This window comes from Streptomyces sp. WM4235 (assembly GCF_001279725.1).
In the GTDB taxonomy this organism is placed as follows: Bacteria; Actinomycetota; Actinomycetes; order Streptomycetales; family Streptomycetaceae; genus Streptomyces.
Map to the genome: position 1 here is coordinate 115,344 of NZ_LGDE01000112.1, position 106,288 is coordinate 221,631.

Here is a 106,288-nt window from a genome sequence, read left to right on the forward strand (position 1 = left end):
ACCGCCGCTGGACCGACGCCATGCGCTGGCGCGGCATCGCCGAGGCGCGGTTGATCGGACCGCTCGACGACGCCGAACGGGCCGCGCTCGCCGCCCTCCTCAAGCGGATGCTCCTCCACGCCGAAACGGGCTGACCCGCCCCCCGCCCCCGGGACACCGCCGCCCTCAACCCGCCACCCTCAACAGCAGCACCGACCTGGCCGGAACCGACAGCGCCTCCCCGCCCCGGTGTCGGGTCGCGGGCGCCGCGCCCTGCTCCTCCCGCGAGGTGTCCAGCACCAGTTCGTACGTCGTCGCCCACGGCGCGCCCGGCAGCATCCACTCCACCGGCCGGTCCCCGGCGTGCAGCAGCGCCAGGAAACTGTCGTCCGTCACCTGCCGACCCCGCTCGTCGCGCCCCGGGATGTCGCGCCCCGACAGGTACAGGCCCAGCGCGGCGGCCGGCGCGTACCAGTCCCGCTCCGTCATCTCCTTGCCGCCGGGGGTGAACCAGGCCAGGTCCCGCAGCCCGTCCGCGCCCTGCGCCCGCCCCGAGAAGAACGCCCGCCGGCGCAGCACGGGATGCTCGCGGCGCAGCGCCAGCACCCGCGTGGCCAGGGCGAACAGCTCCCGCCACACCGGGTCCTCCAGCAGCGACCAGTCGACCCAGCTCGTCTCGTTGTCCTGGCAGTACGCGTTGTTGTTGCCGCCCTGCGTGCGGCCGAACTCGTCACCGGCCACCAGCATCGGCACGCCCGTCGACAGCAGCAGAGTGGTCAGCAGGTTCCGCAGCTGCCGGCGCCGCAACGCGCCGATCCGGGGGTCGTCGGACTCGCCCTCCGCCCCGCAGTTCCACGACCGGTTGTCGTTGGTGCCGTCCCGGCCGTCCTCGCCGTTGGCCTCGTTGTGTTTGCGCTCGTGGCTCACCAGGTCGCGCAGGGTGAACCCGTCGTGCGCGGTCACGAAGTTCACCGAGGCGTACGGCCGCCGCCCGCCCCACGCGTACAGGTCGCTGGATCCGGACAGCCGGTACCCGAGGTCCCGCACGTCGGGCAGCGCGCCCCGCCAGAAGTCCCGGACCGCGTCCCGGTAGCGGTCGTTCCACTCCGTCCACAGCGGCGGGAACGCCCCCACCTGGTAGCCGCCGGACCCCACGTCCCACGGCTCGGCGATCAGCTTGACCCTCCTCAGCACCGGATCCTGGGCGATCACCGCGAGGAACGGCGAGAGCATGTCCACGTCGTGCATCGAGCGGGCCAGCGCCGCCGCCAGGTCGAAGCGGAAGCCGTCCACGCCCATCTCCGTCACCCAGTACCGCAGCGAGTCGGTGATCAGCCGCAGCACGTGCGGGCGCCCGGCGTGCAGGGTGTTCCCGCAGCCCGTGTAGTCGGCGTACCGGCGCTGGTCGGACTGGAGCCGGTAGTAGCCCCGGTTGTCGATCCCGCGCAGGGACAGCGTCGGGCCCAGCTCGCCCGCCTCCGCCGTGTGGTTGTAGACCACGTCGAGGATGACCTCGATCCCGGCCGCGTGCAGCGCCTTCACCATCCGCTTGAACTCGCCGACCTGCTGCCCGGTCGTCCCGCTCGACGAGTAGCCCGCGTGCGGGGCGAAGTAGCCGATCGAGTTGTAGCCCCAGTAGTTGCGCAGGTTCCGGCGCAGCAGATGGTCCTCGTGCGCGAACTGGTGCACCGGCAGCAGTTCCACCGCCGTCACGCCGAGCCGGGTCAGGTGCTCGATCGCGGCCGGGTGGGCCAGGCCGGCGTAGGTGCCGCGCAGTTCCTCGGGAATGCCCGGATGGCGCATCGTGAAGCCCCGCACGTGCAACTCGTAGATCACCGAATCGGCCCAGGGGGTCTTGGGCCGGACGTCGTCCGCCCAGTCGTCGTCGTCGTGGACGACGACCCCCTTCGGCACGGACGGCGCCGAGTCCCGGTCGTCGCGCACGGTGTCCGCGATGTACTGCTGCGGCCAGTCCCGGACGTGGCCGTACACCTCGGGCGGCAGCCCGAAGTCGCCGTCCACGGCCCGCGCGTACGGGTCCAGGAGCAGCTTCGCCGGGTTGTACCGGGCGCCCGTCCAGGGGTCCCAGCGCCCGTGGACCCGGAATCCGTACCGCTGTCCGGGGCGCACGCCCGGCACGAAGCCGTGCCAGATCTCGTGCGTGAGCTCCGTCAGGGCGCACCGGGTCTCGGTGCCGGACCCGTCGAACAGGCACAGTTCCACCGCCTCCGCGCCCTGCGCCCACAGCGCGAAGTTGGTGCCCGCGACCCCGTCCGGCCCGGTCCGGAACCGCGCCCCCAAGGGGTGCGAGGACCCGGGCCACACCGCCGGCCCCGGACGCGCGGACACCCGTGACGCGGGGCCGGGCCGCGCTGTGACCTGGCCGTTCGTCCGGCCGTTCGCCTGACCGTTCGACTGCCCGTCGAGGTGCGGTACGGGCGCGGTCCCGCCGCGCCGTACGTCACCCTCGACGGCTTCCACCGCCTCTTGCTCGGCTGCGCTCGACACTGCCCGCCTCCACGGCTCTCGGTACCTGCGGGGGTGGGGAGTGCGCGGTCCCGGCGTCCCGGCCGAGTCCGCCCCCGTCTGGTCCTTCCCACTGTTCTGCCCGTACTGCCCCGCCCGGAACGTGGGCCGCGCCCACGTTTCCCCCGGAGGGGGCCGGTCGTTGGACAGTCCGTGACTCATCTGACGAGGCGGGCAGGGGCGGGCTTGGCCGCCATGGCGGCATGGGCGGGCCTGCTGGGCGGGCTCACCGGCTGCACCAAGGACGGCGGATCCCCGGTCGAGATCCAGCTGCCCGGCAAACCCCGGTCGCCGGACGAGGCCATCCGGATCACCCCCGGGGACAACGCCAAGGGGGTCCCGGCCGACGGGCCGCTGGTCGTGAACGTCCCCGAAGGACGGCTGGAACGGGTCGTCGTCACCAAGGTGGAGGACGCCCAACAGGAACAGGTCCCCGGCACCATCGCCGCCGACGGGCTCAGCTGGAACCCGGACCCGGCGGCCGGGCGGCTCTCGCTCGCCGCCAAGTACACCGTGGACGCGGTCGCCCTCGACGGGCACAACCGCCGCCAGGCCCGGCACACCACCTTCACCACCTACGTTCCCGAGGAGCGGTTCATCGGCTACTTCAAGCCCGAGAACCGCTCCACCGTGGGCACCGGCATGATCGTCTCCTTCAACTTCAACCGCGCCATCAAGCAGCGCGCCGAGGTGGAACGGGCCATCACCGTCACCTCCAGGCCGGCCGTGCAGGTCGTCGGCCACTGGTTCGGGGACGGCCGCCTCGACTTCCGGCCCAAGGAGTACTGGAAGCCGGGCACCGAGGTCACCGTGAAGATGAACCTCCGCGACGTCGAGGGCGCGCCCGGTTCGTACGGGATCCAGGACAAGACCGTCACCTTCACGGTCGGTCGCTCCCAGATCTCCACCGTGGACGCCGCCGCGCACACCATGGAGGTCCGCCGGGGCGGGGAGCTGGTGTCCACCGTCCCGATCACCGCGGGCGCCCCGAAGAACACCACCTACAACGGCAAGATGGTGGTGATGGAGATGTTCGACGTGACCCGGATGAACGGTCAGACCGTCGGCTTCGGCGGCGAGTACGACATCCCCGACGTGCCCCACGCCATGCGGCTCACCAACTCCGGCACCTTCCTGCACGGCAACTACTGGGCCAGCCCCGACACCTTCGGCAGCACCAACGTCAGTCACGGCTGCGTGGGCCTGCGCGACGACAAGGGCGGCGGTTCGGACACCCCGGCGGGCTGGTTCTTCGACCGGACCCTGGTCGGGGACGTCGTGGTCGTCGAGAACTCGCAGGACAAGACGGTCTCCCCCAGCAACGGCCTGGGCGGCTGGAACATGACCTGGGCCGACTGGGTCGCCGGCTCGGCCGCCCGCTGAGCGGCCGCCCCCCCGGTCGCATCAATCGAGTGATTGTCGGACCGGATGGCCGTAGCGGGATCGTGTCGTCGATCCGGCACGCCGGAACCTGCCGTCAGCCTGTCGCCAACAGCGCAGGCAACGGACGGAGCGTCATGTCAGCAAGGAACTGGACCCTCGGCCTCGCGATCGGGGCCGTGCTCACCGCCGGCGCCCCCGCGGCCCTCGCCGCGGGCTCCGGCGGCGAGCAGCCGGTACGGGCCCTGCGAGCCCCCCTGCCGGGCGGGCTCGGTCCCTGCGTCCCGGGCACCTGCCCGAACCCGTTCCCCCAGATCGGCACCGGAACCCGGCCCGTCGGCACCGACAACGCCGTGAACATCTTCGTCGGCGGCGACTTCCTCGTCCGCGAGCGCGCGGCGGAGGCCGAGGGCCGGGTCGTGGTCCTCGGCACCTTCGACCAGGACAAGGTGGCGGGGGCGAGCTCCGCCTACAACATCGGGATCGTCGGCGCGGGCTCCCTGGTCCAGCCGCCGCTCGGCTCGGACTTCCTCACCACCGGCCGGAACGTGAACATCGCCGCCGGCGAACGACTCATCTCCGACGGCGGCGTGGTCCGTCACGCGGGCACCGCCCCCGGCGCCGGCACGGTCACCGGCACCCTGCGCGCCGACCCGAACGCCGTCGCCCCCTACGCGGGCCTGCGCGACGACCTCACCGCCGCCGGCAAGTGCTACGCCCGGATCGGCGCGGCCCCCCGCCCGGCGACCGGCACGGTGGTCAACCAGGACGGCACCTTCGTCTTCACCGGCGACGACAGCTCCCCGCTCCAGGTCTTCACCCTCGACACCGACCTGGTCGGCCGCAACGGCGGGGCCGTCGGCATCCGCTTCGCCAGGATCCCGGCGAAGGCCACCGTCCTGGTCAACGTCCTCGGCACGACCCGGACGATCAACACCTACAGCGGCACCATCGTCGACGGCGCCGACACCTTCAACGCCCTGCGCACCCGGCTGCTGTGGAACTTCCCGGACGCCACGACGGTCAACCTGAACGGCAGCGGCCAGTTCCAGGGCAGCGTGCTGATCGGCGAGCAGCGTTCCCGGGCCACCGTCACCCTGCCCGGCATGAACGGCCGCTTCTTCACCACCGGCAACCTCACCCACACCGGCATCCAGGGCGGTGGCGGCGGCCAGGAGTTCCACGCCTACCCCTTCGACGGCGACCTCCCCGACTGCGCCCCGCCGGTGACGACCGGCGCGGTGTCCGTGCTCAAGCGGGACGAGACGGGCCGCCCGCTCGCCGGCGCGCGCTTCGAGCTGTGGCGCGAGACCAACGACACGCCCGGCCTCCAGACCACCGGCGCGGAGGCCGACACCAGGGTCACCGAGTGCACCACCCCCGAGAACGGGATCTGCTCCCACACCACGGACCTCGGCCGCTACTACTGGCGCGAGACCGTCGCCCCCGCCGGCCACCGCCCCGCCCCGAACCCGGTCTTCCCGCTGGAGCTGACCGCGGACAACGCGAACGCCGGCGCCCGCGTCACCGTCGACAACGAGCGGCTGCCCGTGCCCACCGCCAAGGTCGTGCTCTGGAAGTCCGACCTCGCCACCGGCGCCGCGCTGCCCGGCGGCCGCTTCGACCTGTGGCGCGAGAGCAACGGCCGCACGGGCCTGCAGACCGGCGGAACCGACCCGGACACCAGGCTCCCCGGCGAGTGCGTGACCGACGCCGACGGCAGCTGCACCGTGTACCTGCCCGTCGGCCCGACGTACTACTGGCGCGAGATCGCGGCACCCGACGGCTACAACCCGCCCGAGGACCCGGTGGTGGCCTTCACCCCGGACGAGGGCGACGTGACGGAGGGAATCGTCGTCAACGTCCCCAACACCAGGGAACCCGAGGAGGACCCGGGCACCCTGCGCGTGGTGAAGAAGGACGCCAAGACCGGGCGGCCGCTGCGCGGCGCCGTGTTCGAGGTCTGGAAGGAGACCAACAACACCGCGGGTCTCCAGACCCGCGGCATCAACGCCGACCGCAGGGTCAAGCCGGGCTGCGCCACCGACCGCGTCGGGATCTGCGACTTCGACCGGCTCTCCGAGGGCTCCTACTACCTGGTCGAGACGGACGTCCCCGAGGGCTACGTCCTGCCGGGGAACCGGGTCACCGGGCCGCTGCGCCTCGACGGGACGACCCCGAACCACCGCCTCGTGGTCACCCTGCACAACAAGCGGGACGACCACGGCAAGGACCCGAAGGGCCCGCGCGCCTGAACCCCGCGCGACCCCGACCGGGTACGCCGGCGGAGTGACCTCCTCACCCCGCCGGCGCACCCGGGCGGCCGTACCGGGCAGGACCGGGTTGGCTGGGCGGCGAGTGCCCGACCGGCGGGCGCGAGGAGGTCCACATGCCCACAGGGGACACCATCGCCGCCACGGGCCGCCCGGCCCGCGGGACATCCGCGATACGCGGGGCGCTCGCCCTGGCCGCGGCCCTGACCCTGGGCGCCCTCGCCGCCCCGACCGCCGCCGCGGCCCCCGCGCGGCGCGCCCCGGAGCCCGAACCCGCCTGCACCGCCGGTACCGGCCCCTACCAGCGCGAGTTGGAGGCCGGACTGGGACGCCCGGTCGACGGGGTGCAGTCCACCGCCGACTGCGTCGCCGTCCGCTCCTTCCAGCGGACCCACCGCGTCACCCCGGCCGACGGCTACGCCGGCCTCGTCACGCACCGCACGATGGTCGCCGTGAACGCCCGCGCGAACCCCAACGCCGACGGCTCCTGCCCGGTCCGTGAGCACCGGGTGACCTGTGTGGACCTGGAACGCCAACTCCTGTGGGTACAGAGCGGGGAGCGGATCGTCTTCGCGCCCGTGCCCATCCGCACCGGTCGCGACGACCAGGAGACCCGGCCCGGTTGGCACGAGGTGTACTGGCGCAGCGAGGACCACGAGTCCACGCTGTACGACAACGCGCCCATGCCGTACGCCCAGTTCTTCGACGGGGGCCAGGCCCTGCACGGCCGCCCCGGCGACCTCTACGCGCACGGCGGATCGGCGGGCTGCGTCAACCTCTCGGTGCCCGACGCCGAACGCCTGTGGAACCTGCTGGCCGAGGGCGACGCGGTCTACGTCTGGGGGACCAAACCCGGTACGGACGACTGACTCCGAGACGGTCCCCGTGCTTGGGACCGAACGGTGACAAGACCGTATCTTTTCGTGTTCTTCCCGTGTGATTTCCTGTCGACAAGCGCGCGACTGTCCGTGCGCGGGGGACATGGGGAGAACACGAGTGAACCTGCAGCCGATTCGCGGTCGAGTCCGCACCGGCCTGCCGGCCCTACTGCTGGGAGCGGCCCTGCTGCTCACCACCGCGTGCAGCGGTGGCGGCAACGGCGGGGGCAACGGCGGAGACGACAACGGCGGGGGCGGCGCCGGCAAGGCCGGCACCGAGGCGTCGAAGGCTGTCGTCAACGTCAAGCCCGACGACGGGGCCAAGGAGGTCGCCACCAGCGGCATCCTGAAGATATCCAGCACGGGTGGCAAGCTCACGACGGTGACGGTCGCCGACACCAAGGGCAACGCGGTGGCCGGCAAGCTCGCCGCGGACGGCGCGAACTGGGAGCCCGAACGCCATCTGGCCTCCGCCACCGAGTACAAGGTGCACGCGGTGGCCAAGGACACGGCCGGCCGGGAGTCGGTCAAGGACACCACCTTCACCACCCTGACCCCGGAGAACACCTTCGTGGGCCACTACACCCCCGAGGACGGTTCCACGGTCGGCGTGGGCATGCCCGTCTCCATCAACTTCACCCGCGGCATCACCAACCCGGAGGCCGTCGAGAAGGCCATCACGGTCACCGCCGAGCCCTCCGTCCCGGTCGAGGGCCACTGGTTCGGCAACGACCGCCTCGACTTCCGCCCCGAGAAGTACTGGGCCGCGGGCACCAAGGTCACCGTGAAGCTCGCCCTCGACGGCGTCGAGGGCCGGGAGAACGTCTACGGCAAGCAGACCCGCACGTTCTCCTTCACCATCGGTCGCTCCCAGGTGTCCACGGTCGACGCGAGCGCGCACACCATGGAGGTCGTCCGTGACGGCCAGGTCCTGAAGAACCTCCCGATCACCGCGGGCGCCCCGTCGACGACCACCTACAACGGACAGATGGTCATCAGTGAGAAGTACAAGGTGACCCGGATGAACGGCGCCACCGTCGGCTTCGGCGGCGAGTACGACATCTCCGACGTGCCGCACGCGATGCGCCTGTCGAACTCCGGCACCTTCGTCCACGGCAACTACTGGGCCTCCTCCTCCACCTTCGGGTCGGAGAACGTCAGCCACGGTTGTGTGGGCCTGCGCGACGCGCGCGGCGCCGGCGACCCCGACCAGCCCGCCGCCTGGTTCTTCGACCAGTCGCTCATCGGTGACGTGGTCGTCGTGAAGAACTCCAAGGACAAGGAGATCGCGCCGGAGAACGGCCTCAACGGCTGGAACATGGACTGGGCGGAGTGGGTCAAGTAACCCCACCCCGTAGGTGATCGAGTGGCCCGGCGCTGTGACACACGGCACCGGGCCACTCGCTGTTAACCGGTACTAACCTTCCCCGTATGACCCTCTCTCTCGAAGTCTCCGAAGGCGTCGGCACCCTCCGTCTGGACCGGCCGCCCATGAACGCCCTGGACATCGCCACCCAGGACCGGCTGCGCGAGCTCGCGGTGGAAGCCGGCGACCGGGCCGACGTCCGCGCGGTCGTCATCTACGGCGGCGAGAAGGTGTTCGCCGCCGGCGCGGACATCAAGGAGATGCAGACCATGGACCACGCGGCGATGGTCGCCCGGTCCCGAGGTCTCCAGGACGCGTTCACGGCCGTGGCCCGGATCCCCAAGCCCGTCGTCGCGGCCGTCACCGGCTACGCCCTGGGCGGCGGTTGCGAACTCGCGCTCTGCGCCGACTACCGGATCGCCGCCGACAACGCGAAGCTCGGGCAGCCCGAGATCCTGCTGGGTCTGATCCCGGGCGCGGGCGGCACCCAGCGGCTGTCCCGCCTGATCGGCCCGTCCAAGGCCAAGGACCTCATCTTCACCGGCCGGATGGTCAAGGCCGAGGAGGCGCTCGCCCTCGGTCTGGTCGACCGGATCGTGCCGGCCGCCGAGGTGTACGAGCAGGCGCACGCCTGGGCCGCGAAGCTGGCGCAGGGCCCCGCGCTCGCCCTGCGGGCCGCCAAGGAGTGTGTCGACGCCGGCCTGGAGGCGGACATCGACACCGGTCTGACCATCGAACGCAACTGGTTCGCGGGCCTGTTCGCCACCGAGGACCGCGAGCGCGGCATGCGCAGCTTCGTGGAGGAGGGCCCCGGCAAGGCCAAGTTCCTCTAGCCGGGACGGCCCGGCCGCGGGGGAAGTCCACAGGGGAGTCCCCGGGGAGTCCTCCCTGTGGGTGCATTAGCCAGGCCTTAAGCCAGGCTTAAGGGGACCTCATGGCCCACCGAGGGTGATCGGCTCCGCGCGTTGTGTCATCGCAGGTCACCTCGGCGTCGCGGCCTCTGTTTTGCCTGTTGCATATGCCGGGACACCCCTTCGGAATCAACCATTCCGGGGGGTGTTTTCCCGCGGAACGACCCGCGGTGGCGGTCGTGCCGTCCATGATGGGTTCATGGCGGGCCTGGAGGGTGTGGAACAGCCGCGGCAGCGCAGCAGCGCTTCCGCCGTACGGCTCACGGCGTCTCTTGAGGATGAACACGGCCTCAAGGCATCGGAGTCGTACGAGAATCCGGCGGAGGCGGAGGTGACGCTGCCGTCCATGCCGGAGTCCGCGAGAACCGCTCGCCGGCTCACCCAGTCGGTGGTGATCCGCCACTGGGGCCTCTCGCCGCAGATCGCCGAACACGCGGTCCTGCTGGTGTCCGAACTCGTCGGCAACGCCGTGCGCCACACCGGGGCCCGCTCCTTCGGCTTACGGATGCTGCGTCGCCGCGGGTGGATCCGGATCGAGGTGCGTGACCCCTCGCGCGGGTTGCCCTGTCTGATGCCGGTCCACGAGATGGACACCACGGGGCGCGGGCTCTTCCTCGTCGACAAACTGTCCGACCGCTGGGGCGCCGATCTGCTGCCGCGCGGCAAGATCACCTGGTTCGAGATGCGGGTGGCCGACCGCTAGGACCCGCCCTCCCTGCACTTCGGCCCGGAACGCCAGAAACCCCCTGTCGCCGTGATCGGGCGCTGCGGGGGTTTCATGGGTGCGCCGAGGATCGAAGGGGGTGTGATCCTCGGCGGGACTTCGCTCGGGTCAAAGGGAAGTCGTGGTTCCGACTATGGCAGACGAGCGCCCGAATGCCAAAAGTCCCAACACGGACATAAGTGTGCATATCCTAAGAGTTTCCACCTAAATCTTAGGTGAGGTGGGCCACTCACCTCGTAATCAATGAATAAGTATCGACCGCTCTGAGTGAATCGTTGATCACGTAGCGGACGGAACCTCGGATGGCGTCCTGATGGCCGGCGTCTCGAATTGGGTCAATCATTACCATCTCGGTCATCCACCCCTTAAATGGGCAAGTGCTCTGCTATCCGGACCGCCGATCCGCCCTTCGCGCCGGTGTGGCGGGCGCCGTCGGCGCCCTCGCCACCGCCTGCGGGACCGCGCCCCCGACCCGCGCGACCGCCCCCGACAAGGCCGCCGCCCCCTCCGCCACCGTGCCCGCCAAGGCCCCCGCCGCCGCGGCCGCACCGGCACCCCGCCGGTTCGCCGGCCTGCCCGTCGAGATCGCCCACGGCCCCCGCGACCGGCCCCGGGTCGCCCTCACCTTCCACGGCAACGGGGACCCGGCCGTCGCCCGGGCCGTGCTCGCCGAGGCCGAGAAGGGCGGGGCGCGCGTCACCGTACTGGCGATCGGCACCTGGCTCGACGACCACCCGGACATGGCCCGCCGGATCCTCGACGGCGGCCACGAACTCGGCAACCACACCCAACGCCACCTCGCGATCAACGACATGTCCGAGGCCGACGCCCTCGCCGAGATCACCGGCTGCGCGCAGCGCCTCAAACGCCTCACCGGCTCGATCGGCACCTGGTTCCGCCCCTCGCAGACCCAGTACGCGAGCCCGCTCGTCCGAACCCTCGCCGGGCGGGCGGGCTACCCGCACGTCCTGTCGTACGACGTGGACTCCCTCGACTTCACCTCGCCCGGCGCCGCGGCCGTCATCCGCAACGTCACCGGGACGATCCACGGCGGATCGGTGGTGAGCCTGCACTTCGGCTACGCGGACACGGTCGACGCGATGCCGCCCCTCCTCGAAGAACTCGCGCGCCGCAAGCTGCGCGCGGTGACCACCACGGAGCTGCTGACCCCATGACCACGAACCGCCTTCCCCGGAAGGCCACCGCGCTGCTCGCCGGACTGGTTCTCGCTGCCCTGGCCGGCTGCGGTTCCGGCGGAGGGGGCGCGACCGAGGCGCTCGGCTCCAAGGGACCCGCCCGGCCGGTCAAGGCCGTGCCGGCGGCGCCGCCCGGACTGCCCGGCATGCCACCGCTGCTCGACCCGAAGGACGTGTACGCGGCGGACCGCCCGAACCGGCTCTCCCCGGTGGTCAAGGACTTCCCGTCCCGGGTCTACGTACCGAACACCAACTCCAACACGGTGTCCGTCATCGACCCGGCGACGTACAAGGTCATCGACACCATCCCCGTCGGCGCCCAGCCCCAACACGTGGTGCCCTCCTGGGACATGAAGACCCTGTGGGTCAACAACAACCGCGGCCACACGCTCACCCCCATCAACCCGGCCACCGGCGAGGCCGGCGACCCCGTCGAGGTGCACGACCCGTACAACCTCTACTTCACGCCCAACGGGAAGTACGCGATCGTGATGGCGTCGATGGACCGCGAACTGGTCTTCCGCGACCCGCACACCATGAACCGGGTGAAGACGGTGCCCGTGACCTGCTTCGGCGTCAACCACGCGGACTTCTCGGCCGACGGCCGCTACTTCATCGTGAGCTGCGAGTTCTCCGGCGAACTCCTCAAGGTGGACACCGAGAAGATGGAGGTCGTCGGCCAGCAGAAGCTGCCGTTCGAGGGCGCGATGCCGCAGGACGTGAAGATCTCCCCGGACGGCAAGACCTTCTACGTCGCGGACATGATGGCGCACGGCATGTGGGTGCTCAGCGGGGACAAGTTCGACGTCCCCAAGCTGCTGCCCACCGGAAAGGGGTGCCACGGCCTGTACGTCAGCCGGGACTCCAAGGAGATGTACATCTCCAACCGCGGCGAGGGCACCATCTCCGTCTTCGACTTCCCGCAGAACAAGCTGACGAAGAAGTGGGAACTGCCGGACGGCGGCAGCCCCGACATGGGCGGGGTCTCCGCCGACGGCAAGGTGCTGTGGCTGTCGGGCCGCTACAACTCCGAGGTCTACGCCCTCGACACCACCAGCGGCAAGGAACTGGCCCGGATCCCGGTCGGCGGCGGACCGCACGGCCTCGCCGTCTACCCCCAGCCCGGCCGCTACTCGCTCGGCCACACCGGGATCTTCCGCTAGGCCGTCCCTTTCGGACCCGGTCGCGACGACGGCGGCCCGGGAGCTCGCACAGCTCCCGGGCCGCCCCCGTCCACCGGTCGGGCAGGGCCCCACCGGGGCCTACCAGGCGACGGGAAGCCGCTCCGGCAGGCGCTTGATGAAGCCCGTGCGCCAGACGAGGTTCTCGGCCGGGACCGCGAGGCGCAGTTCGGGCAACCGCTCGACCAGCACCTCCAACGCGATCTCGGCGTGGGCCCGACCCAGGGCGGAGGCCGGGCAGAAGTGCCGGCCGGCGCCGAACGCAAGGTGGGGCCGGGGGCTCTCGCGTTCGAGGTCCAACACGTCCGGGTTCTCGAAGGCCAGCGGGTCGAAGTTGGCCCCCTCCAACAGGACCAGGACCAGCTCGCCCTTCTTGACCAGCACGTCACCGACCCGCACGTCCTCCAGGGCGATCCGCGGCAGGCCGTCGCCCACGGAGAGGTTCCAGCGCAGGAGTTCGTCCACCGCCTTGCCCATCCGCTCCGGATGCGCGCGCAGGTACCCGATCAGCTCCGGCTTCTGGAGCAGCGCGAGGACCGCGAGCACCAGGAACGCGGACGTGGACACCGCGCCCGCCCCGAAGAGCGAGACGGCGACCGTCGCGAACATGTCGTCGGTCAGGTGCGCCGACTCGGGGTCGGCCTCCTTCAACCCGGCGAACCTGCCGAGGAGCCCCGTACGCTCCTCGGCGGGCAGGGCGAGCTGCGCCTCCAGGCACTCGACGAAGTAGCCGACGTCCTTGTACCAGTTGAGCGCCGAGTCCGCGAAGGGCTCCCGCGCCGTCATGAACGCCACGTCGAGGCCCGACATCAGCCGGCGCCAGTCGTCGAAGGGCACTCCCAGCACCCGGCAGTGCAGTGCGGCCGAGAACGGGTCCGCGAAACCGGCCCGGAGGTCGGCGGGGGCGCCCTCGGCCACCATCCGGTCGACGAGTTCCCCGGCCGTGGCGCGCAGCCGGTCCCGGAGCCCCTCCTGGCGCGGGTTGAGCGCCTTCATCACCGCGTCGCGCAGCCCGGCGCCGTTGATGTTGCCCATGTTGTTCACGACCTCGGGCGGGATCGTCAGCGCGTACTGGCGGGGGACGCCGGCGTTCGCCGTGTCCTTGAGGCTGAAGCGCTCGTCCTCCAGCACCTGCCTGGCCGGCGCGTAGCCGCTCACCAGCCAGGCAGGGTCCCCGGTGAGGGTGCGGACCCTGGCGACCGGCGCCTTCTCACGCAGCCAGGCGCACTCCGGCGGGAGCACGTCACCGCGTCGTGAGAGCGGGAAGTCGAGGGGGGCGTCCCCTGCGCCCCCGGTCTCCCGACCCTCAAGCTGCTCGACGGTCATCGACGGTCCCTCCGGTCGGTACGTGGTTCGAGGTGGTGTCCGGCGTCTCGGCCGGTGCGTGGACCGAGGCCGCCGCGGCCTCGGGGCGCACGACGGCGTACGCCTGGTTGCGGGTGGCGCGCAGGCCCCCGCCCCGTGCGAAGAGGACATCGGTCAGGGGCATCTTGACGTGGTAGGCCGCCACCGAGGACGGGACGTCGAGAATGCTCGGGGTGTCCACGAAGAACGGCAGTTCGGCCGCCATGTAGTCGAAACAGACCCGCAACTGTGCGTCGGTGATCGATTCACCTTCCGGCAACTTCGATCCGACAAAGTGAAGGGCCATTTCCTCGCAGCCCTTACGGAATTCGTCGTCAGTCTCCAGGAAATGGAGCACGCGTCGGTGCAAGAGTTGGTAGACGGGGTTCGATTGGAACTCCGAAAGTGCCCGCACGCGAATCTCGGCGAGTGGAGGTCCTGATTCCTCCACGCCTTTGAGTATGCGTCGTCGGACCGCCTTGATCTCCTTCGCCGCCCGCTTCCCCGCGTGTTCGGGGGAGTATCCGAAGGCGGCGAACATCCGGTCGACGTGGAGGTCCGCGTAGACGAAGTCGACTTGGGCGAAGCGGGTCGTGGCCCATCGGGCGAGGTTGCCGATGCGCTCGGAGCTGAAGTAGCTGTTTCCGGGACTCACTCCGATGAGCACATGGTCGCCGTCTTCCCAGATATGGCGGCAGGTGCGGGTGAAGGGCAGAACTTCGAATGATGCGTCAGCTGTGATCGTCACCTGTGTGATCGCCCTTGTTGCCGCTTGTCCCTGGGAGCCCTGCGCTCCTGGTGTGGCGGCAATGTCGGTACGTTATGCCGCGATGCCGGAGCGTGACAAGTGCAGGCCGGAATTATTGGCCGGAATTATTGCCTCCGCCTTACCGGACGGTAATTGGCTTTCTTTCTGCCGGCCGAACGGGACCCGGGGGCGAGCCCCGCCCGGGCGGGCGCTACCCTGAGCCGTCAACAAGCACCAAGAAGGGGTGGACCCAGTGGCGGACATCGAGAGCGCGCGGGCGACGTTCCGTAAGTTCGACGCGGACGGCGACGGCTTCGTCACGGCCGACGAGTACAGCGCGGCCATGAAGGCCATGGGCGACGCGTTCGTCACCGGCGCGGTCGCGGACGCCGTGGTCGCGTCCAAGGACAGCAACGGCGACGGCCTGCTGAGCTTCGACGAGTTCTGGGTCGCCCTGAACAAGTAGTCCCCGTCCCGGCCGCCTCCGACCCCCTGCCGGGACCGGAGGCGGTCAGGCCGTGCCCCCGGGTCCCTCGGGCGCCCCCGGGCCGTCCTGCGCGGGAGCCATGTCCTCGACCTCGGTCAGGGCCTCCTCCAGCCAGCGCAGCCAGAACGTCTCCAGGCCGATCCCGCCGCGCAGCACCAGCCGGCGCAACCGGTCCTCGTCGGAGTCCCGTCCCGGCGGGAAGTCCCGTGCCTCGATGGCCTCGTACTCCGCCAACTGCCCCCGGTGCAGCTCCACGTGACGGCGCAGTTCCGCCCCGAGCCCCCGAGCCCCCACCACGCCCGCCGCCCGCACCCGCAGCAGCAGGGGGTCCCGGATGGCCTTCGGGTCCTGGCTCTCGCCGACCCACCGGGCCAGTTCCGCACTGCCGGCGGACAACACCTCGTACTCCTTGCGCTGCCCGCGCACCGGCACCTCGCCGGGCAACGCCCTGATCAACCCGGCCTCCTCCAGCCGGCCCAGCTCCCGGTAGATCTGCTGGTGCGTCGCCGACCAGAAGTACCCGATCGACCTGTCGAACCGCCGGGTCAGCTCCAGCCCCGACGAAGGCTTCTCCAGCAGGGCGGTGAGGATGGCGTGCGGCAGCGACATGCGGCCATCCTAGGTTCGGGGTCGATCCCGGCGGCGCGATCCCGTCCCCGACGTCGCTCGCCGCACGGGCGGGGTCGGGGCGCCCGCGCCGTCACCGCAGCGCGGCCAGGGCCTCCGGGGTCCTCGGGCCGGCAACGTCCGGGGCCAACAGGCCGTGGGCGCGCAGGAGGGCCGTGACCGCCGGGGACCACGCCTGACGCAGTCCGGCCGAGGCCAACAACGCGGGGTCCGAGAGGAGTTCCCCCGCCGGACCGACGCGGACGCCCGTCGGGGTGAGGACCGCCGCGTCGTCGGCCCAGCGAACCGCCAGGTCGACGTCGTGCGTGGCCATCACCACCGTGGTCCCGGCCGTGCGCAGCCCCGCCAGGACGTCCAACAGCCGTTCCTGCCCGTCCGGGTCCAGCCCGGCCGTCGGTTCGTCCAGGATCAACACGCGCGGGGCCATCGCCACCGCGCCCGCGATGGCCGCGCGCTTGCGCTGACCGTACGAGAGCAGGTGCGTCGGCCGGTCCCGCAGCGCCGTGATGTCCAGGGCGGCGAGCGCCGAGTCCACCCGGCCCCGCACCTCGGCGGGCTCCAGGCCCATGTTCATCGGGCCGAAGGACACGTCCTGCTCCACCGAGGCGGCGAACAACTGGTCGTCCGGGTCCTGGACCACCAACTGCACGGCCCGCCGCAGCCGGGTCAGCCCGGCCCGGTCGTGCGTCACCACCGTGCCGTCGAGCCGCAGCGAGCCCGAACCCGGCCGCAGCCCCCCGCTGAGCAGCCGCATCAGGGTGGTCTTGCCGCTGCCGTTGCGGCCCAGCAGGACCAGCGCGCGGCCCTCGACGATGCCGAAGTCCACGCCGGAGAGGACCTCGGGCCCGTCCTCGTACGCGTAGCCCGCGCCGGCCAGTTCCACCAACGGGTTCACAGGTACAGCCCCTTCAGGGTGAGAGTCACGGTGATCAGGGCCGCCAGCAGCGCCCCGGACGCGGCCAGGAACCGCCACGACAGCGTGGCCGGCGGCACCAGCACCCGCAGCGCGCCGTCGTAGCCACGCCCCGCCAGCCCCTCCTGGAGCCGCGCGGCGCGGTCGAAGGCCCGTACGAACGAGGTCGCCGCCAGCCCGGCCAGCGAACGCCACACCGCGGCCCGTCCCGTGTGTCCGAGCCGGGCCGCCTGGGCGCGGCGGACCTGGGCCATCGAGTCCAGCAGCAGGAAGCCGATCCGGTACATGACCAGGGCCACGTCCACCACCGGCGCCGGCACCCCGGCCCGCACGAGCCGGGGCAGCACGTCCGACACCGGGGTGGTGAAGGCGAACAGCAGCACCCCGAGGGAGGCCGCGGAGGTGCGCAACAGCAGCTCCGCCGCGTGCCGGGGCCCGTCGGGGGCCCACGACACCAGCCCCGCCGGGCCGCCCACCGCGAACAGCAGCGGAAGCGCCCCGGTGAAGCAGAAACCGAGCGGGATCCGGAAGGCCCGCCACAGTTGGCGCCCGGCCACCCCGGCGGGCCCGAGCAGCACCACCAGGGTGGCCGCCGCGACGAGCGGCCCCCCGGGCCAGGGCGGCAGGGCCACGGCCGTGACCGTCAGGCCGAGCCCCAACAGGGCCTTCTCCAGCGGATGGCGGCGGCGCCAGCGACTGCCGTGCGCCGCCACGTCGATCGGCAGCACCGCCTACGACTCCGCGGGGCCGGCCGGGCCACCGGTCGCGCCCGCTTGGGCGAGGCCCTGACGCCGACCCTTGCGGACGCCGAAGTAGTACGCGAGCACGCCCGCGCCCAGCGCCGCCTGAAGGGCGAACAGGGCCGATTCGATCTCCCCGGACGGGGGCTCGTACAGCGGCGAGAACCACGGCTCGTAGTCCGGCTTCAGTTCGGTGATGGCGGCCTCCGCCTGCGCGTCGGCGCCCGCGAACGGCTCCTCCTTGCCCTCGCCCAGACCCAGTGCGAGCGGGAGCACGGCGAGCGCCGCCACCAGGAGCAGCAGCACCGTGTTGATCTTCGCGTTCCTGGTCATCGGACCGCCGCCTCCTCCTGCTTGGTCCCGGTACGGGCCGTCAGCTTCGCGACGCCCAGCCGGACCAGGTCCGACTTGCTCGACTGCATCAGCAGCCGCATCACGAGGACGGTCAGCAGCCCCTCGCTGACGGCCAGCGGGATCTGCGTGACGGCGAAGATGCCGCCGAACTTGGCGAGCGCCCCGGGGAAACCGGTGCCCGGGTCGGGGAAGGCCAGCGCCAACTGGACACTGGTCACGCAGTAGGTGACGAGGTCGGCGAAGAACGCGCCGAAGAAGACGGTCACCATCAGCGGCAGATCGAACCTCTTGAGCAGCCGGTAGACCCCGTAGCCCGCCCAGGGCCCGGCGATGGCCATGGAGAAGACGTTCGCGCCGAGCGTGGTCAGGCCGCCGTGCGCCAGCAGCAGCGCCTGGAAGAGCAGGGTGATCGTGCCGAGCACCGCCATGATCGGCGGCCGGAACAGGATCGCCCCGAGCCCGGTGCCGGTGGGGTGGGAACAACTGCCCGTCACCGAAGGGATCTTCAGGGCGGACAGCACGAAAGTGAACGCACCCGACGCACCGAGCAGCAGCGTGCTCTCGGGGTTGGCCTTCACCTCGCGGGTGAGGGCGCGCACACCGTGTACGACAAAGGGAGCGGACGCGGCGCCCCAGGCGACCGCGTGCAAGGGGGGCAGAAACCCCTCGGCTATATGCATGAGTAAGGAGACCTCTCCAGCACCTCGTGGATGGACGACGTGCCCTGGCCGGTCTCCTGGCTCACGGGTACTGATGCCCTGACTCCGCCTTCCCGGGGCCGTGCGGTCTCCCGCGCGGGCCCAGTGGCTTCCCGCAGGGGAGTGGAGCCGGACTTCCCGATCACAGTGGCGAGGGCCGCACCGGTTTTCCACCGGTTTCCCGAACACCAAGGCCCGCTGACCCTAGTCGGCCGCGCGGACCCGTAACAACCCGACCCCGTTCCCGCGCCCCCCGCCCACCCGCTCCGACCAGGGCCGATCCGGGTGGCCCCCGGACGGGCGCGGCCCGCTGGCGAACCCGTGCCGGCCCGCGCAGGGTGGGGGAGTGGCCGACGAACACGACTACGCAGACCTCAGCGCCGTCTACGTGAACTGCACGCTCAAGCGCTCGCCCGAGACCAGCAACACCGAGGGGCTGATCTCCAGGAGCCGTGCGGTGATGGAGGCGGCCGGCGCCCGGACCTCACTGATCCGGGCCGTCGACCACGACATCGCCACCGGTGTCTGGCCCGACATGACCGAGCACGGCTGGGAGAGCGATCAGTGGCCGGTCCTCTACAGCCAGATCATGGACGCCGACATCCTCGTGCTGTGCGGGCCGATCTGGCTCGGTGACAACAGCTCCGTGATGAAGCAGGTCATCGAGCGGCTCTACGCCTGCTCCTCGATCCTGAACGACCGGGGCCAGTACGCCTACTACGGCAGGGTCGGCGGCGCGCTGATCACCGGCAACGAGGACGGCGTCAAACACTGCGCCATGAACGTCCTCTACAGCCTCCAGCACCTCGGCTACACGATCCCGCCGCAGGCCGACGCGGGCTGGATCGGTGAGGCCGGGCCCGGACCCTCCTACCTCGACCCGGGTTCGGGCGGCCCGGAGAACGACTTCACCAACCGGAACACCACGTTCATGACCTGGAACCTGATGCACCTGGCCGCCCTGCTCAAGCGGGCCGGCGGCGTCCCCGCACACGGGAACCAACGCTCGGAGTGGGACGCCGGCTGCCGCTTCGACTTCCCCAATCCCGAGCACCGCTAGGCAGGCAGACGCGAGGGGCCCGGGGCGGCGCACGCCCCGGGCCCATCGACCGTTCGATCCCGTGCCGGGCGACGGTTCAGCAGGTCGCCGGGTGCGGGAAGTCGACGACGAGCCGCTCCGGCGCGTGCAGCACGCTGGTCTTGTAGGTGGGCTTGGTGTCGAAGGCGGCGCCGAAGGTCACGTACCCCTCGTAGTCGCCGGTGTAGGCCATGCCCTTGAGCTTGGACAGGTTGATCTTCTGTAGGCGGGGCCCCTGGTAGACGTTCTGGCCGGCGTCGGTGTGCCCGGCGGCCGGGTGCAGCCGGATCTCCAGGAAGAACTTCCCGGCCAGCGGCACGGGCTTGCCGGACCCGTCGTAGACCAGTTGGGAAACGGGTGTGACGGTGACCGGGGGAGCGGATCCCTGGAGGTCGACGACGAGCCGGTCGAAGGTGCAGTGACCGCCGAAGCGGGCATTGGTGACCAGCGTGGTGGACAGGGTGCGGGTGGCGGCCGAGGCCGGTGCGGCGAGGCCGATTCCGGCGGCGAGCAGCGTGCCCGTGACGAGTGCGGTGACCTGACGGCGACGTGGCGGACGCATGACGTCCCCCCGATTCTTCAGAGACGGGGACAGCGGTGTCACAACAGAAGACACTCCCGGGGCGCCCATGGTTGCACCGGATCGGGCACGAGCCGCGCGGGGCCGGGGCACGTGGCCGCGCGGGGGCGGGGCACGTGGCCGCGAGCCGCGCCGTCAGCCGGGCAGCAGCGCGCTCAGTTCCGCGTCCAGGTCGTAGTGGCGTCGTTCCTGCCCGCGCGGCACCAGTTCCACGAGCCGGCGGCACAGGGCCCGTACGTCCTTCGCCCGGGCGGACATCACACACCCCTGCTCGCCGTTGCTGAACGCCAGGAAGATCCGCGGCTCGGTGGCCTTCCAGCGCGGCCACACCTGTATGTCGCCCTCGCCCGTGGCGTGGGTCTGCCCGTCGAGCAGCAGATCGCGGGAGAACACCCAGCGCGCGATGTGCACCCCGGCCCCCTCGAAGTCGAGCGCGATCTCGTAGGGCCGGTCGGTGCGGTACACGAACGTCCCCCGCACCGGGATGGGGGTGGTCGCGGCCTCCAGACGGAGGGGGAGGACGCGGTGCTCCGTGATCGTCATGGCGGGGTGCGCCTCTCTGTCGGCGGGGGTGTTTCCTGCCCCTCCGGCAAGCTAACCCCACGCCTTCCCCGCATCCGCGGGTCCAAGGTCCCGACCCGGACGGGCCGCTCGGCCCGTCTTGCGCCGGCGCCGGGCTTCCCCCGCCCCCTCCGGACGCGCGGAAGCCCGCCCTCCGGGGAGGACGGGCTCGACGGGCCCGCCGCGCGCGGCGGCGGGCGGACGCTCAGATCAGCACTCGATGACGTTGACCGCGAGACCGCCGCGAGCGGTCTCCTTGTACTTCACCTTCATGTCGGCGCCGGTCTCCTTCATGGTCTTGATGACCTTGTCGAGGGAGACCTTGTGGGTGCCGTCGCCGCGCATCGCCATCTTGGCGGCGGTGACCGCCTTGACGGCCGCCATGCCGTTGCGCTCGATGCACGGGATCTGCACCAGCCCGCCGACCGGGTCACAGGTGAGGCCGAGGTTGTGCTCCATGCCGATCTCGGCGGCGTTCTCCACCTGCTCGGGGGTGCCGCCCAGGACCTCGGCGAGGGCGCCGGCCGCCATGGAGCAGGCCGAGCCGACCTCGCCCTGGCAGCCGACCTCGGCGCCGGAGATCGAGGCGTTCTCCTTGAAGAGCATGCCGATCGCGCCCGCCGCGAGGAGGAAGCGGACCACGCCGTCCTCGTCGGCCCCCGGCACGAAATTCACGTAGTAGTGCAGGACCGCGGGGATGATGCCCGCGGCGCCGTTGGTGGGGGCGGTGACGACACGGCCGCCCGCCGCGTTCTCCTCGTTGACGGCCATCGCGTACAGCGTCGCCCACTCCATGGCGTGCGCCTGCGGGTCGCCCTCGGCGCGCAGCTGACGGGCGGTGCCGGCGGCGCGGCGCTTGACGCGCAGACCACCCGGCAGGATGCCCTCGCGGGACATGCCGCGCGAGACGCAGGCCTGCATGACCCGCCAGATCTCCAGGAGGCCCGCGCGGATCTCCTCCTCGGTGCGCCAGGCCTTCTCGTTCTCCAGCATCAGGGAGGAGATCGACAGGCCGTTCTCGTTCGCCAGCCGCAGCATCTCGTCACCGGAGCGGAAGGAGTACTTCAGCACCGTGTCGTCGAGCTTGATCCGGTCCTCGCCGACCGCGTCCTCGTCCACCACGAAGCCGCCGCCGACCGAGTAGTACGTCTTCTCCAGCAGCGGGGTGCCGGAGGCGTCGTACGCGAAGAGCGTCATGCCGTTCGCGTGGTACGGCAGCGAGCGCCGGCGGTGCAGGATCAGCTGGTTCGGCTCGTCGAAGGCGATCTCGTGGGCCTCGCCTATCTCGGCGCCGAGCAGCCGCAGCCGGCCGCTCTGGCGGATGCGCTCCACCTCGGCGTCCGCCGTCTCGACGTTCACCGTGCGGGGAGAGTGCCCCTCCAGTCCCAGCAGGACGGCCTTGGGCGTGCCGTGGCCGTGGCCGGTCGCGCCGAGGGAGCCGAAGAGTTCCGCGCGGACGGACGCGGTCTGGGCGAGGACACCGTCCTTCTTCAGGCGGGTCACGAACATGCGCGCCGCCCGCATCGGGCCGACCGTGTGGGAGGAGGAGGGGCCGATGCCGATGGAGAAGAGATCGAAGACGGAGATGGCCACGGTGACGGACTCCCTTGTCTGCTCGTGGGGTGGGAGGGGGCAGGAGAGGCGGATTGGTCGGATTTTGTCCGGCAGCCGAGCTTAACGCGAGGACGTGAACAAGCCGGCGGGCGGACGGGGTGCGCGGGTGACGGTCAGGTGCGGCTCGGTTCGCGCTCCGGTACGAGGTTCCCGCCCTCGGGCCGGTCAGGGGCCGGGTCCCGGCCGGGCGGACCCGCGTGGCGGACTCCGGCGCCCGGGCGGCGGGCCGGACGGACGTGAGCAAGGACATGCCTGCCGGCGGTGCGGTGCGCTTGTGACCGTCCCGGGCGAGGGGGCGGCACCACTCCCGACCCTCCCCGGCCCCTTCCTCGACGGACGGGTCGGACGGGGTCGGACACCGGCCGCGATCGGCCGGGTCGGCGGTCATGAGAAGGGCCCGGTGCCTGCGGAAGACAGCCACCGGGCCCGACCCGTGGGGTTCCAGACCCTGTCGTCGATGTTCCGCGGGCCTTACCGGCGCCACTTCGACGACAGGGTTCAGCGCACCACGTCAGAGCGTGGGGTACAGCGGGAACTTCGCGGCGAGCGCCGAGACGCGCGCCTTCAGGGCCTCGGCGTCGGCCTCCGCGAAGGGAGACGGCGCCTTCAGCGCCTCCGCGATGATCTCGGCGACCTCGGTGAACGCCTCGGTGTCGAAACCGCGGGTGGCGAGGGCCGGCGTGCCGATCCGCAGACCCGAGGTGACCATCGGCGGCCGCGGGTCGTTCGGGATGGCGTTCCGGTTGACCGTGATGCCGACCTCGTGGAGGCGGTCCTCGGCCTGCTGACCGTCCAGCTCCGAGTTGCGCAGGTCCACCAGGACCAGGTGCACGTCGGTGCCGCCGGTGAGGACGTCCACGCCCACGGCCTTGACGTCGTCCTGGACCAGACGGGCGGCGAGGATCTTCGCGCCCTCCAGGGTGCGCTCCTGGCGCTCCTTGAACTCGGGCGAGGCGGCGACCTTGAACGAGACCGCCTTGGCCGCGATCACGTGCTCCAGCGGACCACCCTGCTGGCCGGGGAAGACCGCGGAGTTGATCTTCTTGGCCAGTTCCTGCGTCGACAGGATGACACCGCCGCGCGGACCGCCGAGGGTCTTGTGCGTGGTGGTGGTCACGACGTGGGCGTGGGGCACCGGGTTCGGGTGCAGACCCGCGGCGACCAGGCCGGCGAAGTGCGCCATGTCGACCATCAGGTACGCGCCGACCTCGTCCGCGATGCGGCGGAAGGCGGCGAAGTCCAACTGGCGCGGGTAGGCGGACCAGCCCGCGACGATCAGCTGCGGCTTGGACTCCTTGGCGAGGCGCTCGACCTCGGCCATGTCGACCTCGCCCGACGCGTCCACGTGGTACGGGACCACGTTGTAGAGCTTGCCGGAGAAGTTGATCTTCATGCCGTGGGTCAGGTGACCACCGTGGGCGAGGTTCAGGCCCATGATCGTGTCGCCCGGCTTGAGTAGCGCGAACATCGCGGCGGCGTTCGCCTGCGCACCGGAGTGCGGCTGGACGTTCGCGGCCTCGGCGCCGAACAGCGCCTTGACGCGGTCGATCGCGATCTGCTCGACCACGTCGACGTGCTCACAGCCGCCGTAGTAGCGGCGGCCGGGGTAGCCCTCGGCGTACTTGTTGGTCAGGACCGAGCCCTGGGCCTCCATGACGGCGACCGGAGCGAAGTTCTCCGACGCGATCATTTCCAGGGTCGACTGCTGGCGTACGAGCTCGGCGTCGACGGCGGCGGCCACGTCCGGGTCGAGCTCGTGGAGCGGGGTGTTCAGTGCGGACATCAAGATCCCCTGAGGTGTCAGTTGTCGGAGTGGGTGAGCGCGGCGTACTCGTCGGCGCTGAGCAGGTCGCCCGGCTCCTCCGCGACGCGCACCTTGAACAGCCAGCCACCCTCGAACGGAGCCGAGTTCACCAGCGACGGGTCCTCCACGACGTCCTGGTTGGCCTCGACGACCTCACCGGTGACGGGGGAGTACAGGTCGCTGACCGACTTGGTCGACTCCAGCTCGCCACAGGTCTCGCCCGCGGTCACCGTGTCGCCGACCTCGGGGAGCTGGGCGTAGACGACGTCACCGAGCGCGTTGGCCGCGAACTCCGTGATGCCGACCGTCGAAACGCCGTCCACGGCGGCCGTCAGCCACTCGTGCTCCTTGCTGAAACGCAGCTGCTGGGGGTTGCTCATGGCCTGATTCTCCTGGATGCGGGGGAGTGGATGTGAACCGGTGGTCTTGAATGCCGAGACGGCGCCGCACGGACCTCCGGACGGCGACGACGCGCTTGGGAAGGGGCGGAACTACTTCTGCCGCTTGTAGAACGGCAGCGCCACGACCTCGTACGGCTCATGCGTACCGCGAATGTCCACGCCGACACCGGAGGTGCCGGGCGCGGCGTGCGCCGCGTCCACGTACGCCATCGCGATCGGCTTGCCCAGCGTCGGCGACGGGGCGCCCGAGGTGACCTCTCCGACGACCTGCCCGCCCGCGACGACCGGGAACCCGGCGCGCGGGACGCGGCGGCCCTCGGCGATCAGGCCGACCAGCTTGCGCGGCGGGTTGTCGGCGGCGCGCTCGGCGGCGGCCTCCAGCGCCTTGCGGCCGACGAAGTCCACCTCCTTCTCGAACTTCACGACCCGGCCCAGACCCGCGTCGAACGGGGTGAGGGAGGTGGTCAGCTCGTGCCCGTACAGCGGCATGCCCGCCTCCAGGCGCAGGGTGTCGCGGCAGGACAGACCGGCCGGGACCAGGCCGACGCCCGCGCCCGCCTCGGTCAGCGCCTGCCACAGCTCCACCGCGTGCTCCGGGGAGACGAACAGCTCGAAGCCGTCCTCGCCGGTGTAGCCCGTCCGCGCGATCAGCGCGGGCACCCCGGCCACCGTGCCCGGCAGGCCGGCGTAGTACTTCAGGCCGTCCAGGTCGGCGTCGGTCAGCGACTTCAGGATGCCGGGGGACTCCGGGCCCTGCACGGCGATCAGCGCGTACGCGTCGCGGTCGTCACGGACCTCGGCGTCGAAGCCGGCGGCCCGCTCGGTGATCGCGTCCAGGACGACCTGGGCGTTGGAGGCGTTGGCGACGACCATGTACTCGGTCTCGCCCAGGCGGTAGACGATCAGGTCGTCCAGGATCCCGCCGTCCTCCTGACAGATGTGCGTGTAGCGGGCGCGGCCGACGCCGACGGTCGAGATGTTGCCGACCAGCGCGTAGTCGAGCACCTTCACGGCCTCGGGGCCGGTCAGGGTGATCTCGCCCATGTGGGAGAGATCGAAGAGACCGGCCTTGGTGCGCACGGCGTTGTGCTCGTCGCGCTCACTGGCGTAGCGCAGCGGCATGTCCCAGCCCGCGAAGTCGGTCATGGTCGCACCGAGCGAGCGGTGCAGCGCGTCGAGGGCGGTCAGACGGGGGGCAGTGCTCATGGGTGTGGCTCCCGGGTCCCAGGGCATGACATGACGAGGACGATCCTCCCCATCTGTCATCGGAACCTGAGAGGTTCGCCGAGAGTTCCCGCACGAAACGGGACGCGTCGTCGACTTGCACCTTGGGTGGAGCACACGCCGATGCCGTCGGGGACGGCGGCGCGGCTCGCTTTTCAGATCTGCCTCATCCACGCGGTACGGGGCCTGAGAGATTCAAGGGAGGGACTTGCTCCTTCGGCGCCCGGGCACGACCTCACGGCCTGCCGGGACTCTCCCGCGCGGATTCAAGCGGCCGGTATGCAGTTGGTGTCCAGATGGCGCACATCATTGCACGCGACGGCCCGCGACGGGCGTGCGGGCCCGAAAGACCGTGCGTGACCGTGACCGGGCCCGAGCGGGCCCCCCGGAACCGGGCATGCCGGATTACCGTCTCTTTACACTCAGTGGGCAAAGGTCCTTGCGACCCGATTCGGGGGAGGCGATCACTGTGGCGGTGCGGAGATTCGGAGTGCTGACGACGACGGGGACCGTGGCGGGAGTGCCGGCGCAGCGGGCCGCCCACGAGAGACCCGCCCGGGCCGGGGGCACCGCCGTGCGCGACCTGCGCGGCCGGGGCACGCACGGACCGCGCGGGCTCGACTTCGCCGACGGGGACATCGTCGTGGTGTCCGGCCTGCCGGGCGGCGGCAAGAGCACCCTGATCAAGCGGGCCGCGACCGGCGGCATCGACTCCCAGGACACCCGCGAACGCTGGGAGCGGCGCATGCCCGACGCGCTTCCCTACGCGGCCTACCGACCGCTGGTCCGCGTCGCGCACTACCGGGGACTGTGGCGGGCCCTGCGCTCCGGGGCCTCGGTCGTGGTCCACGACTGCGGCACCCAGACCTGGGTGCGGGGACTGCTCGCCGGGTTCGCCCGACGCCGGAACCGGTCCCTGCACCTGCTGCTCCTCGACACCACCCCGCAGGAGGCCCTGGCCGGGCAGGAGGCACGGGGCCGGCGGGTGTCCGCGTACGCCTTCTCCCGTCACCGCGGCGCGGCGGACCGGCTCCTGCGCGACGCCGAGTCGGGCAGCCTCCCGCGCGGCTGCGCGTCGGTGGTCCTCCTGGACCGCGCCGCCGCCTCGGGCATCACCCGCATCGCCTTCGCCCCCGCGCCGCCCGCCCCCGGCGCCTGACGCGCCGGCCCGGGCGAGGGGGGTCCCCGCCGACCCACTAACCTCGGCACGGCAAAGGTGGCGATGGCAGCGGAGGCGTGGATGCACGGCGGCGGGTGGCCCGACAACGAGCTGGAGCAGGTGCTCGGGGCGGCGCTGGGAGCGGCGGACGCGGGAGCGCGGATCCTGGAGGTCCTCGGCCGCAGCCGGCTCTGGGTGCCGCTGCCGGCCGGTGGCGCGCCCGACGCCGCCGACCTGACCCTCCCGACGATGCAGATCGGCGGCCAGGCGTACGTCCCCGTCTACAGCTCCGAGGCCCAGTTCCGTTTCTGCGTCGGCCCCGGCATGGACTTCGCCGTGGCCCCCGCCGTGGAGTTCGCCCGCGGCCTGCCGCCGCAGATCGGCCTCGCCGTGAACCCGGAGGGAGCCGTCGGCGTCCCGCTGCCCCCGGCCGCCGTCGCGGAACTGTGCCGCACGGGACGGACCCCGCTCGACGGCCCCGCCACCGGCGGTCGCGTCCGCCTCTTCGAGCCGGACTGGCAGCACGACCCGGTGGACTTCCTCGCCGCGGCCGGCGAGGAGTTCCGTGCCACCGGGGTGGTCGCCGCGGCGCACCGCTGCCTGGCCAGCGTGGAGGGCGGGGCGCCCGAGTTGTACATCGGTGTCCGACTGGTGGGATGGGATCCCGGGTCGCGGAACGCGCCGATGGAGGCGCTCGGCCGGGCGCTGGCCCGGGTACCGGCGCCCTGGCCGGTGCAGTTGATCCTCCTGGACGCCGCCGAGGACCCGGTCACGGAGTGGATTCGTGAGCGTGTGCGCCCCTTCTACCTCCCGTAGGGCCGCTTAAGCTGATTACATCTCTTGGCCCCGCTCGCGTGGCCTGGGTAACGGGTGGACGACGGGCGGACGAAGAGGGGTACCGGGTGAGTGCGTCAGGCACGGCCGCGGCCGGGCAGGTCGAGCACATGCTGCGCCAGGTGACTCCCGGGCGCTATGAGAGCTACGAGTCGCTTCTGCACGCCCTGGCCGAGGGCCGGCTGTGGATGTTGTTGTGGCAGGGGCAGCCGGGTTCACCGGACGCCCAGTACGGGGGGATGGAGGTCGACGGGCTCGGATACGCGCCCTGCGTGACCTCCCCGCAGGAACTGGCCGCCAGCGGTTGGAACCGCGGCTACGAGGTGGTCACCGGCCGGGACATCGCCCGCGCCCTCTACCCGGACCGTTGGGGGCTGTGGCTCAACCCGCACGCCCAGGGCGGCGGCCTCGGACTGCCCTGGGCCGACCTCCGCCGGATCGCGACGGGCCTCGACCGGATGCCCGCCGGACCGCTGCGCCTGTCGGAGCCCGCCCTGGAGCTCCCGCAGTTCTACGGTCTGCTCACCCAGCACGCGCACCGCACGCCGGCCGTCCGCTCGCTCCGCAGGGCCTGGGTGCAGCCGTCGCTCGGATCGGCGTACCTCGCCGTCGGGCTCGACCTGTACGACGCCTCCGCGCCCGCGCTGGAGTCCGTCCGGGAGATGATGCGGCAGTCGGTGGGGGCGGTCCCCGAGGGCATTCCCGTGTGCACCGTCGCGCTGGCCGACGAGCACGACCCGATCGCGATGTGGCTGCGTTCGCAGACCCGCCCCTTCTATGACCGCGAGGGCCAGGCGCCCTCGTACTAGAGCGTCCCCCCGGGCCTCCGTCGGACCGTCGACGGAGGCCTTCCGCGTGCCCCCTTCCCCGGCCTCCCGCGAGAGCGCCCCACCGGGCCCTCTCCAGGGCCTCCCGTCAGGCCGTCCGCGCCCCCGGGGCGTCTTCCGGGGGCCCGCGCGCCCCCGATGTCCGAACGCCGGGACGGGGCGTGGAGAACACCTCGGGCCGCCGGCGACCGCCGCCCCTCCACAGCCTTCGTCTTGTCCTGATTTCTTCGGTCTTGTGCGTCCAAAAGGCGTGCGAGTCTTGCGAGTTGGGCGCCATGTCCGGTTCCGTACCGAACAGGCGGTCTTGCTCCGCTGAGACGCGAGTGAAGTCCGGATAACGGGTACCGGGACGTCAGATCACGTTTGCGCATCCATTCATCTGCGGGTCTGGCGGCTGGTCGAGCGCCCGATGAAGACTCCCCACCCAAGAGCCGATCAGTCCTTCGGGACGCGGTTCGGTTCGTTGACTGCACCTGTTGTTTCGCACGGCACTTTCGCAGCACTTCCCGCACTTCCCGCACCTCACACGCGTTGCGCGTGTCCACGCACTCCGAGCGCCACTCCGCACCAACGCCGCCACAGCGGCGGGCATGGGCCGGCACACCCGTCGGCCGAGAGGGGTCCCCACCACGATGACGGCACCACTGCATGACACGGACGCGGAAACACCCGCACCCGTGTCCGTAGCCGACGTCCCTGCCAAGGCCATCGAAGGCCGCTCGCCCGGCCGCATCGCCTGGATGCGGCTCAAGCGCGACAAGGTCGCGCTGACCGGCGGCGTGGTCGTGATCCTCCTGATCCTGGTGGCCGTCTTCGCGCCGCTGATCGTGAGCCTGCTGGGCCATCCGCCCAACGAGTTCCACGAAGACATGCTCGACCCGGACTTCGGGACGCCGCTCGGTTCGTTCGGCGGCATGAGCTCCGACTTCCTGCTGGGCGTCGAACCGACCAACGGGCGCGACGTGTTCAGCCGGATCGTCTACGGCGCCCGCATATCCCTGGTCGTCGCCTTCCTCGCGGCCTTCGTCTCGGTGATCCTCGGCAGCCTGCTCGGCGCGCTCGCCGGATTCCTGGGCGGCTGGGTCGACGGCGTCATCAGCCGCACCATGGACCTGCTGCTGGCCTTCCCGCAGCTGCTGTTCACCATCGCCCTCGTGTCCGTGGTCCCCAACTCCCTCTGGGGGTTCGAGGGTTCGGGCGTCCGAATGGGCGTGCTGATCGTCGTCATCGGCTTCTTCGGCTGGCCGTACATCGGCCGCATCGTCCGAGGACAGACGATCTCCCTGCGTGAACGCGAATACGTCGAGGCCGCGCGCAGCCTCGGGGCGGGCCGCGGCTACATCCTGATCAAGGAGCTGCTGCCCAACCTGGTCGCGCCGATCCTCGTCTACTCGACGCTGATCATCCCGACCAACATCCTGACGGAGGCGGCCCTCAGCTTCCTCGGTGCCGGCGTCAAGCCGCCCACCGCCTCCTGGGGCAAGATGCTGTCCGACGCCGTCCCCATCTACCAGGACGACCCCATGTACATGGTGGTCCCGGGCCTCACGATCTTCATCACCGTCCTGGCGTTCAACCTCTTCGGGGACGGGCTGCGCGACGCACTCGACCCCAAGGGCAGCTGAACCGCTTCTTCGATTCACCACCTATGGAGGTTGGACAACCGTGATCCGCAGAAAGCAGGCACTCGCGATCACCGCCGTGGTCGCCGCCCTGTCGATGACCGCCGCGTGTGGCGGTGGCAAGGACGAGGGCAAGAAGTCCGAGGGCGCGAACGACAAGGGCTACAGCGGTGCCTCCACGGCCCTGGTGAACGCCTCGGACAAGAAGGGCGGCGAGCTGAAGCTCTGGTCGCCCCAGGACGTCGACTACCTCGACCCGGCGCGCGCCTACTACGGTTTCGTGTGGAACCTGCAGCGCCTCTACATCCGCCAGCTCTTCGCGTACGACAGCAAGCCGGGCGCCGCGGGCACCAAGCTGGTCCCGGACCTCGCCGAGGCCGCGCCGGTCCTGAGCAACGACGGCAAGACGTACACCGTCAAGATCAAGGACGGCGTGAAGTTCGAGGACGGCACGCCGATCACCTCGAAGGACTTCAAGTACGGCATCGAGCGCGTCTTCGCGCAGGACGTGCTGTCCGGCGGCCCGACGTACCTGGTCGACCTGCTCGACCAGGGTCAGAAGTACCCGGGCCCGTACAAGGACACCGACCCGAACAAGATGGGTCTGAAGTCGGTCCAGACGCCGGACGACAAGACGATCGTCTTCAACCTGGCCAGCGCCAACTCTGACTTCAACTACCTGCTGGCGATGCCGTCCTCCTCGCCGGTCCCGGCGGCGAAGGACCAGGGCGCGGGCTACACCAACAAGCCCGTCTCCACCGGCCCCTACAAGGTCGAGAGCTTCACCGCGGGCAAGGGCGCCACCTTCGTCCGCAACGAGAACTGGGACCCGAAGACGGACACGATCCGCAAGGGTCTGCCGGACAAGGTCAGCTTCACGGTCACGACCAACCCGGACGACATGGACCAGCGCCTGCTCTCCGGCGACATCGACCTCGCCGTCGACGGCACCGGTGTCCAGCAGGCCGCGAAGAACAAGATCCTCAAGGACGCGAACCTCAAGAAGAACGCGGACAACCCCTTCACGGGCTACATCCGTTACTTCGCCTTCCCGCAGACGGTCGCGCCGTTCGAGAACATCGAGTGCCGCAAGGCCGTCATCTACGCGGCCGACCCGAAGTCGCTGCAGAACGCCCGCGGTGGCCCGACCAGCGGTGACCTCGGCGCGAACATGCTGCCGCCCGGCATCCCCGGCTCGGACAAGTCCTTCGACCCGTGGGGCCTGACCGCCGGCAAGCCGCAGGAGCAGAAGGCCAAGGACGCGCTCAAGGCCTGTGGCAAGCCCGACGGGTTCGAGACCACCATCGCGGTCCGCAACAACCGCGCCCCCGAGGTCAAGACCGCCGAGTCCCTCCAGGCCTCGCTCGCCAAGGTCGGCATCAAGGCCACGATCGACCAGTACGACGGCAAGCTCTCCTCCTCCACGATCGGTTCGCCCGAGAACGTGAAGAAGAAGAACTACGGCATCATCGTCATGGGCTGGGGCGCCGACTACAACTCCGGTTCGGGCTTCCTCCAGCCGCTGGTCGACGGCTCGTTCATCCTGCCGAACGGCAACAACAACTACACGATGCTGGACGACCCCGAGGTCAACGGCCTGTTCGACAAGGCCGCGAACGCCGCCACCCCGGACGCCGCCGCTCCGTTCTACACGGACATCAACAAGAAGATCATGGAGAAGGCTCTCTACCTCCCGATCAACTTCGACAAGGCGCTCATCTACCACAACCCGCGCCTGACGAACGTCTACTTCAACGACTCGATGGGCCGCATCGACCTCGCTGTCCTGGGCGTCGCCAAGTAGTCGTCCCACCGTCCGGCGGCCGCTCCACCGCGGCCGCCGGGCACCAGCAGGCCAGAGCAATTCGCAAGTAAGTGCCTTCACCGCACATGCGCTAGTCCGAAGGGCAGGTGAAGGCCGCAGGCGGCGGCTGTCGTCCCCACAAGGGGCGGCAGCCGCCCGCCCCGGGCGGCCGACTGCAGTGCTCGTCTACCTCATACGGCGGCTGTTCAACGTCGCCGCCACGCTGCTGGTGGTCTCCGTGGTCACCTTCGGCATCTTCTTCGCGGTCCCGAAGCTGACCGGCAGCGATCCCGCGCTCATGTACGCCGGTCGAGAGACCAACGAGACCGCCCTGGCGGGCATCCGCGTGAAGATGGGCTTCGACAAGCCCATCTCCGAGCAGTACTGGGTGTTCCTCAAGGGCATCTTCGTCGGCCGCGACTACGACGGCGGCACCGAGGTCACGCACTGCGCCGCTCCGTGCTTCGGCTACTCCTTCAAGAGCGAGGCCCCCGTCTGGGAGACCATGCTCGACCGCATGCCGGTCACCCTCTCGCTCGCCGTCGGCGCAGCCTTGATCTGGGTGCTCGCGGGTGTGGCCACCGGAGTGGTCTCGGCGCTGAAACGGCGTACGGCCATCGACCGGACCGTCATGATCGGAGCGCTCGCCGGCGTCTCCCTGCCGATCTTCTTCACCGGCATGGTGGCTCCCGCGGTCTTCGTCTACGGCCTCGGCTGGCTGGACGTGTCCAACTACAAACCTCTGACCGAGGATCCACTGGCCTGGCTCAACAGCCTGATCCTGCCCTGGGTCACCCTCGCCTTCCTCTTCGCGGCGACCTACGCCCGCATCACCCGGGCCACCATGCTGGAAGTCCTCGGCGAGGACTACATCCGCACCGCCCGCGCCAAGGGACTCAAGGAGGGCGTGGTCATCCGCAAGCACGCCCTGCGCTCCACCCTCACCCCGATCGTCACGATGTTCGGCCTCGACCTCGGCGGACTCCTCGGCGGCGCGGTGCTCACCGAGACGACCTTCAACTTCCAGGGTCTGGGAACGGCGGCCGTCGCCGCCATCGGCCAGGGCGACCTCCCCGTGATCATGGGTGTCACCCTCCTCGCCGCGCTCTTCGTGGTGATGGCCAACCTGATCGTGGACCTGCTGTACGCCGTCATCGACCCGCGCGTGAGGCTGACGTGACCGAGAACCCCGCCGTTTCGACCGGCACCTCCGGCGAGCCCGCGTTCGTCCCCGAGCAGGCGAAGGGGGAGACCCGCGCCGGCGACTCCTTCCTCTCCGTACGCGACCTCAAGGTCCACTTCCCGACCGACGACGGCCTCGTCAAGTCCGTCGACGGGCTCTCCTTCGACCTGGAGCGCGGCAAGACGCTCGGCATCGTCGGCGAGTCCGGCTCGGGCAAGTCGGTGACCTCGCTGGCCATCATGGGCCTGCACCGCACCGGCAACGCCCGCAGCCGCCCGCACATCTCCGGGCAGGTCGTGCTCGACGGCGAGGACCTGGTCCAGGCCGACGCCGACCACGTGCGCAAGCTGCGCGGGCACAAGATGGCGATGGTCTTCCAGGACCCGCTGTCCGCGATGCACCCGTACTACTCGGTGGGCAAGCAGATCATCGAGGCCTACCGGACCCACCACGACGTCGACAAGAAGACCGCCCGCAAGCGGGCCGTCGAGATGCTCGACCGGGTCGGCATCCCCGAGCCCCACCGGCGCGTGGACGCGTACCCCCACGAGTTCTCCGGCGGCATGCGCCAGCGCGCCATGATCGCCATGGCGCTGGTCAACAACCCCGAACTGCTCATCGCGGACGAGCCCACGACCGCCCTGGACGTCACCGTCCAGGCGCAGATCCTGGACCTCATCCGCGACCTGCAGAAGGAGTTCGGCTCCGCGGTCATCATGATCACGCACGACCTCGGCGTGGTCGCCGAGATGGCCGACGACATCCTCGTGATGTACGGAGGCCGGTGCGTGGAGCGCGGCACCGCCGAGAAGGTCTTCTACGGCCCCCGGCACCCCTACACCTGGGGGCTGCTCGGCTCGATGCCCCGCATCGACCGCGACCAGACCGAGCGGCTGATCCCGGTGAAGGGCTCGCCCCCCAGCCTCATCAACATCCCGAGCGGCTGCGCGTTCAACCCCCGGTGCCCCTACGCCGACATACCCAAGGGCGGCATCACCCGCACCCAGCGCCCCGAGCTGACCGAGGACGACAGCCGGCACTGGTCCGCCTGCCACATGTCGCAGGAGGAGCGGACCCGGATCTGGACCGAAGAGATTGCGCCGAAGCTGTGACCGACATGAACGAGACGGGCGCGGCGGAGGCCTCCTCCGCGCAGGCCGCGGCGGACACCGCCGAGGAGCCGCTGCTGAAGGTGACCGGGCTGGTCAAGCACTTCCCCATCAACAAGGGGCTGTTGCGCCGCCAGGCCGGCGCCGTCAAGGCCGTGGACGGCATCGACTTCGACGTCCGGCGGGGTGAGACCCTCGGCATCGTCGGCGAGTCCGGCTGCGGCAAGTCCACCATGGGCCGGCTGATCACCCGACTGCTCGAACCGACCGGAGGAAAGGTCGAGTTCGAGGGCCGGGACATCACGCACCTGAGCGTCGCGGGCATGCGCCCGCTGCGCCGCGACGTGCAGATGATCTTCCAGGACCCGTACGGCTCGCTGAACCCCCGCCACACGGTGGGCACGATCGTCGGGGCGCCCTTCAAGCTCCAGAAGGTCACCCCCGAGGGCGGCGTCAAGGCCGAGGTCCAGCGGCTGCTCTCGCTGGTGGGCCTCAACCCCGAGCACTACAACCGCTACCCGCACGAGTTCTCCGGCGGTCAGCGGCAGCGCATCGGCATCGCGCGGGCCCTGGCCCTCAAGCCGAAGCTCGTCGTCGCCGACGAGCCGGTGTCGGCGCTGGACGTCTCGATCCAGGCCCAGGTGGTGAACCTGCTGGACGACCTCCAGGAGGAACTCGGCCTCACGTACGTGATCATCGCGCACGACCTGTCGGTCATCCGGCACGTCTCGGACCGCATCGCGGTGATGTACCTCGGCAAGATCGTGGAGCTGGCCGACCGCAAGTCGCTGTACGAGGCGCCGATGCACCCCTACACGACCGCGCTCATGTCGGCGGTGCCGGTGCCGGACCCGAGGCGGCGTGGCGCGAAGAGCGGGCGCATCCTGCTCAAGGGCGACGTCCCGTCGCCGATCTCGCCGCCGAGCGGCTGCCGGTTCCACACCCGGTGCTGGAAGGCCACCGAGCTGTGCACCACGCAGGAGCCGCCGCTGGTGGCCCTGAAGACGGGGCACCAGGTCGCCTGCCACCACCCGGAGAACGCGCCGGACCAGGCGCCGGGCGACAAGGCGTTGCCGGGCGCCGCCGAAGTGGTGGACACCCCGACGGTGTAGCGGGTCGTGACGATGGTCTGGCGGGTCGTGTCCACGGTCCGGCGGGCCATGTCGACGGTCTGGCGGGTCGTGTCTACGGTTCGGCGGGTCGCGCTGACGGTCCGGTGGGTCGCGTCTACGGTCCGGTGGGTCGCGTCGATGGTCCGCCGGGCGATGTCGACGGTTCGGCGGGTCGAGACGACCCGGAGGTATCCGACCCCGGAGTAGCGGCCGGGGTCGGGTGTGGTGCCGGGGTCCTCGGGCGTACGCGTCCGGGAACCCCGGCACCACTGTGCGTTCCCCGGCCGTGTGCCCCGGCGGCCCGGCGGCCAGACGCCCGGCGGCCCGGTACCCCGGCGGCCGCCGTTCGCCGCTGCCCGCCGCGGTTCGTCACCGTTCGCCGCCGTCCATCCGCCCGGCGGGCGGACGGCACAATGGGGGCGTGCTCCACGATCTCTTCCCGCCCGGCATCCAGCACGCCCTGGACCTCGCGGGCATTTTTGTCTTCGCCACCGCGGGCGCCCTGCTCGCCGTGCGCAAGAACTTCGACATCTTCGGCATCGCCGTGCTCGCCCTCGTCACCGCCCTCGGCGGAGGTCTCTTCCGCGATCTCGTCATCGGCGCCGTCCCGCCCGCCGCCTTCGGGGAGCTCAGCTTCTTCGTGACTCCGTTGATCGCCGCCGGGCTGGTCTTCTTCCTGCACCCGGAGGTCCAGCGGATCAACCGCGCCATCAACGTCTTCGACGCGGCCGGCCTCGGACTGTTCTGTGTCACGGGCACGACCAAGGCGTACGAGTACGGCCTCGGCCTGACCGCGTCCGCCTCGCTGGGGCTGGCCACGGCGGTCGGGGGAGGCGTGCTGCGCGACGTGCTGGTCAACGAGGTGCCCTCGCTGCTGCGCGACCGCGAGATGTACGCGGTGCCCGCGGTGGTCGGGGCGTCGATGGTGGCCCTCTTCATCGCCTTCGACACGCTCAACGGGCTCACCACCGCCGCCGCGATCATCACCACGTTCGTGCTCCGTCTGCTCGCGATCCGGTACCACTGGCGGGCGCCGCTGGCCTGGAACCGCCGGTCCGCCGTGGCCGAAGAGCCGTAACGCGCACGTAGCAATAGAAAGCTACCGCTTAGTAGCATGCCGGTGTACCGTCGTTTTCATGTCACATGCAGCGGCCCAGGCATCCATCGGCGACAGCGAGTTCGACCGCGACACCACCCTCTCCGCCCGCGCGGACGAGCCCGGGGTGTACGACGCTGAACTCAGCGCCGGCTGGACGATCATCACCGCCGTCAACGGCGGATATCTGTTGGCTCTGGTCGGTCGGGCCCTGTCGGCGGCCCTGCCGCATCCCGACCCCTTCACCGTCTCCGCCCACTACCTGACCTCCTCCGTGCCCGGCCCCGCCGTGATCCGCACGCAGGTCGTCCGGATCGGGCGCACCCTGTCGACCGGCCAGGCGTCCCTTTTCCAGTACGACGAGAGCGGCGCCGAGATCGAGCGGATCCGCGTCCTCGCCTCCTACGGGGAACTGTCCGCCCTGCCCGACTCCGTGCACACCACCGCGCTGCCGCCGGTCATGCCCGCGTACGAGGACTGTCTCGGCGCGGAGGCCGGCCCCGCGCCGATCCCCGGGAGCTCCGCCATCGTGGACCGGCTCCGGCTGCGGCTGGACCCGGCGACGGCGGGCTGGGCGGTCGGGGCGCCGTCGGGCAAGGGCGAGATGCGGGCCTGGTTCGAGCTCGCCGACGGCCGTGACGCCGACCCGCTGTCGCTCCTGCTGGCGCTGGACGCGCTGCCGCCGACCGCCTTCGACCTCGGCCTGATCGGCTGGGCCCCGACGGTCGAGCTCACCACCCACATCCGCCACCGCCCCGCGCCGGGCCCGCTGCGGGTGGCCATCACCACCCGCAACCTGGCCGGGGGCTTCCTGGAGGAGGACGCCGAGGTCTGGGACTCGACGGACCGACTCGTGGCCCAGTCCCGCCAACTGGCCCGCGCCCCGCGCCAGACGTCCTGACCCGGAGGGTCGAAGCCGGGTTCCGGGGGCCGGGCGCCGGGGTCGGGTGTCAGAGCCGTGCACTGCGGCCTGGCGTTGCGGCGGGCGTATGCGATAGGGCGTCCCGGCGTGCCCGGCCGTGCGGGCAAGCCTGCCCGGCGTAGGTTCCGCCTGCCCGGCCGGCGTGCGGTCGGCCCCGCGCGGGGCCCGGGGGTGCTGCTCCGCCCCGCCCGTGTCGCGCGTTGCCCCGGGCGTGACCGGTCCGGCGCGGCCGGCCCGTGCGGCCAAGCCTGCCCGGCCTGGGTTCCGCCGGCCCGGCGTGCGGTCGGCCCCGCCCGGGGACGGCGCGTGCCGGGGCGGGCGGGCACCCTCGCCCCCGCACCGTCCGCCCCGGGCCCGGGGGTGCCGCCCCACCCCGCTCCGCCCGGTCCCGGCCGGGGGTGCCGCCCCGCCCGGGTCGGGGCCTCGTGCCCGGTGGCAGGTGCCCCCGGCCCCACCACCACCGCCCCCGCGCGTCGCGCGCGTCACCGCCACGCCACCCCGCCGGGGATCGCGCCGGCGGGGGGACCGCATGGGGTTCGGCGCGTCGGGGGGCTCGTAGAATCGGGGGATCATGGCCTACCTCGACCACGCCGCAACCACCCCGATGCTGCCGGAGGCCGCTGCGGCGATGACCGCGCAGTTCGCCGCCACGGGTAACGCGTCCTCCCTCCACGCCGCCGGCCGCCGCGCCCGCCGTACCGTCGAGGAGGCTCGCGAGGCCCTCGCCGAGGCCCTCGGCGCGCGCCCGAGCGAGGTGGTCTTCACCGCCGGCGGCACGGAGGCCGACAACCTCGCCGTCAAGGGCCTCTACTGGGCCCGCCGCGACCAGGACCCGACCCGTACCCGCGTGCTCACCAGCCCCGTCGAGCACCACGCCGTCCTCGACGCCGTCCACTGGCTCGCCGAGCACGAGGGGGCCCGGGTCGAGTACCTTCCGGTGGACCACCACGGGCGTGTGCACCCCGACGCCTTCCGGGAGGCGATCGAGCGGAACCCCTCCGACGTCGCCCTGGCCACCGTGATGTGGGCCAACAACGAGATCGGCACGGTCTTCCCCGTACGGGAACTCGCCGACATCGCCGGGGAGTTCGGGATCCCGCTGCACTCCGACGCCGTCCAGGCCGTCGGTCAGCTCGACGTCCGCTTCGGCGACAGCGGCCTCGCCGCCATGACCGTCAGCGGCCACAAGGTGGGCGGCCCGTACGGCATCGGCGCCCTGCTGCTCGGCCGGGACCAGACCCCCGTCCCCGTCCTGCACGGAGGCGGCCAGGAGCGGCACGTCCGGTCCGGGACCCTCGACGTGCCGGCCATCGCCGCCTTCGCGGTGGCCGCCGTCCTCGCCGCCGAGCGGCGCGAAGGGTTCGCCGTCGAGATCGGCGCCCTGCGCGACGAGCTGATCGCCGCCGTCCTGCGGGAGGTGCCCGACGCCGTGCTCGGCGGAGACCCCGTGGACCGGCTGCCCGCCAACGCCCACTTCAGCTTCCCAGGCTGCGAGGGCGACTCCCTGCTGCTCCTCCTCGACGCCCAGGGCATCGAGTGCTCCACCGGTTCCGCCTGCACCGCCGGCGTGGCCCAGCCCAGCCACGTGCTGCTCGCCACCGGCACCGATCCGCTGCTGGCCCGGGGCACCCTGCGGTTCTCCCTCGGCCACACCTCCACCAAGGAGGACGTCGCCGCGGTCGCCGCCGCCATCGGCCCCGCCGTCGCCCGCGCCCGCACGGCCGGACTCAGCTAGGCCGGCTCCGTCGTAGGCAGCGCCCCGGGCCGGCCCGGAATCCGGGGCGGAGGCCGGTCGGGTCGCGCTCCCCGGATCAGCCGGTCGCCGGCTTGCGCGCCAAGGCTTCCCCGACCATGCGGACGTACCGGTTCCAGTCCCAGTGGCGGCCCGGGTCCGTGTGATCGGCACCCGGCACCTCGGAGTGGCCCACGATGTGCTCGCGGTCGGCGGGTATGTCGTACCTCCGGCAGACATCGGCGGCCAGCTCGGCCGAGGCCGCGTACATCGCGTCCGTGAAGTCCTGCGGCCGGTCCACGAAGCCCACGTGCTCGATGCCGACACTGCGCTCGTTCATGGACCGGTTCCCGGCGTGGAAGGCCACGTCCAGCTCGCGCACCATCTGCTCGACATGACCGTCCTGGCGGACTATGTAGTGCGCCGACGCCTTGTGCCACGGGTTCTTGAAGGCGTCCACCGAGGACTCGAACCCGCCCTGTGTGACATGCACGACAATCCGGTCCACGCGGTAGTCGTCGGGCCGGTCCGCCAGCCGCCAGTTCGCCGGCGAGGCCGCCGTCCAGCTCGCCGCCGCGAAGTCCAGCTCACCCTCCTTGCGCGGCTTGGACACCCCGGGCAGCAGCCACCAGGCGCGTCTGAGCTCGTCCTGCCCGATGACGGCGGCGGTTGCGATCACCCCGAGCCCTCCGAACAGCACGGCCCTGCGGGTCCGGCCCGACCCCTTGCCGGTCGCCTTGCCCGGAGCCGCGTCCCGTGTCTTGCCACCCTCACGCACCATGCGATCCACCCCCCGACCCGACAACGCGCCGTGACCGCGCGCGGTTCCCCGTACCCTGGACGGTGCCATGACTGAGAACCTGCCGCGCACCGCCCGCCCCCTCCGCGTCCTCGCCGCCATGTCCGGCGGGGTGGACTCCGCCGTCGCCGCCGCCCGCGCCGTGGAAGCCGGGCACGACGTCACGGGCGTCCACCTGGCGCTCTCCGCGAACCCCCAGTCCTTCCGGACCGGCGCCCGCGGCTGTTGCACCATCGAGGACTCCCGCGACGCCCGTCGCGCCGCCGACGTCATCGGCATCCCCTTCTACGTCTGGGACCTCGCCGAGCGCTTCCGCGAGGACGTGGTCGAGGACTTCATCTCCGAGTACGAGGCCGGGCGCACCCCGAACCCCTGCCTGCGCTGCAACGAGAAGATCAAGTTCGCGGCGCTGCTCGACAAGGCCCTCGCCCTCGGGTTCGACGCCGTCTGCACGGGCCACTACGCCACCGTCGTCCTCAACGACGACGGCGCGCGCGAACTCCACCGCGCCTCCGACATGGCCAAGGACCAGTCGTACGTGCTCGGCGTCCTCGACGAGAAGCAGCTCGCCCACGCCCTCTTCCCCCTCGGCGACACCCTCACCACCAAGGAAGAGATCCGCGCCGAGGCCGAGCGGCGCGGCCTCGCCGTCGCGAAGAAGCCCGACAGCCACGACATCTGCTTCATCGCCGACGGCGACACCCAGGGCTTCCTCGCGAACCGCCTGGGCAAGGCCGAGGGCGACATCGTCGACGAGAGCGGCGAGAAGGTCGGCACCCACGAGGGCGCCTTCGGCTTCACCATCGGCCAGCGCAAGGGCCTGCGGATCGGCCACCCCGCCGCCGACGGCAAGCCGCGCTACGTCCTCGACATCTCTCCGGTGAACAACACCGTCACCGTCGGCCCCGTCGAGGCCCTCGACGTCGGCGCCCTCACCGCGATCCGCCCCCGCTGGTGCGGTTCCACGGCCGCCGCCCCCGGCACGTACACCGCGCAGCTGCGCGCCCACGGCGGCGAGACCGAGGTCTTCGCCGAACTCGTGGACGGCGAGCTGCGCGTCTCCTTCACCGAGCCGGTCCGCGGCGTGGCCCCCGGCCAGGCGATCGTGCTGTACGACGGCACCCGCGTGGTCGGTTCCGCCACCATCGCCACGACCGAGCGGACTTCCGCCGCCGTGTGAGCCCGGCGGCCGGGGCTCAGGCCACCGTCAGGACGATCTTGCCGGTGGTGCGGCCCCGCTCGCCGATCTCGTGGGCCTTCGCGGCCTGCTCCAGCGGCAGCACCGTGTCGACCAGCGGCTTCAGCAGGCCCTGCTCGACCAGGGCGGCGATGCCCTCCAGGCCCTTGAGGTCGGGCTCCACCAGCAGCCAGGTGGCGTGCACGCCCTCGGCGTCGGCCGGGAGGCCGTCGGGGCCCGGCAGGGTCACCAGGTGCCCGCCCGGCTTGAGTACCTTCAGTGAACGCTGCCCGTGGTCCCCGCCCATCGTGTCGATCACCACGTCGATGTCGGAGACGACGTCCTCGAAGTCCGCGGTGCGGTAGTCGATCACCTCGTCGGCGCCGAGGTCGCGCAGCAGCGCGTGCTTGGCGGCGCTCGCGGTGCCGATCACGTACGCGCCGCGGGCCTTGGCGATCTGCACGGCCAGGTGGCCGACGCCGCCGGCCGCCGCGTGCACCAGGACCCGCTGACCGGCCGAGACCCCGGCCGTGTCGACCAGCGCCTGCCAGGCGGTCAGGGCCGCCAGCGGCAGCGCGGCCGCCTCCACGTGGTCCAGCGAGGCGGGCTTGCGGGCGAAGTGCCGGGCGGGAGCGGTCACGTACTCGGCGTACGCGCCGGCCTGCTGCGGGAAGCGGGGCATCCCGTACACCTCGTCGCCCACCCGGTACAGGGTCACGCCCGGTCCGACGGCCTCGACGGTGCCCGACACGTCCCAGCCGACGGCCGGCACCGGCCCCCAGGGGATCAGGCCGCCGCTCTCGCGGGTCTTCCAGTCCACCGGGTTCACGCCGGCGGCGCGGACCCGCACGAGCACCTCGCCCATGCCGGGCTCCGGGCGCTCGATCTCCCTCTCGACGAGAACCTCGGGTCCGCCCCACTGGCTGACGACGACGGCGCGCATGGATGTCTCCTTTGGTGTTGCCTCTACGGGTATCAGCCGGTTTCCCCGGCCGACGCATCCAGCTTGGCGGCCGTCGCGCCCGCATGGTGCTGGCCGTACGGCCACCATGTGACAGAATCTGGCCATGCACCGAATCGCCGTACTCGCACTCGAAGGCGTCCCCCCGTTCGAGCTCGGGATCCCCTCCCGCGTCTTCGGCAACGCCCACGACGACGCCGGTGCCCCGCTCTACGAGGTGACCGTCTGCACCGCCGACGGCCTGCCCGTGACCAGCGACGCGGGCTTCACGGTCGGCGTCGCCGCCGGCCCCGAGGCGCTCGCCGCCGCCGACACCGTGGTCATCCCGCCCACCCACGCCATGGACGACCTCGCGCACGGCGCGCCCCTGTCGCCCGGGCTCGCCGCCGCCATCGCCGGGATCCGGCCCGGCACCCGACTGGTGTCGATCTGCACCGGCTCCTACGTCCTCGCCGCCGCCGGGCTGCTCGACGGCCGACCCGCCACCACGCACTGGCTGCACGCCCCCGAGTTCCAGCGGGCCTTCCCGCGGGTCCGGCTCGACGAGGAGGTGCTCTTCGTCGACGACGGAGACGTCCTCACCTCCGCCGGCGTCGCCGCGGGCGTCGACCTCTGCCTCTACCTGATCCGGCAGGACCACGGCACCGCCGTCGCCAACCGCGCCGCCCGCCTGTGCGTCGTCCCGCCCTGGCGTGACGGGGGACAGGCCCAGTACATCGACCGGCCCGTCCCCGAGCCGACCGTCGCCACCACCACCGCCACCCGCGCCTGGGCCCTGGAGCGGCTGTCCGAACCGATCGCCCTCGCCGAACTCGCCGACCACGCCCGGATGAGCCTGCGCACCTTCACCCGACGGTTCCGCGACGAGGTGGGCATGACGCCGGTGCAATGGCTCACCGTCCAGCGCCTCGAACTCGCCCGCCACCTGCTGGAATCCAGCGACCTGTCGGTGGACCTGGTCGCACACCGGGCCGGCTTCGGATCCGGCAACTCGCTGCGCCAGCACATGAGGACCGCCCTCGGCATCTCGCCGATCGCCTACCGACGCACCTTCCGCCCCGCCCTCGCGGAGGCATGACCCCCGGGGTAATCGCGCTCCCGACCGGCGCTTGCCATGATCGAACCAACGGAACGGTTCGACCCGAGGACCGGACCGGCACCGATGCACCGGACCGACACCGTGCACCGGTCCGACACGGCACAGCCGAGGAGAACACGATGACCGCGTACGCCCTGGCCCACCTGCGCCCCGCCCCGATGAACGACGAGATCCTGCGCTACATCGAGCGGATCCAGGCCACCATGGACCCCTTCGGCGGCCGCTTCCTCGTCCACGACCGGCAGGTCGAGGTCAAGGAGGGCCCCTTCCCCGGGGCGGTGGTCCTGATCTCCTTCCCCGACATGGACCGCGCCCGCGCCTGGTACGACTCACCCGCCTACCAGGCGATCCTCCCGCTGCGCACCGACAACATCCCCGGCGAGACCATCCTGGTCGACGGGGTCGCACCCGACTACGACGCCGGCCTGACGGCCGCCCACTGGCGCGAGGCCCTCGGCCTCTGAGAGCGGACGGGCGCGATTCAGGGCGCGATCAGGATGCGAGCATGGCCACATGGCTACTCACCTGATCACCGGTGCCGGATCCGGCATCGGCGCCGCCGTCGCGAACCGCCTGCACGCGCGCGGCGACGACCTCGTCCTCCTGGCCCGCGACGCCGCGCGCGGCAAGCAGCTCGTCGAACGCTTCCCCGGCGCGGGCGTGCTCGTGGGCGATCTCGCGGACCCCGACCGGCTCTCGTGGGCCTTCTCCAAGCAGGCCATTCCCGAGCGGATCGACTCCCTGCTGCACATCGCGGGGATCGTCGACCTCGGACCGGTGGGCGAACTGCGTCCCAAGACCTGGCACCAGCAGCTCAACGTCAACCTGATCGCCCCCGCCGAGGTCACCCGGCTGCTGCTCCCCACCCTGCGCGCCTCGCACGCGACGATCGTCTTCGTGAACTCCGGCGCCGGACTGCAGGCCCACGCCGACTGGAGCGCGTACGCCGCCTCCAAGCACGGCCTGAAGGCCCTCGCCGACTCTCTGCGCGAGGAGGAGAGGGCCAACGGCATCCGCGTCACCTCGGTCTACCCGGGCCGCACCGCGAGCCCCATGCAGGCCAAGGTGCACTCCCAGGAGGGCAAGGAGTACGACGCCGCCGCCTGGATCGACCCCGAGTCCGTGGCGACGACCGTCGTCATGGCCGTCGACCTGCCCCGCGACGCCGAGGTCAAGGACCTGAGCGTCAGGCCCGGCCGATGAGCGCGAACGCCACCGGCGTCGGCTCGCTCCCCGGCGGCGACGCCCGCGAGGCCGCCAAGACCGTCACCGGCTCCTTCGAGGAGTTCCCCTACCTCGCCGAGCTGCCCGCGCGGGGACCGGGCGCCGACATGATCGGCCGGTCCCTCGGGCTGCTCGTCGACATGTACGCGCACGTCGAGCCCAGCGGCTGGCGGATCAGCGACCGCCCCGGCCGCGACAGCAAGCGCGCCCGCTCCTGGCTCGGCGAGGACCTCGACGCCCTGGAGGAGTTCACCCAGGGCTACACCGGCAAGCTGAAGATCCAGGCCGTCGGGCCGTGGACCCTGGCCACCGCGCTGGAACTGCACGGCGGGGAGGCGGTCCTCCAGGACGCCGGGGCCTGCCGGGACCTGGCCGGATCGCTCGCGGAGGGGCTGCGCGAGCACCTGGCCGACGTGCGCAAGCGCATCCCCGGCGCCGAGGTGGTCCTCCAGTTCGACGAGCCCTCGCTGACCTCCGTCCTCCTGGGCCGGGTGCGTTCCGCCAGCGGGTACCGGACCTACCGCGCCGTCGACCGACAGGTCGTCGAGGGCACCCTGCGCGAGCTGTTCGCCGTCCACGACGGGGAGGTCGTCGTCCACTCCTGCGCCCCCGAAGTCCCCTTCGGACTGCTCCGGCGCGCCGGCGCCACGGGCGTGTCGTTCGATTTCTCCCTGCTCACCGAGCGCGAGGACGACGCCATCGGGGAGGCCGTCGAGGACGGTGCGAAACTCTTCGTCGGAGTGGTGCCCGGCACCGACGCCCCGTTGTCGGACCCGGGGGGTAGCGTCATGGGTGTCAGGAAGCTTTGGCGCAGGCTGGGACTGGCCCCGGGGACCCTCGCGGACTCCGTCGTGGTCACTCCGTCGTGCGGTCTGGCGGGCGCCTCGCCCGCCTACGCCCGCGCGGTGCAGGCCCACTGCGTCAGGGCGGCGAGGTCGCTCGCCGACAACCCTGAGTGACGGATCAGACGGGCCACGGGAGGACACGGCATGGCAGCCGAACAGAAGCAGGCCGGCGGCGAGTCGGCGGTGCCGGCGGCGGTGCGCGAACAGCACGCGCTGCTCGCCGAGCAGGTCGAGGAGCACCGCTTCCGGTACTACGTGAACGACCAGCCGGTCGTCAGCGACGCCGAGTTCGACACGCTGCTGCGCTCGCTGGAGGCACTCGAAGAGGAGTACTCGGAGCTGCGCACCCCCGACTCGCCGACCCAGAAGGTCGCCGGGGCGTACGAGACGGACTTCGCGTCCGTCGTCCACCGGGAACGGATGCTCTCCCTCGACAACGCCTTCGACGACGAGGAACTCGCGGCCTGGGCCGAGCGGGTGGCCCGGGACGCGAACACCTCCGACTACCACTACCTGTGCGAGTTGAAGGTGGACGGCCTCGCCGTCAACCTCACCTACGAGAACGGCCGGCTCACCCGCGCCGCCACCCGCGGCGACGGCCGCACCGGTGAGGACATCACACCCAACGTGCGCACCATCGCCGAGATCCCCGACCGGCTGAACGGCGACCGCATCCCGGCCCTCGTGGAGATCCGCGGCGAGGTCTACTTCCCGATGGACAAGTTCGAGGAGCTCAACGCCCGGCTCGTCGAGACCGAGGGCAAGCCCTTCGCCAACCCGCGCAACGCTGCGGCCGGTTCGCTCCGCCAGAAGGACCCGAAGATCACCGCCACCCGGCCGCTGCACATGGTCGTGCACGGCATCGGCGCGCGCGAGGGCTTCGACATCGACAACCTCTCGCACGCCTACGACCTGCTCCGCGAGTGGGGCCTGCCGACCGCCGAGCACAACAAGGTGGTCTCCACCCTGGCGGAAGTGCGCGAGTTCATCGCCCACTTCGGCGAGAACCGGCACTCCGTCGCGCACGAGATCGACGGCGTGGTCGTCAAGCTCGACGAGATCCCGCTCCAGGGCCGGCTCGGGTCGACGGCGCGCGCGCCGCGCTGGGCCATCGCCTGGAAGTACGCCCCCGAAGAGGTCAACACCAAGCTCATCGACATCAAGGTCGGCGTCGGCCGCACCGGGCGCGTGACCCCGTACGCGCAGGTGGAGCCGGTGACGGTGGCCGGGTCGGAGGTCGAGTTCGCGACCCTGCACAACCAGGAGGTCGTCAAGGCCAAGGGCGTCTTCATCGGCGACACCGTGGTCCTGCGCAAGGCCGGCGACGTCATCCCCGAGATCCTCGGCCCGGTGGTCGACCTGCGGGACGGCAGCGAGCGGGAGTTCGTGATGCCGAGCGAGTGCCCCGAGTGCGGGACCCCGCTGCGGCCCATGAAGGAGGGGGACATCGATCTCCGCTGCCCCAACGGGCAGACCTGCCCCGCCCAGTTGCGCGAGCGGCTCTTCTACCTCGGCGGCCGGCAGTGCCTGGACATCGAGAACTTCGGCGCGGTGGCCGCCGCCGCGCTCACCAACCCGCTGGAGCCGGCCGAGCCGCCCCTGCGCGACGAGGGCGACCTGTTCGGCCTCACCATCGAGGACATCCTGCCCATCAAGGCATACGTCCTCGACCAGGACAGCGGACTGCCCAAGCGGGATCCGAAGACCGGCGAGGAGAAGATCGTCACGGTCTTCGCGAACCAGAAGGGCGAGCCGAAGAAGAACGCCCTGGCCATGCTGGAGAACATCGCCGCCGCCAAGGACCGCCCGCTGGCTCGCGTCATCAACGGCCTGTCGATCCGTCACGTAGGACCCGTCGCCGCCGAGGCGCTGGCCCGCGAGTTCCGTTCGATCGAGCGCATCGAGCAGGCCACCGAGGAGGAACTGGCCGCCACCGACGGGGTCGGCGCCATCATCGCGGCGTCCCTCAAGGAGTGGTTCGCCGTCGACTGGCACCAGGAGATCCTGCGCAAGTGGCGCGAGGCCGGCGTCCGGATGGAGGAGGAGGGTTCCGGCGAGGAGGAGGGCCCCAGACCCCTGGAGGGCCTGACCGTCGTCGTCACCGGCACCCTGGCGAACCACACCCGGGACGGCGCCAAGGAGGCCCTGCAGAGCCGGGGAGCCAAGGTCACCGGCTCCGTGTCGAAGAAGACCTCCTTCGTCGTGGTCGGCGAGAACCCGGGCTCCAAGTACGACAACGCCGTGAAGTTGAAGCTCGCCATCCTCGACGACGCCGGGTTCGGGGTGCTCCTGGAGCGGGGGCCGGACGCCGCGCGCGAGGTGGCGCTCCCGGTGGACGGGGCCACGGAAACGGAGTAACGCACGAAGGGAAGTCCTTCCGGGGGACGGGCGAGGGCCAACGGATGCGTGGTGTGCGGCCGTCCGGGCGGGCGCACGCCGGGCGTGGCCATCGGTGCCAAACGGCCGGTACAGGGCCGGCGGCAGGGCGGTGACCTGTCGGATCATCGGATCGAGGACCGGAAGAGCCTGGTCCAAACTCACCCGTTCGGCGGATACCGTACTGATGAGGATGGCTGGGTCGCATTCGGGCAACCACCGCCGACCGCTGCCCCTGGGACCCTCCGGCGTCCTACTGTTGTGGAGTGCGCCCGTCGCGCACGGCCGCGTGACGTGCTGCCGGCCGTGACGGCACGACATCGGGGCCATCGCGTGACATCGGCATCGCCGGCTGTGAGAGGGACGGGCATGAAACCCACCGAAAGCGCCGACCCGTCACCTGAATTCGGCGGGGAACCCCCGCCCGAGCGGACGGGACGGTTCGGGCTCCTGGGTGCCAGGACGCCGGACACCCGCCCGCTCGACACCGGAGCGGGCCGCAAAGGGCAGGACGGCAAGGGACGGCCCGTCCGCACGACCCTGCCGCTCATCATCGTCGGCCTGTCCGTCGTGGTCCTCGCCGCCGGCATCGCCTCCACCCTGAGCGACCGTCAGGCGCTCTTCCCCGGCGGCACGGTGGGCTGGGCGCTCGCCCTGCTGACCGGCATCATCGTCGGCCACCTCGTCGCGTTGGGCCGCGACCGCTGGTGGGGCGGCACCGGCTCGGGCGCCGCGCTCACCCTCGCCGTCCTCGTCCTCTACGGATGGGTGCCCGCGGGCCTCGTCTCCCTGGCCGTGGTCTCACTGGTCGGGGCCGCGCGCCGGCACCGCTGGCGGCAGGGCCTGCTCCACGGATCCGTCGACATCCTCGGCATCGTCGCCGGGGCTCTCGTCCTCGGCGCCTTCGGCGACCATCCGACGGTCGAGATCCCCTGGCAGCCCACCACCTGGGGGCCGGAGGCCATCCCGGAGGTCATCCTCGTCGCCCTCGCCTACCTGGCGGTCACCCGCCTCCTGCTGTGGGCCTCCCTCTCCCCGCGCGGCGGCGGACTGCCCACCGTCGCCCGCACCGCCCTGCTCCGACAGGCGCTCGTCGCCGCCGCCCTGCTGGGGATCGCCCCGCTGATCTGCGTCGTCGCCGTCTCGCAGCCCGTGCTGCTGCCCTTGTTCGCCGTACCGCTCATCGCACTGGACTCCACGCTGTGGATCGCCCGTGCCCGCGCCGAAGAACAACTGCGCGACCCGCTGACGGGGCTGCCCAACCGGCAATGGCTGCTGGAGCGCGCCTGGTCGGCGCTGGACGAGGCGGAACGACTCGGCACCCGGGCCGCCCTCGTGCTGATCGACCTCGACCGCTTCCGGGCCGTCAACGACACCCTCGGCCACCTCGCCGGCGACCGCCTGCTCCTCCAGATCGCCGACCGGCTGCGCCAGGCCCTGCCCCAGGACGCGGAGGTCGCCCGACTCGGCGGCGACGAGTTCGCCGTACTGCTGCCCGTCGCGGACTCCACCACCAGCGCCCAGCGGGTCGCCCGGCACCTGGTGGCCGAGCTCGGCTCCCCCCTCGACCTGGACGGGCTCACGCTCGTCCTGGAGGCCAGCGCCGGCCTCGCCGTGTTCCCCGACCACGCGCTGGACGCCGAAGGACTGCTGCGCCGCGCCGACGTCGCCATGTACCAGGCCAAACGGGACCGGACGGGCGTCGAGGTCTACGAGTCCAAACGCGACAGCAACACGCCCGACCGGCTCGGCCTCCTCGGCGACCTGCGGCGCGCCCTCGACGCGGGCGAGGTGGAACTGCACTACCAGCCGAAGGTCCGCTTCGACGGACAGGTTGCCGGGCTGGAGGCACTCGTGCGCTGGGTGCACCCGGAACGCGGACGGGTCTCGCCCGACGAGTTCATCGCCATCGCCGAGACCTCCGGGCTGATGCCGCACCTCACCGAGTACGTCCTGGAGACCGCCCTCGCGCAGGTGGCGCGGTGGCGGGCGCAGGGACTGAAGGTGCCCGTGGCCGTCAACGTCTCGCCCCGCGACGTCCACACACCCGGCTTCGCGGGAGCGGTGGCCGCCCGGCTGGCGCGGCACGGGGTCCCGGCGAGCGGCCTCCAGCTGGAGATAACGGAACACGTGCTGCTGGAGGACCCCCAGCGGGCCGCGGACACCATGGCCGGGCTGACCGGGCACGGGGTGAAGATGTCGCTGGACGACTTCGGCACCGGGTACTCCTCCCTCGTGCACCTGAGACGGCTGCCGGTCAGCGAGCTGAAGATCGACCGTTCGTTCGTGGCCCGGCTCGCCGTCGACGCGCAGGACGCGGAGATCGTCCGGTGCACGGTCGACCTCGCGCACTCGCTGGGGCTCCTCGTCGTCGCCGAGGGCGTGGAGGACGACGAGACCTGGGAGCGCCTGCGGGACCTCGGCTGCGACGCGGTCCAGGGGTGGCTGGTCGCCGCCGCCATGCCGCCCCAGGAAGCCACCGCCTGGCTGCTGGCCCGCGGCGAGCGCGGCTGGCGACGCCCGGCGGACATCACCGCCGAACTCGCGGCCGCCGCGGCGGCGGAGACCCAGGCCTCCTGAGACCACCCGGGCGGGTCCCGGCAGGGGGCCCGGGCGACCCGGTGGGGCAAACCGTTTAGTGGGTCAGGGGGCGGGCCCCATAGGATTGGGCCTGAAAACCCACACGCTCACCACCCCCAGAGGATCGCCGCATGCCTGGCATCACGCGCGAGGAGGTCGCCCACCTCGCTCGGCTGGCACGTCTGGAGCTGAAAAGCGAAGAGCTCGACCACTTCGCCGGACAGCTCGACGACATCATCGGCGCGGTCGCCCGCGTCTCCGAGGTCGCCGACCAAGACGTCCCGCCGACCTCCCACCCGCTGCCGCTGACGAACGTCATGCGCGCGGACGAGGTCCGTCCGTCGCTCACCCCCGAGCAGGCGCTTTCCGGCGCTCCCGCCCAGGAGCAGCAGCGTTTCAAGGTGCCGCAGATCCTGGGGGAGGACTAACAACCATGACTGAGATCATCAAGCTCACGGCCGCCGAGACCGCCGAGAAGATCGCCTCCGGCGAACTCACGGCCGTCGAGGTCACCGAGGCCCACCTGGCCCGCATCGAGGCCGTCGACGAGAAGGTCCACGCCTTCCTGCACGTCGACCGCGACGGGGCCCTGGCCCAGGCACGCGCCGTCGACGCGAAGCGCGCCGCGGGCGAGAAGCTCGGCCCGCTCGCCGGCGTACCGCTCGCCCTCAAGGACATCTTCACCACCGTCGGGGTCCCGACCACCGTCGGTTCGAAGATCCTCGAAGGGTGGATCCCGCCGTACGACGCCACCCTGACGCGCAAGCTGAAGGAAGCCGACGTCGTCATCCTCGGCAAGACCAACATGGACGAGTTCGCCATGGGGTCCTCCACCGAGAACAGCGCCTACGGCCCCACCGGCAACCCGTGGGACCTCACCCGCATCCCCGGCGGCTCCGGCGGCGGCTCCTCCGCGGCCCTCGCCTCGTACCAGGCGCCCCTGGCCATCGGCACGGACACCGGCGGGTCCATCCGCCAGCCCGCCGCCGTCACCGCCACCGTCGGCGTGAAGCCCACGTACGGCTCGGTGTCGCGCTACGGCATGGTCGCGTTCTCGTCCTCCCTGGACCAGGGCGGGCCCTGCGCCCGCACCGTCCTGGACGCCGCGCTCCTGCACGAGGTCATCGCCGGCCACGACCCGATGGACTCGACCTCCATCGACGCGCCGGTCCCGCCGGTCGTCGAGGCGGCCCGCAACGGCTCCGTCGCCGGCCTGCGCGTCGGCGTGGTGAAGCAGTTCGCCGGCGAGGGCTACCAGGCCGGCGTCGTCCAGCGCTTCAACGAGTCGGTGGAACTCCTCAAGGAGCTCGGCGCCGAGATCGTCGAACTGGACTGCCCGTCCTTCGACCTGGCCATGGCCGCGTACTACCTGATCGCCCCGTCCGAGGCCTCCTCGAACCTGGCGCGCTTCGACGGCCTGCGCTACGGCCTGCGCGTCGGCGACGACGGCACCCTGTCCGCCGAGGACGTCACCGCCCTGACCCGCGAGGCCGGCTTCGGCGACGAGGTCAAGCGCCGCATCATCCTCGGCACGTACGCGCTCAGCTCCGGCTACTACGACGCGTACTACGGCTCCGCGCAGAAGGTCCGCACGCTCATCACGAAGGACTTCGAGAAGTCCTTCGAGCAGGTCGACGTGATCGTCTCCCCGACGACCCCGACCACCGCCTTCCCGATCGGCGAGCGCACCGACGACCCCCTCGCCATGTACCTCGCGGACCTGTGCACCATCCCGACCAACCTGGCCGGCAACTCCGCCATGTCGCTCCCCTGCGGCCTGGCACCGGAGGACGGCCTCCCGGTCGGACTGCAAATCATCGCCCCCGCGATGAAGGACGACCGGCTGTACAAGGTCGGCGCCGCCGTCGAGGCGGCCTTCGTCGCGCGCTGGGGTCACCCGCTGCTTGAGGAGGCACCGTCGCTGTGAGCACCAGTGCACTGTCCAAGGCCAAGGGCTTCAAGAAGTCCAAGACCGGCACCTACCTGTCGATCGGCACCACCGCCTTCGGCGCCCTCGGCGTGATCAAGCAGGTCAAGAAGGCCCGCACCGAACACGACGTGCTGAAGTTGATCGACGCCGCCGTGTCCGCCGCCGCCATCGTGACCGGCCTCGCGATCCTGTACCGCGAGCTGAAGCGCCTCGGCGACGACGACGTCCTGCTGGGCTGAGAGGGAACATCCACCGTGAGCTTCACTGAACTGCTGTCGTACGAGGACGCCCTCGCCTCGTACGACCCCGTCATGGGCCTGGAGGTCCATGTCGAGCTCGGCACCAGGACCAAGATGTTCTGCGGCTGCTCGACCGAGCTGGGTGCACAGCCCAACTCGCAGACCTGCCCGGTCTGCCTCGGTCTGCCGGGCGCGCTGCCGGTCGTCAACGCGATCGGCATCGAGTCCGCGATCAAGATCGGCCTCGCGCTGAACTGCGACATCGCCGAGTGGTGCCGCTTCGCCCGGAAGAACTACTTCTATCCGGACATGCCGAAGAACTTCCAGACCTCCCAGTACGACGAGCCCATCGCCTTCAACGGCTTCCTGGACGTCCAACTGGAGGACGGCGAGATCTTCCGCGTGGAGATCGAGCGCGCCCACATGGAGGAGGACACCGGCAAGTCGCTGCACGTCGGCGGCGCCACCGGTCGCATCCACGGCGCGTCCCACTCCCTGCTGGACTACAACCGCGCCGGCATCCCGCTCATCGAGATCGTCACCAAGCCGATCGAGGGCGCCGGCGAGCGGGCCCCCGAGGTCGCCAAGGCGTACGTCGCGGAGCTGCGCGAGGTCATCAAGGCGCTCGACGTGTCCGAGGCCCGGATGGACAAGGGCCAGATGCGCTGCGACGTCAACCTGTCGCTGCGCCCGAACGGCACCGAGAAGTTCGGCACCCGCTCGGAGACGAAGAACGTCAACTCGCTCCGCTCCGTGGAGCGCGCGGCGCGCTACGAGATCCAGCGGCACGCGGCCGTGCTGTCCTCCGGCGGCACGATCGTGCAGGAGACCCGGCACTTCCACGAGGAGGACGGCTCCACCACCGCCGGCCGCATCAAGGACAACGCCGAGGATTACCGGTACTTCCCGGAGCCCGACCTGGTGCCCGTCGCCCCGGCCCGCGCCTGGGTCGAGGAGCTGCGCACCGGTCTGCCCGAGATGCCGCGCGTGCGGCGCAACCGGCTCCGCGAGGAGTGGGGCGTCAACGAGCACGACATGCAGTCGATCCTCAACGCGGGCGCGGTGGACTCCATCGTCGCCACCATCGACGCGGGCGCCGACTCGACGGCCGCCCGCAAGTGGTGGATGGGCGAGTTGGCCCGCAACGCCAACGAGCAGGGCGTCGTCGTCGACGAGCTGCCGATCACCCCGGCCCAGGTGGCCCGGGTGGCGGCGCTGGTCGCCGCGGGCGACCTGAACGACAAGCTGGCCCGCCAGGTCATCGAGGGCGTCCTCGCCGGCGAGGGCACCCCGGACGAGGTCGTCGACAAGCGCGGCCTGAAGGTCGTCTCGGACGAGGGCGCGCTGGGCGCGGCCGTGGACGAGGCCATCGCGGGCAACGCGGCCATCGCCGACAAGATCCGCGGCGGCAAGGTCGCCGCCGTCGGCGCCCTGGTCGGAGCGGTCATGAAGACCACCCGCGGTCAGGCCGACGCGGCGCGCGTCAAGGAACTCATCCTGGAGCGCCTGGGCGTCTCCGAGGGCTAGATCCCGATCCCGTACGAGGAACGGCCCGCACCGGTGTTCACCGGTGCGGGCCGTTCTCGTCGGTCGACTCCGACCGCCGCGGGACGCCGCGGCCGCCGCGAGACCTACAGCGGAACCGGCGCCGCCAGGAAAGCCAGCCGCGCCGGCTTCGCGGGCAGATACACCTCGGGCAGGTCGATCTCCGGGAGCACGACCTCCGGGCCGAGCACGAAGCCGGTGCGCTCCAGGCGACTGATGGCCTTGAGGTTGCGGGCGTCGGGCTCGGCGACCACGCGGCGGGTGCGACCGTCGGTGAAGACGTACGCCATGAACGCGGTCAGCAGGGCCGCGGTGAATCCGCGCTCGGCGCCACCGCCCGCGTCCGGGGCGATCAGCAGGTGCACACCCGTGTCGCCGGGCTGCGCCTCGTAGCACTCGCTGACCCGGTCCGCCGAGCAGTCGTACGTCTGGAACAGCGCGACCGGCGTGCCGTCGCGGCTGACGATGAACGCGTGGTGCGTCGTGCGCCGGTCCACGTCCTCGTAGATCTCCCGCACCAGTTCGCGGCTCGCGTCGCCCATGCCCCAGAAGCGGGCGCGCTCCTGGCTGACCCAGCCGTGGATCAGCGTCGCGTCGGCGGCGGGGTCGACGGGGGTGATGGTGACCGTGCCGAAGCCCGCCACGGGGTGGGTGTGCACGGGCTCGCGGGTGGACGTGCTGGATGCGCCGGTCATGCGTGGGTTTCCTTGGTGAGTCGGGCCCAGTCGGTGACGACCGGTACGAGTTCGCACCGCGCCCACAGGGCGAGCTGGTCACGGTGGTGGGGTGAGCCGGTGACGCCGTCCGCGCCCAGGGGGACCGCCCAGAGGCTGTCCTCCCGTCGGGCCAGGTCCCAGGCGTAACGGGCGGCCGAGGCGCGGGCGGTGAGATCGGTGAAGCCGGGTACGGAGGAGGTGGCGTTCACGCAGTCGTGGTCGCCGCCGAGGCCGGGCCACCGCGCGTCGGGGTCCGGGAGCGCCGACCAGGGCACGAGCCGGTGGACCTGCGACCAGGGGGTGTCGGCGCCCTGCGCGGCGGCGGTCTCCTCCAGGGCGGCCCGCACGTGCGCGACCCGGTCCAGGGCGGGCAGGAGCGGGGTGGTCAACAGCCCTTCGAGGGCGTAGCCCACCCTCGGGAGCAGATACAGCCAGGGGTGGAAGACCTCCGGGCCGGTGGGGGCGTCGGCCAGCCCCGCGAGCGCGGGGTCGGCGGCGATGCCGCGTACCGTCGCGGTCCGGAAGGCGGCGAAGACGGTGGCGTCGGTGCTGTCGGCCGCCATGTGCCGGTCCCAGGCGAGCAGTCGGGCGCGCAGCGCCTCGGCGGCGGGGGAGAGGTCCGCGAGATCCGGCAGCAGGTCGAGCAGGGCCGCGGCGGAGGCCAGCCGGGTGTCCGCGTGTACGTCGGCCATCGCCTTCGCGGACCAGTCGGTGCAGCCGGAGAGCAGCTCGCGGATGCGGTCGGCCCGGTGCGGGGGAGCGAACTCCACGCCGAGGGGGGCGGCGATGCCGCGCGCGTTCGCCATCACGGCGAAGTCCCGCACCGGCTCGGCGGGCGTCTCGGCCCAGCCCCGCCACGCGTACCGCGCGTCCCAGGCGGGCACGGGGCGCAGCCGGTTGGCGGGGTCGCGCAACGGGACGGCGCCGGCGACGCGGTGCAGCAGACCGCCCTCGGTGTCGGCGGCGTGCACGACGTTGACCGGCTCCGCCCAGCCGTCGAGCGCGCGGTCGACGTCGGCCACGGTGCGGGCCCGCAGCAGGGCCGGCAGGACGGCGAAACCGAGGTCGCGACGGACCCGGGGCGGGTAGCGCAGCGACAGGGTCTGGTCCGCCGACTCCTCGCGGGTGATCACCGGACCGCGCGCGGTCTCCAGCACCTCGACCTCCACCGGATCGCCGCCGGCGACGGAGATGGTCTCGGTGTGCCGGTGGACGGGCTCCCAGGCGCCGTCCGGCCCCAGCGCCTCGACGCCGTCGCCGCCGGGCGCCGGGCGCAGCCGCTCGACGTACAAGTCCTGGTAGTCGGCCATGGCGTTGGTGATGGCCCAGGCCGCGCCGCCGGTGTGCCCGAAGTGGCCGAGGCCGGGGATGCCGGGGACGGCCAGGCCGAGGACGTCGAACTCGGGGCAGGAGAGACGTATCTGCTGGTAGACGCCCGGGTCCTCGATGAACCGGTGCGGATCGCCGGCGATGATCGCCGCGCCGGTGGCGGTCCGGTCGCCGGGGACCAGCCAGCCGTTGCTGCCGGCCGTGCCGGGGCCGTCGGTGGCGAACAGGGTGACCGCCTCGTCGCCCAGGGCCCGGCCGACGCGCTCGCGCCAGAGCTTGGTCGCGAAACCGGCGAACAGGATGTGGGTGGCGATCCAGATGGAGAGCGGGACCCACGGCTCCCACGGGGTGGGAACGTGCCCGGTGCGCGCGAACCGCTCGTCGCGCAGGGCGCCTTCGGCCAGCCCCTCGTTGACCCCGTCCACGTACGCCCGCACCCAGGCCGCGGTCTGCGGGTCGAGGGCCTCGTGACAGCGGCGGGCGGTGTCGTCGAGACGGGACTGGCGGGCGAACCGGTCCCAGGTCACGGCGTCCGCACCGAGGAAGGCGGCGCTGGAGCCCTGGGCGCGATGACGCTCGACCTCCAACTGCCAGGCGCGGTCCAGGGCGGTGACGCGCCCCTGGGCGTGGGAGAGTCGGAGCGCGTCGGATGCGCGAAGATGGGGGACGCCCCAGTCGTCGCGGTAGACCGCGTAGTCGTCCGACGGGTTTGCGCTGCTCACACTGCTCACTCTTCCCCAAAGCATTAGGTTAGGCTGACCTAACTATAAGGCTGAAAGTGCGTGCCGATGCCGAGGGGCAGGGGCAGCTCAGGGGAAGGGGTGGCCACACATGGCCGTTGGCAAGGGCTGGGAGGGCGTCGTCCTCAAGCTCATGGGGGCGAAGGACTTCACCTTCACCGTCACCGGGGCGGAGGACGTCACGGCGAACTACCGCCGCGTGCACCTGTCGGACGGAGGACTCCTCGCGGCGGCCGGAGAATCGATTCATCCGACGATGTGGGTCCGCCTGTGGTTCCAGAGCGAGGGCAAGCCGCACCAGCGTGCCTACACGCTCGTCGACCCCGACCCCGCGACGGGCACCTTCACCCTCGAATTCGCCCTCCACGACGGAGTGGCCAGCGCCTGGGCGCGGGCCGCCCAACCCGGCGACACCATCGAGGCCAGCATCCAGGGCACCGGATTCACCGCCCCCGCGCCCGAGCCCGAACGCCTCCTGGTGATCGGCGACCCGGCCTCCCTCCCGGCCATCAACTCCCTCCTCGACGCCTACCCGAGGACCCCCGCCACGATCTGGTTCGAGACCCAGCACGCCTCCGACACCGACCTCCCCGTCCGCCTGGACCCCGACCGGCACGACATCCGCCGCGTCGAGCGCGGCGCGGGCGCCGGGGCGAACCTGGTGGAGCAGGTCAAGGCGCAACTCCCCGAGCTGGTCGCCGACCCCGCCTCGGCGTACGTGTGGCTGGCCTGCGACGCCGCGACCACCCGCGCGTTGACCGCGTACCTCCGCAAGGACCTGGCCCTGCCGAAGCAGAGGGTCAACGGCCTCGGCTACTGGCGCGCCGCCTGACGCAGACGTCCGGCCGCGGCCCCCGTGCCGACCCCGTGCCCACCCCCGAAGCGGAGGCTTCGGGGGTGGGCACGGGGTGGGCACGGGTCCCTCTTCGCCCGCCCGCGACTCGCGTGGCCCCGCCGCGTCCCGCACCTGCCGACGGTGCGTCTCTCAGGCACCTCCGCCGCGTCCTCCCGCGTTCTCACGCGCCGACGGTGCCGTCCACGGCCTCGCGGAGGAAGTCGGCGTGCCCGTTGTGGCGGGCGTACTCGTGGATCATGTGCAGCATCACCAGGCGCAACGAGACGTCCTCCTTCCACCTCGGGACGTGCACCGTCACCTCCAGGGACGCGGCTGCGGCCTCCACCTCCCGGGAGTGCTCGATCTCGGCGTGCCAGGCGGCGAAGGCCTCGGCCCCGCTCGCGTCCGTGGCGTCGTAGGCCGCCTGGAAGTCGTGGCGGTCGGACCACAGGTGCGGGACCTCGGCCCCGCCGATCGTGCGGCGGAACCACTGTCGCTCGACCTCGGCCATGTGTCGGACCAGGCCCATCAGGGACAAGGTGGACGGTGGGGACGCCTGGCGGCGCAGTTGCCCGTCGTCCAGACCCTCGCACTTCATCGCGAGGGTGGCGCGGTGAAAGTCGAGGTAGGCGCGGAGCGTTTCGCGCTCGCCGCCGGTACCGGGTGGTGAGATGCGTTCCATGTGCATGATCCTGCCCGCCCGACCCGACGGCCGGAAGGACCCGGCGGGCACCCTTTTCAGCACTCCCACACGTACGGCACCGTCACTCCCAGCACGTTGAAACCCAGCCGTTCCAGGATCGGTCGGCTGTCCTCCGTCGCGTCCACCTGGAGGTACTCGATGCCGCGGGCCGCCGCCAACCGGGCGCGGTGGGCGACCAGAAGGCGGTAGATGCCGCGCCCCCGCCACTCGGGATCGGTGCCACCGCCCCACAGGCCCGCGAACGAGACCCCCCGCGGCATCTCCATCCGGGCCGCGCAGACCGGGGTGTCGCCCGCCATCGCGACGACGGCCTCGACGGTGTCCGGTGCGTCCCGCAGCATGCCGAGCACCAGCTCCCGGATCCGGGGGCTCTCGGAGGCGAACGCCCTTCCGTGGGCCTCCATCATCAAATCCACCCCCGCCTCGTCCGTCACCACCCGCAGGGTGATCCCCTCCGGAGGACGGACCGGCAGCGCCGCGAGGTCGGCCGTCCGCGCCACGAGCAGCGTCTCGGCCGGCTCCGGTACGAACCCGGCCGCGCGCAGCCGCTCCCCGAGATCCGCCGGGCGGTCGTGGTCGTACAACTTCCACTCGAAGTCCGTCGCCTCGCCGGCCTTCGCCCGCCCCGCGTAGTGGGCGATCTGCGCGGCGATCTCCGCGTCCGCCGTCCCGGCGTCGAGGTCCGACCACACCACACCGTTCCAGCCGGGACCGGACACGGTCTGCCGGACGACCGCGCCCACCCGTTCCACGCGGGCCGACACCGAGTCGGGCTGCGCGCCCCGGCGCATCTGCGAGTCGTACAGGGCCCGTACCTTCACCAATTCCGCGTCATCCATGGTCATCCGGCCAGCTCACCAGCCGGGTCCGCGCGCCACAACTGCATTAACCTCGCTCCGTGAACGTCGACTCCTCCGTCTACACCGGCAAGGCCGCTCCCGACGCCGCCGTCGACCGCGGCTGGCTCCTCGGTCACTTCAAGGCGCCCGGCGATCCCCGCCACAGCGAGGACGTGGAGATCAAATGGGGCGTCCACCCCAAGGGCGACGAGCGGGCGCGATGGGTGACCGGCGAGGAACGCACCGCGCTCCAGGTGCTGATCAGCGGGCGCTTCCGGCTGGAGTTCCCCGGCCGCACCGTGGTCCTCGCCGAGCAGGGCGACTACGTGGTCTGGGGGCGCGGGGTCGACCACTCCTGGCACGCGGAGGAGGACACGGTGGTGCTCACCGTCCGATGGCCGTCCGTTCCCGGCTACCGCGCCGACGAAGAGCAGCCCGGCAGCCCGCGACCCTGAACCTGAACCTGGCCGTGCTTTGAACCTGCACCTGCACCTGGCCCTGGCCCTGCACCTGCACCTGGCCCTGGCCCTGGCCCTGGCCCTGGCCCTGGCCCTGGCCCTCCGCATCGGGCATTCCCCAAGTTCCTGTGACGATGCACACGAAAGGGGCCAACGATCACCAATCGTTGAGATCGTTGCAGGTGAAGCAGGTAGAGGTGTGGACCGACCGGTCGGGCCGAGGAGACCCCTCAGGCACCCGCCCCGGCCCGCACGCGTCCACGTGTTCTTTGCGACGGGCCCTCCCCCGGTAAAGATCCGAACCACCAGGGAGCACGTCCGTTGGCAGCAATCGCACGCTGGTGCATGCGACACCGACTGGTCACCGTCCTGATCTGGCTGCTCGCCCTCGGCGGCACCGCCGCGGCGGCGGGGAGCGCCGGATCCGCCTTCACCAACGACTACGAGGTCCCCGGGACCGAGTCCGCCAGGGCCAACACCCTGCTGCGCGAGGGCTTCCACGGCCAAGGCGGCGACACGAACACCGTCGTGTGGCGGACCCCGGACCACCAGAGCGCCCGCACCCCCGCCGTCGAAGAGCGCATGAGCCGGGCACTGGACGCGATCACCGCGCTCCCCGGCGTCGGATCGGTCGCCGGCCCCTACGGACCCGCCCCCGAACAAGCCGCCCGGATCAGCCCCGACGGGCGTACCGCCTACGCCGTCGTCACCTTCGACCGGCCCGCCGACGCCGTGCCCAAGGACCAGGCCAGAGCCGTCGTCGCGACGGCCAAGAACCCCACCACCGAGTCCGACGGCCTCCAAGTGGAGCTGGGCGGCCGGGCGATCGGCCTGACCGAGGCACCCGGCGCCCACCTCGCCGAGGCCATCGGCGTGGCCATCGCCGCCGTGGTCCTCTTCCTCGCCTTCGGCTCGCTCGCCGCGAGCCTGCTGCCCATCGCGACCGCCCTGGTCAGCGTGGGCACCGCCTACTTCGGCATCACCCTGCTCGGACACGCCATGCCGGTCGCGGACTTCGCCCCGATGCTCGGTACCCTCGTCGGCCTCGGCGTCGGCATCGACTACGCGTTGTTCATCGTCACCCGGCACCGCAAGGCCCTCACCCGCGGCCTCCCGGTCGAGCAGGCCGCCGCCGATGCCGTCGCGACCACCGGTCGGGCCGTCGTCTTCGCCGGCGCGACCGTCTGCATCGCCCTGCTCGGCATGCTGGTGCTGAGACTGAACTTCCTCGACGGCGTCGCGTTGGCGGCCTCCCTGACCGTGGTCCTCACCGTCGCCGCCTCCGTGACACTGCTGCCCGCCCTCCTCTCGTACATCGGCACCCGCGCCCTCTCGCGCCGCGAACGCCGCACGCTCGCGCGGGAAGGACCACGCCGCGAGCTCCCCACCGGCTTCGCCGTCCGCTGGTCCGCCTTCGTCGAACGACACCCCAAGCTCCTCGGCGCGCTCGCCACCACCGTGATGGTGGTCTTGGCGCTGCCGACCCTCGGCCTCCACCTCGGTACCTCCGACCAGGGCAACAACCCGGCCACCTCCACGACCCGCAAGGCCTACGACCTGCTGGCCGAAGGCTTCGGACCCGGAACGAACGGACCGCTCGCGGTCGTCGCCCGCCTCGACGGAGCCGGTGGGCGGGTCGCCGTCGACCGCCTGACCGAAGCCCTGCGGACCACCGAGGGCGTCGCGTTCGCGGGCCCGGCTGTGTTCAACGGCAGCGGGGACACCGCCGTCCTGACCGTCGTACCGGACTCCTCCCCACAGTCCCGGGCCACCAGCGACCTCGTCGACACGCTCCGCCGGGACGTCATCCCGCGCGCCGCGAACGACGGCTCGACGGAGGTCCACGTGGGCGGAGTGACCGCCGGTTACGACGACTTCGCGGAGGTCGTCATCGGGAAGCTACCGCTCTTCGTGGGCGTGGTCATCGCCCTCGGCTGCGTGCTCCTGCTGCTCGCCTTCCGGTCCATAGGCATCCCCGTCAAGGCCGCCGTCATGAACGTCGCGGCCGTCGCCTCCTCCTTCGGCGTGGTCGTCGCGATCTTCCAATGGGGCTGGGGCAGCGAGGCGATGGGCCTGGGCAGCGCCGGCCCCGTCGAGCCCTTCCTGCCCGTCATCATGGTCTCGGTGCTCTTCGGGCTGTCCATGGATTACCAGGTCTTCCTGGTCAGCCGGATGTACGAGGAATGGCTGGAGACGGGGGACAACAAGCGGGCCGTCCGCGTCGGCCTCGCCGAGACCAGCCGGGTGATCAACTCGGCCGCCGTCATCATGATCTCCGTGTTCCTGGCCTTCGTGCTCAGCGGCGACCGCATCATCGCGATGTTCGGCATCGGCCTCGCCGTCGCCGTCGCACTCGACGCCTTCGTCCTGCGCACCCTGCTGGTCCCCGCCCTCATGCACATGCTCGGTGGCGCCAACTGGTGGCTGCCCGCCTGGCTCGACCGCAGGCTCCCGCGCATCAGCATCGAACCCCCGCCCTCCCACACCCGCGCGGCACTCCCGGCGCAGCGGCCCGACACGGACAGCGCCCCGGACAAGGGCAACGGCGAGGGCAGCGACAAGGACGAGGGCAAGGACGGGGAATCGGACGAGGCCGCGCGCGTCACCGCATCCCGGTGACGTACGACCCCGTCGCCCGAGAGCCGAGGAGGAAACCGCGTGTTTCCCGAACCGGTTCGACTCCAACCGCGCGGAAACAAACCCCTGTTCGCCGGAAACCTCGACCCCTACCATGATCCGTCATGCCTTCCAATCAACAGATAATCGAAGAGGCCCTGGAGCGAATCGACGCGGGCTATGTCTTCCCCGCGAAGATTCCCGCCATCGAAGCCGCGATCGGGGACCATCTGGCGGCCGGCGCCTACGAGGGCCTGGACGGTCCGGCTCTCTGCGAGGCGGTGACCGCACATCTCCAGGAGGTGTGCCCGGACAAGCACCTGCGACTGCTCTGGACGGACGAGCCGCAATCGTCGGCTCCGGCGGACGCCGACGGGGGCCGGGCCGCGTTCCTCGCGCTGCTCCGGGCGGAGGGCCAGGGGATCCGCCGCGTCGAACGGCTGGAAGGGAACGTCGGGCTCATCGAGCTCCGGCGCGTCGCCACCGCCGCCGAGGGCGCGAGCGCGATCGGCGCGGCCATGCAGCTGGTCGCGCACAGCTCCGCCCTCGTACTGGACCTGCGGGCGTGCCTCGGCGGATCCCCGGAGGGGGCGGCGATGTGGTGCAGCTACTTCTTCCCTGACGACCAGGTGCACCTGAACGACATCCACGACCGGCGCACCGATACGACCCGCCAGTTCTGGACGACCGCCCACCTCCCCGCGCCGCGCTACCTGGACCGCCCTGTCCAGGTGCTCACGAGCGGGACCACGTTCTCCGCGGGCGAGGACATCGCCTACACCCTGCAGGCCAACGGCCGGGCCGTCGTCCTCGGCGAGACCACGCGGGGCGGCGCCCACCCCACGACCCGCTACACGGTCACCGATCACATCCAGGTCACCGTCCCCACGGCCCGGGCCGTCAACACCGTCACGGGGACCAACTGGGAGGGCGTGGGAGTCGTACCCGACGTTCCGGTTCCGGCGGACCAGGCGCTCGAAGAGGCACTCGGGACCGCGTCGCGGCAGATCCCGTCGCAGCCCGGATAGGCGCCTCGCGGTCGGAGGGCCGGCGGTCCCCCGCCGGGACCGCCGAGCCGCTCGCGATCGGCGGCCCGGCCCACGGGGCGCGGTCACCGCCCGGAATCCCACCCCGTGGCCCACCTGCGGAGATGGCCCCGGGCGGTCGCGCGACCTTCTCAGGAACCTCTCAGAAACGCCGCCTACGGTGCCCCGCATGGACACCAAGAAGACCCCCGACCCGACGGACCCCACCGAAGACAAGGCGACAGCGACCACCCCGGCCGAGGCCCGGACCGAGAACACGGGGTCCGACACGCTCGAACCGGCCGACAAGGCCGTGGCGGAGCCGCTCGACGGGTCCACCGCACCCGAGACGTCCGACGACGACCTCGAAGAGGAGTTCGCCGCCGAGGACGAGGAAGCCGGGCAGGTCGGCGGCGTCGCCTCCGCGGCCTCCGCGATCGTGGCCGCGGGGCTGAGCGTCGTCGCCCTCAGCGGGAGCTGGGTCTCCCGCGTCGTCGCCGAGCGACAGAACCTCGTGAACCAGCTCGATCTGAGCCAGACCGCCGACACCAACGCGAAGATCGCGGCCCTGTACAGCGCTCCCTGGCACGCGACCGCCCTCGTCAACGGCGTCCTGTCCGCCCTCGCACTCCTCCTCGCCCTCTTCGTGCTGGCCCGCCCCGCCTTCGGGGTCCCCGGCCGCACCCTCCCGACCTGGATCCGCTCCGTGGCCTGGGCCGCCATCGCGCTCGGCGCCCTGGGCGTACTCCTGTTCACCCTCATGTACTTCGACCTCCTCCTCCCCGCGCCGACGAGCGCCGTCTGACGCCCGTCGTCCACAGGACGCCCGTCGTCCACAGGGACACCGGGCGACCCGGGCACGGCCTCAGGGCTTAGGCCGTCCAGGCCGGTCCGGGGGTCGGCAAGCGGGACTAAGGCTTCCGGCGCGCGAAGATGCGGCAAGCGCCCCATGCGCCGGCGCCCTCTGGGAAGCGAATCTTGGATCACACCGAACGAGGTGCCCGAGAGAGCAACCAGGGAGTACGAGATGTTCGAGTACGAGATGGCCATCGCCCGCCGCGCCGACCTCCTCCGCGAGGCCGACGCGTACCGACTGGCCCGGGCGGCCAGGAAGGCGCGCCGCTCCTCACGCGGCCAGGAACCCGAAGGGTCGGTGAGTGGAAACCGGAGCCGCTTCACCCGCGCCGCGTAAGCCGCGGCGCGAGCAGCGGGAGCCGACGCGTGAGGAGAAGCGCCGCGATACTCGGTGACGCCGAACGGCCGCCCTGTGCGATGCTCGGCGACGTGGAGACCAGATCCGTGAGCCCGGTGTTCGTCGGCCGAGCCGACGAACTGGCCATACTCGTCGATGCACTGACACGCGCCGGGGACCAGGAGCCGCAGGCCCTGGTCATCGGGGGCGAGGCCGGCGTCGGCAAGACCCGCCTCACGGAGGAGTTCCTGGGCGAGGCGGCCCGCCGCGGCGCGGTGGTGGCCGTCGGAGGCTGTGTGGAGATCGGGGCGGAGGGGCTTCCCTTCGCCCCCTTCTCGACGGCGCTGCGCAGCCTGCGCCGCCGGCTCCCCGAGGAACTGGCCGCCGCGACCGCCGGGCAGGAGGACGAACTCGCCCGCATCCTCCCCGAGCTCGGCGACACCCCCAGGGGCCCGCACGACGAGGAGAGCACCGCGCGCCTCTTCGAGCTGACGGCCCGCATGCTCGAACGGCTCGCCGCCGATCGCACCATCGTGCTCGTCCTGGAAGACCTGCACTGGGCCGACACCTCCACCCGGCACCTCCTCGCCTACCTCTTCCGCACCCTCGGCAACGGCCGTCTCGTCGTCGTCGCCACCTATCGCGCCGACGACATCCACCGCCGCCACCCGCTGCGCCCGCTCCTCGCCGAACTCGACCGGCTCCGCACCGTCCAACGCATCGAACTGCCCCGTTTCAACCGGGCAGAGGTGCGCCGACAGCTCGCCGGCATCCTCGCCTCGCGGCCCGACGAGGCCTTCGTGGACTCGGTGTTCGACCGCTCCGACGGCAATGCCTTCTTCGTCGAGGAACTCGTCGCCTCGCGGGCGAACGGCTGCCGTACGGGACTGACCGAATCCCTGCGCGATCTGCTGCTCGTCCGGGTCGAGGTCCTGCCGGAGTCCGCGCAGCGCGTGGTCCGGATCGTGGCCGAGGGCGGTTCCACCGTCGAGTACCCGCTGCTGCGCGCCGTCACGGGGCTCGGCGAGGACGAGCTGATCGAGGCTCTGCGGGCCGCCGTCGGCGCCAACATCCTCCTCCCCACCTCCGACGGGGACGGCTACCGCTTCCGTCACTCCCTCGTCCGCGAGGCCGTCAGCGACGACCTGCTGCCGGGCGAGCGCGCCCGCGTCAACCGACGTTTCGCCGAGGCCATGGAAGCCGACGAGACGCTGATCCGCGCCGGCGAACGGGTCATCAGGCTGGCCAACTACTGGTACTACGCCAACGACGCGGTCAAGGCGCTGCCCGCCGTCCTCGCCGCCTCCGTGACCGCCCGCCGCCGACACGCCTACTCCGAGCAGCTGAGCCTGCTGGAACGGGCCATCGACCTCTGGGACAGCGTCCCGGAGGAGACGCGCGAGGGACTCCGCCCGGCGGACTACACCGACGTCTACCCGCCCTGTGGATGCGATCCGGAGAACACCGGGCTCCGGCGACTCGACCTGCTGGCCGAGGCCACCGTCGCGGCCCGCTACGGAGGCGAACGCGAGCGCGCCCTCAAGCTGACCAAGACGGCGCTGCGCATGCTGGAGGAGGACGAGGACCCGCTCAGGGCCGCCTGGTTCTGGACCGAGCGCTCCCGGTTGGTCGCAAGCCTCGCCCGCGGCGACGGGTGGGCGGAGATAGCCAGGGCGCAGGAACTCGTCCGGGGGCTGCCCCCGTCCCAGGTGCACGCCGAGGTGCTGGTCCGGGCCGCGGGCTGGGGCATGCTCCACAAGCCGGGCCCCGACAACCTCGCCGCCGCCGAACGCGCCGTGGAGTACGCGCGGATGGTCGGCGCGGAGGACGTCGAACTCAACGCGCGGATCACGGTCGCCTCCCTGTGTGTCGACTCCGGCGACAGCGAGACGGGCCTCGCCGAACTGCACGCGGTCAAGGACCGCGCCACGGAACTCGGGCTGACCGCATTGGCCGGTCGTGCTCATATCAATCTCACCTCTCAGTTGGAATCGCTGGGCCGTTCCGCGGAAGCCGTGGAAGTGGCCAAGCGGGGCACTGAACTCGTCGGCAAATCAAGGCTGTTGGACTCCGAGGCCTGGGTTCGGGGCAACATGGCGGAAAGCCTCTACAGCCTCGGCCGCTGGGACGAGGCCGCCGAGGAAGCCCGGGAGACCCTCCGTGTTGGCCAGAGTGCCGCCCCGCGCGCCTCCGCCGCCGCACGCCTCTCCTACCTGGCCCTGGCCCGCGGTGAACTCTCCGAGGCCGCCGCCCAACTCGCCACGGCACACGCATACTTCGGCACGCACGACGCCCAGCCCCAACACCGACTGCCGCTCTACCGGCTGGAGATCGGAGTGGCCGCGGGCGAGGGCCGGATCGTCGAGGCCCGCAGCCACGTCACCGAAGCCATCGCCCACGGATTCGCGCTCGGGCAACACCGCTACGCCTGGCCGCTGTTGCTGGCCGCGGCCACCGCTGAGGCCGACGCCCGGGGACTCCCGACCGCCGACTCCGGACGGGAAGCCGCCCTGAAGGCGCTGCGCGCCGCCGCCCGCACCCTGGCGACCCCGGTGCCGGTGTGGACCGCGCACGCCGAGTACGTCCGGACCGAGCTGCTCCGCGCCGATGGCCGGGACACCACCGCGGACTGGACCGCCGTCGTCGACATGATCCGACCCCTCGCCCGCCCCTACCTGCTCGCCCGGGCCGGGTACCGACTCGGCGAGGCGCTGCTCGTGGCCGGCGGCGACCGGGAGACGGCCACCGAACTGCTCCGCGAGGCACACGCCACCGCCGAGCGGCTCGGCTCCCGACGGCTGTGCGAGGACCTGACGCTGCTGGCGCAACGCGCCCGGGTCCCGCTCGACGCCCCCGACCCGCACGGGGCGCCGCCGACACCGGAGGTGGACCCGGCCGAGGCCCTGGGGCTGACCAGCCGCGAGCGGGACGTACTACGGCTGGTCGCGACGGGCAGCACCAACCGCCGGATCGCGGAGGAACTCTTCATCTCCCCGAAGACGGCCAGCGTGCACGTCTCGAACATCCTGGCCAAGCTGGGCGTGGCCGGCCGCGGCGAGGCCGCCGCCCTCGCCCATAGGCTCAGACTGTTCGGCCCCGAACTCCAGGACCGCCCGGACCGCGGAAGCCGCCGGACCCCGGGAGGCGGCCAGGCCGGTCACAGTGGCCGGCCGTCCGGATCCGCCCCGGTACGCGGCGCCGGGTCTAGGCCGGAGGTCGCTCGGCAGGGCGTATGAGCACCGTGCCGGATTCGAGATCTATCGGGCCCCGTCCCGGATCGCCGTCATTGACGTCGGTCCGGGACAGCTCCAGTCGTTTCTTCTCCTCGTTGGTGTGCTTGCGCCCCGGGGCGAAGAGCTCCTCGAACATGTTGAACACGCTGTCCACCACGCCTTTCGTCCCCGGCCGGGGCCTCGTCGGTCATCGCACCGTCAGTGTCAGGATCCTGTCGTCGCCGGTCTCCGGCGACCCGCGCCCATCCGTCTCGCTCGTGACCAGCAGCAACGCGTCCCCGCCCAGCGGCACCACGGTCCGCAACCGGCCGTACCGGCCCTGGAGGAAGGCCTCCGGCTCGGCCACCGGGGTCGCGCCGGCGAGCGGGATCCGCCACAGCCGCTCGCCCTTCAGCCCCGCCATCCAGATCGAGCCCTGCGCCCAGGCGATGCCGCTCGGCGACGCCTCGTCGGTCTTCCACACGGCCACCGGGTCGCGGAAGCCGGGTCTGCCCGCCTTCCCCTCGGCCTCCGGCCAGCCGTAGTTCACACCGGGCTCGATCAGATTCAGCTCGTCCCACGTGTTCTGGCCGAACTCGGCGGCCCAGAGCCGCTTGTCCTTGTCCCAGGTGAGGCCCTGCACATTGCGGTGGCCGTACGAATAGACGACCGAGTCCGCCTCCGGGTTGCCGTGCACCGGTTCCCCGTCCGGGGTCATCCGCAGGATCTTGCCGCCGAGGGACTTCTTGTCCTGCGCGAGCCCGGTCTCGCCGGTCTCCCCGGTGCCGACGTACAGCATCTTGTCCGGGCCGAACGCGATCCGACCCCCGTTGTGGACGAGGCCCTTCGGGATGCCCCGGAACACCGTGTCGGGTGCCCCCAACCGCTGCCCGGCCGGTCTCTGGTCGTCATAGCGCAGGCGGGCGATCCTGTTGTCGGACTCGGTCGTGAAGTAGACGTACACGAGCCGGTCCGAGGCGAAGGTCGGGGAGAGCGCGAGACCCAGCAACCCGCCCTCGCCGCCCGGGGCCACCCCGGGGACCTCGCCGATCGGCGTGATCGCGCCCGTGTCCGCCCGCACGCGACTGATGGTGCCCTTGTCCCGCGAGGCGACCAACAGGTCGCCGCCCGGCAGCGCCGCCACACCCCACGGGGAATCCAGCCCCTTGGTGACCTCGCCCTTCACCGTCACGGCGCCCTTGGCGGGCGGACCGCTCGTGGAGGGGGATCCGGAGGAACCCGGTGACCCGCCCCCCGGTGACGCCGTACCCGGTGGGGAGCCGCCCGGCCGGGCCGCCTCCCCGCCCGGCGGCGAGCAGCCCGCCGCCAGCAGGGCCCCGCACCCGGCCAGGGCCAGCGCCGTCAGGACCGACCGGGGCCGCCCACGCGCGACGTCATACGCGGCCGAGGGCACGGGGCGCCCGCCCCACCGGTCGTCGCGGCGCCCGCCCCACCGCCCGTCCCACCGGTCGTCGCGGCGCGGAGAACCGACCGCCGCCCGCACCCCCGGGCGCCCGTCGCCCCGCCCGTCGCCCTGTCCGTACCGCGGTTCGTATCGCATCGCGCTGTCCCTTCCGGTGCTCCGATCGTGCCTTCCCACCGACTCAACATCGGCGGCACCGCCCGAAGTTCCACCACTCGTACACTCGATCGAGTGGTTGTGCCGGTGGTCGCCGATCGCGCGGGGCACGACCCCCGGCCGGGGTCAGTCCCAGGCTCCCACCGCCGCCGGAAGTTCCGCCATCTCGGCCAGGTCCCCGGCCGTGAGCCGGACCTCGGCAGCCCGGGCGTTCTCCGCCGCCCAATGTGCCCGATCGGCCCCCGGGACGGGCACCACGTGCGGTCCCTGCGCCAACACCCACGCCAGCGCCACCTGCGCCGCGGTGACCTCCGGCCCGTGCCGTCGGGCCACCCGCCGCAGGCCCGCCACCAGCACCTGGTTCGAAGCCATCGCGTCCGCCGTGAACCTCGGGTGCCGGGCCCGCACGTCCGCCGACTCGAAGCCGGCGCCCGGCCGCAGCGTCCCGGTCAGGAACCCGCTGCCCAGCGGCATCGCCGCCAGCACCCCCACCCCGCGCGCCGCACACCACGGCAGCAACTGCCACGCCGCCTCCGGCGACCACACCGACAGTTCGGCCTGCACCGCGCTCACCGGGAACACCTGCTGCGCCCGCTCCAGCAGCCTCACGGTCGACCGGTACGCCCGGTCGCCGCGCCGCCCCGCGCCCGGCCCGGCGCCCGCGCCCAGCGCACAGAAACCGAGCGCCCGCACCTTCCCCGCGGCCACCAGCTCCGCCATGGCGCCCCAGGTCTCCTCCACCGGCACGTCCGGGTCCACCCGGTGCAGCTGGTACAGGTCTATGACGTCGGTCCGCAGCCGCCGCAGCGAGGCGTCGCAGGCCCGCCGCACATATCCGGGCCGACCGTCCGCCACCACGTGCTGCTCACCGGCCCGCAGGCCCACCTTGGCCGACACGAAGGCCTCGGACCGCCGCTCCCGCAGCACCCGCCCGAGGACCAGCTCGTTGGTGAACGGCCCGTACACATCGGCCGTGTCCAGCAGGTTCGCACCGAGGTCAAGTGCCGTGTGCAGGGTCCGCATCGACTCCTCGCCCCGGCGGTGCGAGGGCGCGTACGCCCAGCTCATCGGCATGCAGCCGAGGCCGATGGCGCCCACCCACAGCGGCCCCGACCCGATCGACCTGCGCTCCACCTGTGCGTCCCCCTCCCGGTCCGGCCATCAAACTAACGGCTTGATCCGGATCCCTTGGCATAGCCTCGTGATCATGACTGCAACGACCCCGGACGTCTGGCTCCCCTTCGCCGCCGACGAGATCGAAGGCCTTCCCGACTGCTTCCGGTACCGACGGTGGGACGGCGAGGACGCGTTCCCCGCGGACCCGGGGGACTGCGTCTTCTACGTCACCCCGTACATGAAGTCCCCGGCCGTCACCCTGCGACCGCTGCCGGCGATGCCCGACCTCCAGGTCGTCCAAACCCTCACCGCGGGCATCGACCACGTACTCGGCGGCCTCGACGGGCTGCGGCCCGGCGTGCGCCTGTGCAACGCCCGCGGCGTGCACGAGGCCAGCACCGCCGAACTGACCCTCACCCTGATCCTCGCCTCGCTCCGCGGCATCCCCGGCATGGTCCGCGGCCAGGACCGCGAGGAGTGGCGCGCCGGCTTCTACCCGGCCCTCGCCGACAAGTCGGTCCTGATCGTCGGGCACGGGTCGGTCGGCGCGGCCATCGAGGACCGGTTGATCCCCTTCGAGTGCGCGCGCGTCACACGGGTCGCACGCTCCGCGCGCACCACCGCGCACGGGCCGGTGCACGCCCTCGCCGACCTTCCCCGACTCCTCCCGGACGCCGACGTGGTGGTCCTTTCCACCCCGCTGACCGATGCCACCCGCGGCCTGGTCGACACCCATTTCCTCAGCCGGATGAAGGACGGCGCCCTGCTCGTGAACGTGGCGCGCGGACCGGTCGTCGACACGGCGGCCCTGCTCGCGGAACTGGAATCAGGCCGGTTGCGGGCGGCGCTCGACGTGACCGAGCCGGAACCGCTGCCCGCGGGCCACCCGCTGTGGCACGCCCCGAACGTCCTGATCACGCCCCATGTGGGCGGCAGCAGTTCGGCGTTCGAGCCGCGGGCCAAGCGGCTCCTGGCCCGGCAGCTCTCCCGGTTCGCCGCCGGCGAGCCCCTGGAGAACACGGTGTTGACCACGGGGTGACCCGATGTGAGCACGTTCCGTATTCACCCGAGTGCGCGCGGTGTCGACAACCCCCCGGACGGTGACGCAGAGTAGAGGAGCTATGTCGCTGAGTGACGAAAGTGGTGTATCGTCCGGAACAAGGGGCTGCGCCGGGAACGTCCGGCGCCGGGGAGTGATCGGACACTTTGGGGGCGACGGGCGATGCACGGCCAATGGACGAAGGATCCGACGCGGCAGAGCCGCCGGAGGCGACGATGGGGTGCGCCGAAGCTGGCAGGCGAGGGGGACCGGTGAGCCCCCCGGGGGCGGCGCTCCTGACCCGGCCCCCGACGGCGGGCGCCGGCAAGGGCCTGGCGGCGCAGCTCCTCCTCGCGGTGGTCAGCGGTGGTTACGCCGTCGGAGCCGCCCTCGGCTGGGGATCGACCGAACTCGCCAAGTTTATGGGCGATTTCGGGCTCAGCACGGCGGGACTGCTCGCCGCCGTCTCCTGCTTCCACTACGCACGCACCATCGACCGGCGCGAACGTCCCGCCTGGCTGATGTTCGCGTTCTCCTCCCTGATGGGGGCCCTCGGAAACGCCGTCTGGGGCTGGTACGAGGTCATTCTCGGCCAGGAGGTCCCGGAACCCTCCCTCGCCGACTTCGCCTTCCTCTGCTTCGCACCGCCCGCCATCGTGGGCCTCCTGGTCCTCGCCAAGCGTCCCGTCACCCGGGCCGGCTGGGTCTGCCTCGGCCTCGACTCCTGGCTCATCGGCGGATCGTTGCTGACGCTGTCGTGGAGCCTGGCCCTCGCCAACGCCGCGCGCACCGTCCAGTCGGGCGCCCCCGGCAGCGTCCCCCGGGCCGCGCTGTCCCTCGCGTACCCGCTGCTCGACATCGCGCTCGTCTCGATGGTGCTGGTCCTGCACTTCCGCCGCTCGGCGAACAACCGCTCCGCCGTCAACACGGCCATCGCGGCCCTCGCCCTGACCGTCCTGAGCGACGCGCTCTTCACCTCCCCGCTGCTGAACACCACCTACCGCTCCGGTGAGATCCTCGACGCCGGCTGGTTCGCGGGCTCGCTGCTGCTGGCGTACGCCCCCTGGGGCGCCCGCAGGGCCGAGTCCGCCGAGCAGGCGGTGAGGCCCCCGCGAGCGGAGCGCCCGCACAGCCGTCCCATCTCCGGCTCGCTGCCCGCGCTGACCCCGTACCTCGCGGCCGCCGTCTGCACCCTCGGCATCCTGTACAACGTCGTGGACGGCCGGAAGGTCGACCGGATGGTCGTCTTCACCGGCTGCACGGTCGTCCTGGCCCTCGTCATCCGGCAGGGCATCATGCTCGTCGACAACATCGCGCTGACCCAGGAACTGGCCCAGAAGGAGAACCACTTCCGCTCCCTGGTCCAGGGTTCCAGCGACGTCATCATGATCGCCGCGCCCACCGGCACCCTGCGCTACGTGAGTCCCGCCGCCGCCGGGGTCTACGGCCGCGAGGCGGAGGAACTGGTCGGCACCGAGCTCGCCACCCTGATCCACCCCGACGACCTCGGCCGCGTTGTCCACGAGGTGCGCCGCTTCCTGGCGGCGCCCCCCTCGGAGGAGCCCACCACCCGCATCGAGTGCCGGTTCGAGTCGGGCGACGGTGACTGGCTCAACGTCGAGTCCACCGTCAACCGGCACCAGGGCGGGCTCATCCTCAACAGCCGCGACGTCACCGAGCGCGTCCGGCTCCAGGCCCAGCTCCAGCACAGCGCCGAGCACGACCCCCTCACCGACCTCCCCAACCGGGCCCTGTTCACCCGCAGGGTCCGCCAGGCGCTGACCGGCCGCCGGGCCGGGGACCACGGCACCGCCGTGCTCTTCATCGACCTCGACGGCTTCAAGGCGGTCAACGACACCATCGGCCACCAGGCCGGCGACGAGCTGCTCGTCGAGGCCGCCCGCAGGCTCCAGGACTCGGTCCGCGCCGGGGACACCGCGGCCCGGCTCGGCGGCGACGAGTTCGCCGCGCTGATCACGGGCGACGGCAGCCGCGACCGCGGCGCCCGCGAGTACCAGGTGCACGAGATCGCCGACCGACTGCGCACCACGCTCTCCCAGCCGTACCGGATCGGGGGCAGCGAGGTCAGGGTCGCCGCGAGCATCGGCGTGGCCTTCGCGGACCCCGGCATCACCCCTTCGGACCTGATGCGCAACGCGGATCTCGCGATGTACCGGGCCAAGGCGGGCGGCAAGAACCGCGTCGAGCTGTACGCGCCGCAGATGCAGGCCGAGGTCGTGCGCAAGGCCGAGCTCGCGGGGCGGCTGCGCACCGCGCTCCACGAGGGTGAGTTCGCCCTGCTGCACCAGCCCGTGGTCTCGCTGGCCACCGGGGAGGTCATGGCCGTCGCCGCGCAGGCCCGTTGGCGCTCGGCGCAGGGGATCCTGTTCACGCCGGCCGAGTTCCTGCGGGTGGCCGAGTACAGCGAGGGCGCCGCCCACGGCGTCGCTCCGGATGCCTCGCGCACCGCCGAGCTGGGGCGCTGGTTGCTGGAGGAGGCCGTGGAGCAGGCCGCCGAGCGGCACCGGGCCGGTCATCATGTGCCGGTGGCGGTCCGGATGACCGCCCAGCGGCTGCTGGACCGCTCCGCGCCGCTCGCCTCCCTGGACGCCCTGCTGACCCGGCACGGGCTGCCGTCCGGTGCGCTGGTGATCGAGTTGGCGGACAGCGATCCCAGGGTGCCCTTCGACGAGCTGGAGCGGCGCCTGACGGCCTTGCGGAGGCTGGGCGTCCTGATCGCCCTCGACGGCTTCGGCAGCGGTTACGCGGCCATCAGCGCCCTCCGGCGGCTGCCCGTGGACATGCTGAAACTGGACCGGGGCCTGGTCGAGGGCCTGGTGGAATCGGCCCGCCTGCACAAGATCACCGCAGGTTTGTTGCGGATCGCAAACGACCTGGGGATGCAGTCGGTGGCCGACGGGGTGGACCTGCCCGAGCAGGTGTCGGCCCTGCGGGCGATGGGGTGCACCCAGGGTCAAGGAATGGCCTTCTCCGGACCACTCGACGAATACAGGCTGCGACGCGCCCTCGTGCGCGGTACGTTCCCAGTACCGGGCGGTTTGGCCCAGCCGGCCTTGGCCGGAGGCTCGTCCAGTGGCTTGATGGTCATCCGTAGAGGCTCAAATAATGAGACGCCCGTCCCACCCGCTTGACATCCACCTCCCGCCGGAGGGAGGGTCAGTGCCATGCGCACCCGAATTCTCGTACTTGGAAAGCGCGTCGGCTGAAGCTGGGACCTGTATGTCCCCGCTCCACACACCCGACGCGCTCCCCTCGCTTGCCTCCCGGCACGAGGGGTTTTTTGTTGCACTGGCACACGCCTTCGGAGCTTGCTCCGAAGGATCCCCGCTCCTCGTAAAACCCTCAGCTTCGAGAAGAGAATGCCGATGACCGAGCAGGCCACCGGGGCCCACCATCCGCAGCCGCGGCCCCGTACGGGTGGACACCAGTCCGCCGCAGTTGAGCACGTCACGGGTGCGCAGTCCCTCATCCGCTCTCTCGAAGAGGTGGGGTGCGACACCGTGTTCGGGATCCCGGGTGGCGCCATCCTTCCCGCCTACGACCCGATGATGGACAGCAAGAGGGTCCGTCACATCCTGGTCCGCCACGAGCAGGGCGCCGGCCACGCCGCGACCGGCTACGCGCAGGCCACCGGGAAGGTCGGCGTCTGCATGGCCACCTCGGGCCCGGGCGCCACCAACCTGGTCACCCCGATCGCCGACGCGCACATGGACTCCGTGCCGCTCGTCGCGATCACCGGCCAGGTCTCCTCCAAGGCGATCGGCACCGACGCCTTCCAGGAGGCGGACATCGTCGGCATCACGATGCCGATCACGAAGCACAACTTCCTGGTCACGCGGGCCGAGGACATCCCGCGGACGATCGCGGAGGCGTTCCACATCGCCTCCACCGGCCGCCCCGGCCCGGTCCTGGTGGACATCGCCAAGGACGCCCTCCAGTCGAAGACCACCTTCTCGTGGCCGCCGACCCACGACCTGCCGGGCTACCGGCCCGTCACCAAGCCGCACGCCAAGCAGATCCGGGAGGCCGCCAAGCTCATCTGCGCGGCCAAGCGCCCGGTCCTGTACGTCGGCGGCGGTGTCATGAAGTCCGGCGCCACCGCCGAGCTGAAGGTCCTCGCGGAACTGACCGGCGTCCCCGTCTGTACCACCCTGATGGCGCTCGGCTCCTTCCCCGACAGCCACCCGCTGCACGTCGGCATGCCCGGCATGCACGGTTCGGTCACCGGCGTCACCTCGCTGCAGAAGTCGGACCTGCTGATCGCGCTCGGCACCCGCTTCGACGACCGCGTCACCGGCAAGCTGGACAGTTTCGCCCCGTTCGCCAAGGTCATCCACGCGGACATCGACCCGGCCGAGATCGGCAAGAACCGCGAGGTCGACGTCCCGATCGTGGGCGACGCCCGCGAGGTCATCGCCGACCTGATCCAGGCAATCCAGGCCGAGCACACCGAGGGCAACGCGGGCGACTACACCGCCTGGTGGAAGGACCTCAGCCGCTGGCGCGAGACGTACCCGCTGGGCTACGACCTGCCCGCGGACGGCAGCCTCTCGCCGCAGCAGGTCATCCAGCGGATCGGCGCGCTCGCCCCGGAGCACACCATCTACGCGGCCGGCGTCGGCCAACACCAGATGTGGGCCTCGCACTTCGTCGACTACGAGGAGCCCCGCACCTGGCTGAACTCCGGCGGCGCCGGAACCATGGGCTACGCGGTCCCGGCCGCGATGGGCGCCAAGGTCGGCATGCCGGACCGCACGGTCTGGGCGATCGACGGCGACGGCTGCTTCCAGATGACCAATCAGGAACTGGCCACCTGCGCGCTGAACAACATCCCGATCAAGGTCGCGATCATCAACAACGGCGCGCTGGGCATGGTCCGCCAGTGGCAGACCCTGTTCTACAACCAGCGGTACTCCAACACGGTCCTGCACGCCGACGAGACCGGCCACGCCACCGTGGGCTCCCAGCTCGGCGAGTCCATCGCCCCCCGCAAGGGCACCCGCGTCCCGGACTTCGTGAAACTGTCCGAGGCCATGGGCTGCGTCGCACTGCGCTGCGAGGACCCCGCCGACCTGGACCGGGTCATCGCCGAGGCCAACGCGATCAACGACCGCCCGGTGGTCGTCGACTTCATCGTCCACGAGGACGCCATGGTGTGGCCGATGGTCGCCGCCGGCACCTCCAACGACGAGGTCATGGCTGCCCGGGGCGTCCGTCCCGACTTCGGCGACAACGAAGACGACTGAGCCGAGAGAGCCTGAGAGAGAGAACGACTCACATGTCCAAGCACACGCTCTCCGTCCTGGTCGAGAACACGCCCGGCATCCTCGCTCGGATCGCCGCCCTGTTCTCCCGCCGCGGCTTCAACATCGACTCCCTCGCGGTCGGTGTCACCGAGCACCCCGACATCTCGCGCATCACCATCGTCGTGAACGTCGAGGACCTTCCGCTGGAGCAGGTGACCAAGCAGCTCAACAAGCTGGTCAACGTGCTCAAGATCGTCGAGCTGGAGCAGCACAACGCCATCGAGCGTGAACTCGTTCTGGTGAAGGTCCGCGCCGACAACGAGACCCGCTCGCAGATCGTCGAGATCGTCCAGCTGTTCCGCGCCAAGACGGTCGACGTCTCCCCGGAGGCCGTCACCATCGAGGCCACCGGCGGCACCGACAAGCTCGGCGCGATGCTGAAGATGCTGGAGCCCTTCGGCATCAAGGAACTCGTGCAGTCCGGCACGATCGCCATAGGGCGTGGCGGACGGTCCATCACGGACCGCAGCCTGCGCGCGCTCGACCGCAGCGCCTGAGCGACCGCTCCACCGGTCGTTCGACCGTTCGCCCCCGTGGGCGGCCCGCCGCGCGTCGGCGGGCCGCCCGCATGGCGAGACCGAGAAACTCACATTCCGTTCCCCGCCGTACGGTGGGAGCAACACACGCGCACCAAGGAGATATCCCAGTGGCCGAGCTGTTCTACGAGAACGACGCCGACCTGTCCATCATCGCGGGCCGCAAGGTCGCGGTCATCGGCTACGGCAGCCAGGGCCACGCCCACGCGCTGTCGCTCCGTGACTCCGGCGTCGACGTCGTCGTCGGCCTGAAGGAGGGCTCCAAGTCCAAGGCCAAGGCCGAGGAGCAGGGCCTGAAGGTCGTCTCGGTGTCCGAGGCCGCCGAGTGGGCCAACGTCATCATGATCCTGACCCCGGACCCGCTCCAGGCCGAGATCTACGAGGAGTCCATCAAGGACCACCTCCAGGACGGCGACGCGCTCTTCTTCGGTCACGGCTTCAACGTCCGCTACGGCTTCATCAAGCCCCCGGCCAACGTGGACGTCGCCCTGGTCGCCCCGAAGGGCCCGGGTCACCTGGTCCGCCGCCAGTACGAGGAAGGCCGCGGCGTGCCCTGCATCGCCGCCGTCGAGCAGGACCACAGCGGCAACGCCTTCGCCCTCGCGCTCTCCTACGCGGCCGGCATCGGCGGCACCCGCGCCGGCGTCATCAAGACCACCTTCACCGAGGAGACCGAGACCGACCTGTTCGGTGAGCAGGCCGTCCTCTGCGGTGGCGCCTCCGCGCTGGTCAAGGCCGGTTTCGAGACCCTGACCGAGGCCGGCTACCAGCCGGAGATCGCGTACTTCGAGTGCCTGCACGAGCTGAAGCTCATCGTGGACCTCATGTACGAGGGTGGCCTGGAGAAGATGCGCTGGTCGGTCTCCGAGACCGCCGAGTGGGGCGACTACATCACCGGCCCCCGCATCATCACGGACGCCACCAAGGCCGAGATGAAGAAGGTCCTCGCGGAGATCCAGAGCGGCGAGTTCGCCAACACCTGGATGGCCGAGTACAAGGCCGGTCTGCCGAAGTACAACGAGTACAAGAAGGCCGACGAGGCCCACCTGCTGGAGACCACCGGCAAGAAGCTGCGCAAGCTGATGAGCTGGGTCGACAACGACGAGAGCTGATCCCGCCGCGGCGGGGCCGGGACGACGGGTCCCGGCCCCGCCGCGCACGCGCCCCTGGAGGCCGTCCGGCCCGCCGGATCAGCGGCCTTCGACCGCGCGGATTGGCCACCCCGGCCAATCACGGAAGGGTGATCCTTCCGTACAGGCGGAAATCCGCCGCGGATACGCCACTACACTGCTCAACACAACGCGTCAGGCCCACAGTGTCGTGCGTCTTCCACGCGGCTACCCCCTCCACCGCCTGCGGCCGTCGGGACGGCCGTCCGCACTGGACTTGTGAGGATGACCCACGTGAGCTCGAAACCTGTCGTACTCATCGCCGAAGAGCTGTCGCCCGCCACGGTGGACGCGCTCGGTCCGGACTTCGAGATCCGGCACGTCAACGGAGCCGACCGCGCGGAGCTGCTGCCCGCGATCGTCGACGTCGACGCGATCCTGGTCCGCTCCGCCACCAAGGTGGACGCCGAGGCCATCGCCGCCGCCAAGAAGCTCAGGGTGGTCGCCCGCGCGGGTGTGGGCCTCGACAACGTCGACGTCTCCGCCGCCACCAAGGCCGGCGTGATGGTCGTCAACGCGCCGACCTCCAACATCGTCACCGCCGCCGAGCTGGCCTGTGGCCTGCTCGTCGCCACGGCCCGCAACATCCCGCAGGCCAACACCGCCCTGAAGAACGGCGAGTGGAAGCGGAACAAGTACACGGGCGTCGAGCTCAGCGAGAAGACCCTCGGTGTCGTGGGCCTCGGCCGCATCGGCGTCCTGGTGGCCCAGCGCATGTCGGCCTTCGGCATGAAGGTCGTCGCGTACGACCCCTACGTCCAGCCCGCGCGCGCCGCCCAGATGGGCGTCAAGATGCTGACGCTGGACGAGCTGCTGGAGGTCGCGGACTTCATCACCGTGCACCTGCCGAAGACCCCCGAGACCCTCGGTCTCATCGGGGACGAGGCGCTGCACAAGGTGAAGCCGTCCGTCCGCATCGTCAACGCCGCGCGCGGCGGGATCGTGGACGAGGCCGCGCTGTACACGGCCATCAAGGAGGGCCGCGTCGCCGGCGCCGGCCTCGACGTGTACGCGAAGGAGCCCTGCACGGACTCCCCGCTCTTCGAGCTCGACCAGGTCGTCTGCACCCCGCACCTCGGCGCGTCCACGGACGAGGCCCAGGAGAAGGCCGGTGTCTCGGTCGCCAAGTCGGTGCGCCTCGCGCTCGCCGGTGAACTGGTGCCGGACGCGGTCAACGTCCAGGGCGGCGTCATCGCCGAGGACGTGCGTCCGGGCCTGCCGCTCGCCGAGAAGCTCGGCCGCATCTTCACCGCCCTCGCGGGCGAGGTCGCGGTCCGTCTCGACGTCGAGGTCTGCGGCGAGATCACCCAGCACGACGTCAAGGTGCTGGAGCTCTCCGCGCTCAAGGGCGTCTTCGAGGACGTCGTCGACGAGACGGTCTCCTACGTCAACGCCCCGTTGTTCGCGCAGGAACGCGGTGTCGAGGTCCGCCTGACCACCAGCTCGGAGTCCCCGGACCACCGCAACGTGGTCACCGTCCGCGGCACCCTCTCGGACGGGCAGGAGGTCTCGGTCTCCGGCACGCTCGCGGGCCCGAAGCACCTTCAGAAGATCGTCGGCATCGGCGAGTACGACCTGGACCTGGCACTCGCCGAGCAGATGGTCGTCCTGCGCTACGCCGACCGTCCGGGCGTCGTCGGCACCGTCGGCCGCATCCTGGGCGAAGCCGGTCTGAACATCGCGGGCATGCAGGTCGCCCGCGCCGAGGAGGGTGGCGAGGCGCTCGGCGTCCTCACCGTCGACGCCGAGGTCCCGGTGAACGTCCTCGCGGACATCGCCGCCGAGATCGGCGCCGTCTCGGCGCGCACGGTCAGCCTCGGCTGACCCTTCGGCACGCAGGGGAAGGGCCCGGGGGAGACCCCGGGCCCTTTCGCGTTCCGTGTCGTACGGGTCGTTCAGCGTGCGACGGGGGCGGGGACCGCGGCGGCCCCGGCCGACTCCGGCTCCGGTTCCACCGGGGTCGCGGCGGTGGTGCCGATGCCGCGCAGCAGGACCGGCGCGAGGGCCGCGGCCGCGAGCAGCAGGGCCGTTCCGCCCCAGGCCGCGTACTGCATGCCGTGCACGAACGCCTCCCGGGCCAGGTCCAGCACCCGCTGCCCGGCGTCGCCGCCGAGCGAACCGGCGGTGGCGACCGCGCCGCCCAGGGTCTCCCGGACGGCGGGCTCGGCGCCCACCAGGTCGGAGCGGTAGACCGCGGTGCCGAGGCTGCCCAGGACGGCCATGCCCAGGGCGCCGCCGAACTCGGCGCCCGTCTCCAGCAGCGAGGCGGCCGAGCCTGCCTTCTCGGCGGGGGCCGCGCCGAGCGCGATGTCGGAGACCAGGGACATCACGACGACGATCCCACTGGCCAGCACCCCGGCGCCGACGAGGAGCAGCCACAGGGAGTCCGTGCCGACCCGGCCGATGAGGGCGAACCCGGCGGCGCCGAGGAGGAAGCCGCCCGCGATGACGAGGGACCGGTCCACCGTGCGGGCGAGGGCCGCGGCCACGGGGGCGGCGGCGCCGATGGCGACCGACGGGGCCAGGCTCCACAGCGCGGCCTCCAAGGTGCCCATGCCGAGCACCGATTGGAGGTACTGGGTGGTGAAGTAGGCCGAACCCATCATGGCGAAGGCGGAGACGGTCTGGAGGCCGATGCCCGCGCCGAAGCCCCGGTTGCGGAAGAGCGCCCGGCCGACCATGGCGTCGTCGCGGCCCCGCTGGCGGCGCACGAACACGTACCCGAAGGCCAGGCCGACGGCGACGCAGGCGGTGTGGAGCGGTGCGAGGCCCTCTGCGGCGATCTCCTTGAGGCCGTACACCAGGGGCAGTACGGCGGCCATCGACAGCGGGACGCTCGGCAGGTCGAAGCGGCCCGGGGCGGGGTCCTTGAACTCCGGTACCAGCACCGGGACCAGGACCAGCAGGAGCAGCATCGCGGGGACGTTGATCAGGAACACCGAACCCCAGTGGAAGTGGTTCAGCATCACACCGCTCATCACGGAGCCGAGGGCGATGCCGCCGGTCATGGCTCCGGACCAGATGGCGATGGCCTGGGCGCGCTGCCTGGCGTCCCGGAAGAGGTTTCGTACGAGGGCCAGGGTGGACGGCATCAGCGTCGCACCGCCGACGCCGAGCAGTACCCGGCAGGCGATCAGCATCTCGGCGCTGGTCGCGTACGCGGCGCCGACGGAGGCGAGGCCGAAGGCGCTCGCGCCGATCAACAGCAGTTTGCGGCGGCCGATGCGGTCTCCGAGCGAACCCATCGTGATCAGCAGCCCGGAGAGGGCGAAGGCGTAGCTGTCGAAGATCCAGAGCTGTTGGGTGGCGCTCGGGTCCAGCTCCCGGGTGATGGCGGGGATGGCGAAGTAGAGGACGGAGACGTCCATCGAGACCAGGAGCAGCGGCAGCAGCAGGACGGTGAAGGCGGTCCATTCGCGGCGGCCGGCGAGGCGCGCTGAGGCAGCGGGGTTCGTCATGAACAGGAATGTACAAGCGTCATAAACGCTTGTCTAGTACGAGCGTATGGAACTTCCGTCTAGGACAGTTGTCTTGCTACCGTGTCGGCATGGGACATCGCGAAGATCTGCTCCGGGGGGCCAAGGAATGCCTGGTCGAGAAGGGGTTCGTGCGCACCACCGCGCGTGACATCGTCAAGGCCTCGGGCGCCAACCTGGCCTCCATCGGCTATCACTACGGCTCGAAGGACGCCCTGCTCACCCAGGCGTTCATCGAGTTGATCTCCGACTGGGGCGACGCGTTCACCGGCGGCCTCGCGGGGGAGGGCGGCTCGCTCGACCGCTTCCGTGCGGTGTGGCAGGGCGTGCACGCCCGGCACGAGGAGTCGGGCCCGATCTGGGCCGCGAGCCTGGAGGTCGCGCTGACCCGGGACGAGCTCCCGGAGCTGCGCCGACTGCTCGCGGCCTTGCAGGACGAGGGGCGCCGGGGGCTGGTCTCGATGTTCACCGGTGTGCCGGAGGACCGGCTGGAGGAGGGGGACCTGCGCACGCTGGGCACCTTCTACCAGGCCCTGCTCAACGGGTTCATGATCCAGTGGCTCTTCGACGCCGGGAGCGCCGGCACCCCGGCCGAGCTGACCGAGGGGATGCGGCGGGCGGCGGAGCTCATGGCGAAGGGGGCGGGGGCGGGAACGCCGGGGAAGGCGGCCGCGGCGCCGGTCGACGAAGTGCCGGTCGACGGGGCGGCGGGGGAAGTGTCGCCCGACGCGCCCGACGCGGGACCCGCGGCCTGAGCCGCGCCGCGCGCCCACGCAGTGCCCGCCGGGCGGCCGGCGAGGGGGCGCGGGTCAGTCGAGGCGGGCGGCCTTGAGGGACATGTGCAGCAACAGCCGGTCCTCGCCCTCGTCCAGATCGAGGCCCGTCAGTTGCTCCACCCGGCCCAACCGGTAGTACAGCGTCTGGCGGTGGATCCCCAGGGCCGCCGCCGCCCGGCCCGCCTGTCCGGCGCAGTCCAGGAACACCTCGGCGGTACGGGCCAGTTCCCGGTGCGCCGCCTCCAACAGGACCCGGGTGGAGGGGTCTTCCGCCCGCCCCGCGGCCAACGAGGCCAACAGTCGGTACGGTCCGATGGCCGACCACCGTGCCACCTGCCCGAGCCGGGGCTGCGCCGCCGCCGCCCTGGCCGCCGCCACGGCCTCGGCCCACGCGTCGGCGAGCGTGGTCAGCCCGCGCCGGGGCTCGGCGATGCCGGCGGTCGCGGCGGCGGGTCCCGCCGGCGTCGCGGGGCGGGGGAGCAGTCGGGAGGTCAGCGCCTCCACCGGCGCGACGGAGTCCGCCGAGCGGAGCCTGACCAGCACCGCCAGAGCCGTCCGACCGGGACCCGGGTCCCCGTCGATCCCGTCCGACCCGGCGGCGCCGGCCCCGGTGGCGGAACGGTCACCCGGTCGGGCGTCGGCGCGGCCACCCGGGAGATCGGCGACCCGGCCCGAAACGCCCCGGCCCGAAGCAGGCTGCCCTGCGGCGCCCCGGCCCGAAGCGGCCCGCCCGGATGCGGTCCGGCCCGATGTGGCGCGCCCCGACGTGGTCCGGCCTGATGTGGTCCGGTCCGACGCGGTCCGGTCCGCCCCACCGCGGTCCGACCCGCCCGGGTCCGTTCCGCTCGCGCGGCCCGGTCGGGGCCACGGCACCTCGCACACCGCCGCCGCACCCGGCATCGAACCCGGGACCTCCCCGGCCCACGGGGCCACGCACACCACCGCGTGGAGCCCGTCGCCGTCCGGTCCCAGAGCCGTACGCAGCGCGGTCAGCGCCATGTCCCGCTGCCAGCCGCGATCGGCCGTGAGCGCCGCGCGGAACTCCCGCGACAGGTCCGCCCCGGCCTTGGCCTCCTCGGCGAGCAGCACTCCCATGCGCTCGGCGACCTCCATGGCGGCGGTGAGCGCCGCCGGACCGGGCCCCGCGTCGGGTCCGGACTCCGGGTCGAGGAGCCACACGTAACCCTGAACGATCCCCCGGTAGCGCACCGGCAGGCAGAGCCGACCCCGGACGACCCCGGCCTCAGGGGCGGCCGGGATGCGTACCGGACCGGTGGCGCGGGCGATGCCGAAGCCCTCGAACCAGGACCGGACGGCGGCCGTGGACTGCCTGGTCAGGATCGAGCGGGTGCGGACGGGGTCCATGGCCGTGTCGTCGTCGCCGTCGTGCGCGCCGAAGGCGATGAGGCGGAAGTCCCGGTTCTCCAGGGTCGCCGGGGCGCCGAGCAGCGCCGAGATCTCGTCCACCAGGTCCTGGTAATCGCCCTTCACCCGGCCATTCTCCCACCCGCGGAACGGTTCTTCAGACAGATGTATGAGATGTCGACAACGGATGCGTGACAGCTGTCGATGGCAGAGGATCGTGGAGATCCTTAGGTTTCACGGTGGTTTTACATGCGTTTCTCTTACGTCCACGCCATGCCGGCGCGAGATCGTGAATCTGCTTCTGCCACCCGTTGGAGGTGCCCCGTGCTGGGTCCCGCGATCCTCGCCGCTTCCCGCAGCGACAAACTGCGCCGAATCGTCTCCGCCGCCCCGGTGACCAAGCCCGTGGTGAACCGGTTCATCCCCGGTGAGACGGTCGGCCAGGTCATCCCGATCGTCGAGGACCTCACGCGCAAGGGTCTCGAAGTCACCCTCGACGTGGTCGGCGAGGACATCACCGCCGTGGAGCAGTCCCACGCCGCGCGCGACGCCTACCTCGAACTGATCGAGCGGCTGGCCGAGCTGGGTCTGGGCGAGACGGTCGAGATGTCGGTGAAGCTCTCGATGTTCGGCCAGGCCCTCGAAGGCGGCCACGAGCTGGCCCTCGCCAACGTGCGCCCGGTCGTCGAGGCCGCAGCGGCCATCGGCACCACCGTCACCCTGGACGCCGAGGACCACACCACCCTCGACTCGATGTTCGCGATCCACGAGGAACTGCGCCGGGACTTCCCGCAGACCGGCTGCGTGATCCAGGCCTACCTCTTCCGCACCGAGGCCGACGCCCACAGGCTCGCCGAGGCCGGCAGCCGCGTCCGGATCGTGAAGGGCGCCTACAAGGAGCCCGCCGAGGTCGCCTACCAGGACAAGGCCGAGATCGACAAGGCGTACGTCCGCATCATGCGCATCCTGATGGAGGGCGAGGGGTACCCGATGATCGGGTCCCACGACCCGCGCCTGATCGCCATCGCCCAGGAACTGGCCCGCAAGGCCGGCCGCAAGCCCGACGAGTACGAGTTCCAGATGCTGTACGGGATCCGCAGCGACGAGCACCTGCGGCTGGCCGCCGAGGGACACCGGATGCGCGTCTACACCGCGTACGGGACCGACTGGTACGGCTACTTCATGCGCCGCCTCGCGGAGAAGCCGGCCAACCTCCTCTTCTTCCTCCGCTCGATGATCACCAAGAACTAGGTCCAGAACCAGGTTCAGAACTAGCTCAAGGAGTTGCCAGACCCATGGATGCTGTGACCCAGGTCCCCGCGCCGGTCAACGAGCCGGTCCACTCGTACGCCCCCGGCAGCCCGGAGCGCGCACGTCTCGAAATCCAGCTCAAGCAGCTGTCCGAGAACCCGATCGACCTCCCCATGACGATCGACGGCGTCAAGCGGATGGGTGGCGGCGAGCGCTTCGACGTCGTCCAGCCGCACGACCACAAGTCGGTCATCGGCACCTACGCGAACGCCACCGAGGCCGACGCCCAGGCCGCCGTCGACGCCGCCCTGGCCGCCGCCCCGGCCTGGCGCGCGATGGACTTCGACGACCGCGCCGCGATCATCCTGCGCGCCGCCGAGCTGCTCGCCGGCCCGTGGCGCGAGAAGCTGGCCGCCTCGACCATGCTGGGCCAGTCGAAGACCGCCCAGCAGGCGGAGATCGACACCCCCTGCGAGCTCGTCGACTTCTGGCGCTTCAACGTCCACTTCGCCCGCCAGATCCTGGCCGAGCAGCCCGCCGCGAACAGCGCCGGCGTGTGGAACCGCAGCGACCACCGCCCGCTGGAGGGCTTCGTCTACGCGATCACGCCGTTCAACTTCACGGCCATCGCCGGCAACCTGCCGACCGCCCCGGCCCTGATGGGCAACGTGGTCGTGTGGAAGCCGTCCCCGACGCAGACCCACTCCGCGGTCCTGCTGATGGAGGTCCTGGAGGCGGCCGGCCTGCCCAAGGGCGTCATCAACCTGGTGACCGGCGACGGCATCGCCGTCTCCGAGGTGGCCCTGAACCACCCCGAGCTGGCCGGCATCCACTTCACCGGCTCGACCAAGACCTTCCAGCACCTGTGGAAGACCGTCGGCAACAACATCGAGAAGTACAAGTCCTACCCGCGCCTGGTCGGCGAGACCGGCGGCAAGGACTTCGTCGTCGCCCACCCGTCCGCGGACCGCGACATCCTGAAGACCGCCCTGACCCGCGGCTCCTTCGAGTACCAGGGCCAGAAGTGCTCGGCCTCCTCGCGCGCCTACGTCCCGGCGTCGATCTGGAACGACGGCTTCAAGGAGGCCTTCGCGGCCGAGGTCGACGGCATCACCATGGGTGACGTCCGCGACCTGACGAACTTCATCGGCGCCGTCATCGACGAGCGTTCGTTCGCGAAGAACAAGGCCGCGATCGACCGCGCCAAGGCCGACCCGACCTGCACGATCGTCGCCGGCGGCAGCTACGACGACTCGGAGGGCTACTTCGTCCGCCCGACCGTCATCGCCTGCACCGACCCGGAGAACGAGGTCTTCACGACCGAGTACTTCGGCCCGATCCTCGCCGTGCACGTCTACGAGGACGCGGACTTCGACGCCATGCTGGAGCAGATGGAGTCGGTGTCCGCGTACGCGCTGACCGGCGCCGTCATCGCCCAGGACCGCTACGCGGCGGCCGACGCGATGGAGAAGCTCCGCTTCGCCGCGGGCAACTTCTACATCAACGACAAGTCCACCGGCGCCGTCGTCGGCCAGCAGCCCTTCGGAGGCGGCCGCGCGTCCGGTACGAACGACAAGGCGGGCGCGGCCTCCAACCTGCTGCGCTGGACCTCGACCCGCTCCATCAAGGAGACCCTGGTCCCGCCGACCGACTACCCGTACCCGCACATGGGCTGACCTCCCTGCCCTGCCGAACCCCGCCCCCGCTCCGGTACCCCCAAGTCCGGAGCGGGGGCGGTCCAGGTTCCGGGACGGTCTCAGACCTCGACGATGACCTGGTCCAGGGACTTGCGCAGCAGGTCGGGAACCTCGCAGTCGTCGGCCGGGTAGCCGACGGGGATGACCGCGAAGGCCTTCTCGTTCTCCGGACGGTTCAGGACGTGGCTCAGGAACCGCATCGGGCTCGGTGTGTGGATCAACGCGGCGAGCCCGCTCAGGTGGAGGGCGGACAGGAGCATGCCGACGGCGATGCCGACCGACTCGTCCACGTAGTAGTGCTTGCGCTTCGTGCCGTCGGGCCCCAGCCAGTACCGCTGCTGGAAGACCACGATCAGGGCCGGAGCGTCGGTCAGGTGGGTCTTGACCGCGTCGGTGCCGAGGGGACGCAGCGCGGCGAGCCATTCGTCGCCGAGCCGGCCGTCGTAGGAGATCTGCTCCTCCTGCTCGGCCGCGGCGCGGATCTGCTGACGGATCTCGGGATCCTTGACCAGGACGAACGTCCAGGGCTGCTGGTGTGCCCCGGACGGGGCCGTCGCGGCGCAGGCGACGGCGTCCCGCACGACCTGCTCGGGCACCGGGTCGGGGGAGAAGTGGCGGACGGTGCGCCGCTCGTCCATCCGCGCCCGCAACTCGGCCGCGCGCGCGAGGGATTCCGGGCCCGGCATGCGCGCGGGCCGGTACGGGACGGGCCGATGGGGACGGCCATGGGTGGGGGTCCACTGCTGAGTCTCAGGCGACATGGGCAGATCTTCACGCGCGGAACCGATCCCCGCCAGATCCGCGTCATGAGCATCTGTCCGATGTGTACTGACAGGGGGGCTATGAACATGGCAGGGGCCGGACGATTTCTCGAGTGGGACGGGTGTTTCAACGCGCGTGACCTGGGGGGCGTGGGGCAGGTCGCGCCGGGGGCGGCCGTGCGCGCGGACCGCCTCGACCGGCTCACCGAACGGGGCTGGACCACCCTGGTCGCCCATGGCGTGCGGACCGTCGTCGACCTGCGCAACGACGACGAGGTGGAGGTGGACCGCGCGCCCCGCCCGGACCTCCTGACCACGGTGCGGATACCCCTGGACGGGCTGGAGCACCGGGACTTCTGGGACGTCTGGTGGGGGACCCCGGGATTCGGCACCCCCGCGTATTTCCAGCCTTTCCTGGAGCGTTTCCCCGACCGCGTCGCCGCCGTGGCCCGGACGATCGCCGACGCCCCGCCCGGCGGGGTCGCCTTCCACTGCGGTCTGGGCCGGGACCGCACCGGGATCATCGCCCTCGTCCTGCTCCGGCTCGCCGGGGCGAGCCCGCGGGAGATCGCCACCGACCACGGGCTGAGCGAGTCCCGGGTGAAGGCCGGGTACGCCGCGCAGGGCCGACCGTACGACGGCGCGGAGATCGAGACGTACGTCGCCGGGCTCGGCACGACCGTCCACGCACTGGCCCGGCAGGCCGCCGAACGGTTGGACGCACGGGCCTACCTGCTCGACGCCGGCCTCGACACGGGCACGCTGGAAAGGCTCGCCGGCCGGCTCCGGGGCGTTGGTACCGTCGCCGGATGACGGCGAACACGAGCGGTGACATCCTGCTGCGGCACACCTGCGAGCTGGGCACGGCGGAGTTCGGCGAGATCCGCGCCCTGCTGGACGACGCGTTCGACGGGGACTTCGCCGACGAGGACTTCGAGCACGCGCTCGGCGGGATGCACGCCCTGGTGCGGGAGGACGGCGTGCCGATCGCGCACGGCAGCGTGGTGCAACGCCGGGTCGTGCACGCCGGTCGGGCCCTGCGGACCGGGTACGTCGAGGCGGTGGCCGTCCGCTCCGACCGGCGCCGGCGCGGTCTCGCCGGGCGGGTCATGGCCGAACTGGAGGGTGTGATCGGGCGGGCCTACGAGCTGGGCGCGCTGTCCGCCTCAGAGGACGGCGCCGCCCTGTACGCGGGGCGCGGCTGGCGGGTGTGGGGCGGACGGATCGGGGTGCTGGGCCCGGCCGGGCCGGAGCGACTCGCGGAGGAGGAGGGTTCCACCTACCTCTGGGCACCGCCCGGCGGGGCCCTGTTGGACCCCACCGGGCGGCTCGACTTCGACTGGCGCGACGGGGACGTGCTCTAGGGGGTGTCGGTGCGGGCGCGTGCCGCTCAGCCCGAGACGCTCGGCGCCCCGTACTCGACGTGGCCCGTGTAGCGGCGCGACCAGGTGCCGTCGGAGTCGGCCAGGATCGTGAAGTCGTACCAACCGCCGTTGTAGGCGACGGCGTTGAAGAAGTCCTCGCGGGAGGAGTTCGCGGGGACCTTGTACGTCCACGGGCCGTCCGTGCGGTACGCGTCGGAACGGATCGTGAAGGTGACCGCCGCCGCGGAGGTGTTGGTCATCTTGAAGTACACGGCGGTCTTGCCCGTGCCCGGCTCCACCGCGAAGCGCGCCGCGACCTCGATCGCCCCGCCCGCCTTGGAGGCGTCGCCGATGAAACGGCGCAGGAAACGGTTCGGCCCGTGCATCGAGATGTCGTACTTGCCGGAGCCGCTGCCGAGGCCGACGCTGAAGTAGTCCGTCGAGGTGGTGCCCGGGTCCACCGTGTACTGCCAGGGCGTCGTGTCCCGGTGCTGGTGCGGGTGGATCGAGAAGTGCGCGGGCCGCTTCGCGTGCGCGCCCTGGTTGGACATCGAGAACCAGGCCAGGATCTTCCCGGCGGCCCCGAACTCGAAGCGGTCCAGGTTGCCGTTCACCTGGTACGGCAGGGCGCGCGCCGGGCGGGTGCCGGGCTCCTGCGTCGGGAGCGCGTTGTTCTGCGGGGCGGGGTTGGGCAGCGGGGCGCAGGTGGCCTGGCCGATGACCTTCGCGGTCGAGGGCAGGCCGGCGGGAACGCCGTGGACGGGGCGCGCGAAGTCGAAGACGCCGGTCAGGTCACCCACCACCCTGCGGCGCCAGGCGCTGATGTTCGGACAGGTGGCGGGCGTGCCGAGGGCCGTCGTCCAGGTCTCCATGAACCGCAGGACGGAGGTGTGGTCGAAGACCTCGGAGCTGACCCAGCCGCCGCGGGTCCACGGGGACATCACGAGCATCGGGACGCGGAAGCCGAGCCCGATCGGGAGGCCGTCGAGGTACTCGTCGGGTGTGCCGGGCGGAGCGACGGGCGGCGGCACGTGGTCGAAGAACCCGTCGTTCTCGTCGTAGTTGAGGAAGAGGACGGTGGAGTCGAAGACCTCCGGGTTCGCGGCCAGCGCCCGGTAGACCAGGTCCACGAAGTGCGCTCCGTCCCCGGGCGGCGCGTACGGGTGCTCGGAGAAGGCCTCGCTCGCCACGACCCAGGACACCTGCGGGAGGGTCCCGGCGACGACGTCGGCGCGGATCGCGGCCGCGATGTCGTCCGGGGTGGAGCCGGTGACCCTGGGGACGGAGCCCATGCCGCGGTCCCACAGCGGGTCGCCGGGGGCCGCGCCGGTGAACTTCCCGAAGTAGGCCAGGCCGTTGTCCCCGTAGTTGTCCTGGGCGTTCTGGTAGACCTTCCAGCTCATCCCGGCCCGCTGGAGCGCCTCCGCGTACGTCTCCCAGGTCAGCCCGGACTCGTCGCCGCCGTCCTTGCTGCTCGCGTCGACCTTGCCGCTCCACAGGAAGGTGCGGTTGGGGCCGGTGGCGCTGAGGGCCGAGCAGAAGTACGCGTCGCAGATCGTGTAGTGGTCGGCGAGCCCGTAGTGGAAGGGGATGTCGCCCCGGTCGAGGTGGCCGAGGGTGCGGGTGTTGCCGACACCGATGACGAAGTTGTCCATCCGGCCCTTGTTCCAGGCCGCGTGCTGCGAGGTCCAACTGTGCGGGAGGTCGCCGGTGCACTGCGCGAGGGTCGCGCCGTCCACCCCGCCCGCCGGCGGGGTGGCGCTGAGTTTCCACGGGTACTGGCGACCGCCCCAGTTCGGCTGGTTGAACATGCCCCAGCCGCCCGGGAGGTTGCCGGCGGCGCGGTCGCCGAAGCCGCGGACGCCCTTCAGCCTGCCGAAGTAGTGGTCGAAGCTGCGGTTCTCCTGCATGAGGATCACCACGTGCTTGACGTCGGTGATCGTGCCGGTCGCGGCGGCCGCGGCCGCCGAGGTCGGGGTGACCGCGGGCAGGCCGGCGCCCGCCACCAGTCCGGCGCCGATTCCCACGAAACCCCTGCGGCTGATCGGTGTCACTGACTGCTCGCCTCCAACTCACGTGCCCCGTCGGCACATTGAGCGCAAGGGTGGCCGGACCCGCGTCAAAGGTCTACATCCGTGCGGTAAGAGTTCGGTGAACTTCCGGGTGGCTGGAATCAGTCACCCGACCGGACCAGCATCTTGCCCAGATTGTCCCCGCGCAGCATCCCCAGGAAAGCGTCCACCATCCGGTCGATGCCCTGCACAACGGTGGTGTCGGTGCTCACCCGGCCGCTGCGCAGATGCGGGACCAGGAAGTCCTCCAACTCCTCCTGAAGATTGGTGTGATTGCGAACCAATACCCCTTCCAGGCGCAGCGACTTGTGTACGACCTCGAAGAGATTGCGGGGAGCGGCGGGCGACCGGTCGCCGTTGTACATCGAGATCGCCCCGACCCACGCGATCCGCCCGTACTCGCGCAGCGCGCCGATCGCACCCTCCAGGTGGTCGCCGCCCACGTTGTCCACGTACACGTCGATCCCGTCCGGGGCCGCCTTCGCCAACTGCTCGCCGATCGGGCCGTCGTGGTGGTCGAAGGCCGCGTCGAAACCCAGCACCTCGGTGAGCCGGCGCACCTTGGCGGGCGAACCCGCGCTGCCCACGATCCGGCGGGCGCCGAGCAGTCGGGCGATGTGCCCGGTCGCGGTGCCGACCCCGCCCGCCGCCGCGGACACGAACAGGTCCTCCCCCTCGCGCAGGGCGGCGGTGCGGGTCAGCGCCGCGTACGCGGTCAGTCCGGTGCCGCCGAGGATGCTCAGGTACGCCTCCAGCGGGACGCCCTCGTGGCCGCGCAGCGTACGGGTGCCGTCCACACCGAGGGTGACGAGGGCGTGCGTGCGCCAGCCCGCCCGGTGGAAGACCAGGTCGCCCTCGGCCAGCCCGGGATCCCGCGAGGCGATCACCCGACCCACCGCACGGCCCTCCAGCGGGGCGTTCAACTCGAAGCCGCCCTCCCCGCCGTCCATCAGGCCCCGGTGGTACGGGTCCACCGAGAGCAGCAGGTTCTCCACCAGGGCGGTGCCGGGGGAGGGGGAAGGGACGGGACCCCGCGCGAGGGTGAACGCGGCGGCCGTGGGGAAGCCGGTGGGGCGGGCGATCTGATGGACGGCGACGGCCGTGTCGGTGGTCATGACGATCACGCTAGGAAGGAATCCCGGGCCCGGGCAGGGGGTTGCGCTCATGGAAGGCGCACATCCATGAATGGCGCTCATACGACGAGGTGGGAGCACCCATGGCCGCCGGCTCGACCGAACTCGCCCCCCAGGAACTGCGGGTCCTGGTCGCCGTCGCCGACACCGGCGGCTTCTCCGCCGCGGCCACCGCCCTCGGGATCGGCCAGTCCGCCGTCTCGCACTCGGTGCGCGGCAGCGAGACCAAGGTCGGCGCGGTGCTGTTCGAGCGAGGCCGCGCGGGAGCCACGCCGACCCCGGCGGGGGAGCGGGCCGTCACCCTCGCCCGCCGCATCCTGCGGCTGTACGAGGTGCTGGGCGCGGAGGCCCGCGGCGCCGGCCGTGGCGCGGTGGAGGGGACGCTGCGCATCGCCGCCTTCCGCAGCGCCGCCCTGCACCTGCTGCCGCCCGCGCTGGAGCGACTGGCGGCCCTGCACCCCGGCATCCGGCCCGAGGTGCGGGTGGTGCGCGAGATCGGCGCGGGCGCGGCGGGGGAGGTGCTGGCCGGGCGCGCCGACCTCGGCATCGCCACCCTGGACGCGGGGGCCGACGCCCGGCCCGAGCTGCTGACCGGCGAGCTGGTGCGGGAGGCGTACGCCCTGGTCCACCCCGTCGGACACCCCGACCCGCGGTCGCTTCCGCTGCTGGACTGGGACGAGAACTGCGGCTCGTACACCCGCGCGTGGTGGCGGGCCCAGGACTGGATCCCGCGGGCCACCGTCAAGGCCGAGGACGACGCGATGGTGCTGACGATGGTCGGCAGGGGACTGGGAATGGCGATCCTGCCCGAACTGTCGCTGAGCGAGGCCACGGAAGCCGTCGAGATCACCGACCTGGGCCCCGAACGGCCCATGAGGCGCGTGGGATACGTCACGACGGCGGAATCCGCCTCGACCCTCGCCGTCAGAGCCCTGATCAGGGAACTCCGCGCGAACAAGGGCTGAAACGGACCCTCGGGGCGGCCGTCCGAGAGGCCTTCCCGGGGGATTCCCGTCTCAGATAGTAGGAAGTCCGAGTAATTGCGGAGACATACAGCGGGACCTGGCCTAGCTTTGTAAGAGCCGAACGTCTCGCCGATCCGGCGAATGGCGGTCGAGAGCGCGCGCCCCTGGCAGGCAACCCCTGCGGCGCACCGCTCCCCGCCTCTTCCGGCGCCTTGAAGGAACCCCTCATCCGTGGCCCCGCCACGCCGTGATCTCAAGGAGTCGATCACCATGACCCGTCACACCCCCGCAGTCCGCCGCGTCCGCCACTCCTCCCAGGCCGAGGCCGACCGCAAGAACGCCGCGGCCGCCCTCCAGCGCGCCCTGGACCGCCGCGACAACGGCGGCTCGACCGGCCACTGAGCACATCGGCCGTCCCGCGCGGGCGGCCTTGCGAACACACCCGGGCCCGGACATGTCGCGTCCACCGACGTCCACATGGTGGACGCAATATGTCTGAGGGCTGGGACAGGGAGTACGGTTTTCCCATGTCGACCAGCATCAATCTCGCAGTGATCCCCGGTGATGGCATCGGCCAGGAAGTCGTGGCTCAGGGCCTCAAGGTCCTTACCGCGGTCCTGCCTCAGGATGTGAAGCTGGAGACCAAGGAGTACGACCTCGGCGCCCGGCGCTGGCACCGCACCGGTGAGACCCTCCCGGACGCGGAACTCGAAGCGCTCAAGCACCACGACGCGATCCTGCTGGGCGCCATCGGCGATCCCTCGGTCCCGTCCGGCGTCCTGGAACGCGGTCTGCTGCTGAAGCTCCGCTTCGCCTTCGACCACTTCGTCAACCTGCGCCCGTCGAAGCTGTTCCCCAACACGGCCACCCCGCTCGCCGGCCGCCCGGAGATCGACTTCGTCGTGGTCCGCGAGGGCACCGAGGGCCCGTACACCGGCAACGGCGGCTCGCTGCGCACCGGCACCCCCGCCGAGGTGGCGACCGAGGTCAGCCTCAACACCGCGTACGGCGTGGAGCGCGTGGTCCGGGACGCCTACGCGCGGGCCGACGCCCGCCCCCGCAAGAAGCTGACGCTGGTCCACAAGAACAACGTCCTCGTGTACGCGGGTCACCTGTGGAAGAACATCTTCGACAAGGTCGGCCAGGAGTACCCCGAGGTCACCACCGACTACCTGCACGTCGACGCCGCGACGATCTTCTTCGTCACGCAGCCCGAGCGGTTCGACGTCATCGTCACGGACAACCTCTTCGGTGACATCCTCACCGACCTGGCCGCCGCCGTCACCGGCGGAATCGGCCTGGCCGCCTCCGGGAACATCAACCCGACCGGCGCCTTCCCGTCCATGTTCGAGCCCGTCCACGGCTCCGCCCCGGACATCGCAGGCACCGGCAAGGCGGACCCGACCGCGACGATCCTCTCGGTCGCCCTCCTGCTGCGCCACCTCGGCCACGAGACCGAGGCCGCCCGTATCGAGGACGCCGTCTCCGCCGACCTGGCCGAGCGCGACGGCACCTTCCGCTCCACCGAGGCGATCGGCGACGCCCTCGCCGCGCGAGTAGCCGGCTGACCCGGCAACCCCGTCTCAGGAAGCCGCCGGGTCGCGACCACCGCACCCGGCGGCTTTTCCTGTGCGGCCCCGGGTGCCACCATCTCCCCTGGGCCGCAAACTCCCTGTTTCACCGAAGCCTCCCTGCGCGCGATAATCGAACGCGAGGCCGCGGAATGCGGGGATGCTCGGACGTCCTAGTACGCCGTGAGCGCGGTCCGCCCTACAAAACCGGTGAAGGACAAGCACTCATGACGACGCCCACGATCGAGCTCAAGCCCTCCTCGAACCCGCTGTCCGACGCGGAGCGCGAGGCGATCCTGGCCAGCCCCGGCTTCGGCCGCCACTTCACCGACCACATGGTGACGATCAAGTGGACCGAGGGTCGCGGCTGGCACGACGCCGAGCTGGTCCCGTACGCGCCCCTGTCGATGGACCCGGCGAACATGACCCTGCACTACGCGCAGACCATCTTCGAGGGACTCAAGGCCTACAAGCAGCCCGACGGCACCGTCGCCACCTTCCGCCCCGAGGCCAACGCGGACCGCTTCCAGGCCTCGGCCCGCCGCATGGCCATGCCCGAGCTGCCCTCGGAGCTGTTCATCGCCGCCTGCGACGCGCTCATCAAGCAGGACCGTGCCTGGGTTCCGGACTCCGGCGAGGCCTCGCTGTACCTGCGCCCGTTCATGTTCGCGTCCGAGGTCGGTCTGGGCGTCCGCCCGGCCAACGAGTTCCTCTTCATGGTCATCGCCTCGCCCGCCGGCGCCTACTTCCCCGGTGGCGTCAAGCCCGTCTCCGTCTGGCTCTCCGAGGACTACGTCCGCGCGGTCAAGGGCGGCACCGGCGCGGCGAAGACCGGCGGCAACTACGCGGCCTCCCTCGTCGCCCAGGCCGAGGCCGCCTCGCACGGCTGCGACCAGGTCGTCTGGCTGGACGCCGTCGAGCACCGCTGGATCGAGGAGATGGGCGGGATGAACCTGTACTTCGTGTACGGCGACCGCATCGTCACCCCCGAGCTCACCGGATCGCTCCTCCCCGGCATCACCCGCGACTCCCTCCTCACCATCGCCCGCGACCTCGGCTACACCGCCGAGGAGGGCCGCATCACCACCGAGGACTGGAAGCGCGACAACGAGAACGGCACCCTGACCGAGGTGTTCGCCTGCGGCACCGCGGCCGTCATCACCCCCGTCGGCTCGGTCAAGTCCGGCCGCGCGAACTGGACGCAGGGCACCGGCGAGCCCGGCGAGGTCACCATGAAGCTCCGCAAGGCGCTCCTCGACCTCCAGACCGGCCACTCCGCCGACCGCCACGGCTGGATGCACCCGCTCGGTTAGTACCGCGCGCTCGACGAAGTACGGCGAGAGGCCCGCACCCGATCCGGGGTGCGGGCCTCTCGCCGTGGAGACGGGCCAAGCGAGGGCTAAGCGGCGACCGGCTCGTCGGCGGCTTCGGGGGCGGCCGGTGCGGCGACGGCCGCCTTCCGCCGGGTGAGGGCCGTGTAGGCGAGGCCGCCGACCAGGCCGGACAGGACGAAGGAACAGTCCACGCCGCCCGTCAGGGTCAACAGCGGTCCCTCGTAGAAGGGGGTGGTGACGGAGAGCAGGCCGACGCCCGCGCCGATCGCCCACGAGGCGGTGGCGGCCGGATTCCAACCGCCCCGGTACCAGTAGATCCCGCCCACCGAGCGGCGGTTGAACACCTGGAGGGCGTCGGCGTCGTACGTGCCGCGACAGCGCACGTGGCCGATCAGGGTGATTACCGCCCACGGGGTGCCGAGCGCGGTGAGCAGCAGCACGAACGAGGTCATCGCGGACTGGACGTCCCACTCGAAGGAGCCGACGAACACGAAGGCGGTGGCCACACCGGCCGCGACCAGGGTGGCGGTCGTGCGGCTGGCCCGGGGCACGATCGCGTCCAGGTCGAGGCCCATGGAGTAGAGCATCAGCCCGGCGTTGCCCACGGAACCCGCGGCGGCGGCCACCAGCAGCGGGACCAGGTACCAGAACGGCGAGGCGTCGACCAGCGGCCCGGCGTACTCGGCGCCGGCCCGCGCGGCGAGGGCGGTGTACGTGCCGAAGAGCTGCGGGACCAGCAGGCCGACCAGGAGACCGAGCGCGGTGGACCGGAGCACCTTGCGGGAGTCGTGTCGGGCGGGGGAGATGTAGCGGGTGTAGTCGCCGAGCAGGGTGATGAAGGCGACGGGACCGCTGAGACCGGCGGCGACGGCGGCGAGCAGCCAGGTCGGCCAGAAGGAGCCGAGGAGGTAGGCGGTCTCCGGCGGCGCGGCGGCGGTGAAATCGGGGGCGTACGCGAAGACGCCGACGGCGAGCAGGACCACCATGGCGACGGACAGGATCTTGCTCATCCGCAGCAGGAGCCGGTAGCCGAACACCGCCGCGACGACGGTGCAGGCGGCCAGCACGCCGTACATCACGGCGCGCGAGACCCCGGTGTCCGGCAGCCCGGTGAGCCGGGACAGGGCGCCGACCATCACGTCGCCGCCGATCCACAGGGTCAGCGCCGTGTAGCCGAGGGAGAGCAGCAGGCCCACCACGGACCCGACCAGCCGACCGCGCACGCCGAACTGGGCCCCGCTGGAGGTGGACAGGTTGGTTCCGGTGCGCAGGGAGACCAGCGCCAGCGGGGCGGTGAAGGCGATCCCGACGACGGTGCCGGTCACGATCGCGGTCACCGAGGGCCACAGCCCCAGTCCGAAGGACGGGGGCAGCCAGCCGAAGACGATCACGCCGAGGCAGAGGTTGGAGCCGAGGAGGATCGAGATCAGGTCGCGGGGGCCGCTCGTCCGCTCCTCCTCCGGGATGGTGTCGACTCCGCGCTGTTCGATGGGCATGGGGGAACTCCCTTGGCAGGGCGGGGGGTGGTTCGCAAAGGTTTGAGCGACATTCAATGTGGCGCAGCCCCTGCTCTCCGGTCAATGCTTCACTGCCGGGAAATGAAGAGTTAGAGTGATGCTCTAACCCATCGACTCCGAAGGTGGTGGATCGGCGTGCGGCTGACCCCAACCGAGCGCGACCGGCTGCTGCTCCGCAGTGCCGCGGAACTGGCCAGGGCCCGACGGGCCCGGGGCCTGCGCCTCAACGTCCCCGAGGCCACGGCGCTGATCGCGGACACGGTCTGCGAGGCCGCCCGCGACGGCAGGCGGCTGGCGGAGGCCATCGAGGAGGCCCGCGGCGTGCTGGGCCCCGACGACGTGCTGCCCGGCGTCGCCGACGTGGTCACCGAGGTGCACGTGGAGGCCGTCTTCGACGACGGCTCCCGCCTCGCGGTGGTCTCGGCCCCCATCCGCGGCGCCGTCCCGCTCGGCGACGACGCCCCCGGCGCGGTCGTGCCCGGCCCCGGCGCCCCCCAGTCGGAGCCCACGGTCCACCTCCACGTGCGCAACACCGCCGCCGTGCCGATCAGCGTGACCTCCCACTTCCACTTCTTCGAGGCCAACCCGCGCCTCGACTTCGACCGCGCCGAGGCCTACGGCATGCGGCTGTGCGTGCCGGCGGGCTCCTCCGTGCGGTTCGACCCGCACGGCGAGGCCGAGGTCGGGCTGGTCCCCATCGGCGGCGCCCGCGTCGCCGTCGGTTTCGCCGGGCTGGTCGACGGCCCCCTCGACGCCCCCGGAGCCAAGGACGAGGCCCTGCGCCGCGCCGTCGCCTGCGGCTACCTCGGCGCCGGCGGCGAGACCGACGCCCCGGCGTCCCCGGCCGCCGCATCCGGGCCCGACGCCCCCGAGACCGGCGACGACCATCCGGAAGGTGACCCCGCATGAGCCGCCAGACCCCGCACAGCGACCACTGCGCGCCGGGCAGCCGTCACATCGACCCGCACGAGTACGCCTCCGTCTTCGGCCCCCGCGCCGGCGACCGGGTACGCCTCGGCGACTCCGGGCTGACCGTCCGCGTCGAGCACGACGCCCAGAAGCCCGGCGACGAGTTCCTGGCCGGCTTCGGCAAGACCGCCCGCGACGGCCTGCACCTCAAGGCCGCCGCCGTCCGCGATACCTGCGACGTCGTGATCAGCAACGTGCTGGTCATCGACGCCGTCCTCGGCATCCGCAAGGTCTCCATCGGCATCCGCGAGGGCCGCATCCACGCGATCGGCCGCGCCGGCAATCCCGACACCCTCGACGGGGTCGACGTGGTCGTCGGCACCGGCACCTCGATCGTGTCCGGCGAGGGCATGATCGCCACCGCCGGAGCCGTGGACACCCACGTCCACCTGCTCTCCCCGCGCATCATGGAGGCCTCGCTCGCCGCGGGCGTCACCACGATCATCGGCCAGGAGTTCGGGCCGGTCTGGGGCGTGGGCGTCAACTCCCCCTGGGCGCTCAAGCACGCCTTCAACGCCTTCGACGCCTGGCCCGTCAACATCGGCTTCCTCGCCCGCGGCTCCTCCTCGGACGCCGCCCCGCTGGTCGAGGCCCTCGCCGAGGGCGGCGCCAGTGGCTTCAAGGTCCACGAGGACATGGGCGCCCACACCCGCGCCCTGGACACCGCCCTGCGGGTCGCCGAGGAGTACGACGTCCAGGTCGCCCTGCACAGCGACGGCCTCAACGAGTGCCTCTCCGTCGAGGACACCCTGCGCGTCCTGGACGGTCGCACCATCCACGCCTTCCACATCGAGGGCTGCGGCGGCGGACACGTGCCCAACGTGCTCAAGATGGCCGGCGTGCCGAACGTCATCGGCTCCTCCACCAACCCGACGCTGCCCTTCGGTCGGGACGCCGTCGCCGAGCACTACGGCATGATCGTCTCCGTCCACGACCTCAAGCCCGACCTCCCCGGCGACGCGGCCATGGCCCGCGACCGGATCCGCGCGGGCACCATGGGCGCCGAGGACGTGCTGCACGACCTGGGCGCGATCGGCATCACCTCCTCCGACGCGCAGGGCATGGGCCGCGCGGGCGAGACCATCCGGCGCACCTTCGCCATGGCCGCGAAGATGAAGGGCGAACTGGGCCCGCTCGACGGCGACGGCGAGGGCGACGACAACGCCCGCGTCCTGCGCTACATGGCCAAGCTGACCATCAACCCGGCCATCGCCCACGGCCTGGCCCACGAGATCGGCTCCATCGAGGTCGGCAAACTCGCCGACATCGTCCTGTGGCGCCCCCAGTTCTTCGGCGCCAAGCCGCAACTCGTCCTCAAGTCCGGCTTCCCCGCGTACGGCGTCACCGGCGACCCCAACGCCGCCACCGACACCTGCGAACCGCTCGTCCTCGGCCCGCAGTTCGGTTCGTACGGAGCCACCGCGGCCGACATCTCCGTCGCCTTCGTGTCGGCGGCGGCCGCCGCGCTCGGCTCCGACGAGATGCCGACCCGGCGCCGCCGGGTGGCCGTTCGCGGAACCCGCGGCATCGGCCCCCGGGACCTCCTGCTCAACTCCCGGGTGGGCGCGGTCGATGTGGACGCGCGCAGCGGCCTCGTCTCCCTCGACGGAGAACCCCTGCGCTCCGAAGCGGCCGATTCGGTCTCCCTCAACCGCCTGTACTTCCTGTAAGCCAGTAAGGATCCCCGCCATGACCGACGCTGCCGACAAGCCCGCCGCCCACGGATACCGGATGCCCGCGGAGTGGACCTCCCACGAGCGCACCTGGATGGCCTGGCCGAGCCCCAACCCGACCTTCACCGACGAGAGGGAACTCGCCGAGGCGCGCGAAGCCTGGGGAGCCGTCGCCCGAGCCGTGCGCGCGTACGAGCCGGTGACCCTCGTCGTCTCCCCGGGCGACGCGCAGGGCGCCCGCGCGATCGTCGGCGACGACGTCGAGCTGGTCGAGCGAGAGCTGGACGACGCCTGGATGCGGGACATCGGCCCGACCTTCGTCACCGACGGCGCCGGCGGCCTCGCCGCCGTCGACTGGACCTTCAACGGCTGGGGCGCCCAGGAGTGGGCCCGCTGGGGCCACGACGAGAAGATCGCCCGCCACGTCTCCGACCTGGCCGGCACCCGCACCTACAGCACCCCGCTGGTCAACGAGGGCGGCGCCATCCACGTGGACGGCGAGGGCACCGTGCTGCTCACCGACACCGTGCAGCTCGGCGCCGGACGCAACCCCGACTGGAACCGCCGGCAGGTGGAGGAGGAGATCCACGCCCACCTCGGCACGACCAAGGCGATCTGGCTGCCCTACGGCCTGGCCGGCGACTACGGCACCTACGGCACCCAGGGCCACGTGGACATCGTCGCCGCCTTCGCCCGCCCCGGTGTCGTCATGGTCCACAGCCAGCCCGACCCGGCCCACCCGGACCACGAGCGCTGCAAGACCATCGCCGCCCTCCTGCGCGCGTCCACCGACGCGCGGGGCCGGCTGCTGGAGGTCGTGGAGATCCCGGCGCCGACCGTGCTGGAGGAGGACGGCGAGTGGGTCGACTACTCGTACATCAACCACTACCTCTGCAACGACGGCGTGGTGCTCTGCGCCTTCGACGACCCGCGCGACGAGGAAGCCGCGGAGATCTTCCGGGGTCTGTTCCCCGAGCGGACCGTGACACTGGTTGACGCACGTACGATTTTCGCCGGGGGTGGCGGTATCCACTGCATCACCCAGCAACAGCCGAAGGTCTGACCCGCGGCGAACGGTTTCGAGGAGTGGTCCATGGTGGCGGGTGGAGTACGGGCGGCGCGGAAGAACGCGCCGCCGCGCGAGGACGTACTCGTCGCCGCCATGGCCACGATCGCCGAGCGCGGCCTCGAAGGCCTCACCATGGCCGGCCTCGGCCGCCAGGTGGGCATGAGCAGCGGCCACCTCCTCTACTACTTCGGCAGCAAGGACGAACTCCTGCTGCAGACCCTGGAGTGGAGCGAGGCCTCCCTCGGCGCCGAACGCCGGGCCCTGCTGTCCCGCCGCGGCCCGGTGCGCGAGCGGGTGCAGGCGTACGTCGACCTGTACGTGCCCGAGGCCGCACGCGACCCGCACTGGACGCTGTGGCTGGAGGTCTGGAACCGCTCGCAGAACGCCGGCCCCCTGGAACGCGAGCGCCAGGCCGCCATCGAGGGAGCCTGGCACCGGGACCTGGTCGCGCTGCTCGCCGAGGGCATCTCGCGCGGCGAGTTCCGCGCGGTGGACGCCGACCGGTTCGCCGCCCGCGTCAGGGCCCTGCTCGACGGGTTCAGCATCCAGGTCGCCGTCGGCCTGCCCGGGATAGGGCGCGGCGACATCCTCGAACACGTCACCGAGTTCCTGGACGAGGCGCTCGTATCGTGAGACGTCGGTCCGCGGGCGGAGCCCCTTGTGACACACTGCGGACGTGCCTGCTCAGCTCATGATTATGGACAGCAGCGCGCCGGTCCGCAGTGACCGTTGAGCCGTGGAGAACCTACGGGACAGCGGCCACAGTGCCTCAGACCCGCGCGCAGACCTCTCGCACCCGCGAGGGGTCTTTTCGTTTCCCGGCTCCATTCCTGCCGGGAGCGGGCGGCGCGCGATGATGGGGGCAGTGGATCCCCGGTCTCCGGAACCACTCATCCGACAGGAGTCAGACCAGCATGACGACGACAGAGGCGACCGAGCCGACTGCGCCGGCGGGCCCCGACGACAGCTTCCACGTCTTCGACACGACCCTGCGCGACGGCGCCCAGCGTGAGGGCATCAACCTCACGGTCGCGGACAAGCTGACCATCGCGCGGCACCTGGACGACTTCGGAGTGGGCTTCATCGAGGGCGGCTGGCCCGGCGCCAACCCCCGCGACACCGAGTTCTTCGCCCGCGCCCGTGCCGAGATCGACTTCAAGCACGCCCGCCTCGTGGCCTTCGGCGCCACCCGCCGGGCCGGCGGCTCCGCCGCCGCGGACCCCCAGGTGCGGGCCCTGCTGGAGTCCGGCGCCCCGGTGATCACCCTGGTCGCCAAATCCCACGACCGGCACGTCGAGCTCGCGCTGCGCACCACCCTCGACGAGAACCTGGAGATGGTCCGGGACACCGTCTCCCACCTCGTCGAGCAGGGGCGCCGGGTCTTCGTCGACTGCGAGCACTTCTTCGACGGCTACCGCGCCAACCCCGAGTACGCCAAGGCCGTCGTCCGCACCGCACACGAGGCCGGCGCCGACGTCGTCATCCTCTGCGACACCAATGGCGGCATGCTGCCCGCGCAGGTGTCCGCCACCGTCGCGACGGTCCTCGCCGACACCGGGGCCCGCCTGGGCATCCACGCCCAGGACGACACCGGCTGCGCCGTCGCCAACACCCTGGCCGCCGTCGACGCCGGCGCCACCCACGTCCAGTGCACCGCCAACGGCTACGGCGAGCGCGTCGGCAACGCCAACCTCTTCCCCGTCGTCGGCGCCCTGGAGATCAAGTACGGGCGCACGGTGCTCCCCGCGGGCGCGCTCGCCGAGATGACCCGGATCTCCCACGCCATCGCCGAGGTCGTCAACCTCACCCCGTCCACGCACCAGCCGTACGTCGGCGTCTCGGCCTTCGCGCACAAGGCCGGCCTGCACGCCTCGGCCATCAAGGTCGACCCCGACCTCTACCAGCACATCGACCCCGAGCGGGTCGGCAACACCATGCGGATGCTGGTCTCCGACATGGCCGGGCGCGCCTCCATCGAGCTCAAGGGCAAGGAACTCGGCGTCGACCTCGGCGGCGACCGCGCGCTGATCTCCCGGGTCGTGGAGCGGGTCAAGGAGCGGGAGCTCCAGGGCTACACCTACGAGGCCGCCGACGCCTCCTTCGAGCTGCTGCTGCGGGCCGAGGCCGAGGGCCGGGCGCGCAGGTACTTCCGGATCGAGTCCTGGCGGGCGATCGTCGAGGACCGCCCGGACGGCACCCACGCCAACGAGGCCACGGTCAAGCTGTGGGCCAAGGGCGAGCGGATCGTCGCGACGGCGGAGGGCAACGGCCCCGTCAACGCGCTGGACCGGGCCCTGCGGGTGGCGCTGGAGCCGTTCTACCCGCAGCTCGCCAAGTTCGAGCTGATCGACTACAAGGTCCGCATCCTGGAGGGCAAGCACGGCACCGACTCCACCACGCGCGTGCTGATCGCCACGACGGACGGCGCCGGCGAGTGGTCCACGGTCGGCGTCGGCACGAACGTCATCGCCGCGTCCTGGCAGGCCCTGGAGGACGCCTTCACGTACGGCCTGCTGCGCGCGGGCATCGAACCGGCCGAGTAGCGGCCCCGCCCGACCGCCTCGGGTCCGGACCGCCCGGACCCGAACGGCGACGGCGTGCGCGGGCGGGCCCTTATGCCCCCCTCACACGTAAAAGGGGCGATTCGGGTAGCGTCGTGACCATGAGGACCAGGCTCGTTTCCGCGTTTTCCGGTCTGCTGCTGGCCCTGTCCGCGACGGCCCTCGTGGTCGCCCCGCAGGCGTCGGCCGCCACCGGGGTCAGTGCCGTCGGGGAGGCCCTCAAGAAGGGCCCGGTCTACGTCGATCCCGGCGCGCGGGCCCAGCTCTCGCCGGCGCAGGCGGACGCCCTCACGAAGAAGATCGAGGACGCCGGCAAGCCGGTCTTCGTCGCCGTCCTTCCCGCCGGCCAAACGTTCCCCGAGCGGGGGCTGCTCGCCGCCGTCCGTGCCCAGACGGGGATCACGGGGCTCTACGCGGTCCGGCTCGGCGAGGGCTTCGACGCCGGCGCCGACCCGAGGGCGATGCCGAGGAACGCCGTCCAGAACCTCACCTCGTCCGTGAAGGTCGGCGGCCCGGTGGACGCGAACACCCAGCTGAACGACTTCGTCGACCAGGCCCTCACCCAGGTCAAGGGGAACGCCCCCGCCTCCTGGGGCGGCGCGGCCGCCGACGACGGCGCCCCGGTCGGCGGGCTGATCACCCTCGGTGTGGTGGCCGTGGTCGGCGGTGGCGGCGCCTACGCGCTGGTCCGCCGCAACCGGAAGCGGAAGGAAGAGGAGCGGCGCGAGGCCATCGCACGCCTCGGCGTGGTCGTCGACGAGGACATCACGGCCTTCGGCGAGGAGCTGGAGCGGCTCGACTTCCACCCCGGCGAGCCCGGTGCGGACGACGCGATGCGCAAGGACTACGAACAGGGCCTGGACTCCTACGAGAAGGCCAAGCAGATCATGGCCTCGGTCCAGCGCCCCGACGAGGTGCAGGGCGTGACCCAGGCGCTGGAGGACGGGCGGTACGCGCTCGCCTGCCTGGACGCGCGCCGGCAGGGCAGGCCGGTACCCGAGCGCCGCTCGCCCTGTTTCTTCGACCCGCGCCACGGGCCGAGCACGCAGGACGCGGACTGGGCCCCGGCGGGCGGGACGGCCCGTACCGTGCCGGTCTGCGAGGCGGACGCCGTGCGGCTGCGCGACGGTCTGGACCCGGCGGTCCGCACGGTGGACACGGAGCGCGGGCCGCGCCCCTACTACGACGCGGGCCCGGCATACGGTCCCTGGGCCGGCGGGTACTTCGGCGGCGGCATGCTGCCGGGTCTGCTGATGGGCACGATGCTCGGCTCGATGATGTCGACCCCTGCCTACGCCGCCGACTTCGGCGGTGCGGGCGGCGGCTACGACGGGGGAGACGTCTCCGGCGCCGACTTCAACCCGTCCGACTTCGGCGGCGGGGACTTCGGCGGCGGTGGCGGTTTCGACGGGGGCGGCGGTTTCGACGGCGGGGGCGGCTTCTAGCCACCCCCGGACCCGCGCGTCCGTCCCCTTCTTCCCGGCCCCGTCCCCTTGCGGGGCGGGGTCAGGCCTGCTTGATGGCGGAGATGTCGAAGGTCAGCTTGACCTTGTCGCTGACCATCACGCCGCCGGTCTCCAGGGCGGCGTTCCAGGTCAGGCCCCAGTCGGAGCGCAGGATCTCGGCGGAGCCCTCGAAGCCGACGCGCTCGTTGCCGTAGACGTCGGTGGCGGAGCCGTTGAACTCCAGGTCGATGGAGAGCGGACGCGTGACGTCCTTGATCGTCAGGTCGCCGGTGATCCGGTACGCGTCCCCGCCCAGCTGGGCCGCGCCGGTGGAGCGGAAGGTCATCAGCGGGAAGGCCTCGGCGTCGAAGAAGTCGCCGCTGCGCAGGTGGCCGTCGCGGTCGGCGATGCCGGTGTCGACGGAGGTGATCTTCACGTCGATGGAGGCGGTGGAGCGGGAGGGGTCGGCGCCGTCCAGGTGCAGGCTGCCCTCGTGGTCGGCGAAGGAGCCGCGGACGTTGGTGACCATCGCGTGCCGGACGGTGAAGCCGATGCTGGTGTGCGCGGGGTCGATGACGTAGTCACCGGTGAGGGCTGCGAGCGCCGGGTCCACCGGGAGGGTGGCGACCGACGACGCGGCGTTGGTGTCCTGGCTGCGGCGGGTGAAGAGACCCATGACTTCCTCCTTGGTGGGGGTGCGGACCTGCCGCACCTGGTTGTTTAACGTTCAACGAGATTGACGTTAGGCCTATTCCGTTCAACTTTCAACTTCTTGGAGGGGTGTCATCCGATTTTGTGGAATACCCACAAAGGCTTGCCGCCCCGCCTGGTGGGGTCCTTGCATCGTTCGGCGGTTCTGTCCGGGCCTCACAGCGGATGACTCCGGAGACTGTGTGGAACCAACGGAGGGTTTTGGCCCCGTCACTTCGTAAGGTCGGTACATGACCGTTGTGGACCAGACCCCGAGCGAGCCGACGGACGCCCGCGGGCGCGTGGCCGAGCTGCACTCCCTGCGTGACGTGGCCCGCCGCGGGCCGAGCGACCGCGCCACCGAGGCGCAGCATGCCAAGGGCAAGCTGACCGCGCGTGAGCGGAT

At 71.6% G+C, this 106,288-nt stretch carries 91 protein-coding genes and 2 riboswitches (1 of these 93 running past the window's edge); of the genes, 61 read left to right on the forward strand and 30 right to left on the reverse strand.

Annotation, left to right across the window (positions count from 1 at the left end; all coding sequences use genetic code 11):
- Window positions 1–134 carry the 3' portion of a MarR family winged helix-turn-helix transcriptional regulator gene (locus ADK55_RS11195; RefSeq protein ID WP_053677555.1) on the forward strand. The gene continues 361 nt to the left of window position 1, outside the view, so 134 of the gene's 495 nt are visible here — the last part of the coding sequence; its start codon lies off the left edge, out of view; the stop codon is at window positions 132–134.
- A 31-nt stretch (window positions 135–165) separates the two neighbouring features.
- Here the strand turns inward: ADK55_RS11195 and glgX are convergent, their stop codons facing one another.
- Window positions 166–2,328, reverse strand: coding sequence for a glycogen debranching protein GlgX (gene glgX / locus ADK55_RS11200; protein ID WP_234349999.1), 2,163 nt, complete (start codon window positions 2,326–2,328; stop codon window positions 166–168).
- A 372-nt stretch (window positions 2,329–2,700) separates the two neighbouring features.
- Between glgX and ADK55_RS11205 the strand changes: the two genes are divergently transcribed.
- The 8 genes from ADK55_RS11205 (at window position 2,701) to ADK55_RS11240 (ending at window position 12,396) form a co-directional block, all read left to right on the forward strand.
- Window positions 2,701–3,888 carry a L,D-transpeptidase gene (locus tag ADK55_RS11205; protein WP_053677558.1) on the forward strand — a complete coding sequence of 396 codons (1,188 nt, stop codon included), beginning with the start codon at window positions 2,701–2,703 and terminating at the stop codon, window positions 3,886–3,888.
- Between the two features lie 134 nt (window positions 3,889–4,022).
- Window positions 4,023–6,140 carry a choice-of-anchor A family protein gene (locus ADK55_RS38475; RefSeq protein ID WP_159041354.1) on the forward strand — a complete coding sequence of 706 codons (2,118 nt, stop codon included), beginning with the start codon at window positions 4,023–4,025 and terminating at the stop codon, window positions 6,138–6,140.
- A 134-nt stretch (window positions 6,141–6,274) separates the two neighbouring features.
- Complete coding sequence (locus tag ADK55_RS11215; RefSeq protein WP_078998785.1) at window positions 6,275–7,027, forward strand: L,D-transpeptidase; 753 nt, start codon at window positions 6,275–6,277, stop codon at window positions 7,025–7,027.
- 112 nt (window positions 7,028–7,139) lie between these two features.
- Window positions 7,140–8,381: a L,D-transpeptidase gene (locus ADK55_RS11220; RefSeq protein ID WP_053677562.1), complete on the forward strand. Its 1,242-nt coding sequence runs from the start codon at window positions 7,140–7,142 to the stop codon at window positions 8,379–8,381.
- An 86-nt stretch (window positions 8,382–8,467) separates the two neighbouring features.
- Complete coding sequence (locus tag ADK55_RS11225; protein WP_053677564.1) at window positions 8,468–9,235, forward strand: enoyl-CoA hydratase/isomerase family protein; 768 nt, start codon at window positions 8,468–8,470, stop codon at window positions 9,233–9,235.
- Window positions 9,236–9,407: 172 nt separating this feature from the next.
- Window positions 9,408–10,016, forward strand: a complete 609-nt coding sequence (locus ADK55_RS11230) for an ATP-binding protein (protein WP_078998801.1) — start codon at window positions 9,408–9,410, stop codon at window positions 10,014–10,016.
- A gap of 398 nt (window positions 10,017–10,414) precedes the next feature.
- Window positions 10,415–11,212, forward strand: coding sequence for a polysaccharide deacetylase family protein (locus ADK55_RS11235; RefSeq protein WP_053677568.1), 798 nt, complete (start codon window positions 10,415–10,417; stop codon window positions 11,210–11,212).
- On the forward strand, window positions 11,209–12,396 hold the full coding sequence (locus ADK55_RS11240) for a YncE family protein (protein WP_053677570.1): 1,188 nt from the start codon (window positions 11,209–11,211) through the stop codon (window positions 12,394–12,396). The genes ADK55_RS11235 and ADK55_RS11240 overlap by 4 nt, the downstream gene beginning before the upstream one ends.
- Before the next feature lie 99 nt (window positions 12,397–12,495).
- Here the strand turns inward: ADK55_RS11240 and ADK55_RS11245 are convergent, their stop codons facing one another.
- A complete protein-coding gene (locus ADK55_RS11245; RefSeq protein WP_053677572.1) occupies window positions 12,496–13,740 on the reverse strand; it encodes a cytochrome P450 in 1,245 nt (414 codons plus the stop codon).
- The gene (locus ADK55_RS11250) at window positions 13,721–14,506 is read right to left on the reverse strand and encodes a tRNA-dependent cyclodipeptide synthase (protein ID WP_078998789.1); all 786 of its coding nucleotides are present in this window, start codon (window positions 14,504–14,506) and stop codon (window positions 13,721–13,723) included. Before ADK55_RS11250 ends, ADK55_RS11245 begins: the two co-directional genes overlap by 20 nt.
- A gap of 253 nt (window positions 14,507–14,759) precedes the next feature.
- Here ADK55_RS11250 and ADK55_RS11255 point away from each other — a divergent pair, with 253 nt between their 5' ends.
- Window positions 14,760–14,972 carry an EF-hand domain-containing protein gene (locus ADK55_RS11255; RefSeq protein WP_053677573.1) on the forward strand — a complete coding sequence of 71 codons (213 nt, stop codon included), beginning with the start codon at window positions 14,760–14,762 and terminating at the stop codon, window positions 14,970–14,972.
- A gap of 45 nt (window positions 14,973–15,017) precedes the next feature.
- Here the strand turns inward: ADK55_RS11255 and ADK55_RS11260 are convergent, their stop codons facing one another.
- From ADK55_RS11260 to ADK55_RS11280, 5 genes are all read right to left on the reverse strand, one after another.
- Window positions 15,018–15,602 carry a PadR family transcriptional regulator gene (locus ADK55_RS11260; RefSeq protein ID WP_053677575.1) on the reverse strand — a complete coding sequence of 195 codons (585 nt, stop codon included), beginning with the start codon at window positions 15,600–15,602 and terminating at the stop codon, window positions 15,018–15,020.
- A gap of 91 nt (window positions 15,603–15,693) precedes the next feature.
- A complete protein-coding gene (locus ADK55_RS11265) occupies window positions 15,694–16,515 on the reverse strand; it encodes an energy-coupling factor ABC transporter ATP-binding protein (RefSeq protein WP_053677578.1) in 822 nt (273 codons plus the stop codon).
- Entirely contained in the window at window positions 16,512–17,261 is a 750-nt protein-coding gene (gene cbiQ / locus ADK55_RS11270; RefSeq protein WP_053677580.1) for a cobalt ECF transporter T component CbiQ, read from the reverse strand. The genes ADK55_RS11265 and cbiQ overlap by 4 nt, the downstream gene beginning before the upstream one ends.
- A gap of 3 nt (window positions 17,262–17,264) precedes the next feature.
- A complete protein-coding gene (locus ADK55_RS11275) occupies window positions 17,265–17,606 on the reverse strand; it encodes an energy-coupling factor ABC transporter substrate-binding protein (RefSeq protein ID WP_053677582.1) in 342 nt (113 codons plus the stop codon).
- Entirely contained in the window at window positions 17,603–18,307 is a 705-nt protein-coding gene (locus ADK55_RS11280; RefSeq protein WP_053677584.1) for an energy-coupling factor ABC transporter permease, read from the reverse strand. Before ADK55_RS11280 ends, ADK55_RS11275 begins: the two co-directional genes overlap by 4 nt.
- A gap of 28 nt (window positions 18,308–18,335) precedes the next feature.
- Window positions 18,336–18,533: riboswitch (cobalamin riboswitch) on the reverse strand.
- Between the two features lie 138 nt (window positions 18,534–18,671).
- Between ADK55_RS11280 and ADK55_RS11285 the strand changes: the two genes are divergently transcribed.
- Window positions 18,672–19,385 (forward strand): flavodoxin family protein, encoded by a 714-nt coding sequence (locus ADK55_RS11285; protein ID WP_053677588.1) that lies wholly within the window; start codon window positions 18,672–18,674, stop codon window positions 19,383–19,385.
- 76 nt (window positions 19,386–19,461) lie between these two features.
- Here the strand turns inward: ADK55_RS11285 and ADK55_RS11290 are convergent, their stop codons facing one another.
- From ADK55_RS11290 to gcvT, 6 genes are all read right to left on the reverse strand, one after another.
- Entirely contained in the window at window positions 19,462–19,965 is a 504-nt protein-coding gene (locus tag ADK55_RS11290; protein ID WP_053677590.1) for an AMIN-like domain-containing (lipo)protein, read from the reverse strand.
- A 153-nt stretch (window positions 19,966–20,118) separates the two neighbouring features.
- Entirely contained in the window at window positions 20,119–20,526 is a 408-nt protein-coding gene (locus ADK55_RS11295) for an SsgA family sporulation/cell division regulator (RefSeq protein WP_053677593.1), read from the reverse strand.
- Window positions 20,527–20,754: 228 nt separating this feature from the next.
- Window positions 20,755–22,137, reverse strand: coding sequence for an L-serine ammonia-lyase (locus tag ADK55_RS11300; protein WP_053677595.1), 1,383 nt, complete (start codon window positions 22,135–22,137; stop codon window positions 20,755–20,757).
- A gap of 532 nt (window positions 22,138–22,669) precedes the next feature.
- Window positions 22,670–23,941 carry a serine hydroxymethyltransferase gene (gene glyA, locus ADK55_RS11305; protein ID WP_053677597.1) on the reverse strand — a complete coding sequence of 424 codons (1,272 nt, stop codon included), beginning with the start codon at window positions 23,939–23,941 and terminating at the stop codon, window positions 22,670–22,672.
- 17 nt (window positions 23,942–23,958) lie between these two features.
- Window positions 23,959–24,342, reverse strand: a complete 384-nt coding sequence (gene gcvH / locus ADK55_RS11310) for a glycine cleavage system protein GcvH (RefSeq protein ID WP_053677600.1) — start codon at window positions 24,340–24,342, stop codon at window positions 23,959–23,961.
- 111 nt (window positions 24,343–24,453) lie between these two features.
- Window positions 24,454–25,569, reverse strand: coding sequence for a glycine cleavage system aminomethyltransferase GcvT (gcvT, locus tag ADK55_RS11315; RefSeq protein WP_053677601.1), 1,116 nt, complete (start codon window positions 25,567–25,569; stop codon window positions 24,454–24,456).
- Window positions 25,570–25,752: 183 nt separating this feature from the next.
- A riboswitch (glycine riboswitch) is annotated at window positions 25,753–25,856 on the reverse strand.
- Between the two features lie 221 nt (window positions 25,857–26,077).
- Here gcvT and ADK55_RS11320 point away from each other — a divergent pair.
- From ADK55_RS11320 to ADK55_RS11375, 11 genes are all read left to right on the forward strand, one after another.
- The gene (locus ADK55_RS11320; RefSeq protein ID WP_420713618.1) at window positions 26,078–26,746 is read left to right on the forward strand and encodes an AAA family ATPase; all 669 of its coding nucleotides are present in this window, start codon (window positions 26,078–26,080) and stop codon (window positions 26,744–26,746) included.
- 63 nt (window positions 26,747–26,809) lie between these two features.
- On the forward strand, window positions 26,810–27,562 hold the full coding sequence (locus ADK55_RS11325; RefSeq protein ID WP_234349997.1) for an enhanced serine sensitivity protein SseB: 753 nt from the start codon (window positions 26,810–26,812) through the stop codon (window positions 27,560–27,562).
- 86 nt (window positions 27,563–27,648) lie between these two features.
- Window positions 27,649–28,389 carry an enhanced serine sensitivity protein SseB C-terminal domain-containing protein gene (locus ADK55_RS11330; protein ID WP_053677607.1) on the forward strand — a complete coding sequence of 247 codons (741 nt, stop codon included), beginning with the start codon at window positions 27,649–27,651 and terminating at the stop codon, window positions 28,387–28,389.
- A gap of 650 nt (window positions 28,390–29,039) precedes the next feature.
- The gene (locus tag ADK55_RS11335) at window positions 29,040–30,032 is read left to right on the forward strand and encodes an ABC transporter permease (RefSeq protein WP_053677608.1); all 993 of its coding nucleotides are present in this window, start codon (window positions 29,040–29,042) and stop codon (window positions 30,030–30,032) included.
- A gap of 94 nt (window positions 30,033–30,126) precedes the next feature.
- The gene (locus ADK55_RS11340; protein WP_078998803.1) at window positions 30,127–31,833 is read left to right on the forward strand and encodes an ABC transporter substrate-binding protein; all 1,707 of its coding nucleotides are present in this window, start codon (window positions 30,127–30,129) and stop codon (window positions 31,831–31,833) included.
- A 178-nt stretch (window positions 31,834–32,011) separates the two neighbouring features.
- A complete protein-coding gene (locus ADK55_RS11345) occupies window positions 32,012–33,013 on the forward strand; it encodes an ABC transporter permease (RefSeq protein ID WP_053677612.1) in 1,002 nt (333 codons plus the stop codon).
- A complete protein-coding gene (locus ADK55_RS11350; RefSeq protein ID WP_053677615.1) occupies window positions 33,010–34,128 on the forward strand; it encodes an ABC transporter ATP-binding protein in 1,119 nt (372 codons plus the stop codon). Before ADK55_RS11345 ends, ADK55_RS11350 begins: the two co-directional genes overlap by 4 nt.
- Before the next feature lie 5 nt (window positions 34,129–34,133).
- On the forward strand, window positions 34,134–35,237 hold the full coding sequence (locus ADK55_RS11355) for an ABC transporter ATP-binding protein (protein WP_107089161.1): 1,104 nt from the start codon (window positions 34,134–34,136) through the stop codon (window positions 35,235–35,237).
- A gap of 421 nt (window positions 35,238–35,658) precedes the next feature.
- Complete coding sequence (locus ADK55_RS11365) at window positions 35,659–36,315, forward strand: trimeric intracellular cation channel family protein (protein ID WP_053677620.1); 657 nt, start codon at window positions 35,659–35,661, stop codon at window positions 36,313–36,315.
- A gap of 58 nt (window positions 36,316–36,373) precedes the next feature.
- Window positions 36,374–37,234, forward strand: a complete 861-nt coding sequence (locus tag ADK55_RS11370) for a thioesterase family protein (RefSeq protein WP_053677623.1) — start codon at window positions 36,374–36,376, stop codon at window positions 37,232–37,234.
- Between the two features lie 592 nt (window positions 37,235–37,826).
- A complete protein-coding gene (locus tag ADK55_RS11375; RefSeq protein ID WP_053677625.1) occupies window positions 37,827–38,990 on the forward strand; it encodes a cysteine desulfurase family protein in 1,164 nt (387 codons plus the stop codon).
- 76 nt (window positions 38,991–39,066) lie between these two features.
- Here the strand turns inward: ADK55_RS11375 and ADK55_RS11380 are convergent, their stop codons facing one another.
- The gene (locus tag ADK55_RS11380) at window positions 39,067–39,768 is read right to left on the reverse strand and encodes an N-acetylmuramoyl-L-alanine amidase (RefSeq protein WP_053677627.1); all 702 of its coding nucleotides are present in this window, start codon (window positions 39,766–39,768) and stop codon (window positions 39,067–39,069) included.
- A gap of 67 nt (window positions 39,769–39,835) precedes the next feature.
- Between ADK55_RS11380 and mnmA the strand changes: the two genes are divergently transcribed.
- Window positions 39,836–40,966 (forward strand): tRNA 2-thiouridine(34) synthase MnmA, encoded by a 1,131-nt coding sequence (gene mnmA / locus ADK55_RS11385; protein ID WP_053677629.1) that lies wholly within the window; start codon window positions 39,836–39,838, stop codon window positions 40,964–40,966.
- A gap of 16 nt (window positions 40,967–40,982) precedes the next feature.
- Here the strand turns inward: mnmA and ADK55_RS11390 are convergent, their stop codons facing one another.
- Window positions 40,983–41,906: an NADP-dependent oxidoreductase gene (locus ADK55_RS11390; protein ID WP_053677631.1), complete on the reverse strand. Its 924-nt coding sequence runs from the start codon at window positions 41,904–41,906 to the stop codon at window positions 40,983–40,985.
- A gap of 124 nt (window positions 41,907–42,030) precedes the next feature.
- Here ADK55_RS11390 and ADK55_RS11395 point away from each other — a divergent pair, with 124 nt between their 5' ends.
- From ADK55_RS11395 to gatB, 10 genes are all read left to right on the forward strand, one after another.
- On the forward strand, window positions 42,031–43,002 hold the full coding sequence (locus tag ADK55_RS11395; protein ID WP_053677633.1) for a GlxA family transcriptional regulator: 972 nt from the start codon (window positions 42,031–42,033) through the stop codon (window positions 43,000–43,002).
- Window positions 43,003–43,142: 140 nt separating this feature from the next.
- Window positions 43,143–43,487: a DUF1330 domain-containing protein gene (locus ADK55_RS11400; protein ID WP_053677635.1), complete on the forward strand. Its 345-nt coding sequence runs from the start codon at window positions 43,143–43,145 to the stop codon at window positions 43,485–43,487.
- Window positions 43,488–43,536: 49 nt separating this feature from the next.
- Window positions 43,537–44,226 (forward strand): SDR family oxidoreductase, encoded by a 690-nt coding sequence (locus ADK55_RS11405; RefSeq protein ID WP_053677637.1) that lies wholly within the window; start codon window positions 43,537–43,539, stop codon window positions 44,224–44,226.
- A complete protein-coding gene (locus ADK55_RS11410) occupies window positions 44,223–45,206 on the forward strand; it encodes a methionine synthase (protein ID WP_053677639.1) in 984 nt (327 codons plus the stop codon). Before ADK55_RS11405 ends, ADK55_RS11410 begins: the two co-directional genes overlap by 4 nt.
- A 30-nt stretch (window positions 45,207–45,236) precedes the next feature.
- A complete protein-coding gene (gene ligA / locus ADK55_RS11415; protein ID WP_053677641.1) occupies window positions 45,237–47,450 on the forward strand; it encodes an NAD-dependent DNA ligase LigA in 2,214 nt (737 codons plus the stop codon).
- Window positions 47,451–47,918: 468 nt separating this feature from the next.
- A complete protein-coding gene (locus ADK55_RS11420) occupies window positions 47,919–50,048 on the forward strand; it encodes a putative bifunctional diguanylate cyclase/phosphodiesterase (RefSeq protein ID WP_371591604.1) in 2,130 nt (709 codons plus the stop codon).
- A gap of 131 nt (window positions 50,049–50,179) precedes the next feature.
- On the forward strand, window positions 50,180–50,476 hold the full coding sequence (gene gatC, locus ADK55_RS11425; RefSeq protein WP_007266718.1) for an Asp-tRNA(Asn)/Glu-tRNA(Gln) amidotransferase subunit GatC: 297 nt from the start codon (window positions 50,180–50,182) through the stop codon (window positions 50,474–50,476).
- A 5-nt stretch (window positions 50,477–50,481) separates the two neighbouring features.
- Window positions 50,482–51,975 carry an Asp-tRNA(Asn)/Glu-tRNA(Gln) amidotransferase subunit GatA gene (gene gatA, locus ADK55_RS11430; RefSeq protein WP_053677645.1) on the forward strand — a complete coding sequence of 498 codons (1,494 nt, stop codon included), beginning with the start codon at window positions 50,482–50,484 and terminating at the stop codon, window positions 51,973–51,975.
- Window positions 51,972–52,217, forward strand: coding sequence for a hypothetical protein (locus tag ADK55_RS11435; protein WP_053677648.1), 246 nt, complete (start codon window positions 51,972–51,974; stop codon window positions 52,215–52,217). Before gatA ends, ADK55_RS11435 begins: the two co-directional genes overlap by 4 nt.
- 72 nt (window positions 52,218–52,289) lie before the next feature.
- Entirely contained in the window at window positions 52,290–53,744 is a 1,455-nt protein-coding gene (gene gatB / locus ADK55_RS11440; protein WP_234350001.1) for an Asp-tRNA(Asn)/Glu-tRNA(Gln) amidotransferase subunit GatB, read from the forward strand.
- Between the two features lie 104 nt (window positions 53,745–53,848).
- Here gatB and ADK55_RS11445 read toward each other — a convergent pair whose 3' ends face one another.
- Window positions 53,849–54,457, reverse strand: coding sequence for a GNAT family N-acetyltransferase (locus tag ADK55_RS11445; protein ID WP_053677652.1), 609 nt, complete (start codon window positions 54,455–54,457; stop codon window positions 53,849–53,851).
- On the reverse strand, window positions 54,454–56,553 hold the full coding sequence (locus tag ADK55_RS11450) for a penicillin acylase family protein (protein ID WP_053677654.1): 2,100 nt from the start codon (window positions 56,551–56,553) through the stop codon (window positions 54,454–54,456). Before ADK55_RS11450 ends, ADK55_RS11445 begins: the two co-directional genes overlap by 4 nt.
- Window positions 56,554–56,638: 85 nt before the next feature.
- Between ADK55_RS11450 and ADK55_RS11455 the strand changes: the two genes are divergently transcribed.
- Window positions 56,639–57,379, forward strand: a complete 741-nt coding sequence (locus ADK55_RS11455; RefSeq protein ID WP_053677656.1) for a siderophore-interacting protein — start codon at window positions 56,639–56,641, stop codon at window positions 57,377–57,379.
- A gap of 184 nt (window positions 57,380–57,563) precedes the next feature.
- Here ADK55_RS11455 and ADK55_RS11460 read toward each other — a convergent pair whose 3' ends face one another.
- Window positions 57,564–58,070: a DinB family protein gene (locus tag ADK55_RS11460; protein ID WP_053677658.1), complete on the reverse strand. Its 507-nt coding sequence runs from the start codon at window positions 58,068–58,070 to the stop codon at window positions 57,564–57,566.
- 50 nt (window positions 58,071–58,120) lie between these two features.
- Window positions 58,121–58,924, reverse strand: coding sequence for a GNAT family N-acetyltransferase (locus ADK55_RS11465; protein WP_053677743.1), 804 nt, complete (start codon window positions 58,922–58,924; stop codon window positions 58,121–58,123).
- Window positions 58,925–58,983: 59 nt separating this feature from the next.
- On the opposite strand from ADK55_RS11465, the gene ADK55_RS11470 reads away from it, so the two are divergent.
- From ADK55_RS11470 to ADK55_RS11490, 6 genes are all read left to right on the forward strand, one after another.
- Complete coding sequence (locus ADK55_RS11470) at window positions 58,984–59,379, forward strand: hypothetical protein (protein WP_053677659.1); 396 nt, start codon at window positions 58,984–58,986, stop codon at window positions 59,377–59,379.
- A gap of 324 nt (window positions 59,380–59,703) precedes the next feature.
- The gene (locus tag ADK55_RS11475; RefSeq protein ID WP_078998794.1) at window positions 59,704–62,001 is read left to right on the forward strand and encodes an MMPL family transporter; all 2,298 of its coding nucleotides are present in this window, start codon (window positions 59,704–59,706) and stop codon (window positions 61,999–62,001) included.
- Between the two features lie 122 nt (window positions 62,002–62,123).
- A complete protein-coding gene (locus ADK55_RS11480; RefSeq protein ID WP_053677661.1) occupies window positions 62,124–63,026 on the forward strand; it encodes a S41 family peptidase in 903 nt (300 codons plus the stop codon).
- A 187-nt stretch (window positions 63,027–63,213) separates the two neighbouring features.
- Window positions 63,214–63,828 carry a hypothetical protein gene (locus ADK55_RS11485; protein ID WP_053677663.1) on the forward strand — a complete coding sequence of 205 codons (615 nt, stop codon included), beginning with the start codon at window positions 63,214–63,216 and terminating at the stop codon, window positions 63,826–63,828.
- A gap of 192 nt (window positions 63,829–64,020) precedes the next feature.
- On the forward strand, window positions 64,021–64,215 hold the full coding sequence (locus tag ADK55_RS38480) for a hypothetical protein (RefSeq protein WP_159041355.1): 195 nt from the start codon (window positions 64,021–64,023) through the stop codon (window positions 64,213–64,215).
- 80 nt (window positions 64,216–64,295) lie between these two features.
- Window positions 64,296–67,451 carry a helix-turn-helix transcriptional regulator gene (locus tag ADK55_RS11490; RefSeq protein ID WP_063839504.1) on the forward strand — a complete coding sequence of 1,052 codons (3,156 nt, stop codon included), beginning with the start codon at window positions 64,296–64,298 and terminating at the stop codon, window positions 67,449–67,451.
- Here the strand turns inward: ADK55_RS11490 and ADK55_RS11495 are convergent.
- From ADK55_RS11495 to ADK55_RS11505, 3 genes are all read right to left on the reverse strand, one after another.
- Complete coding sequence (locus ADK55_RS11495; RefSeq protein ID WP_234350002.1) at window positions 67,420–67,593, reverse strand: DUF6191 domain-containing protein; 174 nt, start codon at window positions 67,591–67,593, stop codon at window positions 67,420–67,422. The genes ADK55_RS11490 and ADK55_RS11495 overlap by 32 nt on opposite strands.
- 42 nt (window positions 67,594–67,635) lie before the next feature.
- Window positions 67,636–68,793: a PQQ-dependent sugar dehydrogenase gene (locus ADK55_RS11500; protein ID WP_053677746.1), complete on the reverse strand. Its 1,158-nt coding sequence runs from the start codon at window positions 68,791–68,793 to the stop codon at window positions 67,636–67,638.
- Window positions 68,794–69,132: 339 nt separating this feature from the next.
- On the reverse strand, window positions 69,133–70,140 hold the full coding sequence (locus tag ADK55_RS11505; RefSeq protein ID WP_053677667.1) for an aldo/keto reductase: 1,008 nt from the start codon (window positions 70,138–70,140) through the stop codon (window positions 69,133–69,135).
- Between the two features lie 73 nt (window positions 70,141–70,213).
- On the opposite strand from ADK55_RS11505, the gene ADK55_RS11510 reads away from it, so the two are divergent.
- The 6 genes from ADK55_RS11510 (at window position 70,214) to serA (ending at window position 80,017) form a co-directional block, all read left to right on the forward strand.
- Window positions 70,214–71,161 carry a 2-hydroxyacid dehydrogenase gene (locus tag ADK55_RS11510; protein ID WP_053677748.1) on the forward strand — a complete coding sequence of 316 codons (948 nt, stop codon included), beginning with the start codon at window positions 70,214–70,216 and terminating at the stop codon, window positions 71,159–71,161.
- A 272-nt stretch (window positions 71,162–71,433) separates the two neighbouring features.
- The gene (locus ADK55_RS11515) at window positions 71,434–74,313 is read left to right on the forward strand and encodes a putative bifunctional diguanylate cyclase/phosphodiesterase (RefSeq protein ID WP_371591453.1); all 2,880 of its coding nucleotides are present in this window, start codon (window positions 71,434–71,436) and stop codon (window positions 74,311–74,313) included.
- Window positions 74,314–74,541: 228 nt separating this feature from the next.
- A complete protein-coding gene (locus ADK55_RS11520; protein WP_053677669.1) occupies window positions 74,542–76,428 on the forward strand; it encodes an acetolactate synthase large subunit in 1,887 nt (628 codons plus the stop codon).
- 32 nt (window positions 76,429–76,460) lie between these two features.
- On the forward strand, window positions 76,461–76,985 hold the full coding sequence (gene ilvN, locus ADK55_RS11525; protein WP_053677671.1) for an acetolactate synthase small subunit: 525 nt from the start codon (window positions 76,461–76,463) through the stop codon (window positions 76,983–76,985).
- 149 nt (window positions 76,986–77,134) lie between these two features.
- Entirely contained in the window at window positions 77,135–78,136 is a 1,002-nt protein-coding gene (gene ilvC / locus ADK55_RS11530) for a ketol-acid reductoisomerase (protein WP_053677673.1), read from the forward strand.
- A 291-nt stretch (window positions 78,137–78,427) separates the two neighbouring features.
- Window positions 78,428–80,017 carry a phosphoglycerate dehydrogenase gene (gene serA, locus ADK55_RS11535; RefSeq protein ID WP_053677675.1) on the forward strand — a complete coding sequence of 530 codons (1,590 nt, stop codon included), beginning with the start codon at window positions 78,428–78,430 and terminating at the stop codon, window positions 80,015–80,017.
- A gap of 71 nt (window positions 80,018–80,088) precedes the next feature.
- On the opposite strand, the gene ADK55_RS11540 is transcribed toward serA, so the two are convergent.
- Window positions 80,089–81,651, reverse strand: coding sequence for an MFS transporter (locus ADK55_RS11540; RefSeq protein WP_053677676.1), 1,563 nt, complete (start codon window positions 81,649–81,651; stop codon window positions 80,089–80,091).
- Window positions 81,652–81,740: 89 nt separating this feature from the next.
- Here ADK55_RS11540 and ADK55_RS11545 point away from each other — a divergent pair, with 89 nt between their 5' ends.
- Entirely contained in the window at window positions 81,741–82,424 is a 684-nt protein-coding gene (locus tag ADK55_RS11545) for a TetR/AcrR family transcriptional regulator (RefSeq protein ID WP_078998795.1), read from the forward strand.
- Window positions 82,425–82,478: 54 nt separating this feature from the next.
- On the opposite strand, the gene ADK55_RS11550 is transcribed toward ADK55_RS11545, so the two are convergent.
- Window positions 82,479–83,936: a helix-turn-helix domain-containing protein gene (locus tag ADK55_RS11550; protein ID WP_053677678.1), complete on the reverse strand. Its 1,458-nt coding sequence runs from the start codon at window positions 83,934–83,936 to the stop codon at window positions 82,479–82,481.
- A gap of 198 nt (window positions 83,937–84,134) precedes the next feature.
- On the opposite strand from ADK55_RS11550, the gene ADK55_RS11555 reads away from it, so the two are divergent.
- Together ADK55_RS11555 and pruA are read left to right on the forward strand one after the other, a co-directional pair.
- Window positions 84,135–85,061, forward strand: a complete 927-nt coding sequence (locus ADK55_RS11555) for a proline dehydrogenase family protein (RefSeq protein WP_053677681.1) — start codon at window positions 84,135–84,137, stop codon at window positions 85,059–85,061.
- A 44-nt stretch (window positions 85,062–85,105) separates the two neighbouring features.
- Window positions 85,106–86,737: an L-glutamate gamma-semialdehyde dehydrogenase gene (gene pruA / locus ADK55_RS11560; RefSeq protein ID WP_053677683.1), complete on the forward strand. Its 1,632-nt coding sequence runs from the start codon at window positions 85,106–85,108 to the stop codon at window positions 86,735–86,737.
- Window positions 86,738–86,817: 80 nt separating this feature from the next.
- Here the strand turns inward: pruA and ADK55_RS11565 are convergent, their stop codons facing one another.
- Entirely contained in the window at window positions 86,818–87,519 is a 702-nt protein-coding gene (locus ADK55_RS11565) for a nitroreductase family protein (protein WP_053677685.1), read from the reverse strand.
- An 87-nt stretch (window positions 87,520–87,606) separates the two neighbouring features.
- On the opposite strand from ADK55_RS11565, the gene ADK55_RS11570 reads away from it, so the two are divergent.
- Entirely contained in the window at window positions 87,607–88,332 is a 726-nt protein-coding gene (locus tag ADK55_RS11570; RefSeq protein ID WP_266950050.1) for a tyrosine-protein phosphatase, read from the forward strand.
- A complete protein-coding gene (locus ADK55_RS11575) occupies window positions 88,329–88,883 on the forward strand; it encodes a GNAT family N-acetyltransferase (protein ID WP_053677688.1) in 555 nt (184 codons plus the stop codon). The genes ADK55_RS11570 and ADK55_RS11575 overlap by 4 nt, the downstream gene beginning before the upstream one ends.
- 26 nt (window positions 88,884–88,909) lie before the next feature.
- Here ADK55_RS11575 and ADK55_RS11580 read toward each other — a convergent pair whose 3' ends face one another.
- The gene (locus ADK55_RS11580) at window positions 88,910–90,937 is read right to left on the reverse strand and encodes a phosphocholine-specific phospholipase C (RefSeq protein ID WP_053677691.1); all 2,028 of its coding nucleotides are present in this window, start codon (window positions 90,935–90,937) and stop codon (window positions 88,910–88,912) included.
- Window positions 90,938–91,056: 119 nt separating this feature from the next.
- Window positions 91,057–92,070 carry an NADP-dependent oxidoreductase gene (locus ADK55_RS11585; RefSeq protein WP_053677752.1) on the reverse strand — a complete coding sequence of 338 codons (1,014 nt, stop codon included), beginning with the start codon at window positions 92,068–92,070 and terminating at the stop codon, window positions 91,057–91,059.
- A 101-nt stretch (window positions 92,071–92,171) separates the two neighbouring features.
- On the opposite strand from ADK55_RS11585, the gene ADK55_RS11590 reads away from it, so the two are divergent.
- The 4 genes from ADK55_RS11590 (at window position 92,172) to ADK55_RS11600 (ending at window position 95,937) form a co-directional block, all read left to right on the forward strand.
- Window positions 92,172–93,053: a LysR family transcriptional regulator gene (locus ADK55_RS11590; RefSeq protein WP_053677693.1), complete on the forward strand. Its 882-nt coding sequence runs from the start codon at window positions 92,172–92,174 to the stop codon at window positions 93,051–93,053.
- Between the two features lie 270 nt (window positions 93,054–93,323).
- Window positions 93,324–93,455, forward strand: a complete 132-nt coding sequence (locus tag ADK55_RS40430; protein WP_266950054.1) for a hypothetical protein — start codon at window positions 93,324–93,326, stop codon at window positions 93,453–93,455.
- 125 nt (window positions 93,456–93,580) lie between these two features.
- On the forward strand, window positions 93,581–94,621 hold the full coding sequence (locus ADK55_RS11595) for a 3-isopropylmalate dehydrogenase (RefSeq protein ID WP_053677695.1): 1,041 nt from the start codon (window positions 93,581–93,583) through the stop codon (window positions 94,619–94,621).
- 230 nt (window positions 94,622–94,851) lie between these two features.
- Entirely contained in the window at window positions 94,852–95,937 is a 1,086-nt protein-coding gene (locus tag ADK55_RS11600) for a branched-chain amino acid aminotransferase (protein WP_053677697.1), read from the forward strand.
- Window positions 95,938–96,023: 86 nt separating this feature from the next.
- On the opposite strand, the gene ADK55_RS11605 is transcribed toward ADK55_RS11600, so the two are convergent.
- The gene (locus ADK55_RS11605) at window positions 96,024–97,454 is read right to left on the reverse strand and encodes a cytosine permease (protein ID WP_053677699.1); all 1,431 of its coding nucleotides are present in this window, start codon (window positions 97,452–97,454) and stop codon (window positions 96,024–96,026) included.
- Window positions 97,455–97,610: 156 nt separating this feature from the next.
- On the opposite strand from ADK55_RS11605, the gene ureA reads away from it, so the two are divergent.
- The 6 genes from ureA (at window position 97,611) to ADK55_RS11635 (ending at window position 105,192) form a co-directional block, all read left to right on the forward strand.
- Complete coding sequence (ureA, locus tag ADK55_RS11610) at window positions 97,611–98,384, forward strand: urease subunit gamma (RefSeq protein WP_053677701.1); 774 nt, start codon at window positions 97,611–97,613, stop codon at window positions 98,382–98,384.
- Window positions 98,381–100,114 (forward strand): urease subunit alpha, encoded by a 1,734-nt coding sequence (locus tag ADK55_RS11615; RefSeq protein ID WP_053677703.1) that lies wholly within the window; start codon window positions 98,381–98,383, stop codon window positions 100,112–100,114. Before ureA ends, ADK55_RS11615 begins: the two co-directional genes overlap by 4 nt.
- Before the next feature lie 19 nt (window positions 100,115–100,133).
- Window positions 100,134–101,180: an agmatine deiminase family protein gene (locus ADK55_RS11620; protein WP_053677705.1), complete on the forward strand. Its 1,047-nt coding sequence runs from the start codon at window positions 100,134–100,136 to the stop codon at window positions 101,178–101,180.
- Between the two features lie 30 nt (window positions 101,181–101,210).
- Window positions 101,211–101,819: a TetR/AcrR family transcriptional regulator gene (locus ADK55_RS11625; protein ID WP_053677707.1), complete on the forward strand. Its 609-nt coding sequence runs from the start codon at window positions 101,211–101,213 to the stop codon at window positions 101,817–101,819.
- A gap of 281 nt (window positions 101,820–102,100) precedes the next feature.
- The gene (cimA, locus tag ADK55_RS11630) at window positions 102,101–103,729 is read left to right on the forward strand and encodes a citramalate synthase (protein WP_053677708.1); all 1,629 of its coding nucleotides are present in this window, start codon (window positions 102,101–102,103) and stop codon (window positions 103,727–103,729) included.
- 119 nt (window positions 103,730–103,848) lie between these two features.
- Window positions 103,849–105,192 carry a hypothetical protein gene (locus ADK55_RS11635; protein WP_053677753.1) on the forward strand — a complete coding sequence of 448 codons (1,344 nt, stop codon included), beginning with the start codon at window positions 103,849–103,851 and terminating at the stop codon, window positions 105,190–105,192.
- A 61-nt stretch (window positions 105,193–105,253) separates the two neighbouring features.
- Here the strand turns inward: ADK55_RS11635 and ADK55_RS11640 are convergent, their stop codons facing one another.
- Window positions 105,254–105,868 (reverse strand): YceI family protein, encoded by a 615-nt coding sequence (locus ADK55_RS11640; RefSeq protein WP_053677757.1) that lies wholly within the window; start codon window positions 105,866–105,868, stop codon window positions 105,254–105,256.
- Window positions 105,869–106,288: the final 420 nt, after the last annotated feature.

What these genes read in the sequence shown, in the direction of transcription:
- ADK55_RS11205 (WP_053677558.1), top strand. Translation starts at nt 2,701, where the DNA reads ATGGCGGCATGGGCGGGCCTGCTGGGCGGGCTCACCGGCTGCACCAAG.
- ADK55_RS38475 (WP_159041354.1), top strand. Translation starts at nt 4,023, where the DNA reads ATGTCAGCAAGGAACTGGACCCTCGGCCTCGCGATCGGGGCCGTGCTC.
- ADK55_RS11215 (WP_078998785.1), top strand. Translation starts at nt 6,275, where the DNA reads ATGCCCACAGGGGACACCATCGCCGCCACGGGCCGCCCGGCCCGCGGG.
- ADK55_RS11220 (WP_053677562.1), top strand. Translation starts at nt 7,140, where the DNA reads ATGGGGAGAACACGAGTGAACCTGCAGCCGATTCGCGGTCGAGTCCGC.
- ADK55_RS11225 (WP_053677564.1), top strand. Translation starts at nt 8,468, where the DNA reads ATGACCCTCTCTCTCGAAGTCTCCGAAGGCGTCGGCACCCTCCGTCTG.
- ADK55_RS11240 (WP_053677570.1), top strand. Translation starts at nt 11,209, where the DNA reads ATGACCACGAACCGCCTTCCCCGGAAGGCCACCGCGCTGCTCGCCGGA.
- ADK55_RS11245 (WP_053677572.1), bottom strand. Translation starts at nt 13,740, where the DNA reads ATGACCGTCGAGCAGCTTGAGGGTCGGGAGACCGGGGGCGCAGGGGAC.
- ADK55_RS11260 (WP_053677575.1), bottom strand. Translation starts at nt 15,602, where the DNA reads ATGTCGCTGCCGCACGCCATCCTCACCGCCCTGCTGGAGAAGCCTTCG.
- ADK55_RS11275 (WP_053677582.1), bottom strand. Translation starts at nt 17,606, where the DNA reads ATGACCAGGAACGCGAAGATCAACACGGTGCTGCTGCTCCTGGTGGCG.
- ADK55_RS11280 (WP_053677584.1), bottom strand. Translation starts at nt 18,307, where the DNA reads ATGCATATAGCCGAGGGGTTTCTGCCCCCCTTGCACGCGGTCGCCTGG.
- ADK55_RS11290 (WP_053677590.1), bottom strand. Translation starts at nt 19,965, where the DNA reads ATGCGTCCGCCACGTCGCCGTCAGGTCACCGCACTCGTCACGGGCACG.
- ADK55_RS11295 (WP_053677593.1), bottom strand. Translation starts at nt 20,526, where the DNA reads ATGACGATCACGGAGCACCGCGTCCTCCCCCTCCGTCTGGAGGCCGCG.
- glyA (WP_053677597.1), bottom strand. Translation starts at nt 23,941, where the DNA reads ATGTCCGCACTGAACACCCCGCTCCACGAGCTCGACCCGGACGTGGCC.
- gcvH (WP_053677600.1), bottom strand. Translation starts at nt 24,342, where the DNA reads ATGAGCAACCCCCAGCAGCTGCGTTTCAGCAAGGAGCACGAGTGGCTG.
- gcvT (WP_053677601.1), bottom strand. Translation starts at nt 25,569, where the DNA reads ATGAGCACTGCCCCCCGTCTGACCGCCCTCGACGCGCTGCACCGCTCG.
- ADK55_RS11325 (WP_234349997.1), top strand. Translation starts at nt 26,810, where the DNA reads ATGGCAGCGGAGGCGTGGATGCACGGCGGCGGGTGGCCCGACAACGAG.
- ADK55_RS11335 (WP_053677608.1), top strand. Translation starts at nt 29,040, where the DNA reads ATGACGGCACCACTGCATGACACGGACGCGGAAACACCCGCACCCGTG.
- ADK55_RS11340 (WP_078998803.1), top strand. Translation starts at nt 30,127, where the DNA reads ATGACCGCCGCGTGTGGCGGTGGCAAGGACGAGGGCAAGAAGTCCGAG.
- ADK55_RS11355 (WP_107089161.1), top strand. Translation starts at nt 34,134, where the DNA reads ATGAACGAGACGGGCGCGGCGGAGGCCTCCTCCGCGCAGGCCGCGGCG.
- ADK55_RS11370 (WP_053677623.1), top strand. Translation starts at nt 36,374, where the DNA reads ATGTCACATGCAGCGGCCCAGGCATCCATCGGCGACAGCGAGTTCGAC.
- ADK55_RS11375 (WP_053677625.1), top strand. Translation starts at nt 37,827, where the DNA reads ATGGCCTACCTCGACCACGCCGCAACCACCCCGATGCTGCCGGAGGCC.
- ADK55_RS11380 (WP_053677627.1), bottom strand. Translation starts at nt 39,768, where the DNA reads ATGGTGCGTGAGGGTGGCAAGACACGGGACGCGGCTCCGGGCAAGGCG.
- mnmA (WP_053677629.1), top strand. Translation starts at nt 39,836, where the DNA reads ATGACTGAGAACCTGCCGCGCACCGCCCGCCCCCTCCGCGTCCTCGCC.
- ADK55_RS11390 (WP_053677631.1), bottom strand. Translation starts at nt 41,906, where the DNA reads ATGCGCGCCGTCGTCGTCAGCCAGTGGGGCGGACCCGAGGTTCTCGTC.
- ADK55_RS11395 (WP_053677633.1), top strand. Translation starts at nt 42,031, where the DNA reads ATGCACCGAATCGCCGTACTCGCACTCGAAGGCGTCCCCCCGTTCGAG.
- ADK55_RS11400 (WP_053677635.1), top strand. Translation starts at nt 43,143, where the DNA reads ATGACCGCGTACGCCCTGGCCCACCTGCGCCCCGCCCCGATGAACGAC.
- ADK55_RS11405 (WP_053677637.1), top strand. Translation starts at nt 43,537, where the DNA reads ATGGCTACTCACCTGATCACCGGTGCCGGATCCGGCATCGGCGCCGCC.
- ADK55_RS11410 (WP_053677639.1), top strand. Translation starts at nt 44,223, where the DNA reads ATGAGCGCGAACGCCACCGGCGTCGGCTCGCTCCCCGGCGGCGACGCC.
- ligA (WP_053677641.1), top strand. Translation starts at nt 45,237, where the DNA reads ATGGCAGCCGAACAGAAGCAGGCCGGCGGCGAGTCGGCGGTGCCGGCG.
- gatC (WP_007266718.1), top strand. Translation starts at nt 50,180, where the DNA reads ATGCCTGGCATCACGCGCGAGGAGGTCGCCCACCTCGCTCGGCTGGCA.
- gatA (WP_053677645.1), top strand. Translation starts at nt 50,482, where the DNA reads ATGACTGAGATCATCAAGCTCACGGCCGCCGAGACCGCCGAGAAGATC.
- gatB (WP_234350001.1), top strand. Translation starts at nt 52,290, where the DNA reads ATGGGCCTGGAGGTCCATGTCGAGCTCGGCACCAGGACCAAGATGTTC.
- ADK55_RS11445 (WP_053677652.1), bottom strand. Translation starts at nt 54,457, where the DNA reads ATGACCGGCGCATCCAGCACGTCCACCCGCGAGCCCGTGCACACCCAC.
- ADK55_RS11450 (WP_053677654.1), bottom strand. Translation starts at nt 56,553, where the DNA reads ATGCTTTGGGGAAGAGTGAGCAGTGTGAGCAGCGCAAACCCGTCGGAC.
- ADK55_RS11455 (WP_053677656.1), top strand. Translation starts at nt 56,639, where the DNA reads ATGGCCGTTGGCAAGGGCTGGGAGGGCGTCGTCCTCAAGCTCATGGGG.
- ADK55_RS11460 (WP_053677658.1), bottom strand. Translation starts at nt 58,070, where the DNA reads ATGCACATGGAACGCATCTCACCACCCGGTACCGGCGGCGAGCGCGAA.
- ADK55_RS11465 (WP_053677743.1), bottom strand. Translation starts at nt 58,924, where the DNA reads ATGGATGACGCGGAATTGGTGAAGGTACGGGCCCTGTACGACTCGCAG.
- ADK55_RS11480 (WP_053677661.1), top strand. Translation starts at nt 62,124, where the DNA reads ATGCCTTCCAATCAACAGATAATCGAAGAGGCCCTGGAGCGAATCGAC.
- ADK55_RS11485 (WP_053677663.1), top strand. Translation starts at nt 63,214, where the DNA reads ATGGACACCAAGAAGACCCCCGACCCGACGGACCCCACCGAAGACAAG.
- ADK55_RS11490 (WP_063839504.1), top strand. Translation starts at nt 64,296, where the DNA reads ATGCTCGGCGACGTGGAGACCAGATCCGTGAGCCCGGTGTTCGTCGGC.
- ADK55_RS11510 (WP_053677748.1), top strand. Translation starts at nt 70,214, where the DNA reads ATGACTGCAACGACCCCGGACGTCTGGCTCCCCTTCGCCGCCGACGAG.
- ADK55_RS11520 (WP_053677669.1), top strand. Translation starts at nt 74,542, where the DNA reads ATGCCGATGACCGAGCAGGCCACCGGGGCCCACCATCCGCAGCCGCGG.
- ilvN (WP_053677671.1), top strand. Translation starts at nt 76,461, where the DNA reads ATGTCCAAGCACACGCTCTCCGTCCTGGTCGAGAACACGCCCGGCATC.
- ADK55_RS11540 (WP_053677676.1), bottom strand. Translation starts at nt 81,651, where the DNA reads ATGACGAACCCCGCTGCCTCAGCGCGCCTCGCCGGCCGCCGCGAATGG.
- ADK55_RS11545 (WP_078998795.1), top strand. Translation starts at nt 81,741, where the DNA reads ATGGGACATCGCGAAGATCTGCTCCGGGGGGCCAAGGAATGCCTGGTC.
- pruA (WP_053677683.1), top strand. Translation starts at nt 85,106, where the DNA reads ATGGATGCTGTGACCCAGGTCCCCGCGCCGGTCAACGAGCCGGTCCAC.
- ADK55_RS11565 (WP_053677685.1), bottom strand. Translation starts at nt 87,519, where the DNA reads ATGTCGCCTGAGACTCAGCAGTGGACCCCCACCCATGGCCGTCCCCAT.
- ADK55_RS11570 (WP_266950050.1), top strand. Translation starts at nt 87,607, where the DNA reads ATGGCAGGGGCCGGACGATTTCTCGAGTGGGACGGGTGTTTCAACGCG.
- ADK55_RS11575 (WP_053677688.1), top strand. Translation starts at nt 88,329, where the DNA reads ATGACGGCGAACACGAGCGGTGACATCCTGCTGCGGCACACCTGCGAG.
- ADK55_RS11585 (WP_053677752.1), bottom strand. Translation starts at nt 92,070, where the DNA reads ATGACCACCGACACGGCCGTCGCCGTCCATCAGATCGCCCGCCCCACC.
- ADK55_RS11590 (WP_053677693.1), top strand. Translation starts at nt 92,172, where the DNA reads ATGGCCGCCGGCTCGACCGAACTCGCCCCCCAGGAACTGCGGGTCCTG.
- ADK55_RS40430 (WP_266950054.1), top strand. Translation starts at nt 93,324, where the DNA reads ATGACCCGTCACACCCCCGCAGTCCGCCGCGTCCGCCACTCCTCCCAG.
- ADK55_RS11595 (WP_053677695.1), top strand. Translation starts at nt 93,581, where the DNA reads ATGTCGACCAGCATCAATCTCGCAGTGATCCCCGGTGATGGCATCGGC.
- ADK55_RS11600 (WP_053677697.1), top strand. Translation starts at nt 94,852, where the DNA reads ATGACGACGCCCACGATCGAGCTCAAGCCCTCCTCGAACCCGCTGTCC.
- ADK55_RS11605 (WP_053677699.1), bottom strand. Translation starts at nt 97,454, where the DNA reads ATGCCCATCGAACAGCGCGGAGTCGACACCATCCCGGAGGAGGAGCGG.
- ADK55_RS11615 (WP_053677703.1), top strand. Translation starts at nt 98,381, where the DNA reads ATGAGCCGCCAGACCCCGCACAGCGACCACTGCGCGCCGGGCAGCCGT.
- ADK55_RS11620 (WP_053677705.1), top strand. Translation starts at nt 100,134, where the DNA reads ATGACCGACGCTGCCGACAAGCCCGCCGCCCACGGATACCGGATGCCC.
- ADK55_RS11625 (WP_053677707.1), top strand. Translation starts at nt 101,211, where the DNA reads ATGGTGGCGGGTGGAGTACGGGCGGCGCGGAAGAACGCGCCGCCGCGC.
- cimA (WP_053677708.1), top strand. Translation starts at nt 102,101, where the DNA reads ATGACGACGACAGAGGCGACCGAGCCGACTGCGCCGGCGGGCCCCGAC.
- ADK55_RS11635 (WP_053677753.1), top strand. Translation starts at nt 103,849, where the DNA reads ATGAGGACCAGGCTCGTTTCCGCGTTTTCCGGTCTGCTGCTGGCCCTG.
- ADK55_RS11640 (WP_053677757.1), bottom strand. Translation starts at nt 105,868, where the DNA reads ATGGGTCTCTTCACCCGCCGCAGCCAGGACACCAACGCCGCGTCGTCG.